The sequence below is a fragment of the Pseudarthrobacter arbutini genome (assembly GCF_054510915.1).
The window spans coordinates 171758-259992 of record NZ_JBTNDQ010000005.1 but is presented as its reverse complement, the minus strand read 5'-3'; the positions used below and the strand labels follow the sequence as shown (position 1 = coordinate 259992).

The following is an 88235-nucleotide window of genomic DNA, read 5'->3' as shown; positions in this document are numbered from 1 at the left end:
ATCACCAGACGCCAGAGGAATATGAGCAGACATATTATGATCTACAAACCGGCTCGTTACCCGACGACGCCGCCAACAAACAGGCGGCATGATTCCCGGGACGGTTCAGTCCCGCTTTCCTACGCTACGTACAACGACGGTGATGACCTGATCATCCTCGACGGTTTCACCGCTAATATCGCTGGTGCGGATTGACTTGTAACCCATTTGGCTCACCCCTTCTGGGGATAGGTGCAAGCGATCACCTAATGCGATCACTATCTGCGCCGTATTATGAGCCTTTACTATTTATTGTCAATACGATAATTGATATAATAGACAGTGAATGAAAGAGTTTGACTTGAGCAGCTATTTGGAAAGTTCTACGGCAGCAAGCCGCGTGTCTCTTAAGGTTTCAAATACGCAAGCGCTAATCGTGGCTCGGACTCTCATCGGAATCATAAGTCGAAAATAAAATCTTCCCGATGCCGGGTTGGCTCGCATTCATGAAGTCCTGCACTTCAAGACGCGTCGCCATGGACGGCGGTTCATGCGTCTTTATCTCCATGCCGTCCACACCCAGCATCAAAGTAGAAGCATCATGGCCCGCGGCGGCCAAGATCTTCCGAAGTTGCTCGTGCTCTGTGTCAGTGATTCCCACAACATGGAGTCCGGATGCAGTAAATTGCCCTTCATTCAGCATGCGAATCAAGGCCTCGCGTTTTGCGTTACTCCCAGGCTGGGTTCGGACAGTCTCCGTAAGCTCTTCCACTTGCCGCTGCAGCGTCTTAACGGCCTGAATGATCTGATCAAAGCGCTTATCAACGCTGGTATCTTGAATAGCCTTAGGTTCCGCTATAGTCCACTTCTCCGCTGCGACAAGTTCAGTCTCAAGATCGGGCCACCACTTTTCAAAGGCTGTCTCGAGCTGAGTAACAGGGCGCGCATCTGTTCCGAGCGCGGCATTCAGAGCGTGCACGATCTTCTTTAGATCGGTCTTTGTGGACATCTGCGCTTGGTAGTTACTGAGCGGCGCGTCCAGCTCACTAAAGTTTCCGAACCCGACTAGGAGCGGTATCGCCCTCGCACTCGCTGATGTAACAGCCTTGGCCAGTGCTCCAGCCTCGAAGTTGAGCCACGTCTCGTGTTGGTTTTCGGGAGTTACGCAGATGATGCCAAAATTCGTTGTTTCAAGCGCTTCCGTGATCTGGGCGATTGACGGTCTTCCGGACTCCATACTCTCGGCACTCATCCAAGGTTCGACTTGGTTGATGACCTGAGGAAGCCATTCATTCAGCGCAGTCGCAACCCTGAGACTGCGTTCCTTGGACCAACTAATAAAGACCTTCAAGACCCACCCCACGCTCGTTCTGATAACTCACGTAAGGCTACCAATCGCGTGCGCTAGTTCAGCTCATCCTCACGGAAGATCTCTCGACCCGAAACGTGCCGCCAGATTATGTGATCCAGTCTTCTGGGTTGGGTCGGGTAAAGCCTTGCTACTTGCTTGATCAGTTCGGCCGTCTGCATGGGCGTGAGCTTCCCCTGAAGGCCAGCATGTTCTTCCACGAAGCGGATCACCATGCGGTCGGGCTTCACCGATTGGAACCCGGCCAGGATGAGGAAGTAGTTGAACGTCACTCCTGACGACTGGCTCGGAAGCTTCAACCACTTCTTCTTTACTGCTGTCAGATCTTCATCTTGAGCGTGCCGCTGGCGAAGGTCCGTGAGCGTCATGATGTCGAGAGCCTTTAGAGTCTTCGCGGCTCGGTGGATGACTTCAGCTTTCAAAAGCGCCCCAGGCTTCGTGTGAGCAGGCTTGTGATTGTTGACGAGTTTTGCCCAGCCAGCACTGTCGCCTACTTCGTCGAAGGTAGTCAGTAGCTCCTGGGTTCCGTCCGTGTACGGATCACCGCCTTGGCTCCTTCGGTACTTACAGTACTCGGCGACTACATTGATGACGCTAGTGTAATGCGACCCGGTAGAGAAGAGGGAGTCAATGATGCACAGGGCCAGACTGTTGGGATAGCCGTCTGCGGAGATCCACCTAGTCTCGTCGCCGAAGGTCGTGCGGCACGCATCGGTGAGTGTGTCTGCTTCAGCCGTTAGGTCAGTCGTCATTTCTGGACTGTAGCAAGCTTTCATCGTCACCATCGGAACGACTCAAGTAAGAGTACCAACGGAGTGTGTCTGTACTGCTCGGATTCATCTTGAAGCCACGCTCCGGATCGAACGTGCAGGCAGGCAGATCATCCCAGGACTCGATAGAGCTAGCTCCTCCATCGGCCTGGCGCTGGTTCTCAGTCATCGGAGGACAACCCTGGGTGCTGGAAACGCCAGCTCCCGGCCGTCAAGCGCCCGCCAAAATTGTCGTCCAGATCTGCAACCCTATGCATAGTGCTCTCGGCGTCCCGACCTAAAGCCGCCGCAATCTTCAGCGGCTTGACGGAGTGCAGCACTTCCAGCTCGATCTCAACGTTCATGGTCTCTGCGGAGACGAGTACTAACTTGTGAGCGAGGGATATACCCTTCACCGTCACCTGGAGCGGCACAGCACGGGGTCCGGTGATAGTGACTCCGTCACGCGGCCTCTGGAAGCCAAAGCTGCCCGGTCCTGTTGGAACGCTTGCCGTCTCCATCGGAGGCCGGATATCGAGATCGTACTTCTCGTTCAAGATCGTTACTCGTCCCTTCATGCCGTGTGCAGGCATCGTGACAGGGTCCTGGCCGTTGTGTTCGACGTATACGCGAACTTGCCCAGAGCAACTCAACTCCTCAGTGCTTTTTGCAGATGATCTTTTTGCAGATGATGACGGAGGGTAATACTCGCTGTTAATCGTGGCACTCAACACAACGACTTGGGGCAGCCTGACTGCCGGTATTAGCAACCGAAGTAGCTCATCACGTCTCGCCGTCCTGGTACTGGTACCTTCGCGCATCGGTACCTCAAGGGTGGGGTTCCCAATTCCTGTCTTCACCACGTACGGTGCTCGGTCAGAAGCGAATGCGACTGCCACAACATGCTCTCCCCCGTCGCCTACTGGAACAGGCATATGCCGAACCATCTCGGGAGGCGTCTGGTCAAACTTTGGAGTGATTTGCCCCCACCAGTCGGCAACCTCCGTACCCACCACCTCGAAAATCTCACCGGAATCCTCATCGATGCCGATTATGTAGATAACCGGATCACCGCCTGCCCGATTGAGGCTTGCAGCCAGCTGACGTGCCTTGTTCTCCTTGGGCCAATCGCGCTTACATTCGATGAAATCGTGCTCGACTGATTTGCCTGCACGGATCTGATCCACGGCGGTAATGACTCTAGTCTCAAGATCGATGGCACGCATGAACTCAACGCTACCTAACGGCGCCGACAATACCCGCCCTGCGGTTGACCGCTGGGTGTGGTGTGTCCTAAGTTTGTTGCCTCGTCAAGGACGAGCACACCCCCTGAGCGTGGGAGGCGGCGCCGGGCCCGGGCAGTCCTGAGCCGAGTCGTTGATCGTGGTGGCGTTTGCCGAGTCGTCCGGGCTTTAGAAGGACCACCCCTTCAGCAGGTGGACTTGGACTGGAGACAGCAGGCGCAGAACCAACCGACGGCTGTCACCTCCGTAGCCTTGGTCGCGGAGGTCCCGCGATGGCGGGCGGATGATGCGCCGGCATCCGATTTGCCGGCACCGACGGACCCTCAGAAAGAGACGGCGAGCGCCAGCCGGCTCTACCTTGAGTTCCGCGCTGCACCATACCGACTGACAAATCAGGATGTCAGAACAGGAGCAGCCTTCCCGGCGGTCACCGAATGCAACGTACGTACACTTCGGTGCAAAATCCAAGTCCCAGCTCCTGAGGATCCGCACAGACATTTGGGGCGACCGGGCGAACAGGCACTTCACCCTGACCCGAACTCTGACCAGTCCATACTCGAACATATGTTCTATACTTGTCCTCGTGATCAAGTCCGGCTCCCCTGAAGATGTTGAGCGCATGATTGCTCGCATGGAGGCTGAGGCAAGTCGACCAATAGATGATCCTGCACCTATCCGAGAGTTCCCAAAGTTTGGCCGGCCACTCGTATACGTCGGCGGCATCTTTGGCAAAGCCGTGGGGTGGACACACAAGTACGGTCTCATTGAGTGGCTGGATTCTTCCGGGAAGTACCACATGGGGTGGGCGCACTCCTCGAGCATTAGGCGCCTGCAGCCGGACGAGTGGAAGGGCAGTAGCAGGCTTTAGTCGAACCTGGATGGTCCGGGAGCAGAACGACGCTACGACAATCTACGTCAGCGAAAACGAGGGCACGGACAGCGGGATCCAGAAGCTCAGCACCTAGGCATGACGTAATGGCCTGGTCCCGCAAGAAGACCAGGCCATGGCGCATTGTTTTAGTTCTCAGGACGCTGGACCCACGGACGTCGCGAGTCAGAGGCTAATCTCATTCCGCGCCGGCCCGCCTAAAGGGGGCACGGTCACCGGCCCCTTCGTAACGACGCTGTAAGCGGGTTGGGCTGCTTCAGGAGCTGCCTGCAGACCAGCACCCATCCCTGCGTCGGGACCGGCCGCCGCTCGTGGCGAACGATGGTACGAAGCCGTGCCCCATCGCAGGTCAGGACCGATGGTTTCAGCCACAATCCGGCGCGCTTCGCGCTTCTCCCCGTCCTTTTCGAAGGCACGGAACTCGAGTTCACCCGACACCGTAACGGGGTCGCCCTTCTTCAAGGAGTTCGAAGCATTCTCTGCGAGCGCCCGGAACGCAGAGACGTTGTGGAAGACAGGCTCTCCATCCTGCCAGTTTCCGTCTGCTCCTTGGATCCGTTGATTCACAGCTACCCGCAGCTTGGCGTGTGCGACACCGGACTCACCATACGTGAGCTCGGGGTCGGCGACGAGATTGCCGACGATGTTGATCGGAATCTTGGTGCTCATATCTTCTGTCCTTTCCTTCGCAGACGGGGCGGTCCCGTCCAACGCTTTGTGGGCTGGCTATGGGCCCGAGATCTCCAAGCCACGAGACGGTGCAACCGGCTGTTCCGGTCCTGCGTAGGATCCAGGGTTACTAACCGTCGGCGCGGCCTCAGCCGGAGGGACTTTCCCACCCAGTCCCGGAGGATCAGTCACGTCAAGGATTTGCTTGGCGGCTGCCGTGACGCGGCCAAGGACGGACTTCGCTATGTCCACACGCGAAGCAGGCTGCCTGCGGGAGGAGTCGCTTCCCACGGCTGAATGCTCCGCCTCAATCACGGCGTCAGCCCAGCCGGACAAGTAGCTTGCTGATTGGGGACCTCGGTCAATCCCGTGTGCCTTCAGCACCGTGTAGGCGACCGATTCGGCTTCGACTTCAGCAAGCCCACGGTGGTCCACACTGCTGCCATAAAGCTTGCCTACATTGTCGTCCGGACCATGCAGAAGAACATGCCCGAGCTCATGCGCCAGCACGGCAATACGTTCTTCAGGGTTCAACCACCCACCCACCTGCACCTGACGCTGAGCGAAATCTGTGAAGCCGCTTGTTAGTCCGTACTGCGCATCCGTGACCTGGATCGAAAACCCATGTGAGCGAGCAACTCCAGCCAATGACTCCCACAGCTGAGGCGCCTCCACCGAGGAGTTGACGGGTCTCGGAACTAGCAGCGGAGCGCCCTGGGTCTGGGAAACGTCGAATACTGCTTGGCCGCGCCAACCGGTGATAAGCGTCTTCTTTCCCTCATCGACAGCACCTCTGGGAAGTTTGTCGCGCACGGGAATGCGCTGACGCGTACCGTCGGGCAGCAGCATCTGTTGGACGCGGGCAGTCCTGGGTGCAATGACCCAGAGGGCGTGCTCACCACGAAGGACGGTGCGGCCGTGCCGTTCCCACTCCTTGTACCCCGCGACTAACGTCGGCTCGTCCGTTCCCCGCTGTGCCGTCTGCATCATCAGCAAGGCAACATTCCCGCCCGAGTAGCGCCACAAGTTGGCGGAGGCATCAAGCAAAACCTGCCAATGCGAGGGTGACTCAACCGCATTCTCGAGGATTGAGTGCAAACCATCCATGAGGGCGGCAACGCGCTCCTCAGGCGCCATACGGCGAGCGCCCGGTCCAGCCAGCACGGAACTCTGGTCAGACGGGATGGGGGACGGAACTTCGGATGTAGCGGCCACGACAGCCACCCTTCATGCTTCTTGGACCGCAGCCTTTGCTGCGCAGACACCCCTTCATGGCTGCAACTGACACGAGCGACATGACTCAGAATTCAGAAACCAGCTGGTGAGCAGCCTTACGCCACTCAGTGAACGCGGGATCGTCATTAGCCAGGACGCGCGGTGAAGGCTCCTTGTGCACCTGCAGCCCAACGCATCCTGCGGTCCTGGTGTGTGTCCTCAGGCGTTCGACGGCGTGTGGGAGCCTTTCGTGGAAGGCGAGCGGACCGAATCCAGGGTCGTCCTCCGTGTAGGAGGAAAGCTCCGCGCGCTGTAGGGCATAAAGCTCCGCCACGATCTCGGAGTGACGCCACCAACAGTCTGGAACGACTGACGTCGTCAGTTGATAGGTGGCGACAAGCCATGTCACCCACGTGAAAAGGGACCCCCAGACGTCCTGCGACTGCTCTGGCGTCATCTCCCTCCAGCGTCGGGTCACGTTCTTGGGGCCAGTGGGAATGGGAAACGCGGACCTGAACAACTGTGCGGTCAGCTCGTCGTCCCCAAAGGAAGCCGAGGACGGCACATCAAACTGGTCGGTGTCGTCATGGCTGCGCATCCGGCGCCACTTCCTTCTTCTGTTGGCGTTGCCTGTGCCCGTCCGCCAATTCGCGCTCCATCTCGGCTTTCAGGCGGCGCAACTCCCCTGCGTCCTTACGCTTGTGCCACTCAAGAAGGTCCAACAGAATGGGTCGGGTTCGTCGGCCGAGCATGAGGGCCGTTCCAACAGGCAGGCGTCGAATCTCATCCAGAGCGATTACCGGGCTCTCGCGTATCTGCTCACCGTCCTGCCGGCCCTGCGAGGACCATGACCGCGTGGTCAGTGTAAGGCTCCGCTCCCCCAGCAATCCGGCCAGCGAACGGAGGTCCCGTTCGTCGGATCCGCCCCCAAAGATCACCTTGATGATGGCGGAATCCCAGATCGTGGCCGCCTCATCGATGGACCAGCCGGAACGGGCCTGGGATAAGGATTGCAAAACCACGAGTGTCGAGATGCCAATGCCACCGCCGTCAGAGAGCGCCACAGGAAGTCCGGGCCATGGTGCCAGGTTGGCGATTTCATCGAGGATCAACGAAAGGGGCGGCTCCAATCTCCCTCCCGGTGATACGAACGCCATCTCCCTTGCCGCGTTGTCGATGTCGTCGATCAGTGCGGACAGGTACGGCCCGGCGGCAGCTGCCCCAGCTCGGGTGCCAATGAGATAAAGAGTTCCCCGGTCCCGGATGAAGGCCTTCGGATCGAACTCTTCGGATTCGTCCTGCGGATTCAGGGCGGCCAGCACTTTCGGCGATGACAGTGGCGCCACCGCCGCCGATACCCCAATCCACGAATTAGACGTGTTCCGAGGATCGTCTTCCAGTATCCCCATCAAGTCTGCCTGCCATCCCAGCGCCGCCCCGGGCCGGCCCAGCACCTCGAGCGCTTCCCTCGCCAGTACCGGGCTGGACGACCACCGTCGAAACGCCGTCACTCCCTCACCGCACAGCGCGGCGGCATGCAACAGGCACTGCAGGACTAACAGCGAGCGCTTCTGCCACGCTGCGTTCTCGCCCTTCATCTCGGTGTCCGCCGTGATGACCAGCGCACGACGGGTAGCCATGTCCGGATCCTCGCACCCGCGGACAGGCGACCAGCGAAGCGACGATGGAAGTCCCGACATGCCCTGCGGGTCAAAGACGGTCACAGGTCGCCCGCCTGACGCCCGGGCTTTCAAAGTCACCACCAGGTTATCTGCGCGCGTCGACGTCGTGACCACTGCCCCGGGCGCATCAAGAATGGCGTTGATGACCACGTACAGACCTTTGCCGGATCTCGGTGCCCCTTGGATCACCAATGACTCCTCCGTGGACACGTGGATCGTGACGCCGCGGGAGCGGCCCAGCGTCCACGACAGGTCCTGCACGGTAGGGTTGACGACTCCTGGGCGCGTGAACTTCCCTCTCTTGCGCACAGCCCTCGCCCCGAAATCGTGAAGAACCTCGGCTCGGCGGGCAACGCCGTCACGTTTGAGGATGTCCTGGCGTAGCCACCCGCCAGATTGCTTCCATCGCCGCCAGGCGACCACTACACCAACGGCGAGCGCACCAAATAGGAGCAGCGTCGGGGCTAGAACCCACCAGACACTTTCAGTGCCAACTGCGCAGTCGGCCGGGCGGACCACTATCCATTCCATCCTGTTGATCACAAGTCCGACGGCGGCCGCAGGGCTAAAGGGCGACGGCGGCATGCTGCCGCAACGCATAGAACCTGCTAAGTGCGCTGCAGCTTGAACCAGTGCACACACAGACACGTAACCTGCCGCCGCAACAAGGCAAGCGGTCACCAGTGGACTGTCACCCGCCGCCCGCGAGCTGCCTAGGCCTCTCACAGCATCCTGTCGTCAGTTGAGAAAATGGCCAGTTCGTCAGTTGTCACTCGGTTGGCAACGATGAAGGAGCGGTTCCCCACCTTCCAGAGCCCGACCCCCTTGGGAAGGTTCTCGACGTGCTCGCATTCGGCTTCCGTCAGGCCCAGCGCCTCCTTGGTCAGGCGCATGGCGTCATGTTTCTGCCGGTAAATGATCCTGGTGTCAGCCTCCGTCAGCAGGCCAAGGGCTTTCTGCCGGTGCCCACTGGTGCTGTCCCCGATCTCGTTGAGGTCCGCGACTTTGTGCATAATCAGCAGGTTCGCAATCCCATAGGTTCTGGCCAGCCGCCACTGCTCGCTCATCTTCGCCAACATGTACGGATCGGCGAGCATCCGCCACCCCTCGTCGTACACCACGAGCCGCTTCCCGCCGTCGGGATTTGTGATGGCAGCTTCCAACCATGTGGCGCCACATGCTGCCGCTAGCGAAAGGGCCTGCTCCGACGCACCGATCAGGGCGGAGGTGTCCATCACCATCATCGGCGCTTCAGCGTCGAAGGCCACGGTGGACGGCGCATCGAACATACCTTCGAGATCTCCGGAAACCGTACGCCTCAACGAGTGGCTGACTGCGGTTCCTCCCTCGACACCAACCAGGGCCGTCATCTCCTTCGAGGGTTTCAGCAAGTGGTCCAGCACCATAGGCAACGTGGGGTTTGAGTTCTCGGCCATGGTTTCCATGAGGGCGATGTCCAGGGCCGTGTGCTCTACGGGGCGGAGCGGTGTGCCCTGCCGCATGAGGGAGACCAAAGCCACCAGCAGATAGCGACGCCGTTGCCTCACTACCGCTTGCCACTGGGCTTCGGTGAGGGCGCTGGGGCGAGGCCCGGCGTCGAGAGGATTTACCCTTGCAGGGCGGCCGGGACCAACCGAGATCACCTTGCCGCCAACAGCTTTGGCGACGGCGACCCACTCACCTTTTGGATCAGACGCGACGGCGGCCTTCCGACCCAATGTGATTGATCGTGTCACCAGCGACTTGCCGCACATTGACTTGCCGGTGCCCACCGTTCCGATCACAACAATGGACGGTCCGCTGATGATCCCCTTGTCGTATAGGATCCACGGATCGTAGGAGAAGGCCCCGGACCCGAACACGTCGGTGCCGATGTATGTCCCCTCGTGCCCCAGGCCCGACTCCGTAAGGAACGGATAGGCGGCGGCAAATGTCATCGTCGAGGCACGGTGCGGCGCAGGACGCAGCCGATGCGGACCACGCAGCGAGTTTTGTTCCTTGCTCCCCCAGTCACCTGTGACGCGAAAGGCATTGAATTCTTGCTGCCTATCCTCTGCCGCTGCGCTCGCCGATGCTGCCCCGGGAGGTGAGACCCGCCGTCGAGCTTTCCGTTCGCTACGGTTCTTCCCCGACGGTACGTACTCAAGACTCTTCGTTGCCTGCTTCAACGCAGTCCCCTTCCAAGCGGCAGCCCCCCGGCGACAAACGCGGCCCACTGCTGACCGTACAAAAGCCGGAGTTCAACGAATGCTCCAGCAGCGGCGGATTCAATTTCCTGGCGGTACCGGGCCAAGTCCTCGAGGGAGGTAGCCGTGATGGTCATGTAGGCGGCTGGACGCACGTCGCCATGACCGGCAACGATCTCTTCCTCCCTTTGGAGCACCTCTTCTTCCTCGGCTTTTTGCTCACGAGTAAGTGGCCTGTCGAAGCGGGCGTTGATGCGACGGCGGGTCTCATGCGCCTCCTGCGCGGAGCGGATGTCACGCAAGGCTTCAGCTGTGGGCACTGCCCGGATGACTTCGGTGAAGGTATGGCGGAACTCGCCCACATAGATCAGGGGGTGCAGGAAACCCGGGAAAACCTTCTGTCGGGGCCATTCAGCGATCCAGAACGTCTGGTGGAACCCCGTGTCTGTCCGTAGATACGTCCAGTGTTCCTCCACAGCCATTGGGCGATGCCGGTCGAGGCCAGAGGTTTCCTTGCCTGCCGACTCGTCCGACGGCGGTGCTGCCGACGCCGGCACTTTCGCGGATGGCTGGGCAGCAGGATCGAACGCACCACGAATGATGCCGAGCAGTCCCGCTTCGCCGACCCACTCCTCCACCTTCACGCTGTGAGTCCCCAGCGACGTTTGGATGGCCTCGACTTCAAGCCGCAACACGCGTTCGAGGCCTGTCAGCCCTCCGCCTGACTCCCTGATCCGCCGTCGGGCCTTGCTCGTGTCCAGAACCACCGCCACAAGAAGCTCATGGCTCATGGTCGACCCGGCAGCGCCGAGCAGGTCCTCGTACGCGCTTTGTCCCCACGTGCGCTTCCCGTCACCAGCGTCAGGCTGCGCAGCGTTGTCTCTGTAGTAATCCCAAAGGGCCGACGACGGATAGGGCACGGTGTAATCCTGGATCGCGATCCGGGCCACGCCCGGGCGTTGGGCCATGCCGGCCTGAACTCGTGACCAGGCCTGGACGGCCCACGCCTTGTCATCCGCGTCCAGGAGCGCAAAGGATCGCGTACTACACCGCAGCAGGGCGACCGCCTCCTTGCCGTAGCGGTCGACGACAAAGCACTCACCACCGGCCGTTGTTCGGATCTCCAGGTTGCCTAGACCGCCCGGGAGGGCAAGCCGCCCAGCTAGTTGTGGTGCTGCGGGCTTTGCCAGGAAACCCGTCTGGCCTGTCGCTGCACGGTAAAAGAACACAGCGATCTGTTTCGCCCACACGGGATAAGGGATGCGAGAGTACTGGAGGAGTCCAAGCAGCATGAGCGCGAGCCACATTGGTCCGGAGAAGAATAAGCCTGCCGGGCCGCCGCGTGCGGATGCCACGATGGCGACGGAGGCTCCTCCGGCGATGATCAGCAGCTGGTACCACTTGAGCCCGAGGAAGAACCCTCGGCGCTCGTATCTTGGGAACTTGACGGCCTCAAGGGCGCGCGAGTCCTCAGACATAAGGTGTACCTCCCTTCGGAGGGTCGATTCTTGGTGGCTGGGGTTTCGGAGGTTGGGCTCTTGGAGGGCCAGGTGTGCTCACTCTCGGCTGCGCTCGCCATTCGGCCGCCTCCAGTGGTGCTTGCGGCGGAGATGTTGCAGCGGCGCCGTTCCGTTTATGGAAACCACCACGCATGAAACCCGGAGACTCCGACGGGTGCGGGGCGCTTGGAGCGCCAACAGACGTTCCGGTGCTCAGAGCCTGTCGACTCCCGCCACTGCCGATAGAAGACGCGCCGGAGCGGACAGTGGATGCCAACACCTGCGTGGGAAAAGGGGCACGGCTTGAGCTGATCGGCCGAGTCATTGCGGAGCGACCAACCAGGCTCGCGAGTGTAAGGCGGCCACCTGCCTGCCTACTGATCTGGCGGGCTGCCACGCTGCTGCTCCTGGAGAGGATATGGCCGCCGCCTGCCGTTTGGGCCGCGGCCGCCAACTCCCCGCCAGCGAAGCTCACCAAGCGCAAGGCCATCAAAGGTGCACCGCAGGCGAGGACCATGCCCACCGTCCCGGCTGCCAATCCTGCGAAGGACTTGGACTCGGCAAAGAGCTTCACCGCTACTGCCAAGACTGTTGCGGCCAACGGCTTAGCCAGAACCAAAGCCACTACGACCTCGCACCATCGCCGTGCCCAGGACTTTGTCTTGTCCCAAGGAAGCAGCATGAGCGCAACGGGGGCGAGGGCAGCCAAGACGACGAGCGCGAAGGAGCGGAAGATCATTGAACACATCAGGATGAAGGCAAGGATCCAGACGACGCCAACCGCCAACACAGTCACGACAACGGCACCAGCAGCGCCGCCCGTATTCCCCGGAGCCAGTGAGACCAGGTTCCATTCCCGCCCTGCTCCTTCTGGTGCCCGCTCGAAGCCAAACAGCCTCATGAACACGAGGTAAGGATCCGAACCGATGGATTCGAGCAGGGCGGCCGAGGCTAAGTCGCTAGCCCGCGTCAGTTGCCGGACAAGATACACCGCGGCCCCAACCAGCGGGATGGCTGCAGCTCCGCCGAGCATCGCACGTCCGATCCGTCTCGGCTGCTGGCTCACGAGGCCGGATAGAACCTGAAGGATCATCACGACGACGAGCGGCGTCATCATGACGACGACCCACCAGCTCGTGAGCCCTCGGATGGAGAGCCATTGGGAGTCGTCGACGTCTGACACTGTGAAGGCGCCGGTGATGAAGGCCCATAGCCAGGACGCCATGTTTTGGAGGATGTTCGCGAAGAGCGACGTGACTGCACCCATGGCGTTGTCGTTTGCCTGTGAGACCAGACCGCAGCCGGGCGGCCACCATCCATTGAGATCGCACTCAACAGGCATGAGCTAAAACCCAAGCGGGAAGGCCGTCTGCGACCAGAGGATGTAGCCGTTGATGCCGCCGAGAATGGCAGCCACGGGACCTGTCCAGAGGAGGATCACGCCGCCGCCGGAGGCAAGGCGTGACGACTGGCTAAGTTTGCCGGCCAGAAGCATCGCGGCGCCGATGATGGCCACGATGGCAATGATGATGAAAGCGCCGACGAGGATCCCGCCGCCGATCTGTTTGAGCGATTCTAGGAAGGGAAAGCTTGCGTTCGGGGTGATCCCCGGGTCCACCGCTGCGAAAAACATTGGTGCTCCGTCCGTCGTATTCCATGGAGTGAGCAGATGAGCTCACAGGTTCATGGAAGCTGCGGGACGGAACGACATGACTAAAAAGGCCATCCGTGCACAGGGCGGAGTCAGATTGGAGGGGTTATAAGGCCCCCTACCAACCTGCTTGGTACAGCACTATCTGAGGCCGTCCATCAGAGCTGCAACATCGAAGTCTGTTTCCGACCCAAGGCCTTTCGCAGCCCAAAGGTTGCCGGAGTTCAATTCATGGCTTGTGGCGGCTTGATTCACGTATGTGTTGGCGCGTTCATAACCGGGAAAGACTTCATCAGGATCTGTGTACATAGACGCGTATTCCAGCACCCCCTCGAGGTCGCCCGTATGCTCACCCTCGTTGTCTCCCGGCAGATCCGCCCATGAACCTAGCTGTTCTCTGACTATGTCGTCTATCCGTTCTTCAATCTGGCTTTGGAGCATTCTGCTGGAATGCGTCGATAGCCTTTCTATGTGTGATAGAGCTTCACGCGCGCTCTCCCAACCGTCAAGGCTTTGCGTGACGACGGACTCGACCTCTTTAAGAAGTAGTTCGTAGATGTTTTTTGCACCATCAAAGCTTTCCAATTCCACCAAGAGGCCAACGAGATCATCTATGCAATCCCACTCAACATAGAAGGTTCCATCTTCCAAGCCGGCCACTAGGCCATCGGTCAACTTCACCGCCTCCTGCAATTCTTCCCCATCTCTGGCGACGCTCCAGAGGCGGGCTAATCTTCGCAGATTCTCCTGGATATCGATCCGCCGCTCCTGAATGAGCGGATCCAGAGCGAACAGCAATCGTCGATAAGCAGTGAAAACCATGGGCCGAAGCGATCCCTCCCAATCATTGTTCTTTGTGTTTACACGACCTGCCGAAAGCCGAGTGCTAAAAAGTCTCTGAATACCCTCAACATGACGGTGAGAGGGAGTCTCTCTGAGAAGCTTCATCAGTAACCCCTTCCGATTCCGAAGTCGATATGCCATGAAATCATCGATGGAAGGATTGGCAGTGGTCAGAACGGGGTCTGCGTGGGGCCCTTCCACGGATAGAAAGTCGCCCTCCAGTACGGAAAGAATTGTTTCGAAGCGGTCCTCACCAGTAGCCTCGTCACCTGTGTCAACGGTGGCCCGCCAAATGTCTCGGAGTCGTGTGAGGTTGACTCTTGCCCCCAAAGTCCCGAACAAATCAAGCATCGTTCGCGCATCGTCCGGGAGGTCCCGAGTAATAGCATGCCGCCAAAGTTCCATGGGATTGTCAAGGTTCCGCAGCATTAGTTCCGGAGCGCTAAGGTTGGCGTCGTCCAAGGCCTGCGAGTGGAGTTCCAGGCTAAGACTGACAAGGCGAGGACTGTAGTTCCTGTGACCCAGTATCGGCCAGTATGTCGACCTTTCGGCAAATAGGGCCTTCTCCAACGGTTCTAGATCAGAGGCCCAGACATGGTTGTACAAAATCATTGCGCGAGAACGAGTGTCAAGATCTTCCAACTCAAGGAGGCATTCAGCGAGTTTGAGGGAAGGGCGCGAGAGTCGCTCGTAGATATTGCGAGCCTGACCAAGAATGTAGCCTCGAGTTGTCATTATAAAACACTTGTTGGGAGAGGCGAAAACCTTTTCCGCAAATCGAGGTATGTCTTCGTCTTCATTTCTATCGAGAATGTCCCCTTTAGCGGATCGACCTAGAAAGTCATCAAAAACGAATACTTGCTTTTTATCTTCCTGCCAAACGTTCAACGCCTCACTAATTCGACTTGAGATCAATATCGCCTCATAGCCGTCAGCGATCAGTTCAGCGCAGAGAATCTGCGCGAGAGTGGTTTTCCCAATTCCGGGGGGACCTGAAATTAGACAGACGCGACGCCGCCGTAGGACATCCTGCGCCCTAGGTAAAGCTGCGGTATCAACAAAGATCGACAATTGCGATTCGATTCTTTGCAGCAAATCTGATGAGCGCACCGCTATTTCCTGATTAAGGACGGCTCGTAGAACGCTGCTACTGGTTAACCATAGGCGAAGATGCGATCTAACGGCTTCAGGATTTGCTTCAAGAAAGTGCTCAATCTGCTGACGCCCATAGATGTCACTATCGGCTAATACATATGGGGTCATGTCAGATCGAAGACCCGACTTATTGGCCTTTGACAGCTGTGCTGACGTAAAAATGACGTACCTGGAGGGTCCTAGTTTGCGAACCTTCGGGAGCTCTTCCACGGTGAACTGCCTACGCAACGAACGAATCGTCGCACCCGGAGTGTGCTTGCACTGAACAATCAACTCCGCAGGTTCATCCTTCCATGCGTGCCGAAGGTCAATCCCTTGGTCCTTCCCACTTTTATAGATCTCCAGATTAATTTGCAACTCGGCGTCGAGGACAGTTTTGGCCAGAGATTCAAAATCAAAGGGTGTCAGTGCTTCGAGATTATGGGACATAAACGCCTCGGTTGTAGTCGCTGATGGTTGGGGTGGCGAGCTCAGCTCCTATTCTGGCGCTTTTGTAGTGGCATTCAGAATCAACTCGCCGCTGCGGTGCTCGGGTCACGAGTTCGTCCCCAGCATGTTCGATATGGCAAATCTGATTGCCCTAGTCTGGCCCGGCGAATGCCCAGGCGTAGCAAGAGTGCAGCCTCAGTAACGCTAGAGCTAGCACAGTTGGCGCAGCGACCAAGGTAGGTATGCTGCTCTGACTACCCCAATAGGTCAAAATAGGCAGTACCCGGGTTCCAACTCACTGGATGGAGCAACGTCCCCGCCGCAGGGTTGAGGGCACTCCACATCATGCCTTCACCAGCGTAGATGCCGACGTGTCCCCAGTTGTCGGGTCCCTGCGGATTTTGAACCACGAGGTCTCCTGGCTGGGGATCCTCTGTGCGGACACCAACCCGCCACTGTTCTACTCGCGGCAGCTCGATTCCGGCTTGCCTGTAGATCCACTGCACATAGCCAGAGCAATCCCAGGCCTTGAAGGCAGTGCCTCCCCACACGTATCGCCCGCCCAGGCCATCCTGTGTGAACCTCAGAATGTCCTGCCGTAACTGGGTCAAGTTGTGTGGTGATCCCGCAGGCCGCGGCGACGGCGAGGAATCTGCACAGGAGGCAGGAGCAGTGCCACCCTCAAGCGCAGCAACGATTGCCGTGGCCGCCGGCTCCCAACGCGCATACAGTTCAGGAAAAGCAGATACCTGGACGGCTTGGGCCGCCAGTCCTTTGTCCATTGCCTGCCAACCGGGAATGTCCAGCAGTCCTCGAGGACTACCGCGATTCGGTCCCGAGGGCCCGCCAAAGAAGGCACGCGCGTTGTAAGAGGCGTCCATCAGCTGCTCAACTGTCCCCCAGCCCGCCGCCGGACGCTGTTGGGCCGAACCGATCGAGTCGTGGTCACGTCCAACGCCGTCATTGGGGAAATGCAGGGAAGCAGGCACGCTGGGGTTCGCGAGCATGCGCAGACTTGATTCCTGCAGCGCCATCATGATGGAAATGATCTGCCCGGAGCGCGGTATTCCAAGCTGCTTGCCGACCGCGATGTATGCACGTGCAACGCTCTCCTGCCGAGGCATCAGCTCGTAGAGCAAGCGCCCAGCATTCCGAACTTCCAAGCCAGCACCAGTCACGTTAGGTGAAGCGGTCACCTCGGTGCCCGCTGGAGCACAAGCAACTGCGGATTGGCGCGCCATACCAGACATCGCAGCCACGCCGCCGGCAAATGCCATAGCGCCAACAAGCAGAGCGAGGGAAGCGGCCGCCGATACGACCTTCAGCAATGCCCGGTGCCGAATGAGGCCTGCGACGGCCGCCAGTGCAGCCACTAGTAGACGATTCTCTCTGCGGTCGCGTAGAAGGCAACCATGGCGCACCGCCCCGATGGAGCGGTGGTGGCAGGAGGACAGTTGACCATCACCGTGACCGGTGCCGCATAGACACTTCTGCCGTTACTCGACTCGTCAACAACTTGCACCGTCACCGTGCAAACATGAAGGCCTTCCCACGGGGCCGGATACTCCTGGACTTTGGCCAACTCGAGATCGCAACGCAGGGACTCAGCAGTCCCGTTTCGGCGAGCGGACTGGCCTGCCAGGGTTGTGAATGTACCTGCTGTCACGCCAGTCCCTTCAAACTCTCGAACCAGCACAGATAAGGGGTTGGATCCATCAGGAAGCAACTCCCACCAAGACCGCACCTTGGCATATACATCCGAGTACGACGACGAACGGCTGTCCCAGGTGTAGATTCCCTTGGCTGCCGCTACAGCGAGCGCCCGGTAATCTCGGGTAGGTGGCAAACCATCACGCGTCGCCTCCGCGGTAACGTCCGCCTCGTCTTGAACAGCGGACGTATTGCCTCGGGCCGTGGAAGTGCCTGATGGATTCGCCGTTGTGGGCGCAGGTGCGGTCGTCGTCGGCGAGACCTGTCCGCCGGGGCCATCGGCAGGCAAAAGTAGGAAGCTGCCGCCAATCATGAGCAGGGTCACCAGCCCTGCAGCGAGCCAGCGCCGCCGGCCAGCTGTACGAAACCAAATCATCGCCCCACTCCATATCCGACACCCATGACCTACAGAGCCGGTCTATTTACTTCGTGCTGAAGCACGCGCCAAGCTGCCCGGTAGAGCTGCCGGGCAAATCCAATATTGACCGCGATGTACCTCTCGGTGACGCCGAGCTCACGCGCCAGAGCAGCCATCTGCACCGACCTATCCAGTCCTCGCAGTCCCGGACGGACTATCTTCTCTGCGACGCTCCGGAGGACGTTTGTGGGAAGGCAGTTGGCAGCACACCGGCAGAGTTCGTCGACGCCCAATCCGGGTTCCGGGTGGCAGTTCAAGGCCGTGTTGATTGTTTTGGCCGTGTGCCGAACGACAGTTACGGCGTGCCATCGACGCCGGTCGTTGGGAGAGGGAGGTCCGTAATGCCTCGGCCCAGTGAGGCTGGATACGGCTAGCGTCCAGGTTTCCTCGCTGACGCTGCGCTGGACCAGGCCCAGCATGGCTTGCGCCCAGGCCTGATCAACGTAGTTCTCAACGTCGTCTCCTGCCGCTCCCGCATGGACGATTGCGAGAAGCTCGGGTGAGCTTTCCGTCGTCGTGAAGTCAACAAGCAACGGCAACGTTTGATGGCCAAGCTCGCGCCGGATATGGGCAGCGCAGATCTTATTGCAGACACCTTGGACCCACGCTTCAAACGGGATGCCGGGCAGCTCCCGGTAGCGACCCCGCGCAACCCCGTCCCATACGGCGACCCGGATGTCCTGCATAACGTCATCCACATCGCAGGATCGCCCGATTCGCGCGAGGCGGGACACGACGTAACGGTGCACACCATCAACCGCGACCATGATCCGGTCGATCTGGATGACGGGTTCTCCCGGCGGACGTGCGCTTCGCAATGAGACGTCGACATCAACGACCGTGTCTGAGCCCTTTGTAGATTGATACGCCTTGGCTTCAATTTCCATGGCTTCACCGCTTTGACTGTTCAGATCGAGTAGTTCGCAGAGTCGCACAAACGGCCACCCCAGTTAGTGGATGCGGAGATCCAACAACGATCAGAAGAAGCTATAGGAATTATTGTCGAAGATAATTAAAGTATCGTCAAGAGTGCTGTTCTTACTTTTTGCGCTACCTTCGGGAAGAATGACCTTATGCCGAGAATTACGCAGCCTAACGACGCCGCCTGGTCGGCCGACGTCGAGGCTGCCGTCGCAACTTTCGGCAACCGGGCGCGAAACGAAATTCTTCGATTCCTCACTTCCAGTGGGCCTTCGACGCGCGGGGATATCGTCGCTGCTGTCAGTGCGGGCGATCCCAGTGTGGCCAAGCACCTGGCGGCGCTCGAAGAGGCAGGTGTGGTGATGGTCGACGTCGAGCCTGGGCGTAGGCACGGACGGTCACCTCGGTATTCCGCGAACCCTGTCCGCATCAAGGAACTGCTCGACGCTCACCTTAAGTACTTGCTGGAGCAGTAGCCGCAGTGCGGTGGAACGATGTTGCAGACGTTTAGTCTGCTCGCTCGGGCGGCTCATTCGCATCCGACTGCGGACTGGCCGCGGCACTCTCTCCCTCTGGCCGGCGACTGATGTCCTTGTTCAGGTACTCCGTGATCGCCCGAAGTGTCTCTGGCGACACGTCACCAAGGGTCCGGGCCGCGAACGTCTTCACCCTCGCAGCGCGGAGAGATTTCACAAACTCAAGCTGCGAGTCAATGCGCTGGGGCAGGTCTGCGGCCTCGCTACCCAGCAGATAAGCGGGATCCACATTGAAGATTTCGCACAAGGCGCCCAGTAGTGCCGGGTCGCTCACCAGCCTGCCCGTGCCGTCCTTCATGTAGAACCAGCGGGCTCTGGAAAGCTTGATTCCCTTCTCCGCCAGCTTTTCCTGGACTTCGCGGAACGTGACGGATTGTCCTCGCTCGGCAACGACGACGTCGAGCAGCAGGTTCAAGCGGCGTGCAAGTTCGGCCTGGGGCGAGCTTTCCGTGCCTTTGCGACTTTCTCCATCTTCGGACACGTTTCACCTCCCGAACCTGACCTGACTATCGTCAGTGAGCCATCGATTTCTGCCCAGTTTGCCTTGACGAACTCCTCCCGCAATATGTGGGGCTTCGTTCTTCCATCGCTATGTAGATGAGCGTATCGTTTTGCTGTAGACCCGTCTACAGCCGTCAAAAAAGTCCTCGTCAACTGATTGTGGTCTCCATGGCGAACATCTTGATGAATCGGACGCGAAGCCGCCTCATTCGCTTTCTGATCACCCATGGCCCGGCTACCCCCGATGAGGTCGCTGCAGCCCTAGACGTGTCTGATTCCTCTGTGCGCAAGCATCTCGCACTTTTATGCGAGGCGCGCATGGTCAGCTTGGCGGCGGGAACGTATAGGGCACAGCGGGATCAGATCGAGAAAGTGCTTGCGGACCTTGCAGCCACGTTTCAGGCGGCGGGCAGCGAGTGCAGGAATCGGGCCACGGACGACTCCCACTTCTCGGTGTCGGCGTTCCATTCAAGCGAATGCCCTGGAACTTCGAAGCACACCAACTGAACGACGTCGGGTCGCAGAGCTGCCAAACGCTCCGAGACCTCCACCGGAGTCGATTTGTCCTCGATGCCATGCAGTATGAGCGTTCGCGTTTGGAGGTCACCGGCGCGGGCTACCCAATTCAGCGTTGGAAGATCAAGAGGTTGCTCCAGTCCAGTAGCCCAACGTCCTGCTTTCGCACCCAACATTTTCAGTCCGACCCTGGTCACAGCTTTCGGCAATCCGCTGGCGCTCCCGTTGGACGTCAAGGTCTCAGCCCAATCCAAGACCGGAGCCACGAGTACCAGGCCGATGATCCGCTGCGAATGGGCTGAGAGATTTGCTGCACGGAGAGCCATGGAACCGCCAAGAGACCATCCGAACAAAACGAGGCGCTTGGCACCGTTGTCCACGGCGAACTGGATGGCTGCTTCGAGATCCAACCACTCATTCTGGCCCAAAGAGTACCGGGAATCGTTCGACGGCGGTGCTTCGCCGTCGTTGCGGAATGACACGACCAGTGATGTCAGGCCGAGCTTGCTGGCAACAGGAACACCTCGAAGGGCACCAGCGCGTTTCCCGCCCATGCCGTGTGTGTGGATAGCCCATGTCGAGGCCACCGGACCATCCGTCGTCGGCGGGAATTTCCATGCGGGTGCCATTCCGGCGTCGACCTTGATCTTCACGTCCTCAAAAGGCAGGCCGAGTTGCTCAGGTCTGGAGTAGGCGTAGCCGCTCCAGATGCCGGCTCTGGCAGCATGTAGGTCGCCCGAATCCACACGCTCGACGAGCCGTGTCACCGTTCCCCCGCTGGTGTCCTCGTCTACGACATCGCCGACGCAGGCGTGCCCCTTGCCGTTGCCGAACCACAAGCTGTATCGGCCTGGTGCTCTCGTCAGTGGCGTCGCCGGCAGTTCGATCTTCAGGGATCCGTCCTCTCCTGTGAAGACTTGCCTGATGACAAGATCCTCCCGGCGCGTAGTCGTGGGAATCACCACCCGGCGCGCAAAGTAGGCAGCACTGAGAAACGTTACTGCTGCTGCACTTACGGCTCCGAAGGCTAAAGGGCCCAGCACTCTAGGAGCTTTCATCTTCACCGCCCCTGGCATGCTTGTCGATGACATCCCGAAGTCGGGCGAGCGTTTCAGGGGATAAGTCCTGGAGTTGCCTGGCCGCAAAGTTCCTAACCCGAGCCTCACGCATCGATTTCAAGAGGCTCAGCTGTGCTTCCACCAGCTCGGGTACTTCTGTTGAGTCGTCAAGAAGGTACCGACGGTCTACGCCGAAAAACGTCGCGAGGTTCTGGAGAAGTTCCTGATCCATGGCCAGGGAGCTATCACCGCTTCGCATGTAGGCCCACCTTGATCGTGACAACGGGGTGCCACGGTCAGCCATGTCTTGGCTGATTTCCCTGTAGGACAAGGGCCCTGCGCCTCGGATCTCATACAAATCCAGCAAGAGGTTTATCTTGCGGGCGAGCCTCGCCTGCGGCGATTCCGAGGGTTCTCCGGCATCATCTGCCACTGGTATCCTTCCTCCTCCCCCATCGTGCCAGGCCCACTCGACCATCCTGCATACCTTGATTGGAGGCCAGGTAATCCTCCGTTCGAGTCAATGTTTGGAAATCAGCTTCATCCAGTAACTTAGCAGCGGCCGGATCCATCAGGAGAGCGTCCTCAATTTCGACAATCATCCGATGAAGCTTTCGCGTGTCAGGGTCTCCCCGTTCGATGGCTGCCGCGGGCGCCGCCAGGCGTCCATCCTTGCGCCTCGCAGTCGCCTTTTCCCAAGTGGATGTGAGGTTTTCCAGTAAGTCAGTCTGTGTCCTCAGTTGTGCTCGTCGAACGATCCGGCGGGCGACCGGTGGCAGGGCAAGCCCAGCACAAAGGAACACCATGGCCCCGACAAAACTCGTGTCGTAAACGGCGGCCAACTGCTCCATCGTTGACTGGTCTCCCAGAAGGTGGGCGACATCCATTCCCAGGACGGCAAAGACGACAACGAGAGCCAGGGCGCACCCAATGCCAATGAGGGTGAAGGCGACGCGAAAGTAGGAAGCGGCCATGCGCCGTCGGAATCTAAAGCACACGTATCCGGTGACGCCGACGACCACCCCGATGTAGACAAACTGAACGGCCGAATAGAGGGCGGCAGCAGGCTGGTCCCCATAATCCAACATGAATTTCGTTGAGGACATGGGCGCTTTGATGAGGAGGAATGCGAGGACCAGCCCCGCGGAGACTAGACCCAAGATTAGGAGGCCACGACGGTCTCCGCGCGCAGGTGCATCATTGAGCTCTGCGGCCCGGAGGATCGCTTGGGAAAGGAAGTAGATTCCCACGACCATCAAGATGTTCGAGAAAAGATCCAGGAGGTTGCGGCCGCCGAGAAGTCGATCACCCGCAAGATAGATCGGGTCGACATTCAAGGAAAGCGCAGTTGCGATCGCCACGGCGGCAACGAGAATGCTGTGGTCTTTCCTGGTGCGGGCACCGGGCAGCAGGCACAAGACGAGGCACCAGATGACGGCAGCGGCGACTGCCTGGATCACCCGAAGACCTGTTCAAATGATCTTGGCTCCATGGTGCTGTCGCGGATAGCGCCAGCAAGAAGGTCTGCGAGCGTCTCAGCTGCGGCCTCCAAGTCGTCAACGAAGCTGCTCCTGGCCAGAGCCCGTGACACCATTTCTCCGTCAAGATTTGGGAAGAGGCTGCCGGCATAGTCCGAGGAAACGCTCAATTCATCGTGGCGCAGGATCATGTGCCCAAGTTCATGCAGGATGAACTGCTGCCTATGGAGTGCTGAGTCCGTCACCGCGTGCAGAATAATTTCCCGAGTATCGGTCGACAGCCACAGACCGCAGACGGACGTGCCGTTAAGGATCGTCGTGGCCTCGATCTCGATTCGTCGCCGGCGCCGGGCTGCCACGATGGCAGTGAGTCCGTCCAGCGTCAGGCGGCTCGGTAGATGCAGCGATGAAAAGGCGTCCGCCGCAATTCGAGCCGGCCCCGGTCCTTGCGATGTTTGCTGGTCCATACCGCCCCCTCCTTGCAGCGGACAGCAACTGCGACTGCCATTGACGGCGGTCACCGCAGCGCGTCAAGCGCCACAGCTTCAATTGAACGCCTCCGCTCTGGACATGTCCAGAGCATTAACACACCGGAATAGTTGAGTAATTATCTGGACGCTAAGCAACACGCGTATATATCTTCGCGACAGCGTCGTGGGTAGTGCAACCATGACGTGTACTTTTACGGTCTCCGTCAGCGTGATGACAAAGCTTTCCGCGATGGAGTGCGCGTAAGTTCTGAGGCTGTCGGAGCGGGCGGCAATCCTCTACCAGGCCGCCTCCGAAGTCCTGTCCGCCGACGTCAGGCCTACGGACTTTTGGAAGCGACCAATGAGGTCCACCTCGGACGACCAGTTAGTACCTATCGGCGTTCGAAAAATGCGGGCATGAACCCCTTGTGCCTTCACTCACATCGGACACATGATATTAGCCCGCGGGTTCCGTCAAGGCGGGGCAGCCACAGCGGCATTAACCGTGCGGTGTTGAACGCCGAGCCTCGAAGGAGTGATGGTCATGAGCACAACGGACGTCAGCATTGCACGTAGCTTTGTTGAGAGTTTGGACCTGTCAGGGGTGCCGACGCACGGGAAAAAATTCCTAGAGGGTGCACCTCCACCCTTTATGGCACTGACTGACGAGGATCAAGCGCTCGTCATAGGCTCGCAGGTCCAGAGCTTCGTGAAAGGCGTGGACGCGGAGAAGCGGCGAGTAGTGAAAAATGCCATGTTGCTCGCACAGTTGGCTGCCGAAGGTGAGGACGACGTCCAAGACTGGTACGCCACGTATTTCAGTACCTTGGGCGCTGTCGGGCTCTTGGTCGAACAGAAAAGTGCCGTTCTCCAAGAGGACGTAGCCATACAGGCCGACGTGGAGAAGGCCGTTCTCAAAGTAGCCGTAGGCCTCCTAACTGGCCCTGCCCTTGCGGGATACCAAGTGCTGGTCGCCGCATTGGAGGCGTTACAGCAACTCGATGAGGGCAGCCCTGCAGTCACAATCTTCCGCCGTCAGACGCATTCCGAGACCGCGAAATTCCAAGTCGCCGTTGCCTTGGATAATGCCGACGGAGAACTAGAAATCTTCCTCCTGGCTTTCAGATTTACCGTCTCGTCCAAGCTGACCCAGACCTTGGTTTTCAAGTTCAAGACCGAGGAGGCCCATCTCAGTCATCAGAAGGCTGTATTAGGTGTTGTCGACGAGACTTTGGACAACCTGGCGCCCCAGATTTCGGAGAAGGTGGCGAAATATACCCAAGGATACATCCGGCAAATTAAGTTGCCCCAACTAACAGTATGAGCGCCTTTGGTCCGGAGGAAGCGCTGCCGGCAGCACGAGAGGCACTGCGCGCCGCTCAGGAACAGCAGTACACGTCATTATCGCAAAGTCCGCCGGTGACTGATCGTGCCCTCGAACTGCATCGTAAGTTGACAAAGACCGTTCCGGACCCTGCCGGGACGGGCCGAGTGAAGCGCGGCATTTGGACTTATGACCCGGACTTGGAGACCAGACGGATCGCGTATGGCCAGACCCTCATCCGTCGCGTTGCACCTGGACCCCGGGAGGACCCCGGCTACTTAGCATTCCTGGCGCATCAAGCCGCTTCCATAGAGCTGGCGTATGAGCTACTGGGCAGTGATTGTAAGCGCTTCCTCCTTGGAACCGCTCACAACCCCGAAGTGAACGCCTTTTCTGAACGCCTTGAAGTCGGGGACTACAACATAGTCGTGCTGAACAGCGGACTTGTGGACTTCGTATACCAATGCGCGAAGGTTGTCGTGGAAGCCGTCCGCCCTGAACGGAACACCGTGCCCGGGGTTAAGGCCACGTTACATGTTTCCTGGAACTTCGACACGATACGAAATCGGCTCGTTAATCATCCTGCAGCCGTCGACCGTCTCTATCACACCCTAGAGGCCTACTTCTTCGGCGGCTACCCGAGGGCTACTGCGAACGAAACTGTGCCAGAGGAGCAGCTTCCCGTGCTCGGGCTCACTATTGGGATGGCGGAGCGGTGGATCATCGGGCATGAGTACGGGCACGGCCATTGGACCCCGGCTAAGCCACCCGAAGGTGTAAATCCTATAGGGAGCGAGGAGTACTTCGCAGATTCCCAAGCCACCATCATGACTGTCCTATCGGCAGCCCACCTCGACGCCGTCGAGCCGGATCTCACTCTGGGTAGTGCACTTTTCGCTCTCGCATGTCTTGATGTCCACCGCCGCGCCCTGTACTTGCTAACTACCGGTGACGAGCATTGGGTGGACCCAGAACATGGAACGCATCCAGCCCCGTCTGACAGGTCCAATCAGGTCATTTCATGCTTCCGGAAATACTTCAACGTCGAATATCACGAAGACCACACATTCGCACTCGACTACGTACCTGAGCGTGACGGCCCATACACACATGCCTTCACGGACGAGCGCGCCCGCTCCACGTACAAAGAAGCCAGGGTCTTGGAAATTGTGTGGAATATAACAAAGGACCGATTCGTCCAAGACCTCAAGCAAAAGCGCCCGCTCCACCCTATGTGGCAGTAGCCGCGCCCGGGCAATCCGAGAGGTATCTTGTTCGCGTTTGCAAGTTCGCATGCCTGTGGGACATACGCCCTCGGGGGTAGTGCAACCATGACGTGTACCTGAAGAGGCCTTGGCAGCAGCGGATTGCGGCCCGCCAGGCTATCAGCGTTATCCCTTAGGAAACATTCCCATACGGAACCCTAATGGCAGCTTCATGCTCAAACCCGGGGTCTGCATCGCCGTCGAATCCAAAGTGCACCAATTGCGGTGCCGGAAACAAATGCACCTATAGGGTTTGTTTTGAGTGCAGGGATAGATCGGATTCGAGTCTACGAGGGGACAACGGCGACATGCATAAGCTAAGAGGATCTCGCGACAGGCAATCAGATGACGTCCGGATGAGCAGAGCGCGGCTATATGTATTGATCGATGCTTTCGAGCAGGACATGCGCCTAGCTATTGAAGGGCACCTGCTTGATCACATCGATGAATCTGATCTATTGAACGCAACCGAACTGTCCAATGCGCGGCTAAAACAAGCAGCCGACGAAAACGGGAACGAAGTTAGCGTCATTCACTACCTGGACCTCCAAGCAGGTTATGACGTTCTGCTGAGGAACAAAGGATCAATTCCTACAAACTTGGCTGCAGAGCTGTCATCAGCTGCCGCCAGCGTGTCCCAGCTAGTTCCGATCCGACACCGAGTCATGCACGGACGGCCTCTTAATGCTGACGACCCAGCTAAGACAGTGACCCTTCTGTCGCCATTCAGTGGAGCCTTCTGGACACAAACACAGACTATTCTGGGGAGATTACGGCAGGACAGTAGCTGGGAGCCGTATTTCGAAGGTACCGTCCCCGGCGACGAGCGCATCGTCCATAACCTCCCCGCCGCCGATTACGATGAAACCTCATTCATTGGCCGCCGCGACGAATCGTCCTGGCTTCTAGGCGCACTCCGGCAACGTCGTAACCGGATCATCACCGTCACTGGGGAAGGTGGTATCGGGAAGACAGCACTGGCCTTGGATGTGGCCTACAAGCTAGTCGATAGCGATGACAATCCCTACGAAGCCATTCTTTGGGTCTCTCTCAAGACGGAAAAGCTGACGGCCTCGGGCGTTGAGGAACTTCGCGATGCTATACGAGGCATTGACGAGACAATCGGGGTGTTGGGTCGGGGCCTCACGACCGATTTTTCAGGAAGCATTTCCGAGCTCGCTGAAGCGCTCCTAGGAATCGACTGCCTCATCATCATAGACAATCTTGAGTCAGCAAATGGCGACGAAATCGTCCACTTGCATGATGAACTGCCTGATACCGTGCGATTCCTATTTACGAGTCGAATCGGTATCGGCCAATTGGAACGCCGCTATCCGCTGTCTCCCCTTGGCGTCAATGAGGCCGTCCTCCTGTTACGCAAATTCGCGTCCTCGCGTCGGCAAAAACGTCTGGCGAGTCTCGCCCAGGAAGCTGCCGAGACGATAGTTAGTGAGCTCCGGTCCAGTCCTTTAGCTATCCGATGGTACGTCTTGGCCAGCGAGTCGGGGCAAGTTCCTGCCGACGTTCTCCGAAATCAACGCGAACTTCTCAACTTTTGCGTCCAAAATGTTTACGAGAGTCTGCGCGAGGACTCAAAGGCAGTTCTGACTGTACTGCGTGCGCTAGACCGCCGAATTGGCTTCGACGAGTTTGCAGTCTTGACGGACCTTTCAATCGATGAGCTTCGGACCGTGACGCAGGAACTAACCCGAGGATCACTTGTTGCCGTTGAATCCATGGCGGTTGGGCAAGCCGGCAGCAGCCTCGCGCTCACGCCAACGGCCAGGTCCTTTCTGAAGAGACCAGACCACACGGGTACGTTCATAGCCGAAGTCCTTAGGCGCGAGCGTGAATATCTGCAGCTCTTGGAGTCAAAGAGGATGGTAAGCAGTGCCGTCGACCCACGTAACATTCATGAGCGAACACCGGAGGATAGACCCACGATCTACCTTCTCCGCAGCGCCACGAAGTTAGCAGCGTCAGGACGCAGTTTGGACCAAGTTACGGAAATCATCGAAAGGGCACGCAGTTTCAACCCGGATTTCTCTGAGGTTCACAGAGTTTCAGGCGATGTCCACAGCAGATTTGGGCGGTTAGAGTCAGCCGTTGCCGACTATCAGGTCGCGCTCACGTATGCGACAGCAGATTCCGCTACTGCCATCGCCAGTTTCCAACTCGCGATAGTGTTTGGGCGAAAGTTGCACAACGCCATCTTGGCACTCCCACATGCAGAAAAGGCCTATGCCCTCGCACCGTGTTACGACACAGCGGCCCTTCTTGGCCGAGTCCGAATTTGGACTGGCGACTTCTTGGGCGGGCAGATTCTCCTAGAGAATCTTGTTGAAACTTCAACGGGGTTCGAGCGCGTTGCAGCGGTGACGGCTTTGACTGACGGCTGGGCCCGTTGGGGAGAAGCCCATTTCAAGGATCACAAATACGTCAAGGCCTTCGAGAATGCGATGAGCGGCTTCCACACAGGTGCCCAATTTCTGAAGGAAGCCCTCAAAGATGAACGACTTTCTGCGGCCATCGCAGAATGTTGCATCATAGCGTTGCGGGCTCTCGACCGCGACAACAGGCACAGAGATGAAACACTCAATAAAGACTTGGAGAAAATGGCTTCATTCATGAAGACGTCAGGTCAATTGATACCAGCCAAGAAGCGGGGACTCTTGTATGAAGCCTTGACTACAGCCCTTTGGCGCATGGATACATCCACTCCTATCTACGCCAAACTTTATGCTGGGTATGAAGCTGTCGAGGTCACTGCGTCGACGAGAGCTCCACGCTAGTGCAGTTCGCGTGCGTAGACTGACAGCGCCAGCGGTCGCAAAGTGACAGCGGGTCGTTACGCGCACCATCAGGAAGTTGTATGCACGGCCAAGTATTGACCGAGGATGGGCGCGGCATGCGGGCCTAGTCCGCCCTTCGCGTCCATCCAGTACGGCTCGATGTTGACAAGGGTTTCCGCCCATGCGCTAAAGAACTACCTGAATGTCGTGTCCCTAGGCGAAAGTCACGAAATCTCAATTCGGCGGTAATGTCGGTGACGGTCGAAAATTGAGCCATTGTGACGGGTTGAAAACTGAGCCACCTTTTCCAAACGATTGGGTGGGTGATCACAGTGGAGGATTGGGCGCTTATTCGGCGGTTGCATCTTGCCGGGATTTCCCGGAACACAGTCGGTCTGGATGAGTTCTTTGGAATCCGACGCCATATCTTCGAAGTGCCACTCCGGGTAGCCGGGTTAGCAAATGAGGCCTGATTCCCGATCACATTTCCCTCTGCGGCCTGCGACGCCCTTTCTTCGACATTAGTTTCCAGATTGCATGGTCGAGGACCCAAGGAGTTACCGACAGTATGCCCGCGGCTTCGACTAACAATCCGCGCGCCTCCAGAACCAAGACCGTGCGTCCCAGCACCTCCCGCAGCCACCTCAGGACATGGCGGTCCGGCTTAACGTGGTCATCATCGCCCGCGGTCATCCAGATGTACGGTCGCTAGGATTCTGAACATGGGAAAGCGGAAGCCCCCTGGACCCGCTTCCTTGAGGATCCTGAGGTCGGCGGGGACGGGCTGGAGTTTTCCCTCCCTCAAGTAGGCCTCCGACGCCGACGCGTCGGATCCGTGCCAGAAGGTCCTAACGGGATGTGGCCCGTCAGTCACGCGCCGCCCCCGCACCGGCCATAGTTCTCCCCGCCATCGGTGAGCAACTCCGATACAGGGATGAGCACGGCCATGAAGTCTTGGCGTACCGACGCGGCCACCGAAGCTGGGTTCTGGACCACACTTCCCACAGCGGCGGTGAAGTTCTCCGCTTTTACTCCACCGCACAGCTCCTGGCGGAAGTGAACCGCGGTGAGCTGCTGAAGCCCCGTTCCTGAATGGCACTCCACGAACCGGTCCCCGCCCAGGATTTGCTGACCGAGGCACGACAGAAGACTTCACCTGGCAGTGAGGAAGCGAGGCGGCTGAACCGCGGGCTGCGTCAGCTGGCCGGCTTCACATCCGAGGACCTGCCGGGTAAAGCTGCCCGTGCCGTATCCGAGGCGATCCTGACCGCCCGCGACATCACCGGCCGCCGGGACAGGGTGACGCTTCCTTCACGAACCGCCTGACACATCCGGGGCCACCCCAGGGTCGGTTACGAGCTGGCGGCGTTTGATCTCAGTGGCGATGAACGTCCCGCGTACGGCAGTGAGCACACCGCCTTCGATGCGGTTGAGCAGGAAGTCCGGCGGGAAGTTCTTCACCAGCCTTCGCTCGAGCCGGTCGGCGTCAATGGTCTTAGCGGCAAAGATCCTGGTCGTGTCCAAGGCCCGGAAAGAATCGACCGACAGCACTGACTCGTGCTTGTGGCCCCACAGCAGCCGGTCGAACTGCTTGCTGGTGGTCCAGTGCCTTCTGATGCGCGCCCGCATGTCCACGGCCTGTCCGATGTACGCCTGCCGGTAGCCGTCCAGCACCATCACGTAGGCGCCTTCTTCCCAGTCGAGGGTCTTCAGGTCGGTGACCTCCCGCAGCGACTTGTTCTTGACCAGCAGCTCGGTCAGGGCGTCCTCGAAGGCGTCGGCTGGAATCTGGGCGAAGAAGGCCATGTTCAGGTCGAAGTTCTCCAGGGCGTTGTCATGCTGCTGACTGCAGAACTCATCCGAGAGGATGGTGTGGGCCTCATCCTCATAGGCCCAGGCCTGCGATGCCCAGAATGCCTCGCCTACGTCCTCGCGCGGCCTCACCGCGGACGGTTTCTTGTTCGGTACTGCGTACATCTCCCGGGTCAGACGGTGGCCATACTTGCTTTGCCGCAGCCGCTCCCCGAAGTGCTCGACCGCCGGTGCGGGCTGAGGCATCTGACGCTTCGGGCGCATCTGACGCAAAGGTGTCCATTCATCGACCGGCATTTCCCGTGTGTACATAACCGGAGTCTAAGGGCGGACGCAATCGATTCCCGGCGGAACGCCGACGGCCCGGGTCAGCCAGTGCAGGCCTTGGTGCCGGATGGGCAAGGCGCTTCCCGGTACGGGCGACCCCCAAGGCTGCCCCGCCGGTATTCCCAGCACCCAATGGTCGATGGATGCCAGTACGTTGCAGACGTTCGCCTGGGTGTGGGGCAAGAAGATGATCGTGCCGAACGAAGCGCCCCCACCAGATCGCGCGAGGAACATCCGGCCCAGTCGCTTGCGTCGGATCAGAGTTGGAAGCAGCCTGGGTAGAAATCTCTCGTAGTGGAAGATGACCAGCTGGCCAGGGTGCCGTCAGGGTTGAACGCCACGCTGGCGTATGAGCAGTCAGAACCCGGCTTACCGCTCGGGTTGCCCTTCACTGTGGAAGCGCACCAGCCTAAATTGGTGTCTACCTGGCCGCCAATGGCGGCACAAGAACTCGATTGTGTGGCTTGGACGGCTGCTTTGTCCTTAGCTGCGTCTGCCGCCTCCGTCGTTGCCTTGGCAGCCTGCGATGACGCCGCACGGGAAGCTGCAGCGGCCGATGTCTGGGCCGCCTCCTGCTCGGACAGGTGGGCATCACACTGTTGGATCTGCTGGTCTGCAATGGCACGGGCCTGTGGCAGACCGACACCGACATACTTGGACAGCAAGACATCAAGCTGCGGGTCGCCACCATTGTCCCCACTAGCCAGATATTGCAGGACTTTGTTTCCCACATCACAACGCGCATGCAATGCCGTGACCAAGCCGTTCCCGGCGCCGGTCGTTTCCGTCGTGGGAGTCGCGGAGTCCCTGGCCGGTCCCACCGCCGACGAACCGGGGGCGGACGTAGGGGCCGTAGAGCAGGACGTCATCGCCGCGATCAACAGCACCACGAAGGCAAGGCATCGGGGAGGCATCGCTCCAAAGCTGGCTGAAACGCCCATGTCATTGCCTCCGGTTGAAAAGTCGTTGCCAGCTTAGCTGGACGACACAGCATTCGGCCCCACCGACACTTGCCGCTCTCCAGCGGGGCCAAAATGCTCATGGGACTCGAAGCGGCCGGCGGGTTTGTGCTGCCGGCGCTGGTGATCGCCCGCGCCGTCGCCCTCCTCAGCTAGTGCCCGTGCCGCGACCCACCGGTCAGCGCAAGCCTGGCGCCATAGGTGATTCACCACTTTCATCGGACTTAATTGCTCCGCCTTCGCGCGCATAAGGCAAGATACGTTCATGGGTTCCGCTAGCTTCGAAGACGTTCTTGACAGGCTGTATTTTTCGGCCACCGACCAGCATGACAAAGGGACCAAGTTCGAACGTCTCATGAAGCGGTACCTGGAGTTGGAGCCCAAGTATGCTGACCAGTTCTCCGATGTCTGGCTGTGGAACGACTGGCCGGAGCGGGACGGGCACGTCGATACGGGCATCGACCTGGTCGCCCGGGACCGCTACACCGGCGAGCTGACCGGGATCCAGTGCAAGTTCTACGACCCCGCCAGGACGCTGGACAAGAAGCAGATCGACTCGTTCTTCACCGCCGTCGGTAAGACGGACTTCTCTTACGGGATGGTGGTCTCCACCACCGACAAATGGTCCAAGCATGCCGAGGAAGCGCTGGAGGGACAGTCGAAGCCGATGACCCGGCTGCGGTTCGCGGACCTGGCAGACTCCACGATCGACTGGTCAGAGTTCAGCGTTGACGCACCGGAGCAGATGCGCCAGTTCGGGCAGAAGGAGCCCCGCAAGTATCAGCGCCAGGCCATTGATGATGTCGCCGGCGGTTTCGAAGTCAGCGACCGTGGCCGGCTGATCATGGCGTGCGGCACCGGAAAGACGTACACGTCCCTGAAGATTGTCGAGGAGCTCGTGCCCGTTGGCGGCTCGGTCTTGTTCCTGGTGCCATCCATCGCCCTGCTGCAGCAGACCCTGAATGAATGGACCGCTCAGGCGACCGTCCCTTTGCGGCCCCTTGCCGTTTGCTCGGACACCAAGGTAGGACGGCGCGAGCATGAGGATGTAAGCGTCCACGATCTTGCGTTCCCGGCCACCACAGATCCGGTCAAGCTCCTGAACCGGGCCAGGATCAGCACCGGCCAGGAAGCCATCACGGTGGTGTTCTCCACGTACCAGTCGATTGACGTGATCGCCCAGGCCCAAAAGGACGGCCTCCCGGAATTCGACCTGATCGTCTGCGACGAGGCCCACCGCACCACGGGTATCACCGAAGCCAGCCACGACGATTCTGCTTTCGTCCGGGTTCACGACAACACCTACATCGAGTCCGGCAAACGGCTCTACATGACGGCTACTCCGCGGATCTACGTTCAGGAGTCCAGGGCCAAAGCCGCCCAGGACGACGTCACGGTCTATTCCATGGATGACGTGGCCGTCTACGGGCCGGAATTCCATCACCTCGGGTTCGGCAAGGCCGTGGAGATGGGCCACCTCGCCGACTACAAGGTCCTCGTCCTCGCCGTCAACGAAGAAGCGGTCAGCCAGTCCTTCCAGGGCCTGTTCGAGGAGAACGGTGATCTGAACCTGGACGACGCCGCACGGATCGTCGGCTGCTGGAACGGACTATCCAAACGCGGGGTCAACGGAGAGCGGCTGGAGATCACCGACAGCTCCCCGATGCGCCGGGCCGTTGCCTTCGCCCGGAACATCAAGGAATCCAAGAAGCTCGCCGCCGACTTCGAGCTCGTCGGCCGGCAGCTGCTCGTCAACCAAGGCGAGTCGGAGGTGCCGGCGCTGAAGCTGGAAGCGGACCACGTTGATGGCACCTTCAACGTCCTGGAACGTTCCGCGAAACTGGACTGGCTCAAGGCCGAGGACGCCGGTGAAGACAACTGCCGGATCCTCTCCAACGCCCGCTGCCTCTCCGAAGGTGTGGATGTGCCGTCCCTGGACGCCGTCCTGTTCCTGAACCCGCGCAACTCCCAGGTCGACGTTGTCCAGTCCGTGGGCCGGGTAATGCGCAAAGCCGAAGGCAAAGAGTACGGCTACATCATTCTGCCGATCGCCGTGCCGGCCAGCCAGGACCCGGAGACGGCCCTGAACGACAACAAGAAGTACAAGGTCGTCTGGGATGTCCTGCAGGCGCTCCGGGCGCACGATGACCGCTTCGACGCGATGATCAACAAGCTCGAGCTGAACCGGAACGTCAACGACAAGATCGACGTCATCACAGTCTCGGACCCGTTTGGTGACGACCTTGTCGGACCGGGCGATAGCCAGAAGACTGCCGGCACTGAGGCCCTGTTTCACATGGCCGGTGCTGACCAATGGCGGAATGCTATCTTCGCCCGGATGGTCAAGAAGGTCGGGGACCGCCGCTACTGGGAATCCTGGGCCAAGGACGTCAAAGAAATCGCCGACCGGCACGTGCTGCGGATCCGGACCATCCTGGACGGCGAGGACGTCCGGCCCCGGGAAGAGTTCACGGTCTTCCTGCAGGGCTTGCGCGGGAACCTGAACGACTCCATCACCGAGTCCGACGCCATCGACATGCTCTCCCAGCACCTGATCACCAAACCCGTGTTCGAGGCACTGTTCGAGGGCTACTCTTTCGCGGCCAACAACCCGGTCTCTCAGGTCATGGACTCAATGGTCGACATCCTGGAGAAGTACAATCTGGACTCCGAGGTCGCCAGCCTCGAATCCTTCTACCGCTCAGTCCGGGTCCGGGCCGAAGGCATCACGAACGCCGAAGGCAAGCAGAAGATCGTAACCGAGCTGTACGAGAAGTTCTTCAAACTCGCCTTCCCTCGGACTGCTGAGTCTCTGGGCATCGTCTACACACCGGTGGAGGTCGTCGACTTCATCATCCGCGCCGTCGACGACGTGTTGGCCAAAGACTTCGGCGCCTCCATTAGCGACGAGGGCGTGCACGTCCTAGACCCGTTCACGGGCACTGGCACGTTCATCGTGCGGCTGCTTCAGTCGGGCCGGATCAAGCCGGCGGACCTGTTGAGGAAGTACACGCAGGAGCTGCACGCCAACGAGCTCCTGCTGATGGCCTACTACATTGCCGCGATCAACATCGAAGCGACCCTGCACGGGCTCCTCGAAGAGGAGGCTGCAGCCGCCGGCCAGGACGCCGGCGAGGTGCCGTATCTGCCGTTCGACGGGATCGTCCTGACGGACACGTTCCAGATGACCGAAGACGGCGACACCCTGGACGACTTCGTCTTCACCTCCAACAACGCCCGCGTCGTGGCCCAAAACGCCCTCGACATCCGGGTCATCATCGGAAACCCGCCCTACTCGGTCGGCCAAACCAGCGAAAACGACGACAACGCTAACTTCAAGTACACAACGCTCGACGAGTCCATTCGCTCCAGCTACGTCCGCCGCTCCTCCGGAGCGAGCCCAAGGTCTCTTTACGACTCCTACGTCCGCTCCATCAGATGGGCCTCTGACCGGATCCTCAAGTCAGAACACGGGGGCGTGGTTTGCTTCGTCTCAAACGGTGGCTACATCGACTCGAACTCGGCTGATGGGCTACGCAAAGCGCTTCTCGACGAGTTCCACGAAATCTATGTTTACAACTTGCGAGGTAACCAACGCACCGCTGGCGAGGAGAGCCGCAAAGAGGGTGGCAAAATATTCGACTCCGGAAGCCGGGCAACCGTCGCCGTACTAATGCTCGTTAAGCGGCCTGGCGCAGTTACGGAGAGTCGGCTCCACTATAGGGACATCGGGGACTTCCTGGACCGGAATGAAAAGCTTGCCATCGTGAACGAGTCCGAAATCCACAACATCCCATGGACGCAGATCATCCCAAACTCTAACGGAGACTGGATCAACCAGCGGACTGATCAGTTCGAAGAATTCGCGGCGTTGGCGCGAACCGCCCGCGGCAACCAAAACGGGACCACCATTTTCGAACAGACCTCGCTAGGGCTGACTACCAACAGGGATGTTTGGATCTACGGATCGGACCAGAAACATCTGACCGGGAACATCGAAGCCATGGCCAGCAGTTTCAACGAACTGGTGGCCAACGGAGTCACGGATCACGCACAGCTCAACTCAGCGACGATCAGCTGGAGCGTGAACCTCAAGAAACGTCTGGCGAACGGACTTCTCCTTGACCTCCGAACCCCGGACGTTCGAATCGCCACCTACCGCCCATTCAACAAGCAGTGGGCACTCCTTGAGCGGAACATCATCGAGCGCCCCAGGAGTATCCCGGAGCTTTTCCCCAGCCCGTCCGCGAAAAATCTCGGCTTCTACATCACGTCGCCAGCCTCTCACTACCCGACGTTTGAGGCCATCATGGTCGACGGAATTCCTGATCTGCACTTGCTGGATACTGGACAATTCTTCCCTCGGTACAGATATGTGGCGCCGCCCGCTGGAACATTGTTCGAAACGCTTGACGTGAATGCCGAAGGACTGCAGCGGGTCGATAACATAACAGACACCGCACTGGCCGACTACCGCTCCGCTTACGGTCCTGACGTCAGCAAGGACGACATCTTCCACTATGTCTACGGGCTCCTCCACTCCCCCGAGTACCGGACACGGTTCGCCGCGGACCTGAAAAAGATGCTGCCGCGTATCCCCGAAGTTCCCGGTGCCGACAGGTTCCGTGCCTTCGTCGAGGCGGGGAAGGCACTCTCTGACCTTCATATTGGCTACGAGGCGCTGGAGCCCTATCCGCTCACAGAGGTGAGCACTGGACTGGCCGTCGAGCAGGACGATTATGCCCGCTACGCGGTAAAGAAGATGAAGTACGCCGGTAAGGCCGGGGCCTGGGACAAGACCCGCATCATCTACAACGGCCAAATCACCCTGGAAGGCGTCCCTGCCGACGCCCAGCGGTACATGCTCGGGTCCCGCTCCGCGCTGGACTGGATCATCGAGCGATACCAGGTCAAGACCGATAAGGCCTCCGGGATCGTCAACGACCCGAATGACTGGTCGCGTGAACACGCTCAGCCCCGCTACATCCTCGACCTCATCGGCAGGATAGTGACGCTGAGCCTAGAAACCAACCGCATCGTGGATGCCCTGCCGGAGCTCGGACTCGACTAGCTCAGCTCAGCTCCTGAATGGGGCTCCCGCTCCCTCGACCAAGCGCTCCTGTCCGAGGCGATCCTGACGGCCCGGAGCATCACCGGCCGCCGGGACAGGGGACACTGCCCTCTCGAAGCCGCTGAGCCTCCTGCGTCAGGGATGCGGGAGCGCCGTTACGTGTCTGGTGCCAGCTGCCGGCGTTTTAACTCGGCCGCGATGAACATCGACCGGAACCCATTCATCTCCCCGCCGCCGATGCGGTTGAGGAGGTAGTCCGGCGGGATGGTGTCCACGAGCCGTTCTTCCAGCCGGAAGCCACGGGTCGTTCGCGCGGCGAAAATGCGGGTTGTGTCCAGGGCCCGGAAAGCGTCGATCGAGAGGACTGACTCGTGCTTGTGCCCCCACAGGAGACGGTCGAACTGCTTCGTGCCGGACCAATGCGATTTGATGCGCGCCCGGATGTCTGAGGTCTGGCCGACATACGCCTGCCGGTAGCCGTCCAGCACCATGACGTAGACGCCCTCTTTGCCGTCCAGGGTTGTCAGGTCCAGGACGGGGCGCATCGATTTGTTCTTCTCCAGGACTTCGTTCAGCGCGGTGTTGAAGGACTCCTGAGGGAGTTGGGCGAAGAAGGCCATGTTCAGGTCGAAATTCTCCAGGGCGGCCTCACGCTGAAGTATGCAGAATTCATCCGAGAGCACCGTATGGTCCGCGTCCTCGTATGCCCAGTCCTGGGCTTCCCAGAATTCCGCGGACACCTGTTCCCTGTAGATCCTGCCCGTGGGCTTCTTGTTGACGACGGCGTACAGCTCACGGGTCAGACGGTGGCCGTACTTCCCTGCCTGGATCCGTTCGCCGAGGTGATCGACAGGCGGCACAGGCTTTGGATTCGGTTTCCTGATGGGTTGGAGACTGGCCCACTCAGCCGGAGACAATTCCCTCGCATACATACCCGGAGTCTAGGCGTCTTGGGCGTCTCCCGGCAGCGGCTGGCCACGCTCTGCTCAGCGGTCACTGACACGGCTTGCGGTTGCGCAGCTGGGGTCGGCCTTGCCCAGGCAAAGGCGTCCATGACGTACTCCTTAGACGATATGAAGTGAGGGACGTTCAGTCTCCTGCCCGTCCGGAGCGGCCCATTGTCGCCGGGCAGCCGCGCAGCGCCAGCCTGATATGACGCGTATCCATCGTGTCAATGTGGCGCTGCGGGGCCTATGGCCCCGGCGGAATCGGCCTTTGTCCGGGCGGGCAGGAAAGGTCCAAGACGATGTTGTGAAGGCCGGGGCCTTCTGTTTCACAGGGTCCGTGGGTTGCCACTGACCAACCTCCTGGTCTATCGGCCTTGGGAGAGATGCAATGGTAGTGCCACATGTGAGTTTTGGGAGGTCCCGGCTATGTTTGAGCATACTTTCATCGGGCTCGATGTTCACGCGGTTTCCGTTGTTGGCTGCGCGCTGAGCCCGGATACCGGAGAGCTGGTGCAGGCGAAAATGGACTCCCACCCGGCGGTGGTGCTGGAGTGGATCCGCCGCTGCGAACCTCCGGTGAAGGTGGTGTATGAATCCGGCCCCACCGGATACGTTTTGGCCCGGTACCTGGGCGAGGCCGGCATCGATTGCGTGGTCGCGGCGTCCTCGAAGTTGCTTCGCGCCCCGGGCGACAAGGTCAAAACCGATAGGCGCGATGCCCGCCTGCTCGCTGAAATGCTCGCCCTTGGCCAGGTCACGCATGTGCGGGTCCCGACGCGGGATCAGGAAGACCTCCGGGACCTGTCCCGGCTGCGGGCCACGGCGGCGAAGGACCTCGCCCATGCCCGCCAGCACGTGAACGCGATCCTGCTCCGGCACGGCATCAGGTATCCGGAGCAAAGCAAGTGGACGAAGGAACATGTGCTGTGGCTGCACCGGCAGCATTTTGACTCCCCGGTGTTGCAGTTCACCTACGAAGCCGATGTGGAGCAGGCCGAACTGCTCGCAGCGCACCTGAAACGCATTGACCAGCGCGTCGCGGCGGCCGCCAGAGACTGCCAGTACGCCCCGGTGATCGACGCGTTGATGTGCCTGCGCGGCATCCAGACGACGACCGGGTTCGGACTCGCCGTGGAAATCGGGGACTGGACCCGCTTCACCGGATCGAGCATCGGTTCCTACCTGGGGCTGGTGCCCAGCGAGCAATCCTCGGGCCAATCCCGCCACCAGGGCCCGATCACGAAAGCCGGCAGCAAATACGCCCGGAAACTCCTCATCGAGGCGGCCTGGCAGCACAAACGCCCCTACTCCCGGCCCGGGCTGCGCCTGGTGCGCCAGCTGGACCTGGTCGGCCCGGCCACCCGGATCCGGGCCCTGGAAGGCAACCACCGGCTCCACCATAAATGGGAAGTGTTCGACGCCCGGAAGAAAAGGTCAGTCACGGCCAACACCGCGATCGCCAGGGAACTGGCCGGCTGGTGCTGGTCCCTGGCCGCGCCGCTGCAGCAAGGGGAAAGCATGCACGCGGCCTGACAAACGTGCCTTCCGGGTGGTTGGCGGGGCGTGACGTGGCAGCATTTTGGGGTTAACTCTAGAGGCCGACTATGAGCAAACGGGCCACACCGTCGACGCTCGAATTTAGACAGCGATACGCCCCAGTCGAACAATCGTCATGCGGTAACCAACCCGCGAATATCAGTCCGACACTGCAGTCGAAAAACAAGACTCGCCAGCACGCCCCCCAACACCCGGACGGCACCCAACGCAGAGTGGCCCCCAACATCCAAGCCGGGAGCCACTCACCACTGGCCTCTTGACAACCTCTTCTACATATCAGTCGGCTACTGGCACAAGCATGCGTAGGCCGGTTGGGGTCGTCATTGGCACCCGGGGCTGCGACCGACGTATTCATTGCCTCTGCGCCAGCCGGGCTCGGTTAGGCTTTCATTGCCGGGGACGCCGGTATCGCTTAAACGACGGAGATTACATGCTCGCCAATGCCTGGGACTTTGAGAGCATCCAGCACGGACCCGGACCCGCCTCCCGAAAGGGTGAGGAACTCGTCCTCGTCTGGAGGCTGGATCACGAGCAAATCTCCGACCATTACGGCCCAGAGACACCTGCGGCGGATCTGTTCCAAAATTGGCTCGCCGCAGTCGGCGACGAGGAAGACCTGGAGATCCACTGGTCGCTTTCGATGGGCGAGGGCGTCCCTTTCTTGGACCGCGACGAGGACTTTTTGACCTTCTACCGCTGGCCAACCCACTCTGACTCCGGCGAACGCCTGAACTGGCTCCGCCTGCCAGTCGAAGACAAAGCATGGAACGCTGAACGCACCCAAACTGGCGGATTCATCCAGGAAGTCACCGGCTGGAAGCCCTCGGCGTTTCAACGCACCGTTCAACTGCCGACCCTGCTGCGCGCCAGCGGCTGGAGCCAGTAGCGCGGGAAACCCGGGGGCCGCTCCCCGACCTTGTCAGTCCCTTGCGGGGAGCGGCTTGCTGTCCGCGTACTGGGAACGGCCCCGGCCCAGGACGATCCGTGACTCATCCGCCTCGGGCTGCTCGGCACCGTACTGCTTCAGGTAGCGGTACAGGGTGGACCGGGACCAGCCGACCGTCTCGGCCGCCCGATCCGCCGTCTTCCCCTCGGACAGGAGTCGGCGGGCGACGCCGAGCTTGTCTTCCACCGTGTCCTGCTTGACGGGCTTCTGGCCGAAGCGGACCCCGCGCGCCTTGGCCGCCATGACACCGGCCCGCACCCGCTCGTTGATCAGCTCCCGTTCGTACTCCGCCAGGGTGGCGAACAGGGCCAACTGCATCCGACCTGCAGCATTACTCGGGTCAATCCCGTCCACCAGGGAACGCAATGCGATCCCCCGTTTCTGCATGTGATCAACCGTGTTCAGAACGTCAATGAGGGACCGGCCCAGCCTGTCGATCCTGTAGACCAGGACAGTGTCCCCGTCCCTGGCATAGCCCAGCAGCTTCGAGAGAGCCGGCCGATCCCTGGCAGCCTTCGCCCCCGAGAGCTGATCAAAGTAGATGTGCTCTTCCGGAACACCCGCCTCGATGAGCGCTTCGAACTGCATCTTGCCGTGCTGATCGGTTGTCGATGTCCTGACGTATCCCAATACGAGTCCCATGCGCACATGCTAGTTCGGGGGTGTGTCATTATGCCTCGAGGGTTTGTGAGACAGCACAAGTGAGACCGACTTGGTGGGACACTTTTGGCCCGAAAACAGCGCAATTCCGGGGTTCTTGGGTACGTGTTACCAAACTAGAGTTCGTGAGACGGTCGGAGGCTGTTTCCTCGAGTCCGCGGCGCCCAGGCCGTGTCGCACTCCGTAAGTACCGCCCTCCCAGTGGGCCACAGAGATAATCAATGCGACGCAGGAGAGCATTCCGGCCGCCGGCTATGCTGGTTCGGCCCGCCGCTCCTGCCATGTCGTGACCGCGGAGCCAGACGAGCAGGGGGACACCTGATGGACCATGAGAAGCCGAAATGCATTGACACGACCTTTAACGTCAACTCGGATGCCCAAGGGAAAGACCCTGACAAGTACAGCCCGACTCTGAAGGACTATCACCGGAAGCTGTGGAGCAAGGATCTCCCCTGCGGAGAAGGGCGCTTCGATCTGACACCGGAATCCAGGGCATACCTTGTGCACAGGTCCTCGAATGGCGTCTTTTTCATGGCCAGTGACGCCATCACCACCAGGCTGAAGAAGCGGGCACGGCGCATCATCCGGAACATTCCGCCAGAGGACCTGCCAGCGTGGCCCGGCTACACGGTCGGAAGCTCCATCGTGTTCCCGGGCAACAGAGTCGGCGGGAAGATGACCATCAACGGTGCCCGCGGACTTAACGGCAAGATCGCTGACCGTTTCGACCTGACCCTGGAATGCATCAAGCGCTACTACGAGGGCCGCCAGGAGTGGAGTCCCCTCGAAGAGGTCCTGGACAGATACGACAAATTCTTCGCCCTGTTCTGCGATTTCAAAGGGTACGTCGACTTTTTCCTGCTGCAGGACCTCTTGAAGGATGACGGGACGATCGACTACTTCCACGACTTCGATGACTTCAAAACCCCGGCTGTACCCCAGGACGAGACTGAATACCTGAAGTACCTGGCCAACAGCAACAGTTTTATCAGCGCCCGCAACGCCAGGATCGCCGCAGAACCGTGCAGGGCTCCCAGCTGAAAAGCCGTACGCGCTGAGGTTGCGGCCTCCTTACCCGGCAGCCGGGTGAGGCGAGCTGATTTGGCAAGGTCGCCTCTGGTGCACATGAAGGGCTGCCCGCGTAATTTGCCGCTACAGCTAGAGCCAGGCGGTGATGGGAAAGGCCGGCGAGAATGCCTCGGCTTGGCCGGCCGTCTCCCAGATGAACGGTCCAAAGGCCTCCCAGTTGTCGAGCCATTCCCGGGCGAACAGGGAGCCGTTCGCGTCAATGGCATGGAACGGGAAATCCATCTGGTCCACCTCGGCCTGACTTGAGATGACCGCCCCGCCGCCGGTGATCAGGGCGGGCAGGCCCGGACCGGCAATGATGTAGGCCGGAAGGATCACACTCTCTTCGGGCGGGTAGGTCCCCGCCAGTCCTACGTCATGGAAACCTCCCTGCCCATCGGCGACAGCGAAGCAGTCGTCAGCGCCGACGGTGATGGTGCCTTTGGGAAGGCTGTCCCTGGCCTCTGCTGTCAGTACGCAACGCTCTTCCGGCAGTCCGGGTGCAAGCTCCTCGTGGCCAGGCAGGTAAACGTTGAGGGTGGGTACGTGGATCTTGGTCATGGGCTACATGTGTGCGGTAGTCACCGCGGGACTCCCCGCCCCGAGCCCTGTGCATTCTACGGGCACTGGGCCACCAGAACAGATTGACAGTCGGTAGCGCTCCCCACTATCCAGGAATGCTGAAGATGCTCTTCGGATCGTCGGCGCCCAGCAGGTCGTGGTGGAACACGATGGCGTCCACGGGCCGGGTGTCCACGAACAGGACCGCCACCGTCCGGGAGTGGACCACGGTGTAGCGGGTCAGGTCTTCCACCCAGGAATGGATCCCGGTGTACTCCTGAACCTCCAGCCCGTCACCGAGCAGGCCCCGCTCCTCGAGCAGGTCATAGACAACATTCCAGACGAAATCCATCAGTTCATGGATCGCCGCCTCAACCGTTGGAGCCGTCATAAATCCATGGTGCTCCCGGGCACTGACAGTCTTGTGGAGCCGGTTGGCGTGTCCTTGATGTGGCTACGCCGAAAGGTCAGAGGGGCGCCACCCCTACCGGCGGCTGCCAACTTCTTGATGCCAGTACCTGGCGCTCTCGCTCCCGATACGGAGTATTGCATCGGGCTGCCATGGTGCGGGCCAGAGTTGAAGGAGGTATTCATCGACCGTGCCCTCGGCGAACTCCCCGAGGTGCCCTTCATCCCGGCCCTTGGCACTGACACGCAGCCGGTAGGAACCGGGCGGAATGTCTATGGGCCCGGTGTTCTCGCCCGCCCAGGTACTCCAGACCATCTCGTGTCCTTCCGGGAGCGTGATGGATACCTCGACGACGTCCTTCCACTGCCCGTCATCGCTTCCCGGCTCGGCATCCAGCAGAGCCATGCGAACGGGCGAGCCGCCCGAGCGCCTGGCAAGGTTGACGTGCACCCCCTGCGGATGGGCAGCGCCCACCAAGCCGTTGACCTGGCCCTGGTATGAGCGGTCAAAGTCCCCGTCAAAGAAGCCGTCCTCGCCCCACGAAAGGTCCAATTGCCCGTAATCGGTCTGGATAACCTGGTCCAGCAGCGCCCGTTCCACAGCCTCAGCGTAGCCCCCGTCAACCACCGGTCAACGAAAGTCGGCGTTCCCATTTCGGCACTTTGCCGGTGAGCTTCTTGGAGGTCAGGTGCCAGCTGTGGCAGTGCTGGCAGGGGTAGGCGCGGACCGGCTGCTTGCCGGGCTTTCCCACTGGAGCAAATCGCTTCCAGGGCACGCAGGGCCAGGTGCTGGGTGGCGTACGGGTTTTTCTAACAGGCCATCGCGGGGTCCTTCGTTCGGTTGACCGAACGGTTCACACCTGCCTACAGTCGCCATCTTCATAGCGGTCTTGCTGGACTGATCATGCCATATGCTGCAGAGCGTTTGCAGGAGCTACTCGGGCTCAGATTCTCCCTCATCCTTGAGCTCGCCGGTGGCGATGCGTTCTGCCGTTTGCCGGTAAGCCTCAGCGATGAAGTCTTCGATGTCGTTGGCCCCGATGCGCCACAGGCCCCGGCCGCCGACCTGGATTCCGCGAAGCTCCCCTGTCCTGAGCAGGGCCCGGATCTGGTTATGGTTCACATTGAGCTCTTCGGCCGCCTGCGCAATGGTCAGGAAACGCAGCTTCTTGGGTTCGTCGATCACCGGATCATCCTATGTGTTTGGGTTGGGCGGCCCGTGGCCTCAGATTTAGAAGCTCAATGACCAAAAGGGAGTTGATACTTGTGAGGCCAACCCCGTCCCGGTCGGGTCTTGAGTATTACAGTTGATGCATGGCTGCCAGCCGCCATCCGCTCGACGACCTGCGGGAAACCATCGGCCATCTGACCGATCAGCTCAGGCTGCACGGTTCGGAGCGCGTTGACGACCTGGTCGGAGATCTCATCGGTGCGAGGCCCGGGCCGGCCCGGCCGCTGTCAGAGGTGCAGGCCGAGCTCGACGCGCTGGTCGGGCTGGAGACCGTGAAGGAACAGGTGCGGGCCCTCGTGGCACTGCTCCAGGTCCAGGCCCGCCGTAAGGCGCACGGCCTGCCGGAGGTGGCCACATCACAGCATCTGGTGTTCCTCGGAAACCCGGGCACGGGCAAGACCACCGTGGCGCGGCTCCTGGCCGAGATGTACCGCGCGGTCGGACTGCTGCAGAAAGGCCACCTGGTCGAGGTCGACCGTTCGGGCCTGGTGGGGCAGTACGTCGGCGCGACCGCCATCAAGACGGACCGGGTGATCCGGCGTGCGCTGGACGGCGTCCTGTTCATCGACGAGGCCTACGCGCTGGCCCCGGAGGACGGCCGGATGGACTTCGGCCCCGAGGCCATCGAGGTCCTGCTCAAGCGGATGGAGGACCACCGCCACCGCCTGGTCGTGATCGTGGCCGGGTACCCGCGGCTGATGGAGTCCTTCTTGCTCTCGAACCCCGGACTGCGCTCCCGGTTCGCCCGCGAGATCACGTTCCCCGACTACTCCGTCGACGCACTCCAGACGATCTTCCACCAGATGCTGGCCCAGCACGAGTACACGCTGGAGCCGGGTGCCAACCAGATGCTGCGCCGCATCCTGGCCGGGCTCCACGCGGGCGAGGACTCTGGCAACGCACGGTTCGCCCGCACGCTGTTCGAGCAGGCGCTCAACCGCCAGGCGCTGCGGCTGTCGCTCGACGAGGAACAAAGTCTCGACGCGCTCGATCGTGAGGCCGTCATGACGCTCACCGCGGACGACATCGTCGAGGCCGCGCTGGCCTTGGGCGAGGAGCCGGAGCCGACGCCGGAACCGGAGCGGCCACGCTGGTGGCGCTGGCTGGTCTGACCGGATCCGCGGCGGCTGTCAGGCGAATGCACGTACCGCCCCCGAGCGGGAAAAGCACAACTATCCCACTGTGGTGCAACCGGAGGACGGAGTTCTAGCCTCTTTGCCGGCGACCACGCACCCGGATCACTTCGGCGACCCCGGCGAGGGACAGCGGGAACGCGACGACGGCGGCCAGGTGGCGCAGCAGGTTGTAGGGGTCCTCCAGTGCCGCCCAGCCGACGAGAAGCCCTGGCAGTCCAACGCATACGGTCACCCAGACTGGGTTGCCACGAAGGTGTGACCACGCGGCGGCCGCGAGGGACAGCGCACAGCCGGCGAAGATGTAGCGGCTACCGATCCAGGTCTCTTCCTGATCGGCCGGATTCGGCAGCCAGATATGCCATTCGGCGCGCCCGATCCCGTAGCCGATCAGGACCATCGAGGTGAGGACGAGCAGGATCCACGCAATGGTCCCGGTCCACCGGCGACTACCTTCAGACATGGCCTTCACCCCTCACCTGAGTTTAGAGGGGCCCGTAGCCGACGTTGCCGTACGGGTCACGCCAGGTGGCCAGGTGCTGTTCGGAATTCGCACCAGAGCGGGTAGTGGTCAGAGATCCGCCAGGACACATCGCTGCGGCTGAGGCCCGGGTAGGCGTGCGGGATGAAGTCGAAGGATCCGGCCCGTTGCGCGTAGGTGAGTCCTTAGAGCAGGGAAGTGCCGTCGGCTTTGGAGAACCAGGCGATCTGGTCGTAGAAGTGGTTGGTCTTGTCGTTGTCGAAGATGGTCCTGGGGACCTTGTCCAATTCCGTCGGCGGCCACAAACCTGTGGCGATGAACGCCTCGTAAAGGGGGTCGCCGACCCGGTCCAGGCTGAAGTCCCCGAGCACCATGAGATTCGAGTTCCAGTCATTGGGCCGGACCGCCCAGGCCCGCATCCATTCGGCGAACGCGGTGATCTCCGGCAGGCGCTCGGCGGGGCTCTTGCCCCAGAGCACGTGCACGGATGCGAGGGTGAATTCCACACCGGCCCTCATGAAGCTGGCCGTGTACGGGGTGCGGGCGAACTGGCGGGCCGGGTTATCCCCGATGGGTGGCAGCACGATCTCACCGACCAGGCCTGAGGGCTGTACCCGGTCGGTGTCATAGACGTAGGCGAGCCGTTCGCCGTTGCCGGCGGAGCCTTCGGTCACGTCCGAGATGATGACCTGCCATTGCGGGCCGAGGGTGGCCAGCAGGTGTTTGAGGGCTTTGGGGTTGCGGCGGGATTCCTGGACGGCGACGACGTCGAACCGGGAGATGACCGCCGCCAGGCAGGCGATAGCGTGCCAGTCCCGCTTCGGTGAGTCTTTGGGCCCGGCCACCCATTTGGCGGTCAGGTCGCCAAGCGCCCCTGATGAATTAGCAGGCAGCCCACGCCGCAAGACCTCACTTCACCAGGGCCGGGCGGAAGGGCCTTGCGGCCCATGAATGACGATGTTGACGACGGTTTATGCCAGGGCCATCATAGGAAAACATGCTAATGGTCTCCTGAGAGATGGCGGTGGATCATGGCCCGGCAAAGTTTCGACAGTTTCTGGTCAGAGCAGATTCCGAAATGGGCCGGCGCGGCGGCGATACTCGGCGGGGTGCTGTGGGTTCTCGGGGCCTCCCTTCATTCGCTGCAGCCCCACGGCTGCCTTGGCCAGGAATGCGCTACGAGAGCTATGCGCACCACAACAGGCCTCGTTTCATTTTTAGTCGTTACCGCATCGGTCCTGCTGGTAGTGGGCATCGCGGGACTCATACTGATGGCACGACGGTCCCAGGGCCGCACCAAACAGGCAACTGCCGGAATGCTCCTGGTGGCAATTGGTCTCGCCACGCTCCTGGCCGTCGGAGTGATCCAGTCATTGTTCTTCAACGGCGACCTCCCCGTGATGCCATTCATTGCCATTCCAGCCATGGCTGTTGTGGCGGTGGGACTTTTGCTCATCGGGATCTTCGTCCTTCGTTCCGGCGTTCTCCCCCGGTGGCTCGCGATCTTCTTCATCGTCAGCTCAGTGGCACTTGTTTTCGCAAATGAACAGAGTGCTGCCGTCCTCCTGTACATCCCGTTCGGGTTGGCCATGGTGGTCGCGGGATACCTCATGTGGTCTGGAGGAACCCAACGCTCAGCCGCACCAGCTGCCAGAGACGTTAAGGCGTAATACGATCTGGTTCAGGTTCGCGCTCTGCCGCATCGAGACCGGAAAGAATTTTGGCGAAAGATGCCGTGCGTTAGGACCATCCTCTCGTCATCCAGCTGGGGTGAACTTGGGCCCCTAATGTGTGCGGCGTCGGCCCTCCGTCTCCCCGCCCACTATCAGGAGGGGGCGTTCATCTGCGGAGCAGCTGGCCTTTCTGCGCCTCAAACTCGGCGTCGGTGAGGATCCCACGCTGGCGGAGGTTGTCCAGGCGGTTCAACTCATCTGCAACGGACACCGGGGCTGTCACGACAGCAGGCTGCCGGTTCGCAACGGAGCGCAGCACGGCACCGAGGGTCACGATTGCGAGGCCGAACCCGATGATGCCCCAGTAGATGCCGGTCTGCCCCGGCGCAGCGGCACTGTAGGCCTCTGACATGCTGCTCTTACGACCGGTTGACATCGCGTAAGCGATGGTGCCGACGTGGGATCGCGTGCGTCAGGCGAGGCTGCGGAAGATTCCTGACTCGAGCTGGAGATGGATGGGGAGCGCCAGCTGGATGTGCTGGGTGCCGACCGGCTCGTCGAGCAGCTCGTTGATGGAAGTCTGCCCTTCCAGTCGCCGGCCCGCTTCGGGCCAACGACCAGGTGATCGACATCCTTTCGCGGGCTGAGCGGAATCGAGCGCAGAACTCTGTAGCCGTTGCGCTCCAAGCCGGCCAGGATACCGGCGGTGCGCTGCTCCCCTGCCACCCCGGCCCGGTAGGAGGGCTCGTCCTGGTTCTCGATGAGCTATCCGGGACGGTTAGCGGAAAGGTCGGTCCAGGGAAGGGCGTAAACAGGTTCCTGCTTGCTCTTCCCAAGTGCGTCACCGAACTGTGCGACCTGGATGAAGCGCCGGGCGGCGGTTACCGGGGACAGGCCGGCCAGAGCGCGCTGCAGCAAATCAGCTGTCGCAGCAACTTCGGGGACGCCATCGAGGGTGGCCAGATCGAGGTAGCCGACCTTTGTCCCGCCCGCCAGGTTGATGTACAGCCCGCGGACGTCCTTCGTCTTCCACGGGTTGTAGACGAACTTCGGAGCCGGCGGTTCCGCAAGAGCGATCGCCACCTGTCCCGTTTGGTTCTGACTGGTTCCCGAATCCATCCACGCGAACTTGTCCACTGCGTCCCCTTTATTGGTCTCCACCAGGAAACATGCGCAGACACAGGGTCGGCGGCTGTTCAGCTGTTCAGCGGTTCCTCGCAGTCGGTGCATTCCTTCCGCCGGACGGAACGGCCAACCCTGTCCAAGCGCCAGAAGTAGACATCGTCACCCTCCCGGGCATAGTCCATCAGGGCCTTCATGCCGGGGCCTTCTTTCGCCTCCCGGGAGCCGGACAACTCGTCGGTGAAGATTCGTTTGGGATCGACGCCAGCCGAGATGAGGGCCTCGACCTGCATGGAGGCGTCTTGGTCGGTGGTGGAGATGCGGGCGTATCCGAGTTTCATCGTTGACTCTCCGTGTCGCGGTCCGGGTGTCCTTGAGGAAACCTGAGACAACAACTTGTACCGGGTTGGTGAGACATTTATGGCTCTCCCAGGACATCGGTGCAGGTCCTGGAGCAGTTGTCCTATCACCTATAGTTCGTGAGACGGTCCGGGCATTCCGGTTCGCGACGCGAAGATGGCAGCCCCTGCTCGTCCCTCAGGACATTCAGCGATGAGTCAAATCTCATCCCAGCCCCTGGCACGGCAGCCGCAGCCTGCTCTACGACACGGACGGCTTTGAGGTGGATCTCCACCACGTTCTGTGGTCGACTGACCGCAATTGAACTGGCGAATGTCATGACCGCGAAGACGCGTAGAGCACGAGGGGCACTGAATGACTGCAGGCATTGACACCACCTTCGACTTCCACTCCGATGGCGACGGCAAGGACCCTGATAGATTCAGCCCGACTCTGGTCGCGTACCACCAGCTGCTGTGGAACAAAGAGTTGCCCGACTCTGACACGCGGTTCGAACTGACACCCGAGCCCGGCGCTTATCTAGTGCACCGGTCCGCACGAGGTGTCTTCTTCCTCGCCAGCGAAGCCTTCACCACCAGACTGCATTACAGGGCTGCGAGGGTCATACGCTCGATCCCAGCCGAGAACCTGCCGGAACACATCGGCTACACGGTCGGAAGCGCTCTCCTGTTCCCGGGCAACAAGATCGACGGAAAGATGACGATCAATGGTGCGCGCGGATTCCACCGCAGGATCGTCGACCGCCCCGACCTAACTTTGGAGTGCATCCGTCGGCACTATCTTGGTGAGCTGCCGAACCCCCTTGCAAAGCCACTGGCACGCTACGAGGGCTTCTTCGCACTGTTCAAGAACTTCCGCGGATACGTCGACTTCTTCCTCCTGCAGGACCTCCTTGTAGACAACGACGACAAGAAGGTTGCATTCTTCCACCCATTTGACGAGGGCTTCAGTACATCAGCAGCCGTTCCCAGTGGCGAGAAGGAATACATCAGCTACTTACGACGCAGCAACGATTTCATTCGCGCCCGCAACAGGAGGATCGATGACCAGCCGTGACGGGCGGATCGCGTGGGACCAGAACTCCACCAGGTGGGCCCTAGAGCTGTCATAGGAGACCTCGCTCGTGGAACCGTGCCAAACCCAGGCAGAAGAGATCGCCGTGCTGGAGAGGTGGATGGACAGCTGCCCGAAGTCCCGCCGCACCGGCAGCCGCATCGGCGAACGCCTCGCCAAACTGGAATGCGCCTGATGCCGGCAGGCGCAGCCTATTGGTGTTTGGCCTGACGGGTCCCAACACCACGACGGCGACGGCCATAGCGCGCCGTTACCGGGCATAACGGCCTGGTGCGCAAGCGGCACCGAAATGGTTAAGACGGCCGACAAATAGCCCCCGGATTTACTGGCGCGTGACCCGGATGCGGTGTTCTTTACGGTTCCGCCCCGAAGCGGCAACAACCCTCGTTTTGGGGCTTGGCACTCCCTAGTCTTGAGCTATCCAACCGCACCACCTATCTGGATGGCACCCCAATGAAGAAACTCCTCCTCTGGCTCACGGCGCTTCTGGCCGCCATTGGGCTGTGCATCCTGGCTCCCGGGCTCGCTTCGGCAGCCACCTCCTATTGCGGGCTCGCATGGGGATCTCAGAATAAGGCCGCGCCCGAGATGAGCTCAGCATCCGTCACCAACGTGCGGACGGGGCAGCAGTCCTGCTTCGACCGGATGGTGGTCGACCTTAACGGCCCAGCCAAGGGCTACACGGTCCGGTACGTCCCGGAGATCATCCAGGACGGCACCGGGTTCACGATCCCGGTCTACGGCAACGCACGCCTGCAGGTCGTTGTGAATGCACCCTCCTATGACAGCAATAGCAACGTCACCTACAACCCGGCCGCGAAGGCCGAGCTGTCCAACGTGGCCGGCTACCAGACCTTCCGGCAAGTGGTTTACGCCGGAAGCTTCGAGGGTTCCACCAGCATCGGCCTGGGCGTTCGCGCCCGACTGCCCTTCCGGGTCTTCACCCTCGAGGGGCCAGGGTCCGGTTCCCGGCTGATAGTGGACGTCGCCCACTTCTGGTGACGGAATCGAGAAGGTGCCGCACGCCCCTGATCCGGCGTGCGGCATCTTTTCTGTCCGGTCCGGACTGTCCAGAGGGCCATTGCAGGCCAGTCGCTATTGGCGCCGGAACCCGGTCTGGCTAGCTTTGCCTCCTAGGCTGGTGCAGCTTTCCGGTTCCTGCCCTGGTAGAGGCGGCGGTAGCTGGAGGGTGTGGTGTTGAGCTTCCGTTCGAAGTGGAGCCGGAAGTTTGCTGTCGTACCCAGGCCGGTCCTTGAGGCTACTGTCTGCACTGTGAGGTCGGTGGTTTCCAGGAGCCTGCAGGCTTCGGCGAGACGTTGATCGTTCAGCCACCTCAGAGGGGTCATCCCAGCTTCGACCGTGAATTTCCGGGTGAAGCTGCCAGGCGCCCAGCCTGCGTGGGCGGCCATCTCGTCGACCGTGAGCGGCGCAGCCAGGTTCTGCCGGGCCCAGGCGCAGGTGTCGGAGAAGCGGGCCAGGGGTGCCGCCACAGAACGCTCCATGAACTGGCTCTGGCCCCCTTCCCGGTGCGGGGCCACCACCATCCGCCGTGCGATGCTGTTGGCTGCCTCAGTTCCATAATCCTTGCGGACCAGATGCAGACACAGGTCGATGCCTGCGGCGACCCCGGCACTAGTGCTGACGCTGCCTTGGTCAATGTACAGGACGTCTGCATCGACGGTGATGCCCGGATACAGGGTCTGCAGGCGCTCGGCGTTTCTCCAGTGGGTGGTTGCCCGCTTGCCGTCCAGGAGACCTGCAGCAGCAAGAGCGAAGGCCCCTGTACACACCGACACCACGCGGGCTCCGTTGCCTGCTGCCTGACGCAGGGCTTCGCAGACCTCTGGCGGCGGGTCGTTGAGCGGTTCGTAGCCTGGCACCACGACAGTGTCCGCGGACAGGAGTGCCTCTAAGCCATCAAGGGCCTGGATGGAATAACCGGACGTTGTCGGCACCAGGCCCGGCAGGGCTGCGCAGACCCGGAAGGAGTACCGTCCGTGTTCATCCTTGTGGCCGAAAACTTGCGCTGGAATGGCAAGGTCGAAAGCGACCACATCCGGCAGTGCAAGCGCAACGACTCGGTGCATAGGGCCCACTGTAGTCACTGTGGCGCCAGGCGGGCAGAATCCTTTCCATAGGGGGTATTTTTGCCCCACATTTTGGCTGCTGCTGAATGACAGCATGAGCTCATGACAATCTTTTCGGCGGAACAGAAGACGGTGGCCGCGGCCCCCACGGGAGCCAGTTCAGCAGGCCAGGACCGTGGGCCGGGCGTTGATCCTTCACAGAAGGGACACCCCGGTTGGATTGTGGCCGGCTCCTTGGTTGCCGGGGGTCTTGCTGCAATCGTGCTGGCGGCCGCACCGTTCGTTCGGGCAACCGAGAGCGGCGTGACCGGTGGCATCTTGTTGGGGCTTGCGCTGGGCTGGGCTCTGTTGGCTGCTCTCACGCTGAGGTTTACCGCTCAGCCACAGAAGTGGGCCGTGGTTCCGGCACTCTTTATGGGACTTGGCGGTTTCCTCCTGGTGGCGCTCGGCTCCCCAGCTCAGGAAGTGCTGGCCTGGGTGTGGCCCCCCGCCTTGCTGGTATTAGCCGTCTGGATGGTTCTGCAAACCCATCGGCAGCTTCGTAGCCGGACCGGACGCTTCCTGCTCTACCCGGTGATGGGGGTGCTCGCCCTGGCCTCAGTGGGCGGAGCGTTCGAAACCGTCGGCGCAGTCGGGGCTAGAGGGCCCTCTCCGGCCCAAGGGCAGCTGATCGACGTCGGCGGGCACCGTCTGTACCTGAGCTGCACCGGCTCCGGCAGTCCTACCGTCGTGATCGAACCAGGGGCAGGAGGAATGTCCTCTGACCTCGGATGGATAGCGCCGGCCGTTGCCCGTGACACAAGGGTCTGCGTCTACGACCGGGCAGGGCGTGGATGGAGCGACCCGGCCAACACTTCGCAGGACGCCGAGCAGATCGCGGCCGATCTCCACACGTTGCTGCAGCGCGGGAACTCCCCCGGACCATATGTGCTGGCGGGGCACTCGTTCGGTGGCCTCTACACACTCACCTTCGCCGCCCGCTATCCCAATGAAGTAGCCGGAATGGTCCTGGTGGACTCAACCGCTCCGGCCTCGGAACCGGAATCAGCGCACGGCACTCGCCCGGACTCCGACGACACGATCGGCCGTGTCTCCGCACTGGCCTCAGCTGCAGGGGGACTCGGCGTGGGCCGGCTGCTCGGGGTGACACCCAGCCACCTGGTGAGCACGGCCGACGAGTACCTGCGTGCAGGGGCCTCGGTGCAGCATGCTGCCGCCCTGAAAAGCTTCACCGACAAACCGCTGGTAGTTCTGACGGCAACCATCGGCAATCAGCCCGGCTGGGACGCTTCGCAGGAAGCCCTTGCCTTACTCTCGACCAACAGCCTGCACCGGGTCATCGCCGGTGCCAGCCATGCGTCCTTTATCACTGATCCAGATGACGGGGCCGCGGCCGCACGCGGAATCCTCGAGGTCGTCTCCGCTGTACGGACTGCCACCCCGCTCCCGTAGGACAGGGCAAGCCCGGGACCCGCTTTGCCGGCGACGTTCGCTTTCTGCCACTAGCGCGCGCATGCTGGGTTGGGAGTGAGGCGGTCTCTCGGTTGAGCAGACGGCTGAGGATTCGTGAAGCTCGCGCTGATACACGAGAGGATCAGCGGCTTCTGTCCGAGTCGTTAAGCAGCCAGCGGCTTTGGTGGGGGCTAGCGGCTGGGGCCCCTTTCCAGGCGGTCCCGGGTACCCGGTGCTGGGCTTCGATGGAATAGGTCCATCCGCCGCCGGACGCCGCCAGTGACTGGAAGGCCGGATTCAGATGTTCGTTCAATAGAACATTGGCCGACTTCGTTCGGGCCCGTTGCAGCTCAGGCCAGCAGGAACTCGCACCAGAGCGGGTAATGGTCCGAGATCCGCCAGGAGACCTCGCTGCGGCTCAGCCCGCGGAAGGCGTGAGGGATGAAGTCAAAGGAGCCGTTATGATCAACGTCAGCCCAGGCAGGTCCAAACTCATCGCGGGTATAGCCCGTCTTCGGGGCGCGACCCTTTACAGGGATGCCCTCCAGTTGGACGAGAGCTTTGGCGACTTCATCAGCAGAGGCCGGGACTACCGGGGAGGGCGCATCGGCTGCACTGCTGGAAGCGGACTCAATGACGTCAAAGGCGTTGGCAGCGGCGTCACAACCGGTGAGGGACCCGGCCAGAAGAAGGGCGGTTGCAGTGACTATCGCTTTGGCGGCAGAGCGGGTGATCTTCGCGGTCCATCTGTTTGCATCTTGTAGTTCTACGCAAACGTCCAGCACTGCCTGTAGTAGGCAAGGGCGTCCATGGTCCCGGTCCACACACAGCGATTCCTGGGTCCTCTCGCATAATGTGCTCCGGACGTCTATCGGTGCTCCCAAATTAGAGCCATGGCCGGATGTTTAGCGGCCCCCCTCGCTCAGTTCGCCGTGGCCAGTCGGACCTTCGAGCGGGTACCGATAAGCCGTTCCTTTGCCGCCGGCCGACTGACAGAGAGCAGTGACGCACTGCTGCTGGGGAGGATCTCACTCAGCTTTGCGATTTCCAGAATGTGCTCGGAAGTGAAAATGATCTTCCCCTTTCCCCAGCACGCATGGGGGAAGCGTCCGCTGGTGGCGCCGTCGCGGAGCCATGACTCCGTGCAGCGCATCAGGGCGGCTGCTTCGGAGGGTTCAAAGAATTCGATGTCCACGGGACCTCCAAAAGGAAGGCGATATTTTCACTTTCATGGCCGAGTGGAGACCATTCGACATGACCGGGAGCGCTAGTGAACCAAACGCTGACAGAGGTGGACACCGGTTACGCCACGCTGAGCAGCGGCAGTCACCGCAGGAAAGCCGTTATGGACCGCTCAGTCGCATCAGCACCCGCCTGCAAAGCCTCCGGCATCAGATGCCCGTAGACCTGCTCCGTGGTCCTCGTGGAGGCGTGCCCCAGCCGGCGCGAGATCGTAAACAAGGGAACGCCGTCCTGGATCAGCCAGGAAGCGTGGGTATGGCGGAGGTCGTGGATCCGTGGATTTTTAGCCAGGCCGATAGCCTGGGCCGTTCGGACGGCTGGGACCCAGTAGTGGTGCCAGTAGAGCTTGTGGATGATTCGGCCGCCGGTGGGCGTCGTGAACACAAGTTCCTTGCCGGGCCTGCTTGCCACCAGCGGGATCAACAGTTCGACTAGGGCCGGGTTCAGCCCGATGGTGCGTTTGCCTGCACCGGTCTTCGTGGCACCAACGTAAAACTTCGACTGCCCGTCCCGTTTCCAGGCCTTGTTGATCCGCGCAGTTGGCGGCCTGGAGAGCAGATCAACGTCCGCCACGGTCAAAGCCGTGGCTTCTCCGAAGCGGGTACCGGTCATAACCAGGAAGTTGGTGAAGGCCTTGTACCGCTCCCCCATCCCTTCCATGATGAGACTGAACTCGGCATGGGTCAGGAACATCGCTTCGTCCTCGGCCTTTTCAATACCGGGAAGCTGCACACCGCGGCAAGGGTTCCGCGAGATGTAGCCCAGCATCTCCGCTGTATTCATGGCGGCGGAAATCAAGCCGTGCACGTTGTGGATGGTCTTCGGCGCCTTGCCCTTGGCCATCATCGACTTCACCCAGTGCGCGATCAGACGGTAATCGAGCTTGTCCACCGGCACGTGGCCGATGACGTTCCGGATATGCAGGTCAAGCATGGTCTGGTACGTCTTGGTGGTTCCGCTCGACGGACGGATCAGCAGGTCAATGTGCTCCTGGATGACTTCAGCGACGGTGGGTGTGCGCTTCTCGTTGGAGAGGATGGCATGCTGCGCAATCTCGAAGGATTGTCCGTTGGCGTCCAGAAGCCTCTTCAGGGTCTCAGCTTCGACGAGAGTGGCGACTGTTAGCCCCTGCTGCTCGCGGCTCTTCGGGTCCCGCCACAACACCATGTAGGACGATGTGCCGTCCTTTTTGGTGCGTTTTCGAATGCTGGCCACATAGAAGACGGTACGCCGCTGTCAACACTTTGGGCGGATTTGTCAACATGCAACGAGAAAACAGGCCTTTGACCTGCGGTAACACTGTGCCCGAGGTGGGACTCGAACCCACACACCTTTCGATACCGCATTTTGAGTGCGGCGCGTCTGCCAATTCCGCCACTCGGGCGCGGAATACGCTGTGCAAACCGGTACGCCCACAGCTGATTGTGAGCAACGCGATCGCTTCACGTACGCGGAATTACTCTACATGCAGATAGGCTGAATTCCAGAATCGCGCCGCTGACGCCGCAATAGACCATGCAGATCAAACTACGGCCGCGGGCGCACCTAAGATGGTGATGTTCCCGCCGTACCTTTCCAAGGAGATCCCGTGACTGAACAAACGGAGTCAAAACCCACGTCCCAGCCGGCGCGCCGCGTCATTGTGGCCGAGGATGAAACCCTCATCCGACTCGACATCATCGAGATCCTGCGCGGCGAAGGCTATGACGTGGTGGGCGAAGCAGACAACGGGGAGAAGGCCGTGCAGCTCGCCGAGGAACTCAAGCCGGACCTCGTCCTGATGGACGTCAAGATGCCGATTATGGATGGCATCACCGCAGCCGAAAAGATCGTCAAGGCCCGAATCGCCCCCGTGGTCCTTTTGACGGCTTTCAGCCAGAAGGAACTCGTGGAGCGCGCACGCGACGCTGGCGCCATGGCCTACGTGGTCAAGCCCTTCACCCCGGCGGACCTCATCCCGGCCCTGGAAATCGCGCTCTCCCGCCACGAGGAAATCAAGGCCCTCGAAAGCGAAGTGTCGGACCTGCAGGAGCAGTTCGCCACCCGCAAACTCGTCGAGCGCGCCAAGAGCCTGCTGACCACCAAGATGGGCCTGACGGAGCCGGAGGCTTTCCGCTGGATCCAGAAGACCTCCATGGACCGCCGCCTCAGCATGCGCGAGGTCGCCGAAACCATCATCAACCAGGTCAACTAAAAGCTTCTAGGTTGAGCTTGCCGAGGATTCGGCAAGCTCAATCACCGGACAAGCTCAATCACCGGACGCCCGGAGACTAAAGAAAGGACCCCTGCCAACCGGCAGGGGTCCTTCCTCTTAAGTTGCTATGCCGTCGGCCAGGGACCGAGCTTTTCCCTGGGTGCACCAGCTTCGCCGCCTAGGCTGCCGGCGTCGCCCAGGTCTCCGACCCGGTGAACCTTCAGCATGTTCGTGGAACCGGCCTTTCCGGGAGGCGAACCGGCGGCTATGACCACCAGGTCACCGTCGTCCACCACTTTCAATTCCAGCAGGCTGCGGTCAACCTGCGCGGTCATCTCGTCAGTATGGCCCACCATGGGAACCAGCACCGGCTGGATGCCCCAGGTCAGCGCCAGCTGGTTCCACACGTGCTCCAACGGAGTGAACGCGAATACCGGCCTGATAGGACGCAGCCGCGACAGGCGGCGCGCGGAGTCGCCGGACTGGGTGAATGTACAGATGTACTTTGCATCCAGCTGGTCGGCGATTTCGACGGCGGCGCGGGTGATGGCGCCACCACGGGTCTTGGGCTTGGTGCCCAGCGGCGGAACGCGTTCCAGGCCGTGGACCTCGGTGGATTCAATGATCCTTGCCATGACCTTGACGGTCTCGATCGGGTACTTACCCACGCTGGTCTCGCCGGAGAGCATAACGGCGTCTGCACCGTCGAGAACGGCGTTGGCGCAGTCGGAGGCCTCCGCACGGGTGGGGCGCGGGTTGTCGATCATGGATTCGAGGACCTGCGTGGCCACGATGACCGGCTTCGCCCAGCGGCGTGCCAGTTCGATGGCGCGCTTCTGCACGATCGGCACTTCCTCGAGCGGAAGTTCCACACCGAGGTCGCCACGGGCCACCATGATGGCGTCGAAGGCGTCGATGATTTCGTGCAGCTGGTCCACTGCCTGCGGCTTTTCGATCTTGGCGATGACCGGCACACGGCGGCCTTCCTCGTCCATGATCTCGTGCACGCGGGTGATGTCGGAGGCGTCGCGAACGAACGACAGTGCAACCATGTCTACGCCGCGGCGCATGGCCCAGCGGAGATCGTCCTCGTCCTTTTCGCTCAGCGCCGGGACGTTGACCGCAACGCCGGGAAGGTTGATGCCCTTGTTGTTGGACACCGTCCCGCCGACGGTTACCTCCGTGACGACCTTGACGTCGTCGACCTCGATCGCCCGCAGGGCAACCTTGCCGTCGTCGATCAGCAGGGCATCACCCACGTTGACATCCTCGGTGAGGCTCTTCAGCGTGGTGGAGCAGATCTCCTTGGTGCCCGGAACGTCTTCGGTGGTGATCGTGAAGATGTCACCCTCGGCCAGGACATGGGGGCCGTCCACAAAGCGGCCAAGACGGATCTTGGGCCCCTGCAGGTCAGCCATGATTGCCACAGGCTTGCTCAGCTGGGCTGCTGCCTTGCGGACATTCTCGTAGGTGCTGTCGTGCACGGAGTAGTCACCGTGACTCATGTTCATCCGGGCAACATCTACACCGGCTTCCAACACCGCGAGGGTGTTCTCAAAGCTGGCAATTGCCGGGCCAAAAGTGGCCACAATCTTAGCGCGTCTCATATACCTACCCTAGTAGTGTCCTGCATTGGTTAAGTTGTTGTGGAGGTGAATCCGCGGCGAACTGACCGTTGTCAGAGAACCGCGATGGCCCGGTCCGTCGGAGCCACTGGCGCCGGCAGGATGGTGCTGCCCATGAGGAACTTGTCCACGGCGGCCGCACAGGCCCGGCCCTCAGCGATGGCCCATACAATGAGCGACTGACCGCGGCCGGCGTCACCGGCCACGAAGATGCCCTCCGTGTTGGTCATGTAGTACCCGTCGCGGGACACGTTGCCGCGCCCGTCGAAGTCGGCGCTGACCTGCTCGGTGATGCCCGCAGGCTCGGCTCCGGTGAAGCCCAGCGACAGGAAGACCAGGTCCGCAGGGATGATCCGTTCGGTGCCGGCTTTGGGAAGCCGCTTGCCGTCAACGAATTCCGTTTCGGCCACCTTGACGCCGGTCAGCTTGCCGTTCTCGCCGACAAACTCCACGGTGGAGGCGAGGTAAGTGCGTTCGCCGCCTTCCTCATGGGCGCTGGCCATTTCGAAGAGGGTGGGGAACGTGGGCCAGGGCTGGTGCCCGGCACGTTCGGCCGGCGGCTGCTTGCCGATGGCCAGCGTGGTCACTGACGCGGCTCCATGGCGGTGCGCCGTACCGAGGCAGTCAGCACCGGTATCGCCGCCGCCCAGGATCACCACATGCTTGCCCTTGGCATGGATCTGGTTCTCCACCGTCTCCCCCGCGACAACGCGGTTGGCCGGCACCAGGTAATCCATGGCAAAGTGCACGCCTTCAAAGTCGCGGCCCGGGATGGGCAGGTCCCTCGGGACGGTGGCGCCGGTGGCAACCACGACGGCGTCGTAGCGGCGTCGCAGCTGCTCCCACGTCACGTCGGTGCCCACAGCGACGCCGGTGCGGAAGCGGGTGCCTTCCGCCTTCATCTGCTCAACGCGGCGGTCCACCTGCTCCTTCTCCATCTTGAAGTCGGGGATGCCGTAGCGGAGAAGGCCGCCGATCTTGTCGTCACGTTCGTACACCGCGACGGTGTGGCCCACCCGGGTCAGCTGCTGCGCCACGGCCAGGCCTGCCGGGCCGGAGCCGACGACGGCAACGGTCTTTCCGGTCAGGCGCGTCGGAGGCAGCGGGTTGACCCAGCCGTTTTCGAACGCTTCGTCGATGATGGAGACTTCAACCTGCTTGATGGTGACTGCGGGCTGGTTGATTCCCAGCACACAGGACGCCTCACACGGTGCCGGGCAAAGCCGGCCGGTCCACTCGGGGAAGTTGTTGGTGGCGTGCAGCCGCTCAATCGCTTCCTCGCCCTTGTCCCGCCACGTGAGGTCGTTCCATTCGGGGATGAGGTTGCCCAGCGGGCAGCCCTGGTGGCAGAACGGCACGCCGCAGTCCATGCAGCGGCCGGCCTGGGCCTTCAGGACACCCTTTTCCTGGGCCTCATAGACTTCCTTCCAGTCCATGATGCGGACCGGAACGGGGCGGCGCGGCTGGGTTTCACGCTGGCGTACTTTAAGAAATCCGCGTGGATCAGCCACCGGTCACCTCCAGGATTCGAGCCCATACTTCTTCGCCATCAGGGTCAAGGCCCTCTTCGATGGCGTCCAGCCGGGTTTGCAGGACTGCCGCGTAATCGCGCGGCAGCACTTTGGTAATGCGGGCAGCGGTGTCGTCGAAGTTCTCCAGCAACCGGGCAGCATGCAGCGATTCCGTTTCCTCGACGTGCTTCACCAGCAGGCCGTGGACGATGTCCCGGTCTTCGGCGTCGAGTCCAACGAGCTGGAGTTCGCCGGACTGCAGGGCGTCCTTGTTGACCTGCGTGGTCTGCAGGTCCAGCACGTAGGCGGTTCCGCCGGACATGCCGGCGCCAAAGTTGCGTCCGGTGCGGCCGATGATCAGCGTCTGCCCGCCGGTCATGTACTCGCAGCCGTGGTCGCCGATGCCTTCAACAACAGCGGTGGCTCCGGAGTTACGGACCATGAAACGTTCGCCCACCTGGCCGCGCAGGAACATCTCGCCACTGGTGGCGCCGTAGCCGATCACGTTGCCGGCAATGACGTTGCTTTCGGCCTTGAACACGTTGGTGCGGTCCGGCCGGACGATGATCCGCCCGCCGGAAAGGCCCTTGCCCACGTAGTCGTTCGAGTCACCAAAGAGGCGCAGCGTGATACCGGCGGGCAGGAAGGCGCCCAGCGACTGTCCCGCGGTACCGGTCAGGGTGATGTCGATGGTGTCCGGCGCCAGGACGTCCGTGCTGAACGTCTTGGTCACCGTGTGGCCCAGCATGGTGCCCACGGAGCGGTCCGTGTTGATCACGTCCACCGCGATCTTCACCGGGCTGCGGTCAGTCAGCGCCTCCGTGGCCATGGTGATCAGCCGCTGGTCAAAGTGCTTGTCCAGCTCGTGGTTCTGCGAGGTCATGTTGCGCAGCGGAGCGTCGTCGTCGAACTCGAGCCCGTGCAGGATCGGGTCCAGGTCCAGGCCGTCGGCCTTCCAGTGGTTGATCGCTTCGCGGGCATCCAGGACTTCGGCGTGGCCGATCGCCTCTTCGATGCTCCGGAAGCCGAGTTCCGCAAGGATCTCGCGGACTTCCTCGGCCAGGAATTCGAAGAAGTTGACCACAAATTCGGGCTTGCCGGTGAAGCGGGCCCGCAGTTCGGGGTTCTGCGTTGCGACGCCCACCGGGCAGGTGTCCAGGTGGCAGACGCGCATCATGATGCAGCCTTCCACCACCAGAGGTGCGGTGGCGAAGCCGAATTCCTCGCCGCCGAGCAGCGCGGCGATAACAACGTCGCGGCCGGTCTTGAGCTGGCCGTCCACCTGGACCACCACACGGTCGCGCAGGCCGTTGAGCATCAGCGTCTGCTGCGTCTCGGCGAGCCCGAGCTCCCACGGCACACCCGCGTGCTTGAGCGAGTTAAGCGGGGACGCGCCGGTTCCGCCGTCGTGGCCGGAGACCAGTACGACGTCGGCCTTCGCTTTGGTGACACCCGACGCCACAGTGCCGATCCCCACTTCGGAGACGAGTTTGACGTGCACACGGGCCGAGGGGTTGGCGCGCTTCGCATCGTAGATGAGCTGCGCAAGGTCCTCGATGGAGTAGATGTCGTGGTGCGGGGGCGGCGAAATCAGGCCGACGCCGGGCGTCGAGTGTCGCGTCCGGGCAACCCAGGGGTACACCTTCTGCGCCATCAGTTGGCCGCCCTCGCCGGGCTTGGCACCCTGGGCCATCTTGATCTGGATGTCATCGGCGTTGGTCAGGTACAGGCTGGTGACGCCGAACCGCCCCGACGCGATTTGCTTGACGGCAGAGCGGCGCTTCGGGTCCAGCAGGCGGTCCACGTCCTCACCGCCTTCACCGGTGTTGGACTTGCCGCCCAACTGGTTCATGGCGATCGCGAGGGTCTCGTGGGCTTCCTTGGAGATCGACCCGTAGCTCATGGCGCCGGTGGAGAAACGCTTCACGACGCTGGAGACAGGCTCCACTTCCTCCAACGGAACCGCAGGACGGTCGTTCTTGAACTTGAGCAGCCCGCGCAGGGTCATCAGGTTCTCGGACTGGTCATCCACGCCCTTGGTGTACGCCTTGAAAATGTCATAACGGCGCTCACGCGTGGCGTGCTGGAGCCGGAAGACGGTCTCCGGGTTGAACAGGTGAGGCTCGCCGTCGCGGCGCCACTGGTACTCGCCGCCGCCCAGGAGCGGGCGGTGCGGCAGTTCGATGCCGCCTTCGGGGTAGGCCATCTGGTGCCGCGCCGAAACTTCGGCGGCAATGACGTCCAGGCCCACACCGCCCAGCTGGGAATGCGTGCCGGCGAAGAACTCGTCCACCAACTCCTGTCCGAGGCCCAGGGCCTCGAACGTCTGCGCGCCGGTGTAGGACGCAACGGTGGAGATGCCCATCTTGGACATGATCTTCAGGACGCCCTTGCCGAGGCCCTTGATCAGGTTGTAGACACCGTCCTGCGGGGTGACCCCAACAACGTCACCTGCGGTGATGAGCTGTTCCACGGATTCCATGGCCAGGTACGGGTTCACGGCGGAGGCACCGTAGCCGATCAGGACAGCCACGTGGTGCGTCTCGCGGACGTCGCCGGCCTCGACCACCAGGGCAGTTTTGGTGCGGTTGGCGCTGCGCAGCAGGTGATGGTGCACGGCGCTGACCAGGAGCAGCGAAGGAATCGGGGCCCATTGCGCGTTCGAGTCACGGTCGGACAGCACAACGTACTGCACGCCGCGGTTGATCGCGCCGGACACCTGCTCGCAGATCTCGGTGAGCCGGGCACGCAGGGCGTTCTCGCCGCCTTCGGGGCGGTAGAGCCCACGGACCTTCATGGCGACACGGTCGCCGTCGGGCGTTTCAATGTTGGCGATCTTGGCGAGCTGGTCGTTGTTGATCACCGGGAACGGCAGCATGACCTGGGGCTGGCGCACCTGCTTGGTGTCCAGCAGGTTGCCGTTCGGGCCGATGGCGCAGGTCAGCGACGTGACCAGCTCTTCCCGGATGGCATCCAGCGGCGGGTTCGTGACCTGCGCGAAGGACTGCACGAAGTAGTCGAAGAGCAGCCGGGGACGCTTTGACAGCACTGCGATCGGGGTGTCCGAACCCATGGCACCCAGCGGTTCGGCGCCGGTGCGGGCCATCGGGCCGAGCAGGATCTTGAGCTCTTCGGTGGTGTAGCCGAAGGTCCGCTGGCGGATGTTGACGGACGCGGCGGTGTGGACCACGTGCTCGCGCTCGGGGAGGTCCTTGAGGTCAATCAGGTTGTCCTTGACCCACTCGGCCCAGGGGTTCGCCGCAGCGACCTCGGCCTTGACCTCTTCGTCGTCGATGATGCGGCCGGCGTCGGTGTCCACGAGGAACATTTTGCCCGGGGAAACCCGGCCCTTCTTGACCACCTTGGAGGGTTCGACGTCGATCACGCCCACCTCGGAGGCGAAGATGATCAGCCCGTCTTCGGTGATCCAGTAGCGTCCGGGGCGCAGGCCGTTGCGGTCCAGGGTGGCGCCCACGAGGTTGCCGTCGGTGAAGGAGACGGCCGCGGGGCCGTCCCACGGTTCCATGAGCAGGGAGTGGTATTCGTAGAACGCCCGCCGTGCCGGATCCATGGTGGCGTGGTTTTCCCAGGCCTCGGGGATCATCATCATGATCGAGTGCGTGATGGGGCGGCCGGAGAGCCAGAGCAGCTCGGCGACTTCGTCGAAGGACGCGGAGTCTGACGCACCGGGGGTGCAGATGGGGTACAGCTCTTCCGGGGAGTCACCCAGCAGCGGGTTGGCGAGCTGGGACTGGCGGGCGCGCATCCAGTTCCGGTTGCCCTTGACGGTGTTGATTTCACCGTTGTGGGCAATGGTGCGGAACGGCTGGGCCAGCGGCCAGGACGGGAACGTGTTGGTGGAGAAGCGCGAGTGGACGATCGCCAGCTTGGTCTTGAAACGCTTGTCCGAGAGATCGGGGTAGAACGGCTCCAGCTGGGCCGTGGTGAGCATGCCCTTGTAGACGATGGTGCGCGAGGACAGCGACGGGAAGTACACGCCGAACTTGTTCTGGGCACGCTTGCGGATCCGCCAGGCACGTGAGTCCAGCTCGTTGCGGTCCAGTTCCTCGCCGGTTGCCGAGGCAAGGAAGGGCTGTGAGAAGTACGGCATGCAGGCGCGGGCCATGGCGCCCACGAGGTCTGCGACGATGGGCACTTCGCGCCAGCCGAGGACGGTCAGGCCTTCATCGGCGGCAAGGCCTTCAATGCCGGCCTTGGCGGCGTCGGCTTCGCGCTGCTCGGCAGGGAGGAAGGCGGTACCGGCAACAAACTGGCCCGGTGCGGGGAGTTCGAATTCTGTGACGGCGCGGAAGAACTCGTCCGGGATCTGCATCAGCAGGCCGGCACCGTCACCGGTTCCCTCGTCGGCACCCACGGCACCGCGGTGCTCCAGGTTGCGGAGCGCGGTCAGCGCGGCGTCGACAATGTCGTAGCCGGGCTCACCGCGGAGCGTGGCGATGATCGCCAGGCCACAGGCGTCTTTTTCGTTCTCTGGGTTGTACAGACCCCGGGCCTCGGGCAGCGCGGCAAAGCGCTTGAACGGGGAGACGGGGCCCTGCGATCCTATTTTTTCGGACCAACGTGGGCTATGAAGATGGGTCATTGAAGACGTCCTTCCTCGAGATCGTGCGTATGGAAGGGACACCGTTGGCCCGCCTTGTAAGCGCCGATGTGATGGGCACAACAAAGTGTTATTTACTGGAAATTGTAGGCCAGACCGGCCTGCTGAACGAAGAGTTACGCAGGCCCGTGACCCGGACTTGACCGGCCAGCTGCTGTCTGCTGGCCGGATGGGCCCTGTTGCCACGACGCTGTGGTGTGTGGGCGCTCCGAGTGTTGACTCTGCTACCCTGCCGTGCTGGCGTCCTACTTGTTCGTGCCAGCCTCCGGCGCGGATTCCGTTGCCTTGTGGCGGGAACTTCCGGTTACCGGCGACTCCGGTACGGGCTTGTCGCCGTCCCGGACTGCCGGTTCCTCTTCCGTTGGGGTGGAAGGGATCCGGGCACCATTTTGGTTATTTGGGAGATTATCACGCGATTCACTATCCGAGACAGAAGAGTCCGCATCGCGGACCGGTGCCTTTTCTTCCCCCGCAGCGTCCACGTCCTCGACTGCTGCCGGCTCGCGGCCCGCCAGGAAGGGAGTGTCCGGTTCCGGGCGGCCCTTCAACCCCAGGAGGACGAACACGATGAGTGCTGCCACAAAGACAAAGATGCTGGTCCAGACGTTGAGCCTGGTGGTGATCCCGAACAGGTTGATCTGTTCGGCGTCGTCGATCCGCATTGCTTCGATCCAGACCCGGCCCAGCGTGTAATACATGGCGTAGAGCCAGAAGAGCCGGGCGCGGCGGAAGTGGAATCGGCGGTCCAGGGCCAGCAGGATGAGCACGCCGGCGATGTTCCAGAGTGACTCATACAGGAACGTGGGGTGGAAGAGCGTATCCACCGGCATGCCGGCCGGGAAGTTGGGGTTGTCCGCATCAATCTGCAGGCCCCACGGGAGGGTGGTGGGCCCGCCGAAGAGCTCCTGGTTGAAGTAGTTACCCCAGCGGCCAACGGCCTGCGCCAGCAGCAGTCCGGGCGCCGCGGCGTCCAGGAAGGCGGTGAGTTTCACACCGGACCGGCGGCAGCCGATCCAGGCGCCCAGGACGCCCAGAACCACGGCACCCCAGATGCCCAGTCCGCCACGCTGGATCTGCGGGATGAGCCACAGGTCCCCGGTCCCGTCGAAGCCGGGCCCGAAGTAGGCGTCCGGGGACGAAACCACGTGGTAGAGCCGGCCGCCGATGATGCCGAAGGGAATCGCCCAGATGACGATGTCCCAGACGCTGCCTTCGGGCGCGCCGCGGCGGGCCCACCTGACGGACGTGAGCCACAGGCCCACGATGATCCCGGCGAGGATGCACAGGGCATAGGCGTGGATCCGCAGAGTCCCCCACGGCAGCGGGATGTCGAAGCCGGACCAGTCCGGGCTGGGGATGCTGGCCGGCACCAGGGCGGCGGCCTGAAGGAGGATCTGCATGGTGTTTAGGCTTCTTCCCTGACGAGTCCGGCGCTCAGGTCCCGGGTGAGGTCGGCGACGGCGGGGACTCCCCCGTCACGGATGGCGGCAACAAGCGCGGTGCCAACGATGACACCGTCTGCGTATGCTGCGATCTCGCGGACGTGGCTGGCGTTGGAGACACCGAGTCCCACACAGACGCGTTCGGCGCCGGCGGCGTGCGTGTCGGCCACGAGCTTCTCCGCGCTGCTGCTGACGGCCTGGCGGGTCCCCGTCACGCCCATGATGGAGACGGCGTACACAAAGCCGCGGCTTGCCTTGACCGTCATGGCCAGGCGCTCCGGGGTGGAGGACGGCGCCACGAGGAACACGCGGTCCAGTCCGTACTTGTCCGAGGCGGCGAACCATTCCGATGCTTCGTCCGGGATGAGGTCGGGCGTGATGAGCCCTGCTCCCCCGGCTTCGGCCAGCCGGCGCGAGAACTCGTCCACACCCATCCGGACCACGGGGTTCCAGTAGGTCATCACCAGCACGGCGACGTCGGTGGCTGCCGTGATGCCGGCGACAACGTCAAAGACGCTCTCGACCCGGAATCCGTTGGCGATCGCCTCGGTGGTAGCGGCCTGGATGACCGGGCCGTCCATGACCGGATCCGAGTAGGGAATGCCGATTTCGATCAGGTCGGCACCGTTCTTCGCCATGGCGATGCCGGCGTCGATAGTGGCCTGGACGTCCGGGTACCCGGCAGGCAGGTAGCACACGAGCGCTGAGCGCCCGGCGTCCCGTGCACGGTCGATGGCGGCGGCGGACTTGCTGGCCGTCTGTTCAGTCATCAGTTCTGGTCCTCGTTGTTGTCCGCGGCGCTGCCGGCAGGAGCGGCTGTGGCGGGAACGGCTTCAGTTTCCGCCCTGTCGGCAGGGCCCTTGGGCTTGCGGGTGGACAGGTTGGTGCCCTTGACCTTGCCCTCCTCGTCGAGCATGTCGAACCATTCCGCGGCAGTTTCCACGTCCTTGTCGCCGCGGCCGGAAAGGTTCACAATGACCACAGTTTCGGACGGGTCGGCACTGCCTTCGGTGAGGCGCTTCCCGACCTTGATGGCACCCGCGAGGGCATGTGAGGATTCGATGGCGGGGATGATCCCCTCCGTCCGGCAGAGCAGCTTGAACGCATCCATTGCTTCGCTGTCGGTGATGGGCTCATAGGTGACGCGGCCGATATCGGCCAGGTAGGCGTGTTCCGGGCCAACGCCCGGGTAGTCCAGGCCTGCGGAAATCGAGTGCGACTCGATGGTCTGCCCATCGTCGTCCTGCATGAGGTAGGAGCGTGCGCCGTGCAGGACGCCGGGCTTGCCGAGGGTGATGGTGGCTGCGTGCCGGCCGGTGTCCACGCCGTCGCCGCCGGCTTCAAAACCGTAGATCTTCACGGACGGATCATCCAGGAATCCGTGGAAGATGCCGATCGCGTTGGAACCGCCGCCGATGCAGGCGCAGACGGCGTCGGGCAGTTTGCCGGTCTGCTCCAGGATCTGGGCGCGGGCTTCCTCGCCGATGACCTCGTGGAAGAAGCGGACCATGGCTGGGAACGGGTGCGCCCCGGCGGCGGTGCCCAGCAGGTAGTGGGTGTTGTCGACGTTGCTGACCCAGTCCCGGAGGGCGTCGTTGATGGCGTCCTTGAGGGTCTGGGAACCATTCACCACGGGCACCACGGTGGCGCCGAGCAGCTGCATCCGGGCGACATTCAGTGCCTGCCGGCGGCAGTCTTCGGCGCCCATGTAGACAACGCATTCCAGGCCGAGGAGCGCGGCAGCGGTGGCGCTGGCAACGCCGTGCTGCCCGGCGCCGGTCTCGGCGATGACGCGGGTTTTCCCCATGCGCTTGGCCAGCAGGGCCTGGCCCAGGACGTTGTTGATCTTGTGGGATCCGGTGTGGTTGAGGTCCTCGCGCTTGAGGAAAATCCGGGCGCCGCCGGCGTGCTCGGAGAACCGCTTGGCTTCGGTCAGCAGCGAGGGACGGCCGGAGTAGTTCTTGTTCAGATCGGAGAGCTGGGCCAGGAATTCGGGATCTGCCTTGGCCTTTTCAAAGGTGTCTTCGAGCTCGTCCAGGGCGGCGATCAGCGATTCAGGCATCCAACGCCCGCCGTAGCCGCCGAAGTATGGCCCCGGGGCGTGCTTCAGCGAGCCGCCCTGCAGGAAAGCGTCCGCAGCGTTGTTGTCAGCGTTTTCTGAGGATTCAGCCATCAGTCCCGTCCTGTTCAAGTTGGTCGTTCGGAAGTGTTGTGCCGCCGGCGCCAGACCCGGCGGGTGCCCGGACTAGGCCCGGGCGGCGATGGCGGCAGCGCCGGCCGCCGTGAATTCGGCGATCCGGTCACGCGGCGTTGCGTCGCTGACGAGGGCCTCCCCCACCAGGATGGCGTTGGCGCCGTTGGCGGCGTAATGCGTCACGTCGTCCACGCCGCGGACACCGGATTCGGCGATGACCAGCGCTTCGGCCGGAATCAGTCCGGCGAGGGAGGCGAAAACTGAACGGTCGACGTCGAGCGTCTTCAGGTTGCGCACGTTAACGCCGATGATGCGCGCCTCAGCCGCCACTGCACGTTCGATTTCCTCTTCCGTGTGTGTCTCCACGAGCACGTTCATGCCGAGTTCGCGGCTGAGGGCGCTGAACTCCCGGAGTTGGCTGTCGGAGAGCGACGCCACGATGAGCAGGATCAGGTCCGCGCCGTGGGCGCGGGCCTCCCAGATCTGGTACTCATCGAGAGTGAAATCCTTGCGGAGCAGCGGAACGTCCACGCGGGCACGGACGGCGTCCAGGTCCGCAAGGGAGCCGTTGAAGCGCCGCTGTTCGGTGAGGACGCTGATCACGGCTGCGCCGCCGTCGGCGTACTGCTCTGCTAGCGCTGCCGGATCCACGATGCTGGCGAGGTCGCCCTTGGACGGGCTGCGCCGCTTGATTTCCGCGATGACCTTCAGCTGGTCCCGCTGCACCGCGGTGCCGCCGAGGGCCGACCAGGCGTCCCGGGCGGGTGCCGCGGCCGCCGCCAGGTCCTTCAGGTCCGCCAGCGAAACGAGACGCTTCCTGGCCTCCATATCCTCCCAGACACCGGCATTGATGTCGTCGAGAACAGTCGCCATCAGTGGCCGGAGCTCTTCAGCTTGCTGCCTTCGACGCCGTAGCCCGCCTTGCGCATGATGTAGCCAAGAATCAGGCCGAGGACCATCACGGCTGCGCCGGCGATGAAGATGGGGGTGTTGGCGATGACAAAGGCGATGGACGCGATGAGGGCGCCGACCAGCATAACGATCACGCAGGTCCAGGCCGCGGGGCTGTTGCCGTGGCCAAGTTCCTGGCTGTGGTCAACGACGCCGGGGGCAACGGTCCGGGTGCCTGATTTCGATACGGAAGCGGGTGCTTTGCTCATGTGAATCTCCTCGGGATGAATACTGCTTACATTCTGCCATTTTTTGGCCGTGACCTGCCTATCGGCAGACGTGGCTCAGGTTCCAGCGGGCTGCTCGCGTTTGGCTGCGAGCGGGGGTTCAGGTGGGATCGTCGCCGCGCGAGAGCCGGTCCCAGCTGTCGATCTCGTCCACGGGACCGGTGGCGGCCGCCGTACTGCCGGCGGGCCCCCCGTATGTGGCTGCGTCATATTTGGTCCGCGACTTCCAGTGCCGGCCAGCGGGGATGATCAGCAACGCGGCCAGCGCCAGCAGGGCACCGGCGACGACGGCGAGGACCGGGAAGGCGGTAACAGCCGCTTCCGCGTTCCCGCCGGTGACCCCGGTGGCAGCGGCGATGGAGCCCTGCGCGGCGCCCAGCGGGTCAGCCAGCACCGTGGCGGCCGCGGCAATGATGCCGACGGAGGCCAACATGATGAGGGCGGTGATGACCCACCGCGCGAACTTTCCTGCGATGGATGCTGCCAGTCCGCCCGCCAGGGCCACGACGGCCAGTGCCGTCACCGCGGTGGCGGCCTTGCTGCCCTGGACCGGCAGGGTGTTCTGGTCCCCCGCGGCCTGGCCCACCTGGTTGGCGTCCAGGCTGACGGTGATCCAGGTCTGGGTGGTGGCGCCGAAAACGGCCAGCGCAAGGACGGCGATCAGCAGTACCAGTGTGGATTTCCTGGCCCAGGCCGGCGTCATTCGGCGCCCTGGCTTTCCTCGGCGGTGCCGGCGTCGCTGGTGTGAGAGCTGCCGGGGAGCGATTCCGCCGCAATGTTGTGCAGCGATCCGGCGGTGTGCACGGCCCGGAGCGGAGCGGCCGCCTTGTTCACGGTCTCCAGGGCTTCTGTGGGGTTCACGGAATCCGCCACGATGCCTCCGCCGGCCTGGACGTAGGCGCGTCCTTCGCGGAGAAGGGCCGAGCGGATGGCAATGGCCATGTCCATGTCGCCGGCGAAGTCGAGGTAACCCACCACGCCGCCGTAGATGCCGCGGCGGTGCGGTTCAAGCTCGTCCAGCAGGCGCAGAGCCCGGGGCTTCGGGGCACCGGACAGGGTGCCCGCGGGGAAGGTCGCTTTCAGGACGTCGTAGGCGTTGGCGTCCGGGGACAGCTTGCCCACCACGGTGGAGACCAGGTGCATGATGTGGCTGAACCGCTCCACCTCCATGAACTGCGTGACGTCCACGGTTCCCGCCACGCAGACCTTGGACAGATCGTTGCGGGAGAGGTCCACGAGCATCAGGTGTTCGGCGCGTTCCTTCTGGTCGGCCAGCAGCTCCTCGGCGAGGGCCTTGTCTCCCTCCACCGTTTTGCCTCGGGGCCGTGAACCGGCGATGGGGTGGGTGATGACTTCTTCACCGGTCACCGTCACCAGGGCCTCGGGTGAGGACCCTACGATCGAGTACTCCCGGCCGTCGGCGTCCTCGAGGCTGAAGATGTACATGTACGGGCTGGGGTTGGTGTTGCGCAGGACGCGGTACACGTCAAGGGGCGAGGCGCCGCACTCCATTTCGAAGCGGCGTGAAATCACCACCTGGAACACTTCGCCGTCCACAATGGCTTCCTTGCCGCGATCCAGCGCGGCCAGGTAGGAGGGTTCGTCCCACCGTTCCTCGACGCTGGAGGCGAAATCCAGGGCGGCGGGCTCCAGTACGGAAACCGGCTGGGCCACGGGCGTGCTGATCTGGGTGAGGAGGGCCTTGACCCGTGCCACGGCATCTTCCCAGGCCTCGTCCACACGGTCGGAGCTGCCATCGAAGTTGATGGCATTGGCGATCAGCAGCACGGTGCCGTCATGGTTGTCGTGCACGGCCATGTCCGTGACCAGGTTCAGCGCCATCTCGGGCAGGTGGAGGTCATCCTCCGGCGGGCTGGTCAGCCGTTCCCAGTGGCGGACAGTCTCCCAGCCCAGGAAGCCGACGAGGCCGGAGGTGAACGGCGGCAGTCCGTCAAACCTGCTGGTCCGCAGTGCCTCGATGGTGTCGCGGATGGCGTCCACGGGGTTGCCGTCCAGGGGCACGCCGGCAGGGGGCTGGCCCAGCCAGTGCGCCTGGCCGTCCTTGGTGGTCAGGGTTGCCCGGGACTTCGCGCCAATAAAGGAGTACCGCGACCACGTGCCGCCCACCGCCGCAGACTCCATCAGGAACGTGCCGGGCTGGCCCTGGGCCAGCTTCCGGTAGAGGCCGATAGGGGTCTCCGCGTCCGCCAGCACCTTGAGCGTGACGGGGATGACCCGGCTGCTGCCGGCGAGTTCGCGGAACTCCTCGAGGCCCGGGCTGATGATTCCAAGGTCCTGCATGGCTATGCTTCGCCGCCTGTTCTTGTGTGTCGCCTGGTGAAATGTCGCCGGGTGTGGAACGGCGCCAGTCCTATGCTGCCAAAAGTGTTCGCCTGGGGGCAGGTCATCCGCCCCGGGCCGTGGGTCAGACTGCCTCGCCGGTCTGGACTTCCAGGTCCCTGCCCTCGAAGCAGGTCCGGGTGCCGGTGTGGCACGCCGCGCCGACCTGGTCCACGCGGATCAGGAGGGCATCGCCGTCGCAGTCCAGGGCAACCGATTTGACCCACTGGACGTGGCCGGAGGTGTCCCCCTTGCGCCAGTATTCCTGGCGGGAGCGGGAGTAGAAGGTGACCCGGCCGCTGGTCATGGTGCGGTGCAGGGCTTCATCGTCCATCCAGCCCAGCATCAGCACTTCGTGGGTGTCGAACTGCTGGACCACCGCGGCAACCAGCCCGGCGCCGTCACGCTTCAGTGCGGCCGCGACGGCAGAAGGAAGCGGGCTTGTGGCGGGGGCCGCGACAATTACGGGGGCGGAGGCGGGCTGCTCAGACATCAGACCAAGTCTAGTGCCTCATCAGCGGCCTCCGAATATGCACCAACGGGCATACAAACAGTGTGTGAACAAGGGCACCTATCGGCTGGCGGTTCTGCTGCCCAACTTCGCTGCTCTCGTGCTAGTTTCACAAGTGATGCATTTCGTCGAACCGTCCCGAGAAGTCCTGGCCGAAACCCTGCTGGCGGCCGGCCCTGATGCCCCCACCCTCTGCAGAGGCTGGCGCACCAGGGACCTTGCCGCGCACCTTTACCTTCGCGAACGCAAGGCTGCCGTAGGGCTTGGCCTCATCATCAAGCGCCTGTCCAAGGCTTCGGACAAGGCCACCGCCAAGCTCGCGGCGAAGCTGAAAACCGCTGACGACTACACCGGCCTCGTGAACACCTTCCGTGGTGGCCCGCCGGCGCTGTCCCCCATGAACATCAAGGCCTTGGACGAGAGCTCCAACCTGATCGAATATTTCGTCCACACCGAGGACATCCGCCGGGCTGTGGACCGCTGGGCGCCGCGCGCCCTCGACGAGGCCTACTCGGACGCCCTCTGGGACGAACTGATCAAACGGGCAGCCATCCTTTACCGTGGCGTCGACCTTGGCATTGTGCTGGTGCGCCCGTCCGGGCCGCGGCACGTAGCCAAGCGGGCACCGGTTTCGGTGGCGATCGTTGGTGAGCCGGGCGAGCTGCTGATGCACGCCCACGGCCGGACCCGCCACGCCCTGGTCACGTTCGAAGGCCAGCCCGACGCCGTTGCCCTGCTCCAGTCGGCTGAAGTCGGCCTCTAACGAAGCAACGCGAGGTCACCTCCGGCCCAATAACCATCGTTTACCGGGCAAGAAGTGACCCCGCGTTGCTGAGTCGGGTGGGGGTTAACGGACTTCGAAGCCTGCTTCGCGGATGGCCTGCTTGACCTGGGACATCATGTTGTCCGGGCCCCAGTGGAAGATCGAGGCTGCCAGCACGGCGTCCGCACCGGCGGCGACGGCCGGCGGGAAGTGGGCAGGTTCCCCGGCACCGCCTGAGGCGATGATCGGCACTTTCACCGCGGCCCGGACCAGGCGGATCAGTTCCAGGTCGAAGCCGTCCTTGGTGCCGTCGGCGTCGATGGAGTTGAGCAGGATTTCGCCGATGCCGCGGTCGGCGGCTTCCCTGGCCCACGCGATGGCATCGATCCCGGTACCCGTACGGCCGCCATGGGTGGTGACTTCAAAGCCCGACGGCGTGGGCTGGGACCCGGGGCGGGTCCGACGGGCGTCCACGGACAGGACCAGCACCTGCGAACCGAAATGCCGGCTGATTTCGTTGATAACGCCCGGCCGGGCAACGGCGGCCGTGTTGATGGAAGCCTTGTCCGCGCCGAAACGCAGGAGCTTGTCCACCTCGGCAACACCGCGGACACCGCCGCCCACGGTCAGCGGGATGAAGACTTCCTCGGCCGTGCGGCGGACCACGTCGAATGTGGTCTCGCGGTTGCCCGAGGACGCCGTGACATCGAGGAACGTCAGCTCGTCGGCGCCCGCATTGTCGTAGCGGTGCGCCAGCTCCACCGGGTCACCCGCGTCGCGGAGCCCCTCGAAGTTGATGCCCTTCACAACGCGCCCGGCGTCGACGTCGAGGCAGGGGATGACTCGTACAGCTACAGCCATGGGGACTCCTGGAATTCTCGGGTGGGTTCTGCGGCGCGGCGTGAACCGGGCGGGACGCTCAGATACGGCAGGCGTGGATGCTGCTGACCAGGATGGCGCGGGCGCCGAGGTCGTAGAGCTCATCCATGATCCGGTTGGTTTCCTTCTTCGGAACCATGGACCGGACGGCCACCCAGTCGGAGTCGCGCAGCGGTGAGACGGTGGGTGATTCCAGGCCGGGAGTCAGCGCGGCGGCCTGTTCCACGAGTTCCTTGCGGATGTCGTAGTCCATGAGCACGTATTGGCGTGCCACGAGGACGCCCTGCAAGCGGCGGATCAGGACTTCAATCTCCTTGGCGGTGCCGTTCGCGGCTCCGCCTTCGCCGGTGCGGCGGATCAGGACCGCTTCCGATTTGAGGATCGGCTCGCCGAAGATTTCCATCCCAGCGGCCTTGAGGGTGTTGCCCGTTTCCACGACGTCGGCGATGGCGTCAGCTACGCCGAGGCGTACTGAAGACTCCACGGCGCCGTCGAGCCGGACCACCTTGGCGTTGATGCCCCGCTCGGCGAGGTAGCCGCGGAGCAGTCCGTCGTAGCTGGTGGCGAGGCGTTTTCCTTCAAGCTCTTCTGCTGTGGCGAAGTCGCCCACCGGTCCGGCGAAGCGGAACGTGGACGCAGCGAAGCCCAGGGGCAGCAGTTCCTCGGCTTCCACCTCGGCGTCCAGCAGCAGATCGCGGCCGGTGATGCCGACGTCGAGGGTTCCGCGTCCGACATACACAGCGATGTCGCGCGGGCGGAGGAAGAAGAACTCAATGTCGTTGTCCGGGTCCATCATGACCAGCTCGCGGGTGTCGCGGCGTTGGCGGTAGCCCGCCTCGGACAGCATGGCGGAGGCGGCTTCGGACAGGGAGCCTTTGTTGGGGACGGCTACTCGCAGCATGGGGGTCCTTCTTGGTTGGGAGGTCTGTGGATCAGGCAAACGGGCCACGCAGGGCACGGGCAGGCAGTTGTTGACCGCCGCGTGCAGCAGTGGCTACAGATGCTTGTAGACGTCTTCCAGGGTCAGGCCTTTAGCGAGCATCAGAACCTGCACGTGGTAGAGCAGCTGGGAGATTTCCTCGGCCGTGGCCTCATCGGATTCGTACTCAGCGGCCATCCACACTTCGGCTGCTTCCTCCACGACTTTCTTGCCAATGCCGTGGACTCCGGACTCCAATTCAGCGACGGTGCGGGAGCCTGCCGGGCGGGTGGCTGCCTTCTCACTCAGTTCAGCGAACAGCGTCTCGAAATTCTTCACGCCCTACAGCCTACTTGCTGCCGGCCCGGGGGCGCCTTTCGGGCCGCTGCATGACGGGCGCGATGTGAGCGAACACACACCGCGCCCCGGCAGCCCGCTGCCAACTACCTGCTGCTACGTGTACTGCTTGAGGAGGACTGCGGTGACCAGGGCTGCCGTCACCGCTTCATGGCCCTTGTCTTCGCTGGAGCCCGGCAGGCCCGCGCGGTCCAGTCCCTGCTGCTCCGTATCGCAGGTCAGCACGCCGAAGCCCACCGGCACGCCGGTGGAGACACTGACATCGGTAAGTCCCGACGTCGCCGCCTGGCAGACGTATTCAAAGTGCGGCGTGCCGCCACGGATCACGACGCCGAGGGCCACCACTGCGTCAAAGTGCGGTGCCAGCCGCGCGGCAGCGACGGGAAGCTCGAAGGCGCCCGGAACGCGCAGTACGGTGGGTTCACTGATGCCCGCGTCCCTGGCGGCGCGCAGCGCACCGTCCAGGAGTCCGTCCATGATCTGGGTGTGCCAGCTGGCTGCCACAATGGCCAGCCGCAGCTGCGACGTTTCCGCCGGATTGAGGGTGGTGAGGTCAATATCTGGTGCGCCGTGTCCGCTCATGCGTGAATCTGTCCGTTCAGTTTTGGTCGTGGTCGAAATCGTCGACAGCGCCGCTGGGCACCGTGACAACGTGTGTGTCCAGCGTCAGCCGGTGCTCCATGCGGTCCTTTTTGGTCTGCAGGTAGCGGATGTTCTGGTCACGGGACGGCACCTCGGTGGGCACCATTTCCACCACCTTCACACCGGCTTTGGCGAGCCTGTTCTTTTTGTCCGGGTTGTTGCTCAGGAGCCGGACCTCGTGGAGGCCCATCTCGGCCAGGATCTGGGCGGCCGCCTTGTAGCAACGGGCGTCCACCGGCAGACCCAGCTGCTCGTTGGCCTCCACGGTGTCAAAGCCAGCTTCCTGGAGGGCATAGGCCTTGATCTTGTTGGCCAGGCCGATCCCCCGGCCTTCCTGCCCGCGCAGGTAGAGCAGCGTGCCGCCGAACTCGTTGATCAGCTCCAGGGCATAGGCCAGCTGTTCGCCGCAGTCACAACGGTAGGAGCCGAAGACGTCGCCGGTCAGGCACTCGGAATGCAGCCTGACCAGCGGAGCAACGCCCTCCCTGGGCGGGTTGGGTGAGCTCACCGCCAGGTGCTCGGCGCCCGTGACCAGGTCTGTCCACGCCTGGGTAACGAAATCGCCAAATGCCGTGGGCAGCTGCACAATGGGACCGCCGCTCACGGGGTGGTGGGCCCGGCCATTGCCGGCCGTCCCCCGGTGGTGGCCGTTCTGGTGGCTGTTGTCCGATACTCCGGAAGCCGTCATCATTACTCCTCTACTCCGCCCGGGCGTCCGGCCCGGTGTCACTGTCGGCGGGTGTCCCGGCTCCTGCTTCAAGGTAGGCCACCAGATCCTCAATCGAGATCAGGGGGCACCCGTGTTCAGCGGCGAATCCCCGCAGCCCGTCGAGCCGCATCATTTCACCGTCGTCGTACACAACCTCGGCGATCACGCCCACCGGCTCCAGTCCGGCGAGCCGGCAGAGGTCCACGGCCGCTTCGGTATGGCCGGGGCGTTCACGCACTCCTCCGTTAACTGCCCGGAGCGGGAAAATATGCCCGGGCCGGGTCACGGCCGCCGGTCCGGAGCCGGGGTCGGCAAGGACGCGGGCCGTGAGGGCCCGGTCCGTGGCGGAGATTCCGGTGCTGACACCCACGGCCGCATCGCAGGAAACGGTGTACGCCGTACCCTTCGCGTCCTGGTTCACTGCCACCATGGGCGGCAGTGCCAGGGCATCGGCGCGTTCCCCGCTCAGGGGGACGCAGATGACGCCGGAACTGTAGCGGATGGTCCATCCCATGAGGGCAGGGGTGGCATGCTGTGCGGCAAAGATGATGTCGCCTTCGTTTTCGCGGTCCTCGTTGTCCACCACCAGCACGGGCCGGCCGGCAGCCATGGCGCGGATGGCATCTTCGACAGGGTCAAGTCCGAAGGTTGCGCTAGGCACCGGGCCGGCGTCCGCGGCCGGGTCCAGCCGAACGGCAGCGTTCATCGTTCGCCCCCGGTGGTTCCGCCGGTGCTGAAGGCCAGCAGCCGTTCGGTGTATTTCGCGAGCACGTCCACTTCCAGGTTGACCCTGCTGCCGGTCACCTTGGTCCCCAGACCGGTCTCGGCCAAGGTGGTGGGGATCAGCCCCACTTCGAACCAGGGCTCCGGCTCCGCGGCGGGGCTGACCGCCGTGACGGTGAGCGAGACGCCGTCGATCGCTATGGAGCCCTTTTCCGCGATGTAGCGGGCGAGGTTGGCTGGCACACCGAACCGGAGGCGTTCCCAGTTGCCGAGCGCTTCGCGCTCCAGCAGCTGCCCGACGCCGTCGACGTGGCCCTGGACGACGTGGCCGTCCAACCGGCCGCCGGCGGGGACGCAGCGCTCAAGGTTCACCGAGTCACCGGCGGCAAGTTCGCCGATGGTGCTGCGGACGAGGGTTTCGCCCATCACATCAACGCTGAACTCTTTGCCCTCGATGGCGGTGGCCGTCAGGCAGACCCCGTTGACGGCAATGGACCCGCCCAGTCCGAGCCCTTCGGTGGTGCCGGGCGCCCGCAAGCGGAGCGTTGCGCTGGCATCGCCGTCCCGCTCCACGGACAGAACCTGTCCCTGTTCGGCAATAATTCCGGTAAACATCAGTAGCCTCCCATGGCTGGTTCCGCGGCAGTGCGGGATAGGTGTGGTTCAAAAGCTTCGGTTGGTTCTGGACGGAGGTGCAGCCTCAGGTCCCGGCCCAGGGTCAGGACGGCGCCGCCGTCGGAGGGGTCCCAGTCCCAGTGCCGGGCATCCGCGAGGGTGGTGATTCCCAGTCCGTTGAGGGCGGGAGTACCGGAGCCCAGCAGGGTGGGGGCAAGGTAGACAATGAGTTCGTCCACAAGGCCGGCGGCCAGGAATGAGCTGAGGATGCGTGAGCCGCCTTCCACCATGACGTGGCGGATTCCTTCCGCGTAGAGGAGCGAGAGCGCCTCCCGCGGATCCCGCGTGGGCAGGTGGAGCACGTTCCCGTCGTCACCGCGGACGGCGGCGTCGGCCGGGATGTCCCGCAGGCCCATCACGGCCCGCAGCGGCTGTTTGCCGGCTGTCGCTCCGGACGCGTCGCGGGCAGTCAGCCGTGGGTTGTCCACCAGCACGGTCTGGGTGCCCACCAGAATGGCATCGATCCGCCGCCTGAGCCCGTGGTTGTCAGCGAGGGACTCGGGCGAGGAGATCCACTGGCTCGTGCCATCCTCAGCGGCGATCCGGCTGTCCAGGGTCTGGGCGATGTGCAGCGTCACGAACGGGCGTTGTGCGGCCACTCCCAGGAACCACTGACGGTTCAATTCGAACGACTCGCCGGCAGCGAGCCCGCTGCGGACCTGCACCCCGGCCCTCCGGAGGGTGGCCGCGCCGCCCGCCGCAGGGTCATGCGGGTCGTCGACGGCGTAGACCACGTCCGTGATTCCGGCACGAATGATCGCCTGGGTGCAGGGCCCCGTGCGACCGCTGTGGTCACAGGGTTCCAGCGTGATCACCATCGTGCAGCCGCTCAGGTCCAGCCCGGCGGCCTCAGCCTGGGTGATCGCATCGGCTTCCGCGTGGGGTGTGCCGGCGCCGCGGTGGTAGCCGGTCACCAACTGGCGGCCGGCCGCATCGATCACGACGGCGCCCACCAGCGGATTCGCTCCGCGCGGGCCCTGCAGGGCTGCTTCCAGCGCGGCGTCCATGGCGGCGGTTACGGCGGCACTGAAAGCCGTCACAATTTCAATCCGGTTCATGGGGCGGCCACCGGTTCGGTGGCTTCGGTTCCCGGAGCATGGGAAATCCTGGCTTCAAAGAGCCATCGCAAGGGGTTCATGTGTGTTGTCGTTCCTTCCCTCTAGAACCGCGATGGCTCCGGGGGTATACGACAGCAGAAGGCCGCAGCGCATAGGGCGCCACAGATACAGCTGTACGTGCTTCTCTCATCCAGACTTTAACTGTCGGTACCGGAATTTCACCAGTTCAACCGTCCGCCGGTTCCTTCCCTGAAGGGGGAAAGCGCCGGCTCGCGGGTCGCGGACTATCACCGCCGGTTCGGACTTACACCGACCCCGGAGCACGTATTGTGTGTTGCTATTCTGCCATAACCACAAGGTGGCCCAGACTATTCCGCGGACGCAGCACGTAACTTGATGCTGCCGGCTTCGCGGAGCCGTCCGATGGCTGCTGCAGGGTCCTCCGCGCCGTAGACAGCCGAACCCGCCACAAAGACGTTGGCACCTGCTTCGGCCGCCCGCAGAATGGTTTCCTCGGTAATGCCACCGTCCACCTGGAGGGCGACATTGATTCCGGAGCCGTCAATGGCTGCCCGGGCCTTGCGGATCTTGGGCAGAGTGAAGTCCAGGAACGCCTGGCCGCCGAAGCCCGGCTCCACGGTCATGATCAGGAGCATGTCCAGTTCCTCAAGCATGTCCAGGTACGGTTCCACAGCCGTCGCAGGGCGCAGCGCCATGCCGGCCTTGGAGCCCCGGGCCCTCAGTTCGCGGGCCAGTTTGACCGGGGCAATGGAGGCCTCGGCGTGGAAGGTCACTGAGGCCAGCCCCGCGTCGGCGAACCCCGGCGCCCAGCGATCGGCGTCGGAGATCATCAGGTGGGCGTCCAGCGGGACGGGGCTGACCGCCTGGATCCGCTGGACCACGGGCAAGCCCAAGGTGAGGTTGGGGACAAAGTGATTGTCCATAACGTCCACGTGCACGGCGTCAGCGTTGCTGATGCGCTGCAGTTCGGCTTCGAGGTTGACGAAGTCGGCGGACAGGATGCTGGGGTTGATGCAGCACTGCGGCATGGGGGAACCTTTCACGGGTCAGGCTTTCTTCCGGATGAGGGCCAGGAACATGGCATCGGTGCTGTGGATGTGCGGCCAGAGTTGCGCCGTGGAATCGTGGCCTGCGCCCAGGTTCCCGGTCAGGCTCACGCTGTCCAGCACAGCACCGGCGTCCAGCAGCTCCAGGTCATCCCGCTTCCGGAGGGCATCACTGACCACTGCTGTGGTTTCGGCCGGGTGGGGTGAACAGGTGACGTAAGCAACCACTCCGCCGGGGCGGACGGCATCCAGCGCCGATTTCAGCAGGGCACGCTGCAGCGGCCCCAGGTCAGCGAGGTCCTTGGGCGTGCGGCGCCAGCGGGACTCCGGCCTCCGTCGCAGCGCACCAAGCCCGCTGCAGGGGACATCCACCAGGACCCGGTCAAAGGATTCCGGCTGCTCAGTGCCCACGTCACGGCCGTCGCCGGTCCGGACGCGCCAGACGTCCCGGGGCACGGCGGACAGGGCCTGGCTGACGAGTTTGGCACGGTGCGGGGCCGGTTCATTCGCGAGCAGCGTGGCACCCTGGGCGTTGGCCAGTGCGCCCAGCAGGGCGGCCTTGCCGCCGGGGCCGGCGCACAGGTCCAGCCAGGTTTCGTGCCGGCGTTCTGCTCCAGGGCTTCCGGTGGGATCGAGGTCCACTGCCGCCATGGCGCGGGCCACCAGTTGGGAGCCGACATCCTGGACGCGCGTGCTACCTTCCCGGATGGAGGCGAGGCGGCCCAGGTCTCCGCCGCTGGAGAGCGCCGAGCCTTCCACTAGTTCACCGGGGGTTGCCCCGCCCTCCAGAGCTTCATCCAGGCTGCCCAGGCCTGGCAGGGCCACGAGGTTGACCACCGGAGCCGCGTTATCGGCTTCCAGCAGGTCGTTGATTTCGGCGGCTGACCGTCCATGGGCCACCAACGACTGGCGCATGGCCCGAACAATCCATTCGGGGTGGGCGTACCGGAGGGACGCGATGGTGGTTTCGTCGCTTTCACCGGCAACGAGGATCTCAAGCCACTCCTCCAGGGTGTGCGCCGTGACTTTCCGCAATACTGCGTTGATCAGGGCGGAGGGTCCGGCGCCGATGACGGCGCGGGCCAGGCCAACCGTCTGATCCAGGGCGGCATGGGCCGGGACGCGCATGGCCAGCAGCTGATGGGTGCCGATCCGCAGGGCGTCGAGAATGGCAGGGTCAAGCTGGTCCAGCGGCCGGTCAACGCAGCGCGCCAGGATGGCATCGTACGTGCCCTGGCCACGCAGGGCCCCGTAGCTGAGCTCGGTGGCGAAGCCGGCGTCGCGCTTGTCCAGGCCGTGATGGCGGATGCGGGACGGGAGCACTAGGTTGGCGTAGGCGTCCTCGGCGGCTACCGCGCGCAGGACTTCAAAAGCCACAAGCCGCGCGGGGTCCGCCCGGCGGGTCCGCTGCGCAGGAGCGTTTTCGGTGAAGCTCCGCTGGGAGGGGCGGTTGCGTTCGCGGCCCTGGGCGTTGCGCTGGCTGGAATCCCGCGGCCCGCCCTTGCCCCGTCCGCTGTTGCCGCGTCCGCCGCCCGGGGCGCCGCTTCCGCTGCCGCCCGTGCCGCCTGCATTACCGCCGGATTCGCTCATTCGAAGACCACGCTTTCCAGTGTTGCCATGCCACGCGCCCAGTCAGCGGCGGCCATCATCTTTTTGCCCGAAGGCTGGATCCTCGTCAGCTCCACGGCGTGGGATCCGGTGCCCACCAGGACGCTCTTGCCGTCGAGGAATACCGCGCCGGGTTGCAGGTCAGTGTCGCCTGGCCGGAGCCGGACAGGTTCGAGTTTGACGCGCTGTCCGTCCAGGGTGGTCCAGGCGCCGGGCTCTGGAGTTACGCCGCGGGCGCGCCTGCCGATCGCCAGGGCGGGCTGCTTCCAGTCGAGCCGGCCGTCATCGATGGTCAGCTTGGGGGCCAGTGAAACGTCGCCGACCTGCGGCTGTGCAGCTGCCCTCCCGGCTTCAACGGCGGACAGCGTCTGGGCAAGGAGCACGGCCCCGCTGTGGGACAGCCGCTCCAGCAGCGCTCCGGCGGTGTCCTCCGGGCCAACGCCCTCGGTCAGCGTTCCGAAGACCGGACCGGTGTCCAACCCTTCTTCCAACAGGAAGGTGACTGCCCCGGTAACGTCGTCGCCGGCCATCACGGCCCGCTGCACGGGGGCAGCGCCACGCCATGCGGGAAGCAGGGAAAAGTGCAGGTTGATCCAACCATGCGGGGGGACATCAAGGGCGGGGCGCGGAATCAGGCCGCCGTAGGCCACGATGGCGGCCACGTCCGGCTTGGTCGCGGCGATTTTCGCCGTCACGGCCTCGTCCACGCGGGTGGCGTGGATGATGTCAATTCCCAGCTCGGCGGCGCGGGCTGCAACGGGCGACGGCGTCAGCACCCGTTTGCGCCCTATCGGCGCGTCGGGACGGGTCAGGACGGCAACGATCTCAAAGCCGGCCTCAACGAGGGCATCAAGGGACGGGACGGCCACGGCGGGGGTGCCGGCAAAAAGTACCCTCATGTGGTTGCGCCGCCGCCGAAGCTGGCCCCACCAGAGCTCGCGCCCCCAACGCTCGAGCCCCCGAAACTGGACCCGACCGTCTTGGCGCGCTTCGTCGTCGTGCGTTCCGTGATGGCGTCGTAATTGGCATTGCGGATGGAACGCAGGGCCGTTTTCCGGTCCTCGCCTTCCAGCCTGTCGGTGTAGAGGATGCCGTCCAGGTGGTCCGTCTCGTGCTGGAAACAACGGGCCAGCAGGCCTTCTCCCTCCACCGCGACAGGATTCCCGTTCAGGTCAACACCGGTGGCGCGTGTGGCGCGGAAGCGGCGGACCGGGAACGCCAGGCCAGGAATGGACAGGCAACCCTCAACCTGGTCCGCCTGGAAGTCCTCGCTGTTTTCCAGGACCGGATTGATGATGTGGCCCTCCACGCCGTCGATCCGGTAGGTGAAGACCCGCTGGCTGACGCCAATCTGTGGGGCCGCGAGGCCGGCGCCATCCACGTCCTCCATGGTTTCCGTCATGTCCGCAACCAGTTTGGCGAGCTCAGGACCGAATTCCGTCACGGGATCGGCCACTGTGCGGAGCACAGGATCACCGATGATGCGGATATTCAGAATGGCCATGTGCTGTCTTTCCTCACGGTGGGCGTTATTGGCGAACCTATCCAGTTTAGGCGCAGGGGAACCAGCCCCGGGACTGGGCAGCCGTGCTCCGCTAGGCGCTGCGGACGTGCGCGGACGCGGGCGGAGCCACCGGAAGAAGCGCAGACCCGGCGGCAAGCGTATCGGCGGACAGTTCCCAGACCCGGCGCAGGGCGCAGAACTTCCACCAGTGGTGCTTGAGGACGTCGGGGTTGGCGCGGACCGGACGGACTTCGGTCTCGCCGATGGCCACAGCCAGCAGTAGCGGGTTCTCACCGTACTTCCAGGGCTCCCATTCCCCTGCCACGGCATCCACGAGGCTTTCTTCGGCCTTCATGCCGGCCACCAGTTGCATAACCACCTTGTCGTCCAGCGGCTTTACGGTGCCGTCCCGCGTGGTGCCCTTGGTCTTGTAATCAATGACGCAGATCCGGCCGTTGATTTTGGCCACAAGGTCCAGCGTCCCGGCGTAGCCCACTGACTTGTTCCAGACGGTAATTTCCGGTGCGATGGGCTCTACGCCGTAGAGGTCCCACCACTCATCGAACCGCAGGGCAAAGCCTTCCTCGCCGTTGGCCGCCAACGCCTCGCGGGTTTCCTTCATGGCGTGGGGCCGGCCCAGGGCGCGGAGCGCAACCTGCTCGCAGTAATTATGGACGCGGTCGCCGCGTTTGGCGGCCTCGTCGCGGTACAGTTCTGCTGCTTTTGAGGCCCGGTTGACGGCCTGCCGGATTTTCGCCGGGCTGCCCAGGCAATCGGCAAGCAACGGATCCTTCGCCAGGCTGTTGGCGCCCATGTAACCGAACCAGCCGTCCAGGCCGTGCGGCTGCTGGCCGATGACGGTGGTGATGGACGGAACGGAGAACTGTTCGGAGGTGGACCGCGCATACATGCGGCCGTATTCCGTGGCGTGGGCAAGGAGTGGATCAGTCATACAAAGACTCTTTCACAAGGGGCTGACAGAATGGCGGGCACAAAAAAGGTCCGCTTCCGCTCGGCTGAGCGGAAACGGACCAGATTCCTCGGTGGGCGATACTGGGTTCGAACCAGTGACCTCTTCGGTGTGAACGAAGCGCGCTACCACTGCGCCAATCGCCCCGATGCCTTTGAATGCTAGCCGACCGGGCGGGGTTTATGGAAATCGAGACGGGACGCCGCTCGAATTACACGCCTGTAATTAGAAAAATCCCCTAGATTGCAGGGATCCAGGGGCATTGCCACGGTCGAGGGGCTCGCGATTTGGAGAATCCCTGAACCTCCTATAGAGTTCTTACTCGTTGGAACGCGAGGAAATGCCCGAAACGGCACGGATTCAGCGGCCCAAATGCGGACGTAGCTCAGCTGGTAGAGCACCACCTTGCCAAGGTGGATGTCGCGAGTTCGAATCTCGTCGTCCGCTCGCAGGACACTGTCACGGCTAAGGTTTTTCGGAATCGGAGCTTACACGGTGGGTTGGCCGAGAGGCGAGGCAGCGGCCTGCAAAGCCGTTCACACGGGTTCGAATCCCGTACCCACCTCGGTGAAAACCATGGATTCCGGTTCACGCCGGACGAAATGGGCGATTGGCGCAGCGGTAGCGCGCTTCCCTGACACGGAAGAGGTCACTGGTTCGATCCCAGTATCGCCCACCAAGCAAGGAAACTTGCTTCATGCAGTACGTCTGGCCACCGGCCAGGGTGTACTTCATACGCGGACGTAGCTCAGCTGGTAGAGCACCACCTTGCCAAGGTGGATGTCGCGAGTTCGAATCTCGTCGTCCGCTCTCTACCCCAGTAATAAATCCGAAATGGCCGGCCTTCCGGTTCCGGGCGATTGGCGCAGCGGTAGCGCGCTTCCCTGACACGGAAGAGGTCACTGGTTCGATCCCAGTATCGCCCACACACACAGCAGCTCCCCGTGAGCTGCTTTTTTATTGCCCGTATACGCCGCACGGACTTTACAACATTTGTCACAGCACCTTGGCACGCCCGGCAGACAGGGCTAGGATCGGTTGCGGAGGAGCGAACTGGCTCCGCGATTGAAGGGAGGTGCTCGTGGGACTGATTGACGATCTTAAGGGCAAGGCTCAGGGTCTCATCCACGGCAACGAGCGGGCCATCAAGGACGGCATCACGAAAGCCGGCGATTTCGTCGACTCAAAGACTGGCGGTAAGTACGCCGGTCACGTGGACAAAGTCCAGGAGGGCGCTTCCAAGCTCGTTGACAAGAACGACGGAACACCCGGCGTAGCGCCTGCCACCGAGCAGACTCCGCCAGTCAACCCGGTTCCGCCGGTTGACAAGGCTCCGTAACAAGGATTTGGCCAGGGCACTGCCCTAGCACGTCAAGGGGGCGCGGGTCCCGCCGGGAGGTGGCACCCGCGCCTTTGGCGTTTAACTGACGGTCCGGCTTCCCTGGCCGATGCCTAGGACGGCTCGTGGTTCTGGCCCTCGCGGGCGAGTGCAGTCAGGCGGGACACAGCACGGAAGTACTTCTTGGTGTACCCGCCGTGCATCATCTCGTCCGTGAAGAGCTTGTCGAAGGGGACGCCGCTGGCCAGGATGGGCACATCCTTGTCGTACAGGCGGTCGGCCAACACAACGAACCGAAGCGCCACGGCCTGTTCGGTGATGGTCTCCACGTTGCGCCACACAACGCCGTCGATGCCGTCGATAAGCTGCCGGTAGCGGCTCGGGTGGACACCGGCCAGGTGGCCGATCAGTGAACTGAATTCGTCCTCTGCCACGGTCTTGCCGTCGAACTCAGCCCTCATCTGTGCGGCGAGCTGGCTGTTCTTCAGCGGTGCCGGGGCGGCGGGCAGCCCACGGTGGCGGAAGTCCTCGCCGTCGATCCTGATGACGTCGAACTGGTCCGCCAGGACCTGGATTTCACGGGCAAAGTCGACGGCGGCAAAGCGGCCGTCGCCCAGCGAACCCGGCAGGGTGTTGGACGTGGCAGCCAGCTTGACGCCGGCGTCGGCCAGTTCACGCATCAAACGGGACATCAGCACGGTGTCACCCGGATCATCCAGCTCAAATTCGTCGATGCACACCAGCTTGTAGTGGCTCAGTGCCTCAACAGTTTTGCGGAAGGAAAGGGCGCCCACGAGGTTGGTGTATTCCACAAACGTGCCGAAGGCCTTGGGGCCCGGGGCGGCATGCCACAGCGAGGCCAGCAGGTGGGTTTTGCCGACGCCGAATCCTCCGTCGAGGTAGATCCCCGCCCTGGTAGCGACCTTCTTGGTGAAGAACTTCTTGAACAGGCCGTCTCCGTCGCCGGCTCCAACTCCCCCGGCGAACCCTTCCAGCGCCTTGACCGCCGCCGCCTGGGACGGCTGGTTCGGGTCCGGCCGGTAGCTGGCAAAGGAGACCTGGCCGAACCGTGGGGACGGAAAGAAACCTTTGAGGAGTTCATCCACCGAAACCGCCGGTGTTCGGGCGGCAAGCTGTTCGATCTGTACCAAGGTGGTCCGTTCTGCTGGTGGTTGTCCCCAGAAAGAATACCGGCAATGGCCCTAGCCTCCCCCGCGATGGCGCCGGCAAGGACCCCGGCGTGACGAAGGCCATATTTCCCACTGTTAACAAGGAGGCGGACAGGGCGGCCGGCCGTGGCTAGTGTGGGACGCAGGTTTTCCTTCTACAGCATCCGCCGTGTGTCTCAGTGAAAGGCCATCACCATGTCCTACGCAGTTGAACAGAACGAGAAGTTCGCCGCCTACGCCAGCCCGGAGCGTCTCGTATCCACCGAATGGCTCGCAGCCGCCCTCCAAAGCGGCGCCTTGGCGGACGGAAAGCTGGTGGTGGTCGAGTCCGACGAGGACGTCCTCCTTTACGAGACCGGCCACATCCCCGGATCCGTCAAAATCGACTGGCACACGGACCTTAACGATGATGTGACCCGCGATTACGTCAACGGTGAGGCGTTCTCCGCCCTGGCCGCTGCCAAGGGCATCTCCCGCGACACCACGGTGGTCATCTACGGGGACAAGTCCAACTGGTGGGCCGCCTATGCGCTCTGGGTCTTTACCCTGTTCGGCCACGAGGATGTCCGGCTGCTCGACGGCGGCCGGGACAAGTGGATCGCCGAAGGCCGTGACCTGACCACGGAGCGGACCTCCCCGGCGCCCGGCGACTACCCGGTGGTGGAGCGCAACGATGCCCCCATCCGCGCTTTCAAGGAAGATGTGCTGGCACACTTCGGCAAGCCGCTCATTGACGTCCGCTCCCCCGAGGAATACACCGGCCAGCGGACCCACATGCCGGCCTACCCGGAGGAAGGTGCGCTCCGCGGCGGCCACATTCCTACGGCAGCATCCATTCCCTGGGCGCGTGCCGCTGCGCCGGACGGAACGTACCGCAGCCGGGAAGAGCTCGAGGCTCTCTACCTGGGCGAGGCCGGGCTGACCGCGGGCGATGACGTGGTGGCCTACTGCCGCATCGGCGAGCGTTCCAGCCACACCTGGTTCGCCCTCAAGTACCTGCTGGGCTTTGATACCGTCCGGAACTACGACGGCTCCTGGACCGAGTGGGGCAACGCGGTCCGGGTTCCCATCGCCAAGGGCACGGAACGCGGCACGGTACCGGCGTAAACTGGAACAGATGACTACACATGACCTGCCCGCCGCGCTGGCGGAAATCGTCGATGACTTCCAGGCCCTGACCGAACCCGATCGGCTTCAGTTGCTGCTTGAGTTCTCGCGCGAACTGCCGGAGTTGCCTGACCGGCTGAAGGACCACCCCGAGCTCCTGGAGCAGGTGGTGGAATGCCAGTCGCCGCTGTTCCTGACCATTGAAACGGAAAAGAACGACGCCGGCCCGGCCGACGCCGTTCGGCTCTACTTCAAGGCACCACCGGAAGCCCCTACCACGCGGGGTTTCGCCGGTGTGCTCCACGAGGGGCTCGACGGACTCAGCGCCGCCGAAATCCTGGCGGTGCCGGACGATATGCCGGAGCTGCTGGGCCTGACGCGGGCCATCACGCCACTGCGGATGCGCGGCAT

The 88235-nt window shown here is 62.5% G+C and carries 84 protein-coding genes, 7 tRNA genes and 1 riboswitch (1 of these 92 cut by a window edge); of the genes, 27 read left to right on the top strand and 64 right to left on the bottom strand.

Annotated features, from left to right (window positions below):
• Positions 1-409 precede the first annotated feature (409 nt).
• The 13 genes from ACX80V_RS08030 to ACX80V_RS07970 form a co-directional block, all read right to left on the bottom strand.
• Positions 410-1330 (bottom strand): TIR domain-containing protein, encoded by a 921-nt coding sequence (locus ACX80V_RS08030; protein ID WP_485842692.1) that lies wholly within the window; start codon positions 1328-1330, stop codon positions 410-412.
• Positions 1331-1383: 53 nt separating this feature from the next.
• Positions 1384-2100: a DUF8548 family protein gene (locus ACX80V_RS08025; protein ID WP_485842691.1), complete on the bottom strand. Its 717-nt coding sequence runs from the start codon at positions 2098-2100 to the stop codon at positions 1384-1386.
• A 179-nt stretch (positions 2101-2279) separates the two neighbouring features.
• The gene (locus ACX80V_RS08020; RefSeq protein ID WP_485842690.1) at positions 2280-3323 is read right to left on the bottom strand and encodes a hypothetical protein; all 1044 of its coding nucleotides are present in this window, start codon (positions 3321-3323) and stop codon (positions 2280-2282) included.
• Positions 3324-4395: 1072 nt separating this feature from the next.
• Complete coding sequence (locus ACX80V_RS08015; protein WP_485842689.1) at positions 4396-4899, bottom strand: single-stranded DNA-binding protein; 504 nt, start codon at positions 4897-4899, stop codon at positions 4396-4398.
• A gap of 57 nt (positions 4900-4956) precedes the next feature.
• Complete coding sequence (locus tag ACX80V_RS08010; protein ID WP_485842688.1) at positions 4957-6036, bottom strand: ArdC-like ssDNA-binding domain-containing protein; 1080 nt, start codon at positions 6034-6036, stop codon at positions 4957-4959.
• Positions 6037-6698: 662 nt separating this feature from the next.
• Positions 6699-8327, bottom strand: coding sequence for a type IV secretory system conjugative DNA transfer family protein (locus tag ACX80V_RS08005; RefSeq protein WP_485842698.1), 1629 nt, complete (start codon positions 8325-8327; stop codon positions 6699-6701).
• 191 nt (positions 8328-8518) lie between these two features.
• On the bottom strand, positions 8519-9733 hold the full coding sequence (locus ACX80V_RS08000; RefSeq protein ID WP_485842687.1) for a putative type IV secretion/conjugal transfer ATPase: 1215 nt from the start codon (positions 9731-9733) through the stop codon (positions 8519-8521).
• A gap of 227 nt (positions 9734-9960) precedes the next feature.
• Positions 9961-11460 (bottom strand): SCO6880 family protein, encoded by a 1500-nt coding sequence (locus ACX80V_RS07995; protein WP_485842686.1) that lies wholly within the window; start codon positions 11458-11460, stop codon positions 9961-9963.
• Positions 11453-12748, bottom strand: coding sequence for a type IV secretion system protein (locus tag ACX80V_RS07990; protein WP_485842685.1), 1296 nt, complete (start codon positions 12746-12748; stop codon positions 11453-11455). The genes ACX80V_RS07995 and ACX80V_RS07990 overlap by 8 nt, the downstream gene beginning before the upstream one ends.
• Positions 12749-12826: 78 nt before the next feature.
• Positions 12827-13114: a hypothetical protein gene (locus ACX80V_RS07985; RefSeq protein ID WP_056084497.1), complete on the bottom strand. Its 288-nt coding sequence runs from the start codon at positions 13112-13114 to the stop codon at positions 12827-12829.
• A 159-nt stretch (positions 13115-13273) separates the two neighbouring features.
• A complete protein-coding gene (locus ACX80V_RS07980; protein WP_485842684.1) occupies positions 13274-15559 on the bottom strand; it encodes an ATP-binding protein in 2286 nt (761 codons plus the stop codon).
• 254 nt (positions 15560-15813) lie between these two features.
• A complete protein-coding gene (locus ACX80V_RS07975; RefSeq protein ID WP_485842683.1) occupies positions 15814-16932 on the bottom strand; it encodes a C40 family peptidase in 1119 nt (372 codons plus the stop codon).
• A gap of 742 nt (positions 16933-17674) precedes the next feature.
• Entirely contained in the window at positions 17675-18574 is a 900-nt protein-coding gene (locus ACX80V_RS07970; RefSeq protein ID WP_485842682.1) for a hypothetical protein, read from the bottom strand.
• 186 nt (positions 18575-18760) lie between these two features.
• Here ACX80V_RS07970 and ACX80V_RS07965 point away from each other — a divergent pair, with 186 nt between their 5' ends.
• The gene (locus tag ACX80V_RS07965) at positions 18761-19084 is read left to right on the top strand and encodes an ArsR/SmtB family transcription factor (protein ID WP_485842681.1); all 324 of its coding nucleotides are present in this window, start codon (positions 18761-18763) and stop codon (positions 19082-19084) included.
• Positions 19085-19115: 31 nt separating this feature from the next.
• On the opposite strand, the gene ACX80V_RS07960 is transcribed toward ACX80V_RS07965, so the two are convergent.
• Positions 19116-19625: a hypothetical protein gene (locus ACX80V_RS07960; protein ID WP_485842680.1), complete on the bottom strand. Its 510-nt coding sequence runs from the start codon at positions 19623-19625 to the stop codon at positions 19116-19118.
• A 116-nt stretch (positions 19626-19741) separates the two neighbouring features.
• Here ACX80V_RS07960 and ACX80V_RS07955 point away from each other — a divergent pair, with 116 nt between their 5' ends.
• Complete coding sequence (locus ACX80V_RS07955; RefSeq protein ID WP_485842679.1) at positions 19742-20152, top strand: winged helix-turn-helix domain-containing protein; 411 nt, start codon at positions 19742-19744, stop codon at positions 20150-20152.
• On the opposite strand, the gene ACX80V_RS07950 is transcribed toward ACX80V_RS07955, so the two are convergent.
• The 4 genes from ACX80V_RS07950 to ACX80V_RS07935 are packed head-to-tail and all read right to left on the bottom strand — an operon-like array spanning position 20044 to position 23164.
• Positions 20044-21219, bottom strand: coding sequence for an alpha/beta hydrolase family protein (locus ACX80V_RS07950; RefSeq protein ID WP_485842697.1), 1176 nt, complete (start codon positions 21217-21219; stop codon positions 20044-20046). The two genes, ACX80V_RS07955 and ACX80V_RS07950, sit on opposite strands and share 109 nt — an antisense overlap.
• On the bottom strand, positions 21206-21652 hold the full coding sequence (locus tag ACX80V_RS07945) for a hypothetical protein (RefSeq protein WP_485842678.1): 447 nt from the start codon (positions 21650-21652) through the stop codon (positions 21206-21208). Before ACX80V_RS07945 ends, ACX80V_RS07950 begins: the two co-directional genes overlap by 14 nt.
• Positions 21642-22679 carry an MAB_1171c family putative transporter gene (locus tag ACX80V_RS07940; protein WP_485842677.1) on the bottom strand — a complete coding sequence of 346 codons (1038 nt, stop codon included), beginning with the start codon at positions 22677-22679 and terminating at the stop codon, positions 21642-21644. The genes ACX80V_RS07945 and ACX80V_RS07940 overlap by 11 nt, the downstream gene beginning before the upstream one ends.
• On the bottom strand, positions 22676-23164 hold the full coding sequence (locus ACX80V_RS07935) for a hypothetical protein (protein ID WP_485842676.1): 489 nt from the start codon (positions 23162-23164) through the stop codon (positions 22676-22678). The genes ACX80V_RS07940 and ACX80V_RS07935 overlap by 4 nt, the downstream gene beginning before the upstream one ends.
• Before the next feature lie 547 nt (positions 23165-23711).
• Here ACX80V_RS07935 and ACX80V_RS07930 point away from each other — a divergent pair.
• From ACX80V_RS07930 to ACX80V_RS07920, 3 genes are all read left to right on the top strand, one after another.
• Complete coding sequence (locus ACX80V_RS07930) at positions 23712-24491, top strand: hypothetical protein (protein ID WP_485842675.1); 780 nt, start codon at positions 23712-23714, stop codon at positions 24489-24491.
• Between the two features lie 95 nt (positions 24492-24586).
• Entirely contained in the window at positions 24587-25735 is a 1149-nt protein-coding gene (locus tag ACX80V_RS07925; RefSeq protein ID WP_485842674.1) for a hypothetical protein, read from the top strand.
• A 377-nt stretch (positions 25736-26112) separates the two neighbouring features.
• Positions 26113-28548 carry a hypothetical protein gene (locus tag ACX80V_RS07920; RefSeq protein WP_485842673.1) on the top strand — a complete coding sequence of 812 codons (2436 nt, stop codon included), beginning with the start codon at positions 26113-26115 and terminating at the stop codon, positions 28546-28548.
• Between the two features lie 480 nt (positions 28549-29028).
• Here ACX80V_RS07920 and ACX80V_RS21825 read toward each other — a convergent pair whose 3' ends face one another.
• Positions 29029-29241 carry a DUF8548 family protein gene (locus ACX80V_RS21825; RefSeq protein ID WP_498049670.1) on the bottom strand — a complete coding sequence of 71 codons (213 nt, stop codon included), beginning with the start codon at positions 29239-29241 and terminating at the stop codon, positions 29029-29031.
• Positions 29242-29640: 399 nt separating this feature from the next.
• Here ACX80V_RS21825 and ACX80V_RS07915 point away from each other — a divergent pair, with 399 nt between their 5' ends.
• A complete protein-coding gene (locus ACX80V_RS07915) occupies positions 29641-29874 on the top strand; it encodes a hypothetical protein (RefSeq protein WP_485842672.1) in 234 nt (77 codons plus the stop codon).
• Here ACX80V_RS07915 and ACX80V_RS07910 read toward each other — a convergent pair.
• The gene (locus tag ACX80V_RS07910; RefSeq protein WP_485842671.1) at positions 29860-30606 is read right to left on the bottom strand and encodes a GIY-YIG nuclease family protein; all 747 of its coding nucleotides are present in this window, start codon (positions 30604-30606) and stop codon (positions 29860-29862) included. The two genes, ACX80V_RS07915 and ACX80V_RS07910, sit on opposite strands and share 15 nt — an antisense overlap.
• Positions 30607-30944: 338 nt before the next feature.
• The gene (locus ACX80V_RS07905) at positions 30945-31418 is read right to left on the bottom strand and encodes a hypothetical protein (protein ID WP_485842670.1); all 474 of its coding nucleotides are present in this window, start codon (positions 31416-31418) and stop codon (positions 30945-30947) included.
• Between the two features lie 22 nt (positions 31419-31440).
• On the opposite strand from ACX80V_RS07905, the gene ACX80V_RS07900 reads away from it, so the two are divergent.
• On the top strand, positions 31441-31665 hold the full coding sequence (locus ACX80V_RS07900) for a hypothetical protein (protein WP_485842669.1): 225 nt from the start codon (positions 31441-31443) through the stop codon (positions 31663-31665).
• A gap of 246 nt (positions 31666-31911) precedes the next feature.
• The gene (locus ACX80V_RS07895; RefSeq protein ID WP_485842668.1) at positions 31912-36717 is read left to right on the top strand and encodes a DEAD/DEAH box helicase; all 4806 of its coding nucleotides are present in this window, start codon (positions 31912-31914) and stop codon (positions 36715-36717) included.
• A 155-nt stretch (positions 36718-36872) separates the two neighbouring features.
• On the opposite strand, the gene ACX80V_RS07890 is transcribed toward ACX80V_RS07895, so the two are convergent.
• Complete coding sequence (locus ACX80V_RS07890; protein WP_485842667.1) at positions 36873-37577, bottom strand: GIY-YIG nuclease family protein; 705 nt, start codon at positions 37575-37577, stop codon at positions 36873-36875.
• A 513-nt stretch (positions 37578-38090) separates the two neighbouring features.
• On the opposite strand from ACX80V_RS07890, the gene ACX80V_RS07885 reads away from it, so the two are divergent.
• The gene (locus ACX80V_RS07885) at positions 38091-39197 is read left to right on the top strand and encodes an IS110 family RNA-guided transposase (RefSeq protein ID WP_485842666.1); all 1107 of its coding nucleotides are present in this window, start codon (positions 38091-38093) and stop codon (positions 39195-39197) included.
• A gap of 454 nt (positions 39198-39651) precedes the next feature.
• Positions 39652-40107, top strand: coding sequence for a hypothetical protein (locus ACX80V_RS07880; protein ID WP_485842665.1), 456 nt, complete (start codon positions 39652-39654; stop codon positions 40105-40107).
• Positions 40108-40140: 33 nt separating this feature from the next.
• On the opposite strand, the gene ACX80V_RS07875 is transcribed toward ACX80V_RS07880, so the two are convergent.
• Positions 40141-40809, bottom strand: a complete 669-nt coding sequence (locus ACX80V_RS07875) for a recombinase family protein (RefSeq protein WP_485842664.1) — start codon at positions 40807-40809, stop codon at positions 40141-40143.
• A gap of 339 nt (positions 40810-41148) precedes the next feature.
• Between ACX80V_RS07875 and ACX80V_RS07870 the strand changes: the two genes are divergently transcribed.
• Complete coding sequence (locus ACX80V_RS07870; RefSeq protein WP_485842663.1) at positions 41149-41868, top strand: DUF6994 family protein; 720 nt, start codon at positions 41149-41151, stop codon at positions 41866-41868.
• A 117-nt stretch (positions 41869-41985) separates the two neighbouring features.
• On the opposite strand, the gene ACX80V_RS07865 is transcribed toward ACX80V_RS07870, so the two are convergent.
• The 4 genes from ACX80V_RS07865 to ACX80V_RS07850 form a co-directional block, all read right to left on the bottom strand.
• Complete coding sequence (locus tag ACX80V_RS07865; RefSeq protein WP_485842662.1) at positions 41986-42456, bottom strand: hypothetical protein; 471 nt, start codon at positions 42454-42456, stop codon at positions 41986-41988.
• A gap of 106 nt (positions 42457-42562) precedes the next feature.
• A complete protein-coding gene (locus ACX80V_RS07860; RefSeq protein ID WP_485842661.1) occupies positions 42563-42847 on the bottom strand; it encodes a hypothetical protein in 285 nt (94 codons plus the stop codon).
• Positions 42848-42940: 93 nt separating this feature from the next.
• Complete coding sequence (locus tag ACX80V_RS07855) at positions 42941-43465, bottom strand: hypothetical protein (protein WP_485842660.1); 525 nt, start codon at positions 43463-43465, stop codon at positions 42941-42943.
• Positions 43466-43798: 333 nt separating this feature from the next.
• Positions 43799-44050 (bottom strand): helix-turn-helix domain-containing protein, encoded by a 252-nt coding sequence (locus ACX80V_RS07850; RefSeq protein WP_485842659.1) that lies wholly within the window; start codon positions 44048-44050, stop codon positions 43799-43801.
• Between the two features lie 128 nt (positions 44051-44178).
• Between ACX80V_RS07850 and ACX80V_RS07845 the strand changes: the two genes are divergently transcribed.
• Positions 44179-45207 carry an AAA family ATPase gene (locus tag ACX80V_RS07845; RefSeq protein ID WP_485842658.1) on the top strand — a complete coding sequence of 343 codons (1029 nt, stop codon included), beginning with the start codon at positions 44179-44181 and terminating at the stop codon, positions 45205-45207.
• A gap of 94 nt (positions 45208-45301) precedes the next feature.
• Here ACX80V_RS07845 and ACX80V_RS07840 read toward each other — a convergent pair whose 3' ends face one another.
• Positions 45302-45691 carry a hypothetical protein gene (locus ACX80V_RS07840; protein WP_485842657.1) on the bottom strand — a complete coding sequence of 130 codons (390 nt, stop codon included), beginning with the start codon at positions 45689-45691 and terminating at the stop codon, positions 45302-45304.
• 203 nt (positions 45692-45894) lie between these two features.
• The gene (locus ACX80V_RS07835) at positions 45895-46614 is read right to left on the bottom strand and encodes an endonuclease/exonuclease/phosphatase family protein (RefSeq protein ID WP_485842656.1); all 720 of its coding nucleotides are present in this window, start codon (positions 46612-46614) and stop codon (positions 45895-45897) included.
• 282 nt (positions 46615-46896) lie between these two features.
• Here ACX80V_RS07835 and ACX80V_RS07830 point away from each other — a divergent pair, with 282 nt between their 5' ends.
• Positions 46897-47379 carry a hypothetical protein gene (locus ACX80V_RS07830; RefSeq protein ID WP_485842655.1) on the top strand — a complete coding sequence of 161 codons (483 nt, stop codon included), beginning with the start codon at positions 46897-46899 and terminating at the stop codon, positions 47377-47379.
• Positions 47380-47548: 169 nt separating this feature from the next.
• Here the strand turns inward: ACX80V_RS07830 and ACX80V_RS07825 are convergent, their stop codons facing one another.
• From ACX80V_RS07825 to ACX80V_RS07810, 4 genes are all read right to left on the bottom strand, one after another.
• Positions 47549-47794: an SHOCT domain-containing protein gene (locus ACX80V_RS07825; protein WP_485842654.1), complete on the bottom strand. Its 246-nt coding sequence runs from the start codon at positions 47792-47794 to the stop codon at positions 47549-47551.
• Positions 47713-48108, bottom strand: a complete 396-nt coding sequence (locus tag ACX80V_RS07820) for a nuclease-related domain-containing protein (RefSeq protein WP_485842653.1) — start codon at positions 48106-48108, stop codon at positions 47713-47715. The genes ACX80V_RS07825 and ACX80V_RS07820 overlap by 82 nt, the downstream gene beginning before the upstream one ends.
• A 39-nt stretch (positions 48109-48147) precedes the next feature.
• Positions 48148-48465, bottom strand: coding sequence for a hypothetical protein (locus ACX80V_RS07815; RefSeq protein ID WP_485842652.1), 318 nt, complete (start codon positions 48463-48465; stop codon positions 48148-48150).
• 113 nt (positions 48466-48578) lie between these two features.
• Positions 48579-48845 (bottom strand): recombinase family protein, encoded by a 267-nt coding sequence (locus ACX80V_RS07810; RefSeq protein WP_485842651.1) that lies wholly within the window; start codon positions 48843-48845, stop codon positions 48579-48581.
• A gap of 373 nt (positions 48846-49218) precedes the next feature.
• Between ACX80V_RS07810 and ACX80V_RS07805 the strand changes: the two genes are divergently transcribed.
• The 3 genes from ACX80V_RS07805 (at position 49219) to ACX80V_RS07795 (ending at position 50940) form a co-directional block, all read left to right on the top strand.
• Positions 49219-49920 (top strand): DUF6994 family protein, encoded by a 702-nt coding sequence (locus ACX80V_RS07805; RefSeq protein ID WP_485842650.1) that lies wholly within the window; start codon positions 49219-49221, stop codon positions 49918-49920.
• A 67-nt stretch (positions 49921-49987) separates the two neighbouring features.
• Complete coding sequence (locus tag ACX80V_RS07800) at positions 49988-50113, top strand: hypothetical protein (protein WP_485842649.1); 126 nt, start codon at positions 49988-49990, stop codon at positions 50111-50113.
• Between the two features lie 278 nt (positions 50114-50391).
• Complete coding sequence (locus tag ACX80V_RS07795; protein WP_485842648.1) at positions 50392-50940, top strand: AMIN-like domain-containing (lipo)protein; 549 nt, start codon at positions 50392-50394, stop codon at positions 50938-50940.
• Between the two features lie 131 nt (positions 50941-51071).
• On the opposite strand, the gene ACX80V_RS07790 is transcribed toward ACX80V_RS07795, so the two are convergent.
• Positions 51072-52025 (bottom strand): helix-turn-helix domain-containing protein, encoded by a 954-nt coding sequence (locus tag ACX80V_RS07790; protein ID WP_485842647.1) that lies wholly within the window; start codon positions 52023-52025, stop codon positions 51072-51074.
• A gap of 102 nt (positions 52026-52127) precedes the next feature.
• Here ACX80V_RS07790 and ACX80V_RS07785 point away from each other — a divergent pair, with 102 nt between their 5' ends.
• A complete protein-coding gene (locus tag ACX80V_RS07785) occupies positions 52128-53477 on the top strand; it encodes an alpha/beta fold hydrolase (RefSeq protein ID WP_485842646.1) in 1350 nt (449 codons plus the stop codon).
• Between the two features lie 350 nt (positions 53478-53827).
• On the opposite strand, the gene ACX80V_RS07780 is transcribed toward ACX80V_RS07785, so the two are convergent.
• The 4 genes from ACX80V_RS07780 to ACX80V_RS07765 form a co-directional block, all read right to left on the bottom strand.
• Complete coding sequence (locus ACX80V_RS07780) at positions 53828-54262, bottom strand: hypothetical protein (RefSeq protein ID WP_485842645.1); 435 nt, start codon at positions 54260-54262, stop codon at positions 53828-53830.
• 137 nt (positions 54263-54399) lie between these two features.
• A complete protein-coding gene (locus ACX80V_RS07775; protein WP_485842644.1) occupies positions 54400-54672 on the bottom strand; it encodes a hypothetical protein in 273 nt (90 codons plus the stop codon).
• 131 nt (positions 54673-54803) lie between these two features.
• Positions 54804-55934: a tyrosine-type recombinase/integrase gene (locus ACX80V_RS07770; protein WP_485842643.1), complete on the bottom strand. Its 1131-nt coding sequence runs from the start codon at positions 55932-55934 to the stop codon at positions 54804-54806.
• A gap of 87 nt (positions 55935-56021) precedes the next feature.
• A tRNA-Leu gene (locus ACX80V_RS07765) sits at positions 56022-56103 on the bottom strand.
• 204 nt (positions 56104-56307) lie between these two features.
• Here ACX80V_RS07765 and ACX80V_RS07760 point away from each other — a divergent pair.
• Entirely contained in the window at positions 56308-56913 is a 606-nt protein-coding gene (locus ACX80V_RS07760) for an ANTAR domain-containing response regulator (RefSeq protein WP_056345656.1), read from the top strand.
• A gap of 125 nt (positions 56914-57038) precedes the next feature.
• On the opposite strand, the gene pyk is transcribed toward ACX80V_RS07760, so the two are convergent.
• The 11 genes from pyk to hisI all read right to left on the bottom strand — a co-directional run bounded on the left by pyk (position 57039) and on the right by hisI (position 72317).
• Positions 57039-58520 carry a pyruvate kinase gene (gene pyk, locus ACX80V_RS07755; protein ID WP_485842642.1) on the bottom strand — a complete coding sequence of 494 codons (1482 nt, stop codon included), beginning with the start codon at positions 58518-58520 and terminating at the stop codon, positions 57039-57041.
• A gap of 71 nt (positions 58521-58591) precedes the next feature.
• Positions 58592-60049, bottom strand: a complete 1458-nt coding sequence (locus tag ACX80V_RS07750; protein WP_485842641.1) for a glutamate synthase subunit beta — start codon at positions 60047-60049, stop codon at positions 58592-58594.
• Positions 60042-64652 carry a glutamate synthase large subunit gene (gene gltB, locus ACX80V_RS07745; RefSeq protein WP_485842640.1) on the bottom strand — a complete coding sequence of 1537 codons (4611 nt, stop codon included), beginning with the start codon at positions 64650-64652 and terminating at the stop codon, positions 60042-60044. The genes ACX80V_RS07750 and gltB overlap by 8 nt, the downstream gene beginning before the upstream one ends.
• A gap of 263 nt (positions 64653-64915) precedes the next feature.
• On the bottom strand, positions 64916-66070 hold the full coding sequence (gene lgt / locus ACX80V_RS07740) for a prolipoprotein diacylglyceryl transferase (protein WP_485842639.1): 1155 nt from the start codon (positions 66068-66070) through the stop codon (positions 64916-64918).
• Between the two features lie 5 nt (positions 66071-66075).
• A complete protein-coding gene (trpA, locus tag ACX80V_RS07735) occupies positions 66076-66882 on the bottom strand; it encodes a tryptophan synthase subunit alpha (protein WP_056345641.1) in 807 nt (268 codons plus the stop codon).
• Entirely contained in the window at positions 66882-68285 is a 1404-nt protein-coding gene (trpB, locus tag ACX80V_RS07730) for a tryptophan synthase subunit beta (protein ID WP_485842638.1), read from the bottom strand. Before trpB ends, trpA begins: the two co-directional genes overlap by 1 nt.
• A 72-nt stretch (positions 68286-68357) precedes the next feature.
• Positions 68358-69179 carry an indole-3-glycerol phosphate synthase TrpC gene (gene trpC / locus ACX80V_RS07725; RefSeq protein ID WP_058929284.1) on the bottom strand — a complete coding sequence of 274 codons (822 nt, stop codon included), beginning with the start codon at positions 69177-69179 and terminating at the stop codon, positions 68358-68360.
• Entirely contained in the window at positions 69179-69466 is a 288-nt protein-coding gene (locus tag ACX80V_RS07720; protein ID WP_056345635.1) for an HGxxPAAW family protein, read from the bottom strand. The genes trpC and ACX80V_RS07720 overlap by 1 nt, the downstream gene beginning before the upstream one ends.
• 118 nt (positions 69467-69584) lie before the next feature.
• The gene (locus tag ACX80V_RS07715) at positions 69585-70187 is read right to left on the bottom strand and encodes a Trp biosynthesis-associated membrane protein (protein ID WP_485842637.1); all 603 of its coding nucleotides are present in this window, start codon (positions 70185-70187) and stop codon (positions 69585-69587) included.
• Positions 70184-71785, bottom strand: a complete 1602-nt coding sequence (locus ACX80V_RS07710; RefSeq protein ID WP_485842636.1) for an anthranilate synthase component I — start codon at positions 71783-71785, stop codon at positions 70184-70186. Before ACX80V_RS07710 ends, ACX80V_RS07715 begins: the two co-directional genes overlap by 4 nt.
• Before the next feature lie 124 nt (positions 71786-71909).
• On the bottom strand, positions 71910-72317 hold the full coding sequence (gene hisI / locus ACX80V_RS07705; RefSeq protein WP_485842635.1) for a phosphoribosyl-AMP cyclohydrolase: 408 nt from the start codon (positions 72315-72317) through the stop codon (positions 71910-71912).
• A 136-nt stretch (positions 72318-72453) separates the two neighbouring features.
• Here hisI and ACX80V_RS07700 point away from each other — a divergent pair, with 136 nt between their 5' ends.
• Complete coding sequence (locus ACX80V_RS07700; protein ID WP_058932697.1) at positions 72454-73098, top strand: TIGR03085 family metal-binding protein; 645 nt, start codon at positions 72454-72456, stop codon at positions 73096-73098.
• 84 nt (positions 73099-73182) lie between these two features.
• Here ACX80V_RS07700 and hisF read toward each other — a convergent pair whose 3' ends face one another.
• From hisF to ACX80V_RS07630, 14 genes are all read right to left on the bottom strand, one after another.
• A complete protein-coding gene (gene hisF, locus ACX80V_RS07695; protein WP_485842634.1) occupies positions 73183-73959 on the bottom strand; it encodes an imidazole glycerol phosphate synthase subunit HisF in 777 nt (258 codons plus the stop codon).
• A gap of 58 nt (positions 73960-74017) precedes the next feature.
• A complete protein-coding gene (gene hisG, locus ACX80V_RS07690) occupies positions 74018-74878 on the bottom strand; it encodes an ATP phosphoribosyltransferase (protein WP_248761504.1) in 861 nt (286 codons plus the stop codon).
• Positions 74879-74971: 93 nt separating this feature from the next.
• Positions 74972-75235: a phosphoribosyl-ATP diphosphatase gene (locus ACX80V_RS07685; protein WP_485842633.1), complete on the bottom strand. Its 264-nt coding sequence runs from the start codon at positions 75233-75235 to the stop codon at positions 74972-74974.
• 114 nt (positions 75236-75349) lie between these two features.
• The gene (ribH, locus tag ACX80V_RS07680; protein WP_058929290.1) at positions 75350-75835 is read right to left on the bottom strand and encodes a 6,7-dimethyl-8-ribityllumazine synthase; all 486 of its coding nucleotides are present in this window, start codon (positions 75833-75835) and stop codon (positions 75350-75352) included.
• Between the two features lie 16 nt (positions 75836-75851).
• Positions 75852-76583: a GTP cyclohydrolase II gene (ribA, locus tag ACX80V_RS07675; RefSeq protein WP_485842632.1), complete on the bottom strand. Its 732-nt coding sequence runs from the start codon at positions 76581-76583 to the stop codon at positions 75852-75854.
• Positions 76584-76593: 10 nt separating this feature from the next.
• Positions 76594-77310 (bottom strand): 3,4-dihydroxy-2-butanone-4-phosphate synthase, encoded by a 717-nt coding sequence (ribB, locus tag ACX80V_RS07670; protein ID WP_485842631.1) that lies wholly within the window; start codon positions 77308-77310, stop codon positions 76594-76596.
• The gene (locus tag ACX80V_RS07665) at positions 77307-77942 is read right to left on the bottom strand and encodes a riboflavin synthase (protein ID WP_485842630.1); all 636 of its coding nucleotides are present in this window, start codon (positions 77940-77942) and stop codon (positions 77307-77309) included. Before ACX80V_RS07665 ends, ribB begins: the two co-directional genes overlap by 4 nt.
• Positions 77942-79060 carry a bifunctional diaminohydroxyphosphoribosylaminopyrimidine deaminase/5-amino-6-(5-phosphoribosylamino)uracil reductase RibD gene (gene ribD / locus ACX80V_RS07660; RefSeq protein WP_485842629.1) on the bottom strand — a complete coding sequence of 373 codons (1119 nt, stop codon included), beginning with the start codon at positions 79058-79060 and terminating at the stop codon, positions 77942-77944. The genes ACX80V_RS07665 and ribD overlap by 1 nt, the downstream gene beginning before the upstream one ends.
• A 173-nt stretch (positions 79061-79233) precedes the next feature.
• A riboswitch (FMN riboswitch) is annotated at positions 79234-79388 on the bottom strand.
• A gap of 40 nt (positions 79389-79428) precedes the next feature.
• Entirely contained in the window at positions 79429-80109 is a 681-nt protein-coding gene (gene rpe / locus ACX80V_RS07655) for a ribulose-phosphate 3-epimerase (protein ID WP_248763945.1), read from the bottom strand.
• 18 nt (positions 80110-80127) lie between these two features.
• Positions 80128-81717 carry an RsmB/NOP family class I SAM-dependent RNA methyltransferase gene (locus ACX80V_RS07650; RefSeq protein ID WP_485842628.1) on the bottom strand — a complete coding sequence of 530 codons (1590 nt, stop codon included), beginning with the start codon at positions 81715-81717 and terminating at the stop codon, positions 80128-80130.
• On the bottom strand, positions 81714-82634 hold the full coding sequence (fmt, locus tag ACX80V_RS07645) for a methionyl-tRNA formyltransferase (RefSeq protein ID WP_485842627.1): 921 nt from the start codon (positions 82632-82634) through the stop codon (positions 81714-81716). Before fmt ends, ACX80V_RS07650 begins: the two co-directional genes overlap by 4 nt.
• On the bottom strand, positions 82631-83239 hold the full coding sequence (gene def / locus ACX80V_RS07640; protein ID WP_485842626.1) for a peptide deformylase: 609 nt from the start codon (positions 83237-83239) through the stop codon (positions 82631-82633). The genes fmt and def overlap by 4 nt, the downstream gene beginning before the upstream one ends.
• Positions 83240-83330: 91 nt before the next feature.
• Positions 83331-84191, bottom strand: coding sequence for a cytochrome (locus ACX80V_RS07635; RefSeq protein ID WP_485842625.1), 861 nt, complete (start codon positions 84189-84191; stop codon positions 83331-83333).
• Positions 84192-84283: 92 nt separating this feature from the next.
• Positions 84284-84355: transfer RNA gene (locus ACX80V_RS07630), tRNA-Val, on the bottom strand.
• Between the two features lie 228 nt (positions 84356-84583).
• Here ACX80V_RS07630 and ACX80V_RS07625 point away from each other — a divergent pair.
• From ACX80V_RS07625 to ACX80V_RS07600, 6 genes are all read left to right on the top strand, one after another.
• A tRNA-Gly gene (locus ACX80V_RS07625) sits at positions 84584-84656 on the top strand.
• 47 nt (positions 84657-84703) lie between these two features.
• Positions 84704-84774 (top strand) — tRNA-Cys (locus ACX80V_RS07620).
• Positions 84775-84813: 39 nt separating this feature from the next.
• Positions 84814-84888, top strand: a tRNA-Val gene (locus ACX80V_RS07615).
• Between the two features lie 58 nt (positions 84889-84946).
• Positions 84947-85019: transfer RNA gene (locus ACX80V_RS07610), tRNA-Gly, on the top strand.
• 44 nt (positions 85020-85063) lie between these two features.
• Positions 85064-85135: transfer RNA gene (locus ACX80V_RS07605), tRNA-Val, on the top strand.
• 155 nt (positions 85136-85290) lie between these two features.
• Positions 85291-85548 (top strand): antitoxin, encoded by a 258-nt coding sequence (locus tag ACX80V_RS07600; RefSeq protein ID WP_058932698.1) that lies wholly within the window; start codon positions 85291-85293, stop codon positions 85546-85548.
• A 113-nt stretch (positions 85549-85661) separates the two neighbouring features.
• Here ACX80V_RS07600 and zapE read toward each other — a convergent pair whose 3' ends face one another.
• A complete protein-coding gene (zapE, locus tag ACX80V_RS07595; protein ID WP_485842624.1) occupies positions 85662-86699 on the bottom strand; it encodes a cell division protein ZapE in 1038 nt (345 codons plus the stop codon).
• Positions 86700-86912: 213 nt separating this feature from the next.
• Between zapE and ACX80V_RS07590 the strand changes: the two genes are divergently transcribed.
• Complete coding sequence (locus ACX80V_RS07590; RefSeq protein ID WP_485842623.1) at positions 86913-87824, top strand: sulfurtransferase; 912 nt, start codon at positions 86913-86915, stop codon at positions 87822-87824.
• 10 nt (positions 87825-87834) lie between these two features.
• Positions 87835-88235, top strand: partial view of a SufE family protein gene (locus tag ACX80V_RS07585; RefSeq protein ID WP_485842622.1) — the 5' portion only. The gene runs 61 nt beyond the window's last position; the window shows 401 of its 462 coding nt (coding positions 1-401); it begins with the start codon at positions 87835-87837; its stop codon lies beyond the right edge, outside the window.

What these genes read in the sequence shown, in the direction of transcription:
- ACX80V_RS08025 (WP_485842691.1), bottom strand. Translation starts at nt 2,100, where the DNA reads ATGACGACTGACCTAACGGCTGAAGCAGACACACTCACCGATGCGTGC.
- ACX80V_RS08020 (WP_485842690.1), bottom strand. Translation starts at nt 3,323, where the DNA reads ATGCGTGCCATCGATCTTGAGACTAGAGTCATTACCGCCGTGGATCAG.
- ACX80V_RS08015 (WP_485842689.1), bottom strand. Translation starts at nt 4,899, where the DNA reads ATGAGCACCAAGATTCCGATCAACATCGTCGGCAATCTCGTCGCCGAC.
- ACX80V_RS08010 (WP_485842688.1), bottom strand. Translation starts at nt 6,036, where the DNA reads ATGGCGCCTGAGGAGCGCGTTGCCGCCCTCATGGATGGTTTGCACTCA.
- ACX80V_RS08005 (WP_485842698.1), bottom strand. Translation starts at nt 8,327, where the DNA reads ATGGAATGGATAGTGGTCCGCCCGGCCGACTGCGCAGTTGGCACTGAA.
- ACX80V_RS08000 (WP_485842687.1), bottom strand. Translation starts at nt 9,733, where the DNA reads ATGACATTTGCCGCCGCCTATCCGTTCCTTACGGAGTCGGGCCTGGGG.
- ACX80V_RS07995 (WP_485842686.1), bottom strand. Translation starts at nt 11,460, where the DNA reads ATGTCTGAGGACTCGCGCGCCCTTGAGGCCGTCAAGTTCCCAAGATAC.
- ACX80V_RS07990 (WP_485842685.1), bottom strand. Translation starts at nt 12,748, where the DNA reads ATGGGTGCAGTCACGTCGCTCTTCGCGAACATCCTCCAAAACATGGCG.
- ACX80V_RS07985 (WP_056084497.1), bottom strand. Translation starts at nt 13,114, where the DNA reads ATGTTTTTCGCAGCGGTGGACCCGGGGATCACCCCGAACGCAAGCTTT.
- ACX80V_RS07980 (WP_485842684.1), bottom strand. Translation starts at nt 15,559, where the DNA reads ATGTCCCATAATCTCGAAGCACTGACACCCTTTGATTTTGAATCTCTG.
- ACX80V_RS07970 (WP_485842682.1), bottom strand. Translation starts at nt 18,574, where the DNA reads ATGGAAATTGAAGCCAAGGCGTATCAATCTACAAAGGGCTCAGACACG.
- ACX80V_RS07965 (WP_485842681.1), top strand. Translation starts at nt 18,761, where the DNA reads ATGCCGAGAATTACGCAGCCTAACGACGCCGCCTGGTCGGCCGACGTC.
- ACX80V_RS07955 (WP_485842679.1), top strand. Translation starts at nt 19,742, where the DNA reads ATGAGCGTATCGTTTTGCTGTAGACCCGTCTACAGCCGTCAAAAAAGT.
- ACX80V_RS07950 (WP_485842697.1), bottom strand. Translation starts at nt 21,219, where the DNA reads ATGAAAGCTCCTAGAGTGCTGGGCCCTTTAGCCTTCGGAGCCGTAAGT.
- ACX80V_RS07935 (WP_485842676.1), bottom strand. Translation starts at nt 23,164, where the DNA reads ATGGACCAGCAAACATCGCAAGGACCGGGGCCGGCTCGAATTGCGGCG.
- ACX80V_RS07930 (WP_485842675.1), top strand. Translation starts at nt 23,712, where the DNA reads ATGAGCACAACGGACGTCAGCATTGCACGTAGCTTTGTTGAGAGTTTG.
- ACX80V_RS07920 (WP_485842673.1), top strand. Translation starts at nt 26,113, where the DNA reads ATGAGCAGAGCGCGGCTATATGTATTGATCGATGCTTTCGAGCAGGAC.
- ACX80V_RS21825 (WP_498049670.1), bottom strand. Translation starts at nt 29,241, where the DNA reads ATGACCGCGGGCGATGATGACCACGTTAAGCCGGACCGCCATGTCCTG.
- ACX80V_RS07915 (WP_485842672.1), top strand. Translation starts at nt 29,641, where the DNA reads ATGGCACTCCACGAACCGGTCCCCGCCCAGGATTTGCTGACCGAGGCA.
- ACX80V_RS07910 (WP_485842671.1), bottom strand. Translation starts at nt 30,606, where the DNA reads ATGCCTCAGCCCGCACCGGCGGTCGAGCACTTCGGGGAGCGGCTGCGG.
- ACX80V_RS07895 (WP_485842668.1), top strand. Translation starts at nt 31,912, where the DNA reads ATGGGTTCCGCTAGCTTCGAAGACGTTCTTGACAGGCTGTATTTTTCG.
- ACX80V_RS07885 (WP_485842666.1), top strand. Translation starts at nt 38,091, where the DNA reads ATGTTTGAGCATACTTTCATCGGGCTCGATGTTCACGCGGTTTCCGTT.
- ACX80V_RS07880 (WP_485842665.1), top strand. Translation starts at nt 39,652, where the DNA reads ATGCTCGCCAATGCCTGGGACTTTGAGAGCATCCAGCACGGACCCGGA.
- ACX80V_RS07875 (WP_485842664.1), bottom strand. Translation starts at nt 40,809, where the DNA reads ATGGGACTCGTATTGGGATACGTCAGGACATCGACAACCGATCAGCAC.
- ACX80V_RS07870 (WP_485842663.1), top strand. Translation starts at nt 41,149, where the DNA reads ATGGACCATGAGAAGCCGAAATGCATTGACACGACCTTTAACGTCAAC.
- ACX80V_RS07865 (WP_485842662.1), bottom strand. Translation starts at nt 42,456, where the DNA reads ATGACCAAGATCCACGTACCCACCCTCAACGTTTACCTGCCTGGCCAC.
- ACX80V_RS07860 (WP_485842661.1), bottom strand. Translation starts at nt 42,847, where the DNA reads ATGACGGCTCCAACGGTTGAGGCGGCGATCCATGAACTGATGGATTTC.
- ACX80V_RS07845 (WP_485842658.1), top strand. Translation starts at nt 44,179, where the DNA reads ATGGCTGCCAGCCGCCATCCGCTCGACGACCTGCGGGAAACCATCGGC.
- ACX80V_RS07840 (WP_485842657.1), bottom strand. Translation starts at nt 45,691, where the DNA reads ATGTCTGAAGGTAGTCGCCGGTGGACCGGGACCATTGCGTGGATCCTG.
- ACX80V_RS07830 (WP_485842655.1), top strand. Translation starts at nt 46,897, where the DNA reads ATGCGCACCACAACAGGCCTCGTTTCATTTTTAGTCGTTACCGCATCG.
- ACX80V_RS07825 (WP_485842654.1), bottom strand. Translation starts at nt 47,794, where the DNA reads ATGTCAGAGGCCTACAGTGCCGCTGCGCCGGGGCAGACCGGCATCTAC.
- ACX80V_RS07810 (WP_485842651.1), bottom strand. Translation starts at nt 48,845, where the DNA reads ATGAAACTCGGATACGCCCGCATCTCCACCACCGACCAAGACGCCTCC.
- ACX80V_RS07805 (WP_485842650.1), top strand. Translation starts at nt 49,219, where the DNA reads ATGACTGCAGGCATTGACACCACCTTCGACTTCCACTCCGATGGCGAC.
- ACX80V_RS07795 (WP_485842648.1), top strand. Translation starts at nt 50,392, where the DNA reads ATGAAGAAACTCCTCCTCTGGCTCACGGCGCTTCTGGCCGCCATTGGG.
- ACX80V_RS07790 (WP_485842647.1), bottom strand. Translation starts at nt 52,025, where the DNA reads ATGCACCGAGTCGTTGCGCTTGCACTGCCGGATGTGGTCGCTTTCGAC.
- ACX80V_RS07785 (WP_485842646.1), top strand. Translation starts at nt 52,128, where the DNA reads ATGACAATCTTTTCGGCGGAACAGAAGACGGTGGCCGCGGCCCCCACG.
- pyk (WP_485842642.1), bottom strand. Translation starts at nt 58,520, where the DNA reads ATGAGACGCGCTAAGATTGTGGCCACTTTTGGCCCGGCAATTGCCAGC.
- gltB (WP_485842640.1), bottom strand. Translation starts at nt 64,652, where the DNA reads ATGACCCATCTTCATAGCCCACGTTGGTCCGAAAAAATAGGATCGCAG.
- lgt (WP_485842639.1), bottom strand. Translation starts at nt 66,070, where the DNA reads ATGCAGATCCTCCTTCAGGCCGCCGCCCTGGTGCCGGCCAGCATCCCC.
- trpA (WP_056345641.1), bottom strand. Translation starts at nt 66,882, where the DNA reads ATGACTGAACAGACGGCCAGCAAGTCCGCCGCCGCCATCGACCGTGCA.
- trpB (WP_485842638.1), bottom strand. Translation starts at nt 68,285, where the DNA reads ATGGCTGAATCCTCAGAAAACGCTGACAACAACGCTGCGGACGCTTTC.
- trpC (WP_058929284.1), bottom strand. Translation starts at nt 69,179, where the DNA reads ATGGCGACTGTTCTCGACGACATCAATGCCGGTGTCTGGGAGGATATG.
- ACX80V_RS07720 (WP_056345635.1), bottom strand. Translation starts at nt 69,466, where the DNA reads ATGAGCAAAGCACCCGCTTCCGTATCGAAATCAGGCACCCGGACCGTT.
- ACX80V_RS07715 (WP_485842637.1), bottom strand. Translation starts at nt 70,187, where the DNA reads ATGACGCCGGCCTGGGCCAGGAAATCCACACTGGTACTGCTGATCGCC.
- ACX80V_RS07710 (WP_485842636.1), bottom strand. Translation starts at nt 71,785, where the DNA reads ATGCAGGACCTTGGAATCATCAGCCCGGGCCTCGAGGAGTTCCGCGAA.
- hisI (WP_485842635.1), bottom strand. Translation starts at nt 72,317, where the DNA reads ATGTCTGAGCAGCCCGCCTCCGCCCCCGTAATTGTCGCGGCCCCCGCC.
- ACX80V_RS07700 (WP_058932697.1), top strand. Translation starts at nt 72,454, where the DNA reads ATGCATTTCGTCGAACCGTCCCGAGAAGTCCTGGCCGAAACCCTGCTG.
- hisF (WP_485842634.1), bottom strand. Translation starts at nt 73,959, where the DNA reads ATGGCTGTAGCTGTACGAGTCATCCCCTGCCTCGACGTCGACGCCGGG.
- hisG (WP_248761504.1), bottom strand. Translation starts at nt 74,878, where the DNA reads ATGCTGCGAGTAGCCGTCCCCAACAAAGGCTCCCTGTCCGAAGCCGCC.
- ribH (WP_058929290.1), bottom strand. Translation starts at nt 75,835, where the DNA reads ATGAGCGGACACGGCGCACCAGATATTGACCTCACCACCCTCAATCCG.
- ribA (WP_485842632.1), bottom strand. Translation starts at nt 76,583, where the DNA reads ATGACGGCTTCCGGAGTATCGGACAACAGCCACCAGAACGGCCACCAC.
- ribB (WP_485842631.1), bottom strand. Translation starts at nt 77,310, where the DNA reads ATGAACGCTGCCGTTCGGCTGGACCCGGCCGCGGACGCCGGCCCGGTG.
- ACX80V_RS07665 (WP_485842630.1), bottom strand. Translation starts at nt 77,942, where the DNA reads ATGTTTACCGGAATTATTGCCGAACAGGGACAGGTTCTGTCCGTGGAG.
- ribD (WP_485842629.1), bottom strand. Translation starts at nt 79,060, where the DNA reads ATGAACCGGATTGAAATTGTGACGGCTTTCAGTGCCGCCGTAACCGCC.
- rpe (WP_248763945.1), bottom strand. Translation starts at nt 80,109, where the DNA reads ATGCCGCAGTGCTGCATCAACCCCAGCATCCTGTCCGCCGACTTCGTC.
- ACX80V_RS07650 (WP_485842628.1), bottom strand. Translation starts at nt 81,717, where the DNA reads ATGAGCGAATCCGGCGGTAATGCAGGCGGCACGGGCGGCAGCGGAAGC.
- fmt (WP_485842627.1), bottom strand. Translation starts at nt 82,634, where the DNA reads ATGAGGGTACTTTTTGCCGGCACCCCCGCCGTGGCCGTCCCGTCCCTT.
- def (WP_485842626.1), bottom strand. Translation starts at nt 83,239, where the DNA reads ATGGCCATTCTGAATATCCGCATCATCGGTGATCCTGTGCTCCGCACA.
- ACX80V_RS07635 (WP_485842625.1), bottom strand. Translation starts at nt 84,191, where the DNA reads ATGACTGATCCACTCCTTGCCCACGCCACGGAATACGGCCGCATGTAT.
- ACX80V_RS07590 (WP_485842623.1), top strand. Translation starts at nt 86,913, where the DNA reads ATGTCCTACGCAGTTGAACAGAACGAGAAGTTCGCCGCCTACGCCAGC.